This window comes from Streptomyces pactum, assembly GCF_002005225.1.
Classification (GTDB): domain Bacteria; phylum Actinomycetota; class Actinomycetes; order Streptomycetales; family Streptomycetaceae; genus Streptomyces; species Streptomyces pactum_A.
Genome location: NZ_CP019724.1, coordinates 6702672 through 6816123, shown reverse-complemented (window position 1 = coordinate 6816123; position 113452 = coordinate 6702672). Strand labels below are relative to the sequence as shown.

103 protein-coding genes, 1 tRNA gene and 3 pseudogenes (2 of these 107 only partly in view) are annotated in these 113452 nt (G+C 72.4%); 51 read left to right on the top strand and 56 right to left on the bottom strand.

Translation table 11 applies throughout. The features are described from left to right. Positions 1–393: the 5' portion of an MFS transporter gene (locus B1H29_RS29330; RefSeq protein WP_055416066.1), read on the bottom strand. It extends 867 nt beyond the left edge of the window; only the first 393 of its 1260 coding nucleotides appear in the window; the start codon lies at positions 391–393; its stop codon lies beyond the left edge, outside the window. 106 nt (positions 394–499) lie between these two features. Here B1H29_RS29330 and B1H29_RS29325 point away from each other — a divergent pair, with 106 nt between their 5' ends. After that, positions 500–1513, top strand: coding sequence for a LacI family DNA-binding transcriptional regulator (locus B1H29_RS29325; RefSeq protein ID WP_199832265.1), 1014 nt, complete (start codon positions 500–502; stop codon positions 1511–1513). A gap of 95 nt (positions 1514–1608) precedes the next feature. Here the strand turns inward: B1H29_RS29325 and prcA are convergent, their stop codons facing one another. The 6 genes and pseudogenes from prcA to arc all read right to left on the bottom strand — a co-directional run bounded on the left by prcA (position 1609) and on the right by arc (position 7400). Then, positions 1609–2361 carry a proteasome subunit alpha gene (gene prcA / locus B1H29_RS29320; RefSeq protein WP_055416068.1) on the bottom strand — a complete coding sequence of 251 codons (753 nt, stop codon included), beginning with the start codon at positions 2359–2361 and terminating at the stop codon, positions 1609–1611. A 59-nt stretch (positions 2362–2420) separates the two neighbouring features. Next, positions 2421–3266 carry a proteasome subunit beta gene (prcB, locus tag B1H29_RS29315; RefSeq protein WP_055416069.1) on the bottom strand — a complete coding sequence of 282 codons (846 nt, stop codon included), beginning with the start codon at positions 3264–3266 and terminating at the stop codon, positions 2421–2423. Beyond that, positions 3218–3343: pseudogene (locus tag B1H29_RS39540) on the bottom strand (endonuclease VII domain-containing protein); the annotation flags it as partial. The pseudogene B1H29_RS39540 and the gene prcB, both read right to left, overlap by 49 nt. A gap of 149 nt (positions 3344–3492) precedes the next feature. After that, on the bottom strand, positions 3493–3711 hold the full coding sequence (locus B1H29_RS29305) for a ubiquitin-like protein Pup (protein WP_053128307.1): 219 nt from the start codon (positions 3709–3711) through the stop codon (positions 3493–3495). Between the two features lie 178 nt (positions 3712–3889). After that, positions 3890–5401 carry a depupylase/deamidase Dop gene (dop, locus tag B1H29_RS29300; RefSeq protein WP_348273494.1) on the bottom strand — a complete coding sequence of 504 codons (1512 nt, stop codon included), beginning with the start codon at positions 5399–5401 and terminating at the stop codon, positions 3890–3892. A gap of 232 nt (positions 5402–5633) precedes the next feature. Next, on the bottom strand, positions 5634–7400 hold the full coding sequence (gene arc / locus B1H29_RS29295; RefSeq protein ID WP_055416071.1) for a proteasome ATPase: 1767 nt from the start codon (positions 7398–7400) through the stop codon (positions 5634–5636). 245 nt (positions 7401–7645) lie between these two features. Here arc and B1H29_RS29285 point away from each other — a divergent pair, with 245 nt between their 5' ends. Beyond that, positions 7646–7951, top strand: coding sequence for a ferredoxin (locus tag B1H29_RS29285; protein ID WP_055416072.1), 306 nt, complete (start codon positions 7646–7648; stop codon positions 7949–7951). A gap of 73 nt (positions 7952–8024) precedes the next feature. Here B1H29_RS29285 and B1H29_RS29280 read toward each other — a convergent pair whose 3' ends face one another. From B1H29_RS29280 to B1H29_RS38670, 3 genes are all read right to left on the bottom strand, one after another. Then, positions 8025–8603 carry a hypothetical protein gene (locus tag B1H29_RS29280; RefSeq protein ID WP_055416073.1) on the bottom strand — a complete coding sequence of 193 codons (579 nt, stop codon included), beginning with the start codon at positions 8601–8603 and terminating at the stop codon, positions 8025–8027. Between the two features lie 309 nt (positions 8604–8912). Continuing rightward, positions 8913–9815, bottom strand: coding sequence for a tRNA (adenine-N1)-methyltransferase (locus B1H29_RS29275; RefSeq protein WP_055416074.1), 903 nt, complete (start codon positions 9813–9815; stop codon positions 8913–8915). Between the two features lie 47 nt (positions 9816–9862). Beyond that, the gene (locus tag B1H29_RS38670; protein WP_055416075.1) at positions 9863–11770 is read right to left on the bottom strand and encodes a site-2 protease family protein; all 1908 of its coding nucleotides are present in this window, start codon (positions 11768–11770) and stop codon (positions 9863–9865) included. A gap of 175 nt (positions 11771–11945) precedes the next feature. Here B1H29_RS38670 and B1H29_RS29265 point away from each other — a divergent pair, with 175 nt between their 5' ends. Together B1H29_RS29265 and B1H29_RS29260 are read left to right on the top strand one after the other, a co-directional pair. Further along, a complete protein-coding gene (locus B1H29_RS29265; RefSeq protein ID WP_055416076.1) occupies positions 11946–12923 on the top strand; it encodes a RecB family exonuclease in 978 nt (325 codons plus the stop codon). A gap of 14 nt (positions 12924–12937) precedes the next feature. Further along, positions 12938–13609, top strand: coding sequence for a response regulator (locus B1H29_RS29260; protein ID WP_037765038.1), 672 nt, complete (start codon positions 12938–12940; stop codon positions 13607–13609). A gap of 125 nt (positions 13610–13734) precedes the next feature. Here B1H29_RS29260 and B1H29_RS29255 read toward each other — a convergent pair whose 3' ends face one another. From B1H29_RS29255 to metH, 3 genes are all read right to left on the bottom strand, one after another. Further along, positions 13735–15336, bottom strand: a complete 1602-nt coding sequence (locus tag B1H29_RS29255; RefSeq protein WP_055416077.1) for an ABC transporter substrate-binding protein — start codon at positions 15334–15336, stop codon at positions 13735–13737. A 443-nt stretch (positions 15337–15779) separates the two neighbouring features. Then, positions 15780–16481: an HAD family hydrolase gene (locus B1H29_RS29245; RefSeq protein ID WP_055416078.1), complete on the bottom strand. Its 702-nt coding sequence runs from the start codon at positions 16479–16481 to the stop codon at positions 15780–15782. Between the two features lie 128 nt (positions 16482–16609). Next, positions 16610–20122, bottom strand: a complete 3513-nt coding sequence (gene metH / locus B1H29_RS29240; protein ID WP_055416079.1) for a methionine synthase — start codon at positions 20120–20122, stop codon at positions 16610–16612. Between the two features lie 524 nt (positions 20123–20646). Between metH and B1H29_RS29235 the strand changes: the two genes are divergently transcribed. The 6 genes from B1H29_RS29235 (at position 20647) to parJ (ending at position 27759) form a co-directional block, all read left to right on the top strand. Beyond that, on the top strand, positions 20647–21411 hold the full coding sequence (locus B1H29_RS29235; RefSeq protein WP_055416080.1) for an IclR family transcriptional regulator: 765 nt from the start codon (positions 20647–20649) through the stop codon (positions 21409–21411). 329 nt (positions 21412–21740) lie between these two features. After that, positions 21741–22535: an MIP/aquaporin family protein gene (locus tag B1H29_RS29230; RefSeq protein WP_055416081.1), complete on the top strand. Its 795-nt coding sequence runs from the start codon at positions 21741–21743 to the stop codon at positions 22533–22535. Positions 22536–22620: 85 nt separating this feature from the next. Next, positions 22621–24159: a glycerol kinase GlpK gene (glpK, locus tag B1H29_RS29225; protein WP_055416082.1), complete on the top strand. Its 1539-nt coding sequence runs from the start codon at positions 22621–22623 to the stop codon at positions 24157–24159. 8 nt (positions 24160–24167) lie between these two features. After that, positions 24168–25784 carry a glycerol-3-phosphate dehydrogenase/oxidase gene (locus B1H29_RS29220; RefSeq protein ID WP_055416083.1) on the top strand — a complete coding sequence of 539 codons (1617 nt, stop codon included), beginning with the start codon at positions 24168–24170 and terminating at the stop codon, positions 25782–25784. Positions 25785–25942: 158 nt separating this feature from the next. Further along, a complete protein-coding gene (locus B1H29_RS29215) occupies positions 25943–26614 on the top strand; it encodes a FadR/GntR family transcriptional regulator (protein WP_055416084.1) in 672 nt (223 codons plus the stop codon). Positions 26615–26766: 152 nt separating this feature from the next. Further along, positions 26767–27759 (top strand): filament polymerization regulator ParJ, encoded by a 993-nt coding sequence (gene parJ / locus B1H29_RS29210; RefSeq protein WP_055416085.1) that lies wholly within the window; start codon positions 26767–26769, stop codon positions 27757–27759. Positions 27760–27833: 74 nt separating this feature from the next. On the opposite strand, the gene mshC is transcribed toward parJ, so the two are convergent. From mshC to B1H29_RS29190, 4 genes are all read right to left on the bottom strand, one after another. Then, positions 27834–29063: a cysteine--1-D-myo-inosityl 2-amino-2-deoxy-alpha-D-glucopyranoside ligase gene (gene mshC, locus B1H29_RS29205; protein ID WP_055416086.1), complete on the bottom strand. Its 1230-nt coding sequence runs from the start codon at positions 29061–29063 to the stop codon at positions 27834–27836. A 111-nt stretch (positions 29064–29174) separates the two neighbouring features. Next, a complete protein-coding gene (locus B1H29_RS29200; protein ID WP_055416087.1) occupies positions 29175–30005 on the bottom strand; it encodes an SCO1664 family protein in 831 nt (276 codons plus the stop codon). Next, on the bottom strand, positions 29969–30559 hold the full coding sequence (locus B1H29_RS29195; RefSeq protein WP_055416088.1) for a DUF3090 domain-containing protein: 591 nt from the start codon (positions 30557–30559) through the stop codon (positions 29969–29971). Before B1H29_RS29195 ends, B1H29_RS29200 begins: the two co-directional genes overlap by 37 nt. Positions 30560–30647: 88 nt before the next feature. Next, a complete protein-coding gene (locus tag B1H29_RS29190; protein WP_055416089.1) occupies positions 30648–31334 on the bottom strand; it encodes a histidine phosphatase family protein in 687 nt (228 codons plus the stop codon). A gap of 61 nt (positions 31335–31395) precedes the next feature. On the opposite strand from B1H29_RS29190, the gene corA reads away from it, so the two are divergent. Further along, positions 31396–32391, top strand: coding sequence for a magnesium/cobalt transporter CorA (gene corA / locus B1H29_RS29185; RefSeq protein WP_055416090.1), 996 nt, complete (start codon positions 31396–31398; stop codon positions 32389–32391). Positions 32392–32453: 62 nt separating this feature from the next. On the opposite strand, the gene B1H29_RS29180 is transcribed toward corA, so the two are convergent. Beyond that, positions 32454–33242, bottom strand: a complete 789-nt coding sequence (locus B1H29_RS29180) for a hypothetical protein (RefSeq protein ID WP_055416091.1) — start codon at positions 33240–33242, stop codon at positions 32454–32456. A 233-nt stretch (positions 33243–33475) separates the two neighbouring features. After that, a complete protein-coding gene (locus tag B1H29_RS29175) occupies positions 33476–34531 on the bottom strand; it encodes an LLM class F420-dependent oxidoreductase (RefSeq protein ID WP_055416092.1) in 1056 nt (351 codons plus the stop codon). Between the two features lie 112 nt (positions 34532–34643). On the opposite strand from B1H29_RS29175, the gene B1H29_RS29170 reads away from it, so the two are divergent. Then, positions 34644–35630: an aldo/keto reductase gene (locus B1H29_RS29170; RefSeq protein ID WP_055417655.1), complete on the top strand. Its 987-nt coding sequence runs from the start codon at positions 34644–34646 to the stop codon at positions 35628–35630. Continuing rightward, entirely contained in the window at positions 35627–38140 is a 2514-nt protein-coding gene (locus tag B1H29_RS29165; RefSeq protein WP_055416093.1) for a helix-hairpin-helix domain-containing protein, read from the top strand. Before B1H29_RS29170 ends, B1H29_RS29165 begins: the two co-directional genes overlap by 4 nt. A gap of 162 nt (positions 38141–38302) precedes the next feature. Here the strand turns inward: B1H29_RS29165 and B1H29_RS29160 are convergent, their stop codons facing one another. Then, complete coding sequence (locus B1H29_RS29160; RefSeq protein ID WP_055416094.1) at positions 38303–39133, bottom strand: hypothetical protein; 831 nt, start codon at positions 39131–39133, stop codon at positions 38303–38305. 47 nt (positions 39134–39180) lie between these two features. On the opposite strand from B1H29_RS29160, the gene B1H29_RS29155 reads away from it, so the two are divergent. After that, positions 39181–39369 carry a DUF5703 family protein gene (locus B1H29_RS29155; protein ID WP_055416095.1) on the top strand — a complete coding sequence of 63 codons (189 nt, stop codon included), beginning with the start codon at positions 39181–39183 and terminating at the stop codon, positions 39367–39369. A 99-nt stretch (positions 39370–39468) separates the two neighbouring features. Here the strand turns inward: B1H29_RS29155 and B1H29_RS29150 are convergent, their stop codons facing one another. The 3 genes from B1H29_RS29150 to B1H29_RS29140 form a co-directional block, all read right to left on the bottom strand. After that, the gene (locus B1H29_RS29150; RefSeq protein WP_055416096.1) at positions 39469–40230 is read right to left on the bottom strand and encodes a chaplin; all 762 of its coding nucleotides are present in this window, start codon (positions 40228–40230) and stop codon (positions 39469–39471) included. A 184-nt stretch (positions 40231–40414) separates the two neighbouring features. Further along, positions 40415–40648, bottom strand: a complete 234-nt coding sequence (gene chpH, locus B1H29_RS29145; RefSeq protein ID WP_055416097.1) for a chaplin ChpH — start codon at positions 40646–40648, stop codon at positions 40415–40417. Between the two features lie 167 nt (positions 40649–40815). Beyond that, positions 40816–42141: a M20/M25/M40 family metallo-hydrolase gene (locus B1H29_RS29140; protein ID WP_055416098.1), complete on the bottom strand. Its 1326-nt coding sequence runs from the start codon at positions 42139–42141 to the stop codon at positions 40816–40818. A gap of 198 nt (positions 42142–42339) precedes the next feature. On the opposite strand from B1H29_RS29140, the gene B1H29_RS29135 reads away from it, so the two are divergent. Then, a tRNA-Leu gene (locus tag B1H29_RS29135) sits at positions 42340–42427 on the top strand. Positions 42428–42497: 70 nt separating this feature from the next. Beyond that, positions 42498–42872 (top strand): YchJ family protein, encoded by a 375-nt coding sequence (locus B1H29_RS29130; RefSeq protein WP_079160880.1) that lies wholly within the window; start codon positions 42498–42500, stop codon positions 42870–42872. Positions 42873–42933: 61 nt separating this feature from the next. On the opposite strand, the gene B1H29_RS29125 is transcribed toward B1H29_RS29130, so the two are convergent. Beyond that, positions 42934–43635, bottom strand: a complete 702-nt coding sequence (locus B1H29_RS29125) for a FadR/GntR family transcriptional regulator (RefSeq protein WP_055416100.1) — start codon at positions 43633–43635, stop codon at positions 42934–42936. Between the two features lie 137 nt (positions 43636–43772). Between B1H29_RS29125 and B1H29_RS29120 the strand changes: the two genes are divergently transcribed. The 4 genes and pseudogenes from B1H29_RS29120 to B1H29_RS29110 all read left to right on the top strand — a co-directional run bounded on the left by B1H29_RS29120 (position 43773) and on the right by B1H29_RS29110 (position 46463). Further along, a complete protein-coding gene (locus B1H29_RS29120; RefSeq protein WP_079160523.1) occupies positions 43773–44300 on the top strand; it encodes a gluconokinase in 528 nt (175 codons plus the stop codon). Positions 44301–44370: 70 nt separating this feature from the next. Beyond that, positions 44371–44487, top strand: a pseudogene (locus B1H29_RS37675) (hypothetical protein); the annotation flags it as partial. A 69-nt stretch (positions 44488–44556) separates the two neighbouring features. Further along, positions 44557–45318, top strand: coding sequence for an SDR family oxidoreductase (locus tag B1H29_RS29115; RefSeq protein ID WP_055416101.1), 762 nt, complete (start codon positions 44557–44559; stop codon positions 45316–45318). Between the two features lie 74 nt (positions 45319–45392). Then, positions 45393–46463, top strand: coding sequence for an L-idonate 5-dehydrogenase (locus B1H29_RS29110; RefSeq protein WP_055416102.1), 1071 nt, complete (start codon positions 45393–45395; stop codon positions 46461–46463). Positions 46464–46762: 299 nt separating this feature from the next. On the opposite strand, the gene B1H29_RS29105 is transcribed toward B1H29_RS29110, so the two are convergent. Together B1H29_RS29105 and B1H29_RS29100 are read right to left on the bottom strand one after the other, a co-directional pair. Further along, the gene (locus B1H29_RS29105; RefSeq protein ID WP_055416103.1) at positions 46763–48301 is read right to left on the bottom strand and encodes an APC family permease; all 1539 of its coding nucleotides are present in this window, start codon (positions 48299–48301) and stop codon (positions 46763–46765) included. Positions 48302–48452: 151 nt separating this feature from the next. After that, positions 48453–49403 (bottom strand): hypothetical protein, encoded by a 951-nt coding sequence (locus B1H29_RS29100; protein ID WP_055416104.1) that lies wholly within the window; start codon positions 49401–49403, stop codon positions 48453–48455. Between the two features lie 207 nt (positions 49404–49610). Here B1H29_RS29100 and B1H29_RS29095 point away from each other — a divergent pair, with 207 nt between their 5' ends. The 3 genes from B1H29_RS29095 (at position 49611) to B1H29_RS29085 (ending at position 51220) form a co-directional block, all read left to right on the top strand. Then, complete coding sequence (locus B1H29_RS29095; protein ID WP_055417657.1) at positions 49611–50120, top strand: NUDIX hydrolase; 510 nt, start codon at positions 49611–49613, stop codon at positions 50118–50120. A 312-nt stretch (positions 50121–50432) separates the two neighbouring features. Further along, positions 50433–50825: a YidH family protein gene (locus B1H29_RS29090; protein ID WP_055416105.1), complete on the top strand. Its 393-nt coding sequence runs from the start codon at positions 50433–50435 to the stop codon at positions 50823–50825. A gap of 86 nt (positions 50826–50911) precedes the next feature. After that, a complete protein-coding gene (locus B1H29_RS29085) occupies positions 50912–51220 on the top strand; it encodes a DUF202 domain-containing protein (protein WP_055417658.1) in 309 nt (102 codons plus the stop codon). Between the two features lie 46 nt (positions 51221–51266). Here the strand turns inward: B1H29_RS29085 and B1H29_RS29080 are convergent, their stop codons facing one another. After that, positions 51267–52199 carry an NADP-dependent oxidoreductase gene (locus tag B1H29_RS29080; RefSeq protein ID WP_055416106.1) on the bottom strand — a complete coding sequence of 311 codons (933 nt, stop codon included), beginning with the start codon at positions 52197–52199 and terminating at the stop codon, positions 51267–51269. Between the two features lie 73 nt (positions 52200–52272). On the opposite strand from B1H29_RS29080, the gene B1H29_RS29075 reads away from it, so the two are divergent. From B1H29_RS29075 to B1H29_RS29065, 3 genes are all read left to right on the top strand, one after another. Beyond that, positions 52273–52569: a hypothetical protein gene (locus B1H29_RS29075; RefSeq protein WP_055416107.1), complete on the top strand. Its 297-nt coding sequence runs from the start codon at positions 52273–52275 to the stop codon at positions 52567–52569. A 168-nt stretch (positions 52570–52737) separates the two neighbouring features. Further along, positions 52738–53760, top strand: a complete 1023-nt coding sequence (locus B1H29_RS29070; RefSeq protein ID WP_055416108.1) for a phosphotransferase family protein — start codon at positions 52738–52740, stop codon at positions 53758–53760. A gap of 6 nt (positions 53761–53766) precedes the next feature. Then, on the top strand, positions 53767–54981 hold the full coding sequence (locus B1H29_RS29065; protein WP_055416109.1) for an acyl-CoA dehydrogenase: 1215 nt from the start codon (positions 53767–53769) through the stop codon (positions 54979–54981). A gap of 218 nt (positions 54982–55199) precedes the next feature. On the opposite strand, the gene B1H29_RS29060 is transcribed toward B1H29_RS29065, so the two are convergent. Genes B1H29_RS29060 through B1H29_RS29050 form a run of 3 tightly spaced genes read right to left on the bottom strand, consistent with a single transcriptional unit; the run spans position 55200 to position 58264 of the window. Then, positions 55200–55793, bottom strand: coding sequence for a TetR/AcrR family transcriptional regulator (locus tag B1H29_RS29060; RefSeq protein WP_055416110.1), 594 nt, complete (start codon positions 55791–55793; stop codon positions 55200–55202). A gap of 33 nt (positions 55794–55826) precedes the next feature. Further along, on the bottom strand, positions 55827–57497 hold the full coding sequence (locus tag B1H29_RS29055; RefSeq protein WP_055416111.1) for a class I adenylate-forming enzyme family protein: 1671 nt from the start codon (positions 57495–57497) through the stop codon (positions 55827–55829). Further along, positions 57494–58264 carry an SDR family oxidoreductase gene (locus B1H29_RS29050; RefSeq protein ID WP_055416112.1) on the bottom strand — a complete coding sequence of 257 codons (771 nt, stop codon included), beginning with the start codon at positions 58262–58264 and terminating at the stop codon, positions 57494–57496. The genes B1H29_RS29055 and B1H29_RS29050 overlap by 4 nt, the downstream gene beginning before the upstream one ends. A gap of 172 nt (positions 58265–58436) precedes the next feature. Between B1H29_RS29050 and B1H29_RS29045 the strand changes: the two genes are divergently transcribed. Then, entirely contained in the window at positions 58437–59702 is a 1266-nt protein-coding gene (locus B1H29_RS29045; RefSeq protein ID WP_199832266.1) for an exo-beta-N-acetylmuramidase NamZ family protein, read from the top strand. A 16-nt stretch (positions 59703–59718) separates the two neighbouring features. On the opposite strand, the gene B1H29_RS29040 is transcribed toward B1H29_RS29045, so the two are convergent. Then, complete coding sequence (locus tag B1H29_RS29040; protein WP_055416114.1) at positions 59719–62574, bottom strand: penicillin acylase family protein; 2856 nt, start codon at positions 62572–62574, stop codon at positions 59719–59721. Positions 62575–62795: 221 nt separating this feature from the next. Here B1H29_RS29040 and B1H29_RS29030 point away from each other — a divergent pair, with 221 nt between their 5' ends. Both B1H29_RS29030 and B1H29_RS29025 read left to right on the top strand, forming a co-directional pair. Then, positions 62796–63398, top strand: a complete 603-nt coding sequence (locus B1H29_RS29030; RefSeq protein ID WP_055416115.1) for a hypothetical protein — start codon at positions 62796–62798, stop codon at positions 63396–63398. A gap of 97 nt (positions 63399–63495) precedes the next feature. After that, the gene (locus B1H29_RS29025) at positions 63496–64227 is read left to right on the top strand and encodes a 3-keto-5-aminohexanoate cleavage protein (RefSeq protein WP_055416116.1); all 732 of its coding nucleotides are present in this window, start codon (positions 63496–63498) and stop codon (positions 64225–64227) included. Between the two features lie 23 nt (positions 64228–64250). Here B1H29_RS29025 and soxR read toward each other — a convergent pair whose 3' ends face one another. Next, positions 64251–64772, bottom strand: coding sequence for a redox-sensitive transcriptional activator SoxR (gene soxR, locus B1H29_RS29020; RefSeq protein WP_055416117.1), 522 nt, complete (start codon positions 64770–64772; stop codon positions 64251–64253). A gap of 141 nt (positions 64773–64913) precedes the next feature. On the opposite strand from soxR, the gene B1H29_RS29015 reads away from it, so the two are divergent. Continuing rightward, the gene (locus tag B1H29_RS29015) at positions 64914–65375 is read left to right on the top strand and encodes a MaoC family dehydratase (RefSeq protein ID WP_055416118.1); all 462 of its coding nucleotides are present in this window, start codon (positions 64914–64916) and stop codon (positions 65373–65375) included. Here the strand turns inward: B1H29_RS29015 and B1H29_RS29010 are convergent. The 3 genes from B1H29_RS29010 to B1H29_RS29000 form a co-directional block, all read right to left on the bottom strand. After that, positions 65366–66010 carry a TetR/AcrR family transcriptional regulator gene (locus tag B1H29_RS29010; RefSeq protein WP_055416119.1) on the bottom strand — a complete coding sequence of 215 codons (645 nt, stop codon included), beginning with the start codon at positions 66008–66010 and terminating at the stop codon, positions 65366–65368. The genes B1H29_RS29015 and B1H29_RS29010 overlap by 10 nt on opposite strands. Positions 66011–66095: 85 nt before the next feature. Then, a complete protein-coding gene (locus B1H29_RS29005; RefSeq protein ID WP_019325286.1) occupies positions 66096–66386 on the bottom strand; it encodes a YiaA/YiaB family inner membrane protein in 291 nt (96 codons plus the stop codon). A gap of 74 nt (positions 66387–66460) precedes the next feature. Next, complete coding sequence (locus B1H29_RS29000; RefSeq protein WP_055416120.1) at positions 66461–67612, bottom strand: acyl-CoA dehydrogenase family protein; 1152 nt, start codon at positions 67610–67612, stop codon at positions 66461–66463. A gap of 158 nt (positions 67613–67770) precedes the next feature. On the opposite strand from B1H29_RS29000, the gene B1H29_RS28995 reads away from it, so the two are divergent. The 3 genes from B1H29_RS28995 (at position 67771) to B1H29_RS28985 (ending at position 70195) form a co-directional block, all read left to right on the top strand. Continuing rightward, the gene (locus B1H29_RS28995; protein WP_055416121.1) at positions 67771–68412 is read left to right on the top strand and encodes a TetR/AcrR family transcriptional regulator; all 642 of its coding nucleotides are present in this window, start codon (positions 67771–67773) and stop codon (positions 68410–68412) included. Between the two features lie 47 nt (positions 68413–68459). Continuing rightward, positions 68460–69173: an ArsR/SmtB family transcription factor gene (locus B1H29_RS28990; RefSeq protein ID WP_055416122.1), complete on the top strand. Its 714-nt coding sequence runs from the start codon at positions 68460–68462 to the stop codon at positions 69171–69173. A gap of 62 nt (positions 69174–69235) precedes the next feature. Further along, positions 69236–70195 (top strand): DMT family transporter, encoded by a 960-nt coding sequence (locus B1H29_RS28985; protein ID WP_055416123.1) that lies wholly within the window; start codon positions 69236–69238, stop codon positions 70193–70195. On the opposite strand, the gene B1H29_RS28980 is transcribed toward B1H29_RS28985, so the two are convergent. The 9 genes from B1H29_RS28980 to B1H29_RS28940 all read right to left on the bottom strand — a co-directional run bounded on the left by B1H29_RS28980 (position 70187) and on the right by B1H29_RS28940 (position 82967). Next, complete coding sequence (locus B1H29_RS28980) at positions 70187–71509, bottom strand: MFS transporter (RefSeq protein ID WP_055416124.1); 1323 nt, start codon at positions 71507–71509, stop codon at positions 70187–70189. The two genes, B1H29_RS28985 and B1H29_RS28980, sit on opposite strands and share 9 nt — an antisense overlap. 409 nt (positions 71510–71918) lie before the next feature. Next, a complete protein-coding gene (locus B1H29_RS28975; RefSeq protein WP_055416125.1) occupies positions 71919–73016 on the bottom strand; it encodes a zinc-binding dehydrogenase in 1098 nt (365 codons plus the stop codon). A gap of 20 nt (positions 73017–73036) precedes the next feature. Then, a complete protein-coding gene (locus B1H29_RS28970; RefSeq protein WP_055416126.1) occupies positions 73037–74425 on the bottom strand; it encodes an aldehyde dehydrogenase family protein in 1389 nt (462 codons plus the stop codon). A gap of 123 nt (positions 74426–74548) precedes the next feature. Then, a complete protein-coding gene (locus B1H29_RS28965; protein WP_055416127.1) occupies positions 74549–75886 on the bottom strand; it encodes an ABC transporter ATP-binding protein in 1338 nt (445 codons plus the stop codon). 520 nt (positions 75887–76406) lie between these two features. Further along, positions 76407–77651 (bottom strand): MFS transporter, encoded by a 1245-nt coding sequence (locus B1H29_RS28960; protein ID WP_055416128.1) that lies wholly within the window; start codon positions 77649–77651, stop codon positions 76407–76409. A gap of 72 nt (positions 77652–77723) precedes the next feature. Beyond that, the gene (locus tag B1H29_RS28955; protein ID WP_055416129.1) at positions 77724–79193 is read right to left on the bottom strand and encodes a CitMHS family transporter; all 1470 of its coding nucleotides are present in this window, start codon (positions 79191–79193) and stop codon (positions 77724–77726) included. 151 nt (positions 79194–79344) lie between these two features. Further along, complete coding sequence (locus B1H29_RS28950) at positions 79345–81588, bottom strand: molybdopterin oxidoreductase family protein (RefSeq protein ID WP_055416130.1); 2244 nt, start codon at positions 81586–81588, stop codon at positions 79345–79347. Between the two features lie 127 nt (positions 81589–81715). Continuing rightward, positions 81716–82333 carry a TetR/AcrR family transcriptional regulator gene (locus tag B1H29_RS28945; protein ID WP_055416131.1) on the bottom strand — a complete coding sequence of 206 codons (618 nt, stop codon included), beginning with the start codon at positions 82331–82333 and terminating at the stop codon, positions 81716–81718. A gap of 64 nt (positions 82334–82397) precedes the next feature. Continuing rightward, positions 82398–82967 carry a hypothetical protein gene (locus tag B1H29_RS28940; RefSeq protein ID WP_055416132.1) on the bottom strand — a complete coding sequence of 190 codons (570 nt, stop codon included), beginning with the start codon at positions 82965–82967 and terminating at the stop codon, positions 82398–82400. A gap of 180 nt (positions 82968–83147) precedes the next feature. Here B1H29_RS28940 and hmgA point away from each other — a divergent pair, with 180 nt between their 5' ends. The 3 genes from hmgA to B1H29_RS28925 are packed head-to-tail and all read left to right on the top strand — an operon-like array spanning position 83148 to position 86423. Then, a complete protein-coding gene (gene hmgA, locus B1H29_RS28935) occupies positions 83148–84464 on the top strand; it encodes a homogentisate 1,2-dioxygenase (RefSeq protein WP_055416133.1) in 1317 nt (438 codons plus the stop codon). Positions 84465–84490: 26 nt separating this feature from the next. Further along, positions 84491–85240, top strand: a complete 750-nt coding sequence (locus B1H29_RS28930; protein WP_055416134.1) for a GntR family transcriptional regulator — start codon at positions 84491–84493, stop codon at positions 85238–85240. 22 nt (positions 85241–85262) lie between these two features. Beyond that, the gene (locus tag B1H29_RS28925) at positions 85263–86423 is read left to right on the top strand and encodes a type ISP restriction/modification enzyme (protein WP_055416135.1); all 1161 of its coding nucleotides are present in this window, start codon (positions 85263–85265) and stop codon (positions 86421–86423) included. A 76-nt stretch (positions 86424–86499) separates the two neighbouring features. On the opposite strand, the pseudogene B1H29_RS39535 reads toward B1H29_RS28925, so the two are convergent. The 4 genes and pseudogenes from B1H29_RS39535 to B1H29_RS28905 form a co-directional block, all read right to left on the bottom strand. After that, a pseudogene (locus B1H29_RS39535) lies at positions 86500–86688 on the bottom strand (TetR/AcrR family transcriptional regulator); the annotation flags it as partial. A gap of 283 nt (positions 86689–86971) precedes the next feature. Further along, positions 86972–87241: a hypothetical protein gene (locus tag B1H29_RS28915; RefSeq protein ID WP_055416136.1), complete on the bottom strand. Its 270-nt coding sequence runs from the start codon at positions 87239–87241 to the stop codon at positions 86972–86974. 115 nt (positions 87242–87356) lie between these two features. Beyond that, positions 87357–88169 carry an anti-sigma factor gene (locus B1H29_RS28910; RefSeq protein ID WP_055416137.1) on the bottom strand — a complete coding sequence of 271 codons (813 nt, stop codon included), beginning with the start codon at positions 88167–88169 and terminating at the stop codon, positions 87357–87359. After that, positions 88166–88708 carry a sigma-70 family RNA polymerase sigma factor gene (locus B1H29_RS28905; protein WP_055416138.1) on the bottom strand — a complete coding sequence of 181 codons (543 nt, stop codon included), beginning with the start codon at positions 88706–88708 and terminating at the stop codon, positions 88166–88168. Before B1H29_RS28905 ends, B1H29_RS28910 begins: the two co-directional genes overlap by 4 nt. A 348-nt stretch (positions 88709–89056) precedes the next feature. Here B1H29_RS28905 and B1H29_RS28900 point away from each other — a divergent pair, with 348 nt between their 5' ends. The 4 genes from B1H29_RS28900 to B1H29_RS28885 all read left to right on the top strand — a co-directional run bounded on the left by B1H29_RS28900 (position 89057) and on the right by B1H29_RS28885 (position 95463). After that, positions 89057–90601, top strand: a complete 1545-nt coding sequence (locus B1H29_RS28900) for a DUF4331 domain-containing protein (protein ID WP_055416139.1) — start codon at positions 89057–89059, stop codon at positions 90599–90601. Between the two features lie 147 nt (positions 90602–90748). Continuing rightward, positions 90749–92227 (top strand): tetratricopeptide repeat protein, encoded by a 1479-nt coding sequence (locus B1H29_RS28895; protein WP_055416140.1) that lies wholly within the window; start codon positions 90749–90751, stop codon positions 92225–92227. Continuing rightward, the gene (locus tag B1H29_RS28890; protein WP_055416141.1) at positions 92224–93711 is read left to right on the top strand and encodes a nickel transporter; all 1488 of its coding nucleotides are present in this window, start codon (positions 92224–92226) and stop codon (positions 93709–93711) included. Before B1H29_RS28895 ends, B1H29_RS28890 begins: the two co-directional genes overlap by 4 nt. 78 nt (positions 93712–93789) lie before the next feature. Next, positions 93790–95463 (top strand): serine/threonine-protein kinase, encoded by a 1674-nt coding sequence (locus tag B1H29_RS28885; protein ID WP_055416142.1) that lies wholly within the window; start codon positions 93790–93792, stop codon positions 95461–95463. On the opposite strand, the gene B1H29_RS28880 is transcribed toward B1H29_RS28885, so the two are convergent. Further along, positions 95433–96239, bottom strand: coding sequence for an SGNH/GDSL hydrolase family protein (locus B1H29_RS28880; protein ID WP_055416143.1), 807 nt, complete (start codon positions 96237–96239; stop codon positions 95433–95435). The two genes, B1H29_RS28885 and B1H29_RS28880, sit on opposite strands and share 31 nt — an antisense overlap. A 619-nt stretch (positions 96240–96858) precedes the next feature. On the opposite strand from B1H29_RS28880, the gene B1H29_RS28875 reads away from it, so the two are divergent. The 5 genes from B1H29_RS28875 to B1H29_RS28855 all read left to right on the top strand — a co-directional run bounded on the left by B1H29_RS28875 (position 96859) and on the right by B1H29_RS28855 (position 101667). After that, on the top strand, positions 96859–97734 hold the full coding sequence (locus B1H29_RS28875) for a glycosyltransferase family 2 protein (protein WP_055416144.1): 876 nt from the start codon (positions 96859–96861) through the stop codon (positions 97732–97734). Continuing rightward, positions 97731–98732, top strand: a complete 1002-nt coding sequence (locus B1H29_RS28870; protein ID WP_055416145.1) for a glycosyltransferase family 2 protein — start codon at positions 97731–97733, stop codon at positions 98730–98732. Before B1H29_RS28875 ends, B1H29_RS28870 begins: the two co-directional genes overlap by 4 nt. Positions 98733–98841: 109 nt before the next feature. Beyond that, positions 98842–99615 carry a polysaccharide deacetylase family protein gene (locus B1H29_RS28865; protein WP_199832308.1) on the top strand — a complete coding sequence of 258 codons (774 nt, stop codon included), beginning with the start codon at positions 98842–98844 and terminating at the stop codon, positions 99613–99615. Between the two features lie 91 nt (positions 99616–99706). Continuing rightward, positions 99707–100801 (top strand): DUF5925 domain-containing protein, encoded by a 1095-nt coding sequence (locus tag B1H29_RS28860; RefSeq protein WP_055416146.1) that lies wholly within the window; start codon positions 99707–99709, stop codon positions 100799–100801. A gap of 29 nt (positions 100802–100830) precedes the next feature. Further along, a complete protein-coding gene (locus B1H29_RS28855; protein ID WP_055416147.1) occupies positions 100831–101667 on the top strand; it encodes a DUF72 domain-containing protein in 837 nt (278 codons plus the stop codon). Here B1H29_RS28855 and B1H29_RS28850 read toward each other — a convergent pair. Further along, positions 101655–102023, bottom strand: coding sequence for a GntR family transcriptional regulator (locus tag B1H29_RS28850; protein ID WP_055416148.1), 369 nt, complete (start codon positions 102021–102023; stop codon positions 101655–101657). The genes B1H29_RS28855 and B1H29_RS28850 overlap by 13 nt on opposite strands. Positions 102024–102094: 71 nt before the next feature. Here B1H29_RS28850 and B1H29_RS28845 point away from each other — a divergent pair, with 71 nt between their 5' ends. Continuing rightward, on the top strand, positions 102095–103024 hold the full coding sequence (locus B1H29_RS28845) for a GNAT family N-acetyltransferase (protein WP_055416149.1): 930 nt from the start codon (positions 102095–102097) through the stop codon (positions 103022–103024). Further along, a complete protein-coding gene (locus B1H29_RS28840) occupies positions 103005–103505 on the top strand; it encodes a DUF402 domain-containing protein (protein WP_055416150.1) in 501 nt (166 codons plus the stop codon). The genes B1H29_RS28845 and B1H29_RS28840 overlap by 20 nt, the downstream gene beginning before the upstream one ends. A 12-nt stretch (positions 103506–103517) precedes the next feature. On the opposite strand, the gene B1H29_RS28835 is transcribed toward B1H29_RS28840, so the two are convergent. After that, positions 103518–104135 (bottom strand): class I SAM-dependent methyltransferase, encoded by a 618-nt coding sequence (locus tag B1H29_RS28835; protein ID WP_055416151.1) that lies wholly within the window; start codon positions 104133–104135, stop codon positions 103518–103520. A gap of 152 nt (positions 104136–104287) precedes the next feature. On the opposite strand from B1H29_RS28835, the gene B1H29_RS39890 reads away from it, so the two are divergent. Continuing rightward, entirely contained in the window at positions 104288–104422 is a 135-nt protein-coding gene (locus tag B1H29_RS39890; protein ID WP_079160521.1) for a hypothetical protein, read from the top strand. Positions 104423–104448: 26 nt separating this feature from the next. Here the strand turns inward: B1H29_RS39890 and B1H29_RS28825 are convergent, their stop codons facing one another. Then, entirely contained in the window at positions 104449–104925 is a 477-nt protein-coding gene (locus tag B1H29_RS28825) for a GNAT family N-acetyltransferase (RefSeq protein ID WP_055416152.1), read from the bottom strand. 177 nt (positions 104926–105102) lie between these two features. On the opposite strand from B1H29_RS28825, the gene B1H29_RS28820 reads away from it, so the two are divergent. Further along, positions 105103–106194 (top strand): lytic polysaccharide monooxygenase auxiliary activity family 9 protein, encoded by a 1092-nt coding sequence (locus tag B1H29_RS28820; protein ID WP_055416153.1) that lies wholly within the window; start codon positions 105103–105105, stop codon positions 106192–106194. Between the two features lie 76 nt (positions 106195–106270). Here B1H29_RS28820 and B1H29_RS28815 read toward each other — a convergent pair whose 3' ends face one another. Together B1H29_RS28815 and B1H29_RS28810 are read right to left on the bottom strand one after the other, a co-directional pair. Next, a complete protein-coding gene (locus B1H29_RS28815) occupies positions 106271–107182 on the bottom strand; it encodes an esterase/lipase family protein (RefSeq protein ID WP_055416154.1) in 912 nt (303 codons plus the stop codon). A gap of 174 nt (positions 107183–107356) precedes the next feature. Beyond that, entirely contained in the window at positions 107357–107803 is a 447-nt protein-coding gene (locus tag B1H29_RS28810) for a MarR family winged helix-turn-helix transcriptional regulator (RefSeq protein ID WP_055416155.1), read from the bottom strand. A gap of 108 nt (positions 107804–107911) precedes the next feature. On the opposite strand from B1H29_RS28810, the gene B1H29_RS28805 reads away from it, so the two are divergent. Beyond that, positions 107912–108286 (top strand): cupin domain-containing protein, encoded by a 375-nt coding sequence (locus tag B1H29_RS28805; protein ID WP_055416156.1) that lies wholly within the window; start codon positions 107912–107914, stop codon positions 108284–108286. A 12-nt stretch (positions 108287–108298) separates the two neighbouring features. Here the strand turns inward: B1H29_RS28805 and B1H29_RS28800 are convergent, their stop codons facing one another. Then, positions 108299–109303 carry a DNA polymerase Y family protein gene (locus B1H29_RS28800; RefSeq protein WP_055417660.1) on the bottom strand — a complete coding sequence of 335 codons (1005 nt, stop codon included), beginning with the start codon at positions 109301–109303 and terminating at the stop codon, positions 108299–108301. Further along, positions 109300–112824: a DNA polymerase III subunit alpha gene (locus tag B1H29_RS28795; protein ID WP_055416157.1), complete on the bottom strand. Its 3525-nt coding sequence runs from the start codon at positions 112822–112824 to the stop codon at positions 109300–109302. Before B1H29_RS28795 ends, B1H29_RS28800 begins: the two co-directional genes overlap by 4 nt. A gap of 153 nt (positions 112825–112977) precedes the next feature. On the opposite strand from B1H29_RS28795, the gene B1H29_RS28790 reads away from it, so the two are divergent. Continuing rightward, positions 112978–113452 carry the start of an ABC transporter permease gene (locus B1H29_RS28790; protein WP_055416158.1) on the top strand. The gene runs 584 nt beyond the window's last position, so the window shows 475 of its 1059 coding nt (coding positions 1–475); the start codon lies at positions 112978–112980; its stop codon lies off the right edge, out of view.

Here is a 113452-nt window from a genome sequence, read left to right as displayed (position 1 = left end):
CAGCACGCTGGGCCACAGTGCCCGCAGCCCGCCCTCCAGCGGGGGCGTGAACAGTCCCGCGGCCCCCACGGCCGCGTACGCGAGCGCGACCGTCCCGGTACCGGCGAAGGCGAACACGCCCATGGCCAGCCCCGACACCACGGCGGCCGGCAACTGCACGCGCGGCTGCCCGTGCAGGTCCACCAGCCGCCCGAGCACCGGCTGCCCCACGGCGTTGGCGACCCCGTACACGGCGGCCAGCGCTCCCGCGAGGCTGTACGAACCGCCCTCGGCCCGCACGAACAGCACGATCGCGATCGCCGCGGTGGCGTTGGGCAGCCGGCCCACGAGCGTGCCGACGAGCAGCCGGACGGCATGCCGCGCCCGAAGAATGTCCAGGTACCCGGCGACCACGGCCCACCCCTTCTCCGAACCAACCGACGAGGTTTTACGTATAACTTCCTTCGTCATACGTACCATGTCGGCTGTTCACGAGTCCAGACGAAAGCGCAGGCGAACGGTGGCACGAGGCAACACCCGCCCCACGAGCCGGGACGTCGCCCAGGCCGCCGGCGTCTCCCAGGCCGCGGTGTCCCTGGTCCTCGGGGACAAGTGGCGCGGCCGCGTGTCGGAGCCCACGGCCCAGCGGGTCCGGGAGGCCGCGCACCAACTGGGCTACCGCCCGAACCTGGCCGCCCGTAACCTGCGCCTGGGCCGCACGCGCACGGTTCTGCTGGTCGTCCCCGCGCTGACCACGGAGTTCTTCGCGGAGGTGTACACGGGCGCCGCGCGGGTCGCCGCCGAGCACGGCTTCGGCGTGGTCCTCTACCCCTCCCCCGAGGGCATCGGCCCCGCCCGGGACCCCTTCGCCTCGGCGCAGGCCGCCCTGGACGGCGTCATCGCGTCCTCCATGGCGGCCGACGCGCTCACCGCGATCCGGGGCGACCAGCTACCCCTCGTCATGCTGGACAGCGACCCCGAGGGCAGCCTGGGCGCCGCGACGGTCAACCTGGACATCGCCGACGGCATCCGTCAGGTCGCGGAGCACCTGCTGTCCCTGGGCCACCGCCGCTTCCTCCACCTAGCGGCGGACGTCCCGTCCTGGACCTTCGAGGTACGCGCCCGGGAACTGGCCACACGGCTGGCTGACGCCCCCGGCACCGAACTGCGCACTGCCCACGCCCCCATCTCCATCGAGGGCGCCCAGACCGCCGCGGAGGCCGCCCTCGCGGCTTTTGGGGTGGCCCGGCCCACGGCGCTGGTCTGTGACGACGACAAACTCGCGGCCGGCGCGTACAAGGCGGCCCGGCGGGCCGGGCTCCGCATCCCCGACGATCTCTCGATCACCGGCCTGGACGACCTGGGCCTGGCCACGGCCATCGACCCCGAGCTGACGACCGTCCGGCTCGACGCGGAGCTGTTCGGCGAGCGGGGCATGCGGGCCCTGCTGGCGGTGCTGGAGGGGCGGGCCCCCGAGGAAGGGGACATCCCGGTGAACCTGGTGGTACGGGGCTCCACGGCACCGCCGCGGTGAGCTCCGCGATGCCCGCGACGGGGCGGGCCGGCGCCGGCTCGCCCGGGCGGCGCCTGCGGGGTGCCGCCTCGGACACCCCGCGACGCCAACCGCTGCTACTCGTCCGCGTCCCCGTCCGCGTCCCCGTCCTCCGGGGACACCTCACCCGGAACCGAATCCAGCAGCCGGGAAAGCCGCGCCCCCACGATCCGCTTGAACTTCCGCTTCTGCGGACGCGTGCGGTCCAGCACGGCGACTTCCAGCCGCTCCGCCGGAATCTCCCGCTCGCTGCCGTTCGTGTCCCGTGACAGCGCCTGCACCGCCAGCTTCAGGGCCTCGGCCAGCGTCATGCCGTCCCGGTGCCGCTGGTCCAGGTACCCGCTGATCTGCTCGGCGTTGCCGCCGACCGCGACCGAGCCGTGCTCGTCCACGATGGAGCCGTCGTGCGGCAGCCGGTAGATCTGGTCACCGTCGGCGCTGTCGCCGACCTCGGCGACGACCAGCTCCACCTCGTACGGCTTCTCGGCCTGGCTGGAGAAGATCGTGCCCAGCGTCTGGGCGTACACGTTGGCCAGACCGCGGGCCGTCACATCGTCACGGTCGTACGTGTAACCGCGCAGGTCGGCGTAGCGCACCCCGCCGATCCGCAGGTTCTCGTACTCGTTGTACTTGCCGGCGGCCGCGAAGCCGATCCGGTCGTAGATCTCGCTGAACTTGTGCAGCGCACGGGACGGGTTCTCGCCGACGAACACGATGCCGTCGGCGTACTGCAGCACGACCAGGCTGCGGCCACGGGCGATGCCCTTGCGGGCGTACTCCGCCCGGTCGGCCATGGCCTGCTGGGGTGAGACATAGAACGGCGTCGACACCGGTTATCCATCCCTTTCTGGAGAAGTCACTGGACCACCTGACAACACGGACGCACCCGCTACAGCAGCGCGGCCCGCGGGCCGTCGGGATGCTCGAGCCGCCGTTCCAGCACCGCGCGGGCGAGTTCGGAACCCTCGTCCTCGCTCAGCCGGCGGAAGCCGTCCTCGGTGATCACAGTGATGATCGGGTAGATCCGGCGGGCGACATCGGGACCACCGGTCGCCGAGTCGTCGTCTGCCGCGTCGTAGAGCGCCTGGACCACGAGCGTCGTGGCCTGCTCCTCGGTCAGGTCCTCGCGGTAGAGCTTCTTCATGGCGCCACGGGCGAAGATCGACCCCGACCCGGTGGTCGCGAAGTTCTGCTCCTCGGACCGCCCGCCCGTCACGTCGTACGAGAAGATGCGGCCCCTGCCGCGGTCCACGTCGTACCCGGCGAACAGCGGCACCACGGCCAGTCCCTGCATCGCCATGCCCAGGTTGGACCGGATCATCGTGGACAGGCGGTTCGCCTTGCCCTCCAGGGACAACTGGGCGCCCTCGACCTTCTCGAAGTGCTCCAGCTCCAACTGGAACAGCTTCACCATCTCCACGGCCAGGCCCGCCGTGCCGGCGATGCCCACGGCCGAGTACTCGTCGGCCGGGAAGACCTTCTCGATGTCCCGCTGGGCGATCATGTTGCCCATGGTGGCCCGCCGGTCACCGGCGAGAACGACACCGCCGGGGAACGTCACCGCCACGATCGTGGTGCCGTGCGGCGCCTCGATCACACCCTGAACCGGCGGCAACTGCCGGTTGCCCGGGAGCATCTCCGGCTGGTGCTCACCGAGGAAGTCCATGAACGAAGAGGACCCGGGCGTCAGGAAGGCAGCTGGCAGACGCCCGGTGCTACGAGTGTTGGCTTCCACGCGATTCCTTCCACGTATGCGACAGCTATGTCACGGACCCTACCCGGCTGCGGGCAGTGATCCACATACTCGGCGGGAACCACGGAACGAACACCCCGGCCCCCGTCTCGTACCGCGCGCGGCACGGTTCTCACCGCACCGCGCGCGACGCCTCACGTTCTGCTCGTCCGCCCCTCATGCGGCCCTCGGGCCATCGAAGCGAAGGAGAAGCAGGCCGTCAGCCGGCCTACTGGCCACCCTTTTGCACGAAGCTTCGAACGAAATCCTCGGCATTTTCCTCGAGTACATCGTCGATCTCGTCCAGGACGGAGTCCACGTCGTCGTTCAGCTTCTCCTGGCGCTCCTTGAGGTCCTCGGAAGCCTGTGCGTCCTGCGCCTGCTCCTCGACCTCCTCCGTGGAACGCGTGGCCTTCTGCTGCCCGCCGCCGGTGTCCTTGGTCGCCATAACCCTCACCCCGCTCGGTTCGCCCGACACAGTTGCTCGGTCAAGATCAGACCCTACAAGCCGGGTCCGACATCGGCCCCGCAGTTTCTCCAACGTACGGGTGCCACCTCGATGGTTCCCGGACCCGGGGGTTTCCACCCTGTCCGGCCGACTCCTCCCGTGTACCCGCTCGGCCCGGTCACCCGCCCGACAGGACCTTGACCAGGTCTTCCGCGGTGCGGCAGCGGTCCAGGAGCTCCTTGACGTGATTACGCGTTCCGCGAAGCGGTTCCAGGGTTGGCACCCGCTGCAGCGAGTCCCGGCCCGGCAGGTCGAAGATCACCGAGTCCCAGGAGGCCGCCGCGACGTCGTCCGCGTACTGCTCCAGGCAGCGTCCGCGGAAGTACGCGCGCGTGTCCTCCGGCGGCTTCGTCCGGGCCCGCTCGACCTCGGTCTCGTCCAGCAGCCGCTTGATGCGGCCGCGGTCCACCAGACGGTTGTACAGGCCCTTGTCGGGCCGTACGTCGGCGTACTGCAGGTCCACCAGGTGCAGCCGGGCCGCGTCCCAGTCCAGGTCGTCCCGGCGGCGGTAGCCCTCCATGAGCTCCCGCTTGGCGACCCAGTCCAGCTCGCCGGCCAGACTCATCGGGTCGTTCTCGAGCCGGTTGAGGGTGTCCTCCCAGCGGCCCAGGACGTCCTTGGTCTGGTCGTCGACGTCGGCGCCGTACCGTTCCTCGACATACTTGCGGGCCAGTTCGTAGTACTCCATCTGGAGCTGTACCGCGGTCAGTGTCCGGCCGCTGCGCAGTGTGACCAGGCGCTTCAGCGACGGGTCGTGCGAGACCTGGTGGAGGGTGCGCACCGGCTGGTCCACGGCCAGGTCGACGGCGATGAACCCGTCCTCGATCATCGACAGCACCAGGGCCGTCGTGCCCAGCTTCAGATAGGTCGAGATCTCCGACAGGTTCGCGTCACCGATGATCACGTGCAGTCGCCGGTACTTCTCGGCGTCCGCGTGCGGTTCGTCCCGCGTGTTGATGATGGGCCGCTTCAGCGTCGTCTCCAGGCCCACCTCGACCTCGAAGTAGTCCGCGCGCTGGCTGAGCTGGAAGCCGTGCTCGTGGCCGTCCTGGCCGATGCCGACGCGGCCGGCGCCGGTGAAGACCTGGCGGGAGACGAAGAAGGGCGTCAGGTGGCGCACGATGTCCGAGAAGGCGGTCTCCCGCTTCATCAGGTAGTTCTCGTGCGTGCCGTAGGAGGCGCCCTTGTTGTCGGTGTTGTTCTTGTAGAGGTGGATCGGCTGGGCACCGGGCAACTGGGCGGCCCGCTCGGCGGCCTCGGCCATGATCCGTTCGCCGGCCTTGTCCCACAGGACGGCGTCCCTCGGGTTGGTGACCTCCGGAGCGCTGTACTCGGGGTGGGCGTGGTCGACGTAGAGCCGTGCCCCGTTGGTGAGGATCACGTTGGCCAGACCGATGTCCTCGTCGGTGAGCTGGCTGGAGTCGGCGGCCTCGCGGGCGAGGTCGAAGCCCCGCGCGTCCCGCAGCGGATTCTCCTCCTCGAAGTCCCAGCGGGCCCGGCGGGCCCGGTGCATCGCCGCCGCGTAGGCGTTGACGATCTGGGACGAGGTGAGCATGGCATTGGCGTTCGGGTGGCCGGGGACGGAGATTCCGTACTCCGTCTCGATGCCCATTACTCGCCGTACGGTCATGCGGCCCTCCTTGCCCGGCGGCGCCCGTCGTGGGCGCCGCTCAAGTACCGCTGGCGCTCCGATGCGTGTGCGGTGCCCGTCCCCGCACTGCGCGACTCGGCGGTATGGAAGAGCCTAGAACGCCTTTGCGCCGGTGGGGAGATCATTTGCGGCATTGCCTTGCTCCAGTCGGGGCTCCGGAAAACAGTCGGCTGCGGGTACCCGCTGAGGGCACCCGCAGCCGCCCCGCCTTTTACAGGTACTGACCGGTGTTCGCCACCGTGTCGATGGAGCGTCCGGTGTCCGCGCCCTGCTTTCCGGTGACGAGCGTACGGATGTACACGATCCGCTCGCCCTTCTTTCCGGAGATCCGGGCCCAGTCGTCCGGGTTGGTGGTGTTGGGCAGGTCCTCGTTCTCCTTGAACTCGTCCACGCAGGCCTGGAGGAGGTGCGAGACGCGAAGGCCCTTCTGGTTCTTCTCGAGGAAGTCCTTGATCGCCATCTTCTTGGCGCGGCCCACGATGTTCTCGATCATGGCACCGGAATTGAAGTCCTTGAAGTAAAGGACTTCCTTGTCGCCATTGGCGTAGGTGACCTCCAGGAAGCGGTTCTCCTCGGATTCGGCGTACATCTGTTCCACCGCCGTCTGGATCATGCTCTGGACGGTGGCCGCCTTGTCCTTCTCGTGCTCCGTGAGGTCGTCCACGTGGAGCGGGAGGCGCTCGGTGAGGTACTTGCCGAAGATGTCCTTGGCCGCCTCGGCGTCCGGACGCTCGATCTTGATCTTCACGTCGAGCCGGCCGGGCCGCAGGATGGCGGGGTCGATCATGTCCTCGCGGTTGGAGGCACCGATCACGACCACGTTCTGCAGGCCCTCCACGCCGTCGATCTCGGCGAGGAGCTGCGGGACGATGGTGTTCTCCACGTCCGAGCTGACGCCGGAGCCACGGGTGCGGAAGAGGGACTCCATCTCGTCGAAGAAGACGATGACGGGGGTGCCCTCGCTGGCCTTCTCACGAGCCCGCTGGAAGACCAGGCGGATTTGCCGCTCGGTCTCACCGACGTACTTGTTGAGCAGCTCGGGACCCTTGATATTGAGGAAGAAGCTCTTGCCGGCGGCCTGGCCGGTCACCTCGGCGACCTTCTTGGCCAGCGAGTTCGCGACCGCCTTGGCGATGAGTGTCTTGCCGCATCCGGGAGGCCCGTAGAGCAGGACGCCCTTGGGCGGACGCAGCTCGTGCTCCCGGAACAGGTCGGGGTAGAGATAGGGGAGCTCGACCGCGTCGCGGATGGCCTCGATCTGTCCGCCGAGGCCGCCGATCTGCTCGTAGCCGATGTCGGGGACCTCTTCGAGGACGAGTTCCTCGACCTCGCTCTTGGGAACGACCTCGTAGACGTAGCCGGAGCGGGGTTCGAGCAGGAGGGCGTCGCCGGGGCGGATGTTGATGCCGCGCAGCGGCTCCGCGAGCCGGACCACCCGCTCCTCGTCGGTGTGCCCGAGCACCAGGGCTCGCTCGCCGTCCTCGAGGATCTCCTTGAGGGTGACGATGTCGCCGACGCTCTCGTACTCCATGGCCTCGACCACGTTGAGCGCTTCGTTGAGCATCACTTCCTGGCCGCGCCGGAGCTCTTCGAGCTCGACGCTCGGGCTGACGTTCACCCGGAGTTTGCGGCCGCCGGTGAAGATGTCGGCGGTACCGTCCTCGTTCGCCTGCAGGAAGACGCCGAAGCCCGCCGGCGGCTGGGCCAGCCGGTCGACCTCCTCCTTGAGGGCCACGATCTGGTCGCGGGCCTCGCGGAGCGTTCCGGCGAGCCGCTCGTTCTGGGCGGACACACCGGCCAGGTTGGTCTGCAGCTCGACAATCCGCTCTTCGAGAATTCTCGTGTGCCGCGGAGATTCGGCGAGCTTGCGTCGCAGGACGGCGATCTCCTGCTCAAGGTAGGCCACCTGCCCGGCCGGGTCCTCGGACCCGCGTCCCGGGCGGATGCCGCGGTTCATGTCGTCGTCGTGGGCTGCCACGGTCCTCACCTCCTCCAAGGGGAGCTGGACGCTTCCAGACCCTACCTGGGTGGGTGTCGATTGAAACCCCTAGATCACAAAGACTGTCGGGGTGTGTCCGATCTTCACCCTTGCGCTCTCCCTCACGCCAGGGGAATACCCACGGAACGTGAGTGGAACCCAGCCGGAGGTAGGGTCGAAGTGTTCAACACCCGTCAGAGCTGGCCGGATTCCCGAACGGCTCGACGCAGGAAACGGCAGGAGAGATGACCGTGCAGCAGGAGGCCGGAGTCGACGGCGAGGCACTGGAGGTCTGGATCGATCAGGACCTGTGTACCGGCGACGGCATCTGTGCCCAGTACGCGCCGGAGGTGTTCGAGCTGGACATCGACGGTCTGGCCTACGTCAAGGGCGCGGACGACGAGCTCCTCCAGGCCGCGGGAGCGGCAACGCCCGTGCCGTTGCCGCTCCTCACGGACGTGGTCGACTCCGCGAAGGAGTGTCCGGGCGAGTGCATCCACGTACGTCGCGTTTCGGACAGGGCCGAGGTCTACGGTCCGGACGCAGAGTGACCGAACTGTGACTCAGTCCGCACGCTCCGTGACCGTTGTCTGATGTGCCACACCATCCGTCACAGGCTGCCGGTCATACGGTGCGCGCCTGGGACGGCGTGTCGCGGACGAACGAACCGTTCTCCCACCGCCACTTCACGTCGTCCGTGACATCGGGGCAGCAACTGGGCACGTCGGCCGACGAGTAGCCGAGAAGCGTGGCGTGGACGGCGCCGCCGCGCACCGCGAAGTCGGTGACCGTCCGGCGGTCCTTCGGGTTCACGAGGGCGGCCACGACGCGGGGCTTGCCGCCGTCGGCGCCCCGCGTGACGACGTACACCCCGTCGGGCGGGGTGCCCATGGGTGCGTCGCAGTGCACGACGGCCACCGTCTCCGGCCGCCCGTCGCCGTCGAGGTCGCCGGATGCCTTCTTCACCACCACTGCCTCGACCGGACCGCACTCCAGGGGAAACGCGACGGCCGCCGGATCGGGCGGTGTGCCGTGCGCCGGGGCGTGCTTCGTTTCGGGGACGGGGGTCTGCGCCGCCGTCGCGGCGTCGGGCTGCAGGACCGAGGACAGGGCCACCACCCCGGCGAGGGCCGTGGCGGTGGCGACCCAGTGGATCGGGCGGGTGTGCGTGTGCGTGAGATCCGGAACGGCGGGGTGCTGCACGAGGAGTGTCTCCTGTGAGGGCTGTGCCGGCGGGGGGTGGCCAGCATCGTGCCACACGTCACAGTGCGGGGGAACGGCGGGGTGGGTACTCGGCCGGGCTGCGCCGCTCCGCCGCGCATCGCACCGGTTCGCCGGTCCGTCCGGTTCGCCGGTCCGTCCGGTTCGCCGGTCCGTCCGGGTCGCCGTGCCGCCCCGGGGCACCGGTCGAGCCGCGCCGTCCGGTCAACACGAAGGCGCCGTGGTGGAGTTCCGGACGGTCTCGGGAACTCCACCACGGCGCCTGCACGTTGATCGCGGCACGGGGTCGCCTCAGCGGCCGGAGCCTCCACCGGCGTTGGGGCCGTCGTAGTCCTCGCCATAGGCGCCCTTGGCGGGGCGGCGGCGGCGCATGGGCGGCTCGACGCCGTCCGCGAGGCGACGGGCGGTGAGCAGGAAGCCGGTGTGGCCGATCATCCGGTGGTCCGGGCGGACGGCCAGGCCCTCGACGTGCCAGTTGCGGATCATCGTCTCCCAGGAGGTCGGCTCGTTGAAGCAGCCGATCTCGCGGATGGACTCGACGGTCCGGGCGAGCTGGGTGGTGGTCGCGACGTAGCAGCACAGGATGCCACCGGGCACGAGTGCCTTGGAGACCGCCTCCAGACACTCCCAGGGGGCGAGCATGTCGAGGATGACGCGGTCGACGTCGGCGTCGGACAGGTTGTCCTGGAGGTCGCCCACGGTGAGCTGCCAGGCGGGGTGCGGGCCGCCGAAGTAGCGCTCCACGTTCTGCTTCGCGATGTCGGCGAAGTCCTCGCGGCGCTCGTAGGAGTGCAGCATGCCCTGGTCGCCGATGGCGCGCAGCAGGAAGCTGCTGAGGGAGCCGGAGCCCACGCCGGCCTCCACGACGCGCGCGCCGGGGAAGATGTCGGCGAAGGCGAGGATCTGCCCCGCGTCCTTCGGGTAGACGACGGCTGCCCCTCGGGGCATGGACAGGACGTAGTCGGGGAGCAGGGGGCGCAGCGCGAGGTAGGCGACGTTCCCGGTGGTGCGGACAACGCTGCCCTCGGGAGCGCCGATCAGTTCGTCGTGGGGGAAGGAACCCTTGTGGGTGTGGAAGTTCTTCCCGGCCTCGAGCGTGAACGTGTAGTGGCGGCCCTTGGGGTCGGTGAGCTGAACCTGGTCCCCGACCTTGAAGGGCCCGCGCCTGCGGGCGGCACCGGTCGGTTCGGACATGTGACCAGCCTACCGGTCCCCGGCGGGGCCGCCGACCACACCGGTGGTCAGGAGGGGCGGGCCATGGCCTTGACGAAGGCCCGCTCGACGTCGGCCGCGGACAGGACACCGTAGATCTCGCCGGTCTCCTCGACCACCAGGTACTCGGTCGCCGGGTTGGCGCGCAGCGCGTCCAGGAGTTCCTCGCCCGACAGCTCGGCCGACAGGCGCATGCCGTCGGTGAGGTCCTGGGCGAGGGTGCTGACCGCCACCCAGGGGCGGCGGTGCTCGGCCACGCCGACGATGGCGGCCTCCCGGACCAGCGAGACGGGGCCGCCGTCGCCGTCGACGACGACCAGGGCGCGGGCCCCGGAGGCGTTGGCACGGCGCAGCGCCTCGGAGAGCGGGGTGTCGGCCGGGACGGGGACGGCGCGCCGGGTCAGGGCACGGGCGCGCAGCTCCGGGAGGTGTTCGCGCAGCCGCGCCATGCGCAGGCTGTTCCCGGCGCCGGTCCAGATGATCGCGGCGAGGATCGCGGCGAGCAGGGCGTCCAGGACGGTGTCCATGCCCACGTCGTCCGCGGCGCCGGAGCCGAGGGACTGGGTGAGCAGCGGCAGGCCGACCAGCACGGCGATGGCGAGGGCCCGGCCGACCCAGGCGGCGGCGATCGTGCCGTGCATCGGCTTGCCGGTGATCTTCCAGACGACGGCGCGGAGCATCCGGCCGCCGTCGAGGGGGAGGCCGGGCAGCAGGTTGAAGGCGGCGACGAGGAGGTTGGAGACCATCAGGCCGGCCAGCAGGACGCCGGGGACGCTGTCGGGCTCCACGGGCAGCAGGGCGGCGTAGAAGACGCCGGCGAGGACGAGGGAGAGCAGCGGTCCGACGAAGGCCAGCACGAACTCGCGGCCGGGGGTCTCGGCCTCCTTCTCGATCTCGGAGACGCCGCCGAAGAACTGGAGCTGGATGCGGCGGACCGGGAGCTTGAAGCGGAGGGCGGCGACGGTGTGGGCCAGCTCGTGGACGAGGACGGAGGCGTAGAAGGCGACCGCGAAGAAGAGGGAGACCAGATAGCGGGCGGCGCCCAGCTCGGGCAGCACGCGGTCGAGCTGTCCGCCGAACACCCAGGTGATCAGGGCGGCGACCAGGAACCAGCTCGGTGCGACGTACACGGGCACGCCGAAGGGCCTGCCCATCAGCAGCCCGCCTCCGGGCTCCGGCTTCCGCTGCGGGGGCCGGCCGGGACCGGGACCGGTGTCGGCGGGGTCCTCGCGACCGCCGCGACCGGGCTTCGCGGGTACCTGGGCGGGGCGGTCGCCGCCGGAGGAGGGGCCGGGCCGGTGGCCTTCACTGCCCGTGCCGCCCACGCCGCCCACCGGCGGCTGCGTCGGCGGGCGGACGGTCCCGTCGCGCCCGGCGGCCGGCTCACCCGGCCGGGTACCGGCGCCGGACATCGCGCCCGGCGTGGAGCCGGCGGGGCCGGTCTCGCGGGGCGGGGTCTGCGCGGCCGGGTTCCGGTCCGGGGTGGCGTCCTGCGGAACGGCGTCCTCCCGGGTGCTCCGTCCGGTCTCGTCCTGCGCGGTGGCTCCCAGGGGGTCCTTCCGCAGCGTCTCGGGACCCGGCGTCGGACGGGCCGGCGCCTCAGCATCCGGCGTCGGACGGACCGGCGTCCCCGAGCCCGGCGTCGCACCGCCCCCCGCCTCCACGCCCGGTGTCGGGCGGACCGGCGTCTCGTGGTCCGGCGCCTCGGAGCCAGGGGTCGGCGGGTGGCCCGCGGCGGGGCCGGTTGCCGTCCGGGGCCGGTCCGCGGGGCCCTGTCCCGTGGTCCGGGGCCGGTCCCCGGGTCGCTTCTCGGGCGGGCTGGAGTCCGCGGGGTCCGGCTGCCCGGACTCGGTGGCCGGGTCCGTGGGTCCTGCCTGGGACTCGGCCGACTCGTCGTTGCCGGACCGCGGCTGCCCGCTCCCGCCGCTCACGTCCACGGTGTCCCCTCGTTCGAAGCGTCTCCCGCGCCTGCCGGGCGGGAGGGTCTCCTGTCGATGGTATGCGTCCGTCGCGGCCCCTTCCGCCCCGGCACCCCTGCGCTTCCCTTTCGTCGCAAGGGTCACGGGCCGCGAGCTGGGTCGCTGTCGGTGCCGGGCCGTAAGGTCTGTGGGCATGGAGACGAGCATCGAGGATGTCGCGGAGGACGCCGGCGGGCCCGCCCGACCGGCGGCGACGGTGGCAAACCACGAAGACGCGATGGTGGAGGCGGCCGCCGTCGCCACCGCGTCCGTGCCCGCGGCCATAGCGCCGGCCTCGCTCTCGCCCTCCCGGGCCGGCGACTTCATGCAGTGCCCGCTGCTGTACCGGTTCCGGGTCATCGACCGCCTGCCGGAGAAGCCGAGCGAGGCGGCGACGAGGGGCACCCTGGTGCACGCGGTGCTCGAGCGGCTCTTCGACGCCCCGGCGGCCGAGCGCACGGCACCACGGGCGAAGGCGCTGGTCCCGGGCCAGTGGGACCGGCTTCGGGAGAGCAGGCCGGAGGTGGCCGAGCTGTTCGCGGACGACGCGGAGGGCGAGCGGCTGGCGCGGTGGCTCGGCGAGGCGGAGCAGCTCGTCGAGCGCTGGTTCAGCCTGGAGGACCCGAGCCGGCTGGAGCCCGCCGAGCGGGAGCTGTTCGTCGAGGCCGAGCTGGATTCCGGGCTGCGGCTGCGCGGCATCATCGACCGGGTCGACGTGGCGCCCACCGGCGAGGTGCGGATCGTCGACTACAAGACGGGCAAGGCACCCCGGCCGCAGTACGCCGAGGGCGCGCTGTTCCAGATGAAGTTCTACGCGCTGGTGGTGTGGCGGCTGAAGAAGGTCGTCCCGCGGCGCCTGCAACTGGTCTATCTCGGCAGCGGCGACGTACTCACCTACGACCCGGCCCTCGCCGACCTGGAGCGGGTCGAGCGCAAGCTGCTGGCGCTGTGGGAGGCCATCCGGCAGGCGACCGAGACGGGTGACTGGCGGCCGCGTCCCACGAAGCTGTGCGGGTGGTGCGACCACCAGGCGCACTGCCCGGAGTTCGGCGGCACTCCCCCGCCCTATCCGCTGCCGGTGAGGGCGGCCGACTCCGGCGACACCGGGCAGGGCAGAATGGGACCGGACTAGCGAAGGAGACTTACGTGGCCATCCGCGTCCTACTGGTCGACGACCAGCCGCTGCTGCGCACCGGCTTCCGGATGATTCTTGAGGCCGAGCAGGACCTCGCGGTCGTCGGCGAGGCCGGAGACGGCCTCCAGGCACTCGACCAAGTGCGGGCCCTGCAGCCCGATGTGGTGCTGATGGACATCCGCATGCCGCGGATGGACGGTGTGGAGGCGACCCGGCAGATCACCGGGCCCGAGCGGGACGGTCCGGCGAAGGTGCTGGTACTGACCACCTTCGACCTCGACGAGTACGTGGTGGAGGCGTTGAAGGCGGGCGCCAGCGGCTTCCTGCTGAAGGACGCCCCGGCCAACGAGCTGGTGCAGGCGATCCGCGTGGTGGCGAACGGCGAGGCGATGCTCGCGCCGAGCATCACCCGGCGGCTGCTCGACAAGTACGCCACGCATCTGCCCTCCGGCGACGAGCCGGTGCCGGACACCCTGCACACGCTGACCGAGCGTGAGGTGGAGGTGCTGAAGCTGGTGGCCCGCGGCCTGTCCAACGCGGAGATCGCCGCCGACCTCTTCGTGAGCGAGACCACCGTCAAGACGCACGTGGGCCACGTGCTGACCAAGCTGGGCCTGCGCGACCGGGTGCAGGCCGCGGTGTACGCCTACGAGAGCGGTCTGGTCCGCCCCGGCGCGCAGTAGGCCGCTCGTACGGGCGCCGGCCTCGACGCGTACGGCACCCGTACGGCCCACGATAGGCACGAACCCCGAAGGGCGCCCTCTTCCGACGAGAAGAGGGCGCCCTTCGGGCTGTGTCCGGTGGGGCGTCAGCCGCTCACACCCCGGCCCAGTTCCCAGAGCTGGAGCGACGAGGAGGAGTTGAGGACGTAGGCCGTGCCCGTGACGTCGTCGCGGGCGGCGACGTACTGCTTGCCCTGCCACAGCGGGATCATCGGGACGTCGGCGGCGGTGATGTCCTGGATCTCGGTGAGGCTGTCCACGGCGGAGAGCCGGTCGGCCTCGCGACGGGACTCGGGGATCAGGGTGTTGATGATCTCCGGGTTCGCGTACGGCGAGTTGAGGGTGTTGTCCTTGTCGAGGAACGGCGCGATGAAGCTGTCCGCGTCCGGGAAGTCGGGGAACCAGCCCATCCCGAAGACGTCGTACTCGCCCTTCAGTTCCGCCGGGCGGAACTTGTCCCAGGGCGTGCCCTTGATGTCGACCTCGAAGAGACCGCTCTCGTTGAGCTGCTTCTGCAGCTCCTCGAACTCCTGCTTGGTCGCGGCACCGTAGTGGTCCGTCGTGTAGTGCATCGTGAGCTTCACCGGCGTCTTGACGCCCGCGTCCTCCAGCATCCCCTTGGCCTTGTCCACGCTCGGGTCGCCGTACGTGTTGAAGAACGAGTTGGAGTGACCGGTGATGCTGGCCGGGACCATCGAGTACAGCGGTTCGGCCTGGGAGCCGTAGACCTCGGAGACGAGTTCGCTGCGGTTGATGAGCTGGGCCATCGCCTTGCGGACGGCCTTGTCCCGCACCGTAGGCGCCTCCGTGTTGAAGGCCAGGTAGCGGATCTCGAGGCCGGCCACCTCGACCAGGTCGACGTCGCCGTCCGTGGCGTTGGAGAGCTTACGGATCTGGTCCGGCGTCATCGCACGGGTCATCACGTCGATGTCACCCTTGTCGAGCGCGGCGCCCATGGCGTCGGCGTCCTCGAACGACACCATCTCGACCTTGTCGTTGTTCACCTTCAGACTCCCCTTGTAATGGGGGTTCTTGGTGAACACGGCCTTGGTCATCTCGTTGTTCTCGACCTCGGCCTTCATGGTGTACGGGCCGGAACCGTCCAGCTCGAAGCCCTCGCGCAGCTTGCCCTTCTCGTAGTCGTCCGGGTTGACGATGCCCGCGACCGGGGTCGACAGCTTGAACGGGAAGGTGGCGTCGGCGGTCTTGAGGTGGAAGATGACCTCGCGGTCGCCCTGCGTCTCGATGGTGTCGACGGTCGACAGCAGCGCGAACACCTGGCTGTCGGCCTCGATGGACAGGGCGCGTTCGATGGAGAACTTCACGTCCTCCGCGGTGACGGGGTCGCCGTTCGCGAACTTCAGGCCGTCGCGCAGGGTGCAGGCGTAGCGCTCGTTGCCGGTATCGGTGAATCCGCACTTCTCGGCGGCCTCGGGCACGGGTTCACCGTCGCCGCGGGGCTGGACCATCAGGGTCTGCGTGGTCTGACGCAGGATGTTCCAGGAGCCGACATCGTAGGCGTACGCCGGGTCGAGGGGCGCGGGTGCCTCCTCCGAGGCGGTGAACCGGTCCGTGGTGCCGACGACGATCGCGTCCCCGCCGCTGCCGCTGTCGGACCCACCGCAGGCGGCGAGCACCGGCGCGAGCAGGCCGACGACGGCCGGCAGCACCAAAGTCTTGCGGTTCATGCTCGAGTTTCTCCAGAGCTGTCGGTCCGTGTATCCGGCATGCAGGGGTGTCGCGGCGGATCACGGGGATAGTGGCCGATGTTCTCGCGACGAGATTAGTCCGCGCTCGCACTGGGTCTCGCAGCCACCGGAGTTGAGGACTCATCACAGAGCGAAACCGGGTGTGGACACACCGAAAACCCGACAGTGGAAGGATTCGTGCAGGGTTTCACCAATCAGGACACAAGGGCACCTCGACAACGTTCGCCAGGTGCGAGAAGGCACACCCGGGCCCCCCTGTCGACCCCTGACAACGTGTCGAACGTCACACAACGGCTTCTGCCGGTAGGTGCCGGAATTCGGCCATCCGGAGCGGCGGAATTACCCCGTCGCGCGCGCCGCGTGGTCTCGCTCGGCCGTTCCCGGAATTGCCGCGTTAACGCCGCTGCACGCTGGGTGAACGGCTAGCGCATTTGTGTCATCAGACCGCGCAGAAATGTCAGGTCCACCTCTTCCAGGGAACCGACCACCGTGCGCCGGACGGCCGGGGTGATGGGAGCGACCGAGGGCACGGCCACGACGTGGCAGCCGGCTGCCTCCGCGGCGGCGACCCCGGTCGCCGTGTCCTCCACGACGGCGCACCGGGCCGGGTCCACTCCCAGGCCGGCCGCGGCGGCCAGGTACGGGTCCGGGTGGGGCTTGGTGCGCGGCACCTCGTCACCGGCGACGGTGAGGCCGAAGTACTGGGGGCCCAGCGAGGTCAGCACGCGGTCGATGATGCGCCGGTGCGAGGCGGAGACCAGGGCCGTGGGGATCTCGTGCGCGGAGAGTTCCGCGAGCAGCCGGGCGGCTCCCGGCATGAGCGGCAGGGCACGGCCGATGCGCTTCTCGAAGCCGTCGTTGAGCAGCACGCTGAGTTCGGCGAGCGTGATGCCGGCCCCGGTGGCCTCGATCAGGAAGCCGGCGCTGCGGCTCATCGGGCCGCCGACGACCACGTGGCGCCAGGAGTCGTCCAGGGTGTGACCGAGGGAGGCGAAGACCTCGACCTCGACGTCCCACCAGAAGCCCTCGGTGTCCACCAGGGTGCCGTCCATGTCGAGGAGCACTGCCTGCAGGGCGGAGCCTTCGGCCGTACGGGTTCCGAGCGCGGGGACCGTACTGGTCATCCACGTACCTCCTTGAAGGGACGATGAGGCCGGTTCCCACGAGGGGAACCGGCCTGCGGTGGACCGACCAGTGTACGACGTACGGGTCGAGAACGCCTGGTGTGGCTCGTGCGGCGGCTACGGGGGCCTCAGCGGGCGTTGAAGTACTTCGCCTCCGGGTGGTGGATGACGATGGCGTCGGTGGACTGCTCGGGGTGGAGCTGGAACTCCTCCGACAGGTGCACACCGATGCGCTCCGGTTCGAGGAGGGCGGCGATCTTCGCGCGGTCCTCCAGGTCCGGGCAGGCGCCGTAGCCGAGGGAGAAGCGGGCGCCCCGGTACTTCAGGGCGAACATGTCCTCCATCTCGGCCGGGTCCTCCCCGGCGAAGCCGAGTTCGGAGCGGACGCGGGCGTGCCAGTACTCGGCGAGGGCCTCGGCGAGCTGTACGGACAGGCCGTGCAGTTCGAGGTAGTCGCGATAGGCGTCGGCCTGGAACATGCGGGCCGTCTCCTCGCCGATGCGGGAGCCGACGGTGACGACCTGGAAGCCGACGACGTCCGTCTCGCCGGACTCCTCCGGGCGGAAGAAGTCGGCCAGGCACAGGCGCCGGCCGCGCCGCTGGCGGGGGAAAGTGAACCGGGTGCGCTCGTTGCCGGCCTCGTCGAGGACGATCAGGTCGTCGTCCTTGGAGACGCAGGGGAAGTAGCCGTAGACCACGGCCGCTTCCAGCAGGTTCTCCGTCTGGAGCCGGTCGAGGAGGCCGCGCAGCCGCGGCCGGCCCTCGGTCTCGACGAGTTCCTCGTACGAGGGTCCCTCGCCGGTGCGTGCCTGCTTCAGGCCCCACTGGCCCTTGAAGAGGGCACCCTCGTCGAGCCAGGAGGCGTACTCCTTGAGCTGGATGCCCTTGACGACGCGGGTGCCGCGGAAGGGCGGCTCGGGGACCGGGTTGTCGACGGCGACGTCGGAACGGACGTGCCCCTCCTCGGGGCGTTCCTCGACCTCCACGGTGGCCGCGCGGACCCGGCGCCGGCGAAGTTCGGGCAGCTTGGCGCCGGGCACACCGCGTTTGATGCCGATCAGGGCGTCCATCAGGCGCAGGCCCTCGAAGGCGTCGCGGGCGTAGCGGACCTCGCCGTCGTAGATCTCGTGCAGGTCCTGCTCGACGTAGGCGCGGGTGAGGGCCGCGCCGCCCAGGATCACGGGGTAGTCGGCGGCCAGCTTGCGCTGGTTGAGCTCCTCCAGGTTCTCCTTCATGATCACCGTGGACTTGACCAGAAGCCCGGACATGCCGATGACGTCCGCCCGGTGCTCGTCGGCCGCCTCCAGGATGGCGGAGACCGGCTGCTTGATGCCGAGGTTGACGACCGTGTAGCCGTTGTTGGACAGGATGATGTCGACGAGGTTCTTGCCGATGTCGTGGACGTCGCCGCGGACGGTGGCGAGCACGATGGTGCCCTTGCCCTCGTCGTCCGTCTTCTCCATGTGCGGCTCCAGATGGGCCACCGCGGTCTTCATGACCTCGGCGGACTGGAGCACGAAGGGGAGCTGCATCTGGCCGGAACCGAACAGCTCGCCGACCACCTTCATGCCGTCGAGCAGGGTCTCGTTGACGATGTCGAGGGCCGGGCGCTCCCGGAGGGCGTCCTCCAGGTCCTGCTCCAGGCCGTTCTTCTCGCCGTCGATGATCCGGCGCTTGAGCCGCTCGTCCAGCGGAAGGGCGGCCAACTCCTCGGCCTTGGAGGCCCGCAGCGATTTGGCCGTGGCGCCCTCGAAGAGCGCCATCAGCTTCTGCAGCGGGTCATAACCCTCTCGGCGGCGGTCGTGGATGAGGTCCAGGGCGGTGGTGACCTGCTCCTCGTCGAAGCGGGCGATCGGCAGGATCTTCGAGGCGTGCACGATCGCCGAGTCCAGGCCCGCCTTGACGCACTCGTCCAGGAAGACGGAGTTGAGCAGGATGCGGGCGGCCGGGTTGAGGCCGAAGGAGATGTTCGACAGGCCGAGGGTGGTCTGCACGTCGGGGTGACGCCGCTTCAGCTCGCGAATGCCCTCGATGGTGGCGATGCCGTCCTTGCGGGACTCCTCCTGGCCGGTGCAGATGGTGAAGGTCAGGCAGTCGACGAGGATGTCCGACTCGTGGATGCCCCAGTTGCCCGTCAGGTCGTCGATCAGCCGTTCGGCGATCTCGACCTTCTTCTCGGCGGTGCGGGCCTGGCCCTCCTCGTCGATGGTCAGCGCGATGAGCGCCGCCCCGTGCTCGCGGGCCAGCTCGGTGACGCGCGCGAAGCGGGACTCGGGGCCGGCGCCGTCCTCGTAGTTGACGGAGTTGATGACCGCGCGGCCGCCGAGCTTCTCCAGCCCGGCCCGCAACACGTCGACCTCGGTGGAGTCCAGCACGATCGGGAGCGTCGAGGCGGTCGCGAAACGCCCGGCCAGTTCCTCCATGTCGGCCACGCCGTCACGGCCCACGTAGTCCACGCACAGGTCCAGCATGTGCGCGCCCTCACGGATCTGGTCGCGGGCCATCTCGACGCAGTCGTCCCAGCGGCCCTCCAGCATCGCCTCACGGAACTTCTTCGACCCGTTGGCGTTCGTCCGCTCGCCGATGGCCAGGTAGGAGGTGTCCTGCCGGAACGGCACGCTCTGGTAGAGGGAGGCCGCGCCCGGCTCGGGCCGCGGGTCGCGCTCGCTCGGGGCGGTGCCGCGCACCCGCTCCACGACCTGGCGCAGGTGCTCGGGGGTGGTGCCGCAGCAGCCGCCGACCAGGGACAGGCCGTACTCGCGCACGAAGGTCTCCTGCGCGTCGGCCAGCTCCGGTGCCGTCAGCGGGTAGTGGGCGCCGTCCTTGCCCAGGACCGGCAGACCTGCGTTCGGCATGCAGGACAGCGGGACGCGGGAGTGGCGGGCCAGGTAGCGCAGGTGCTCGCTCATCTCGGCCGGGCCGGTCGCGCAGTTCAGGCCGATCATGTCGATGCCCAGCGGCTCCAGCGCGGTGAGCGCGGCGCCGATCTCGGAGCCGAGGAGCATGGTGCCGGTCGTCTCCACGGTCACCGAGCAGATCACCGGCAGGTCGAGGCCCAGGGCGTCCAGGGCGCGCCGGGCGCCCAGCACCGAGGCCTTGGTCTGCAGGAGGTCCTGTGTGGTCTCCACCAGCAGCGCGTCGGCGCCGCCGGCGACCAGGCCCTCGGCGTTGCGCTGGTAGGCGTCGCGCAGGACGGTGTAGGGGGCGTGCCCGAGCGTCGGGAGCTTCGTGCCGGGGCCCATCGATCCCAGGACCCAGCGCTGCCGGCCGTCGCGCGCGGCGAACTCGTCGGCCACCTCACGGGCCACCCGTGCTCCCGCCTCCGACAGCTCGTGCACACGCTCGGGGATGTCGTACTCCCCCAGCGCCGAGTGATTCGCACCGAAGGTGTTCGTCTCCACGCAGTCCACACCGACCGCGAAGTACTCCTCGTGCACCGACCGCACGATGTCGGGCCGCGTCAGGTTCAGGACCTCGTTGCACCCCTCCAACTGCTGGAAGTCGTCGAGGGTGGGGTTCTGCGCCTGCAGCATGGTGCCCATCGCACCGTCGGCGACCACCACACGGGTGGCGAGTGCCTCGCGGAGGGCGGACACACGGGTCCGGGTGTCGGCGGACGGGGTGGATGGCGACGAGGCCATGAAAGGGCTCCCTAGGATGCGACGGCTGTCGGCTTTGCGCTGCCCGGTGCCGTCCGCGGGGGACGTCCCGGAGGTGAACGCACGTCGCCAGGGTAGCCGGGACCGGGGGCTGATGTTCGAGGCGTCCACGAGACGGACGAGTATGGCGGGGCCGGACGCCCGCCGAAGGAGTGACGTTTCGGCCCCGGATCGGTCCAGGATCCGTCCAGGATCGGGCCCGGGATCCGTCCGGGAAAGGCCCGGGATCGGTCCAGGAAGGGTCGGAGCGGGGACGGGGGGCGGCCGGTGGGTGGCCGGTCGACGGCTGCTTGACGACTGACCGGCGGTCGGCCGGTCAGCCGGCGGGTTGGTCCGCGTGCGCGGGCCCCGGGGGCGCGGTACGGGCCATCGGGACGTGGCCGGAGTGCAACAGTTGCCCGCCGACCATTAGCGGGAGGTCGACCTGTACCGGTAGTGTTCGGCATTGCCGAACGACGTCAGCGACGCCGAGGTCGGCAGTCGAAGGGGACGGAGGCAGTACGTCGATGGCACGGAACATCCAGTCGCTCGAACGGGCGGCCGCGATGCTGCGCCTGCTCGCGGGCGGCGAGCGGCGGCTCGGCCTGTCGGACATCGCCTCGTCGCTGGGTCTGGCCAAAGGCACGGCACACGGCATCCTGCGCACGCTCCAGCACGAGGGTTTCGTCGAGCAGGACGACGCCTCCGGGCGCTACCAGTTGGGCGCCGAGCTGCTGCGCCTGGGCACGACGTACCTCGACGTGCACGAGCTGCGGGCCCGCGCCCTGGTGTGGACGGACGACCTGGCACGCTCCAGCGGCGAGAGCGTCCACCTCGGCGTCCTGCACCAGCAGGGCGTCCTGATCGTGCACCACGTCTTCCGGCCCGACGACAGCCGGCAGGTCCTGGAGATCGGCGCCATGCAGCCGCTGCACTCCACGGCACTGGGCAAGGTGCTGTCGGCCTACGACCCGGTGGCGCACAGCGAGGCCCTGGAGGCCGACCGCAAGGCGTACACGGACCGGACCGTCTGCGAGCCGGACAGGTTCGAGCACATCCTGGACATCACGCGCGCGCGTGGCTACGCGGCCGACGTCGAGGAGACCTGGGAGGGCGTCGCCTCCATCGCCGCCCCGATCCACGACCGCAGACGCATGCCGGTCGGCGCGGTCGGCATCACCGGGGCCGTGGAACGGCTGTGCCGGGACGGTGGGCTGCGGCCCGAGCTGGTCGCGGCGGTACGGGACTGCGCCCGCGCGGTGTCGCGGGACCTGGGCGCCGGGCGGTTCTAGGGCACGCGGGCACGAGCGGGGAAGCCGAAGGCCGGGACGCCGAACGCGTTCCGGCCTTCGGCGTTCCCCGGCGGGACCGCGGCGCCCGAAGATCGATAAGTCGCGACGATCAATAACGATCGTGCTTTCGATTACAGAGCTCTTGACGCATGCGCGACGCCGACGCGAGACTCGCGTCCATCGGTCGGCATTGTCGAACACCTACCGGCAATACGCGTTAGAGTGTGACAACGCCAAGGGCCGCCATCGCTCTCACACCGAGGGCGCCAGAACACCCGGAGGGACCCGGGGGTTCGGCTTCCCCTGGACGAAGGACAAAGGAGTCGCGGGTGTCCAGCTCCGACATCTTCATCGGCGAGACCATCGGTACCGCCATACTCATCCTGCTCGGCGGCGGCGTGTGCGCCGCCGTGACGCTCAAGGCCTCCAAGGCCCGCAACGCCGGCTGGCTCGCCATCGCCTTCGGGTGGGGCTTCGCCGTCATGACGGCGGTGTACATCTCGGGTCCGCTCTCCGGCGCCCACCTCAACCCCGCCGTGACGGTCGGCATCGCCATCAAGGACGGCGAGTGGGGCGACGTTCCCACCTACTTCGCCGGACAGATGCTCGGCGCCATGATCGGCGCGGCCCTGGTCTGGGCCGCCTACTACGGCCAGTTCCTCGCCCACCTCACCGACCGCGAGATCGTCGGCGGGCCGGGCGCGCAGGACACCACGGCCAAGGCCGTCGAGGCCCAGGAGAAGGGCGCCGGCCCGGTGCTGGGCATCTTCTCCACCGGCCCCGAGGTCCGCAACGCGGTGCAGAACCTCTCCACCGAGGTCATCGGCACCTTCGTGCTGGTGCTCGCGGTCCTCACCCAGGGTCTGAACGACGCGGGCAACGGCCTCGGCATCCTGGGCGGTCTGATCACCGCGCTGGTGGTCGTCTCGATCGGTCTGTCCCTCGGCGGCCCGACCGGCTACGCCATCAACCCGGCCCGTGACCTCGGTCCGCGCATCGTGCACGCCCTGCTGCCGCTGCCCAACAAGGGCGGCTCCGACTGGTCCTACGCCTGGGTCCCGATCGCCGGTCCACTGATCGGCGGCGCGCTCGCCGCAGGTGTCTACAACGTCGCGTTCGCCTGAGCGGGCCCCCGCTCGGCCATCATCGAGCCGCAGAACACGCGCCGTACGCACCGGCCACCACACCACGGAAACCCAGGAGCACACTGTGACCGACGCTCACACCGCAGGCCCCTTCATCGCCGCGATCGACCAGGGCACGACCTCCTCCCGCTGCATCGTCTTCGACCGCGACGGACGCATCGTCTCCGTCGACCAGAAGGAGCACGAGCAGATCTTCCCCAAGCCGGGCTGGGTGGAGCACGACGCCACCGAGATCTGGACCAACGTCCAGGAGGTCGTCGCCGGGGCGGTCGAGAAGGCCGGCATCACCCGGGACGACATCAAGGCCATCGGCATCACCAACCAGCGCGAGACCACGCTCGTCTGGGACAAGAACACCGGTGAGCCCGTCCACAACGCCATCGTCTGGCAGGACACCCGCACCGACGCCCTGTGCCGCGAGCTCGGCCGCAACGTCGGCCAGGACCGCTTCCGCCGTGAGACCGGCCTCCCCCTCGCCTCCTACTTCGCCGGCCCCAAGGCCCGCTGGCTGCTCGACAACGTCGACGGCGTGCGCGAGCGCGCCGAGGCCGGCGACCTGCTCTTCGGCACCATGGACACGTGGGTCATCTGGAACCTGACCGGCGGGGTGAACGGCGGCAAGCACGTCACCGACGTCACCAACGCCTCCCGCACCATGCTGATGAACCTGCACACCATGCAGTGGGACGAGAAGATCGCCGAGTCCATCGGCGTGCCGACGCAGATGCTCCCCGAGATCCGCTCCTCCGCCGAGGTCTACGGCGAGATCACGGGCGGCCGGCTCGGCGACCTGCTCGGCGGCATCCCGGTCGCCTCCGCGCTCGGCGACCAGCAGGCGGCCCTGTTCGGCCAGACCTGCTTCTCCGAGGGCGAGACCAAGTCGACCTACGGCACCGGCACCTTCATGGTGATGAACACCGGTGACAAGCTCATCAACTCCTACTCGGGCCTGCTCACCACCGTCGGCTACAAGATCGGCGACCAGGACACGGTCTACGCCCTGGAGGGCTCGATCGCCGTCACCGGTTCGCTGGTGCAGTGGATGCGCGACCAGATGGGCCTGATCTCCACCGCCGCTGAGATCGAGACCCTCGCCCTGACGGTCGAGGACAACGGCGGCGCCTACTTCGTGCCGGCCTTCTCCGGCCTGTTCGCCCCGTACTGGCGCTCCGACGCCCGCGGTGTGATCGCCGGCCTCACCCGGTACGTCACCAAGGCGCACCTCGCGCGCGCCGTCCTGGAGGCCACCGCCTGGCAGACGCGGGAGATCGCGGACGCCATGACCAAGGACTCCGGTGTGGAGCTGACCGCCCTCAAGGTCGACGGCGGCATGACCTCCAACAACCTGCTGATGCAGACCCTCGCCGACTTCGTGGACGCCCCCGTGGTGCGCCCCATGGTCGCCGAGACCACCTGCCTCGGCGCCGCCTACGCCGCCGGCCTGGCCGTCGGCTTCTGGAACAGCACCGACGACCTGCGCGCCAACTGGCGGCGGGCCGCCGAGTGGACCCCCCGCATGGACGCGGAGATCCGCGACCGTGAGTACAAGAGCTGGCTCAAGGCCGTCGAGCGGACCATGGGCTGGCTCGAGGACGAGGAGTAAGAACCGCAATGACCACTCAGTCCACCCTGCAGTCCGTGCCTGCCCTGGGGACGCACCCGGCCTCCGGCTCCAACCCGAGCCGGGCCGAGACCCGGGAGCAGCTCTCCAAGGCGTCGTACGACCTTCTCGTGATCGGCGGCGGCATCCTGGGCATCTCCACCGCCTGGCACGCCGCGCAGTCCGGCCTCAGGGTGGCCGTGGTCGACGCCGGTGACTTCGCCGGCGCCACCTCCTCCGCCTCCTCCAAGCTCCTCCACGGCGGACTGCGCTACCTGCAGACCGGCGCGGTGAAGCTGGTGGCGGAGAACCACTTCGAGCGCCGTGCGGTCTCCCGCCAGGTGGCCCCCCACCTGGCGAACCCGCTCACCTTCTACCTCCCCGTGTACAAGGGCGGGCCGCACGGCGCGGCGAAGCTGGGCGCCGGTGTCTTCGCGTACTCGGCGCTGTCCGCCTTCGGTGACGGCGTCGGGCACCTGCTCTCCCCGGCCAAGGCCGCGCAGGACGTGCCGGAGCTGCGCACCGACAACCTCAAGGCCGTGGCCGTGTACGGCGACGACCAGATGAACGACGCCCGTATGGCGCTGATGACGGTCCGCGCGGCGGCCGATTCCGGCGCGGTCGTCCTCAACCACGCCGAGGTGACCGGCCTGCGCTTCACCAAGGGCCGGGTGACCGGCGCCGAGCTGAAGGACCGGCTGACCGGCGACGAGTTCGGCGTCAGCGCCCGCCTGGTGCTCAACGCCACCGGTCCCTGGGTCGACCACCTGCGCCGGATGGAGGACCCGGACGCGGCCCCGTCCATCCGCCTCTCCAAGGGCGCGCACCTGGTGCTCAAGCGCACCGCGCCCTGGAAGGCCGCGCTGGCCACCCCGATCGACAAGTACCGGATCACCTTCGCCCTCCCCTGGGAGGACATGCTGCTGCTCGGCACGACGGACGAGGAGTTCGAGGGCGACCCGGCGGACGTCGCGGTCAACGAGAAGGACACAGCCCAGATCCTCGACGAGGCCGCCTTCTCCATCCGCGACCAGCAGCTCGACCGGGACCTGATCACGTACTCCTTCGCTGGTCTGCGCGTGCTGCCGGGCGGTCCCGGCGACACCGCCAAGGCCAAGCGCGAGACGGTCGTCACCGAGGGCCGGGGCGGCATGCTGTCCGTCGCGGGCGGCAAGTGGACGACCTTCCGCCACATCGGCCGTACGGTCATGAAGAAGCTGGAGGCGCTGCCGGGCCACCCCCTCGGCGACGACTTCGAGCCGATCTCCTCGCTGCCGAAGAAGCTGCCGCTGCCCGGCGTCGCCAACCCGCGCGCGGTCGCCCACCGGCTGCTGGTGGACGGCCCGGCGCCCGGCCCGCGCATGGCGGCGGACACCGCCCGGCACCTGGCCACGCACTACGGCTCGCTGGCCTTCGACATCGCCCGCATGGCGAACGAGAGCCCTGAGCTGGCCGAGCGGGTCCACCCCGACGCCCCGGAGATCTGGGCGCAGGTCGTGTGGGCGCGGGACCACGAGTGGGCCGAGACGCAGGACGACGTGCTGCGCCGCCGGACGACGCTGACGATCCGCGGTCTGGCCACGGACGACGTCCGCGCCAAGGTCCAGGACCTGCTCGACAAGAAGTAGGATCCCGCCCCCCGCTGCCTGAGGCGGCGGCTCCGCGCCGACGGAGCCGCCGCCTCACGCGCGCGTGGCGGGTTGCGTCGGCCTCATGAAGTCGCCCCCCATAATGTCGGAGACATCGGATGTCTGAGCGGCATCCCGGAAGCACAGGGAGGTCGGCCGTGGCGGTCACCGACGAGGCGATCGAGAAGATCAAGGGCATGATCGTCTCCGGGGCGCTGGGGCCCGGCGACCGGCTGCCCAAGGAGAGCGAGCTCGCCGCCGGCCTCGGGCTGTCCCGCAACTCCCTGCGCGAGGCCGTACGCGCCCTGTCACTGATGCGGATCCTGGACGTGCGGCAGGGCGACGGCACCTACGTCAGCAGCCTGGATCCGCAACTGCTGCTGGAGGCCATCGGCTTCGTCGTCGACTTCCACCGCGACGACACGGTGCTGGAGTTCCTCGCCGTGCGCCGCATCCTGGAGCCGGCCGCGACCGCGCTGGCGGCCTCCCGGATCACCGACCGGGAACTGGACGCCCTGGAGGGCGGGCTGGACGCCCTCGGCGGCGAACCCTCGGTCGAGGAACTGGTCGCCTGCGATCTGGAGTTCCACCGGGACATCGCGGAGGCCTCGGGCAACTCGGTGCTCCGCTCCCTCCTCGACGGCCTGTCCGGGCCCACCACCCGGGTCCGCGTCTGGCGCGGGCTCACCCAGGAGGGCGCGGTCGGCCGCACCCTGCACGAGCACCGCGCGATCCTCGGCGCACTGCGCGACCGGGACGCGGAGGCGGCGCGCTCCTGGGCGACGGTGCACATCGCGTCCGTGGAGCAGTGGCTGCGCTCCACTCTCTGACGCGGCTGGGATCCGGAGGTGGCGGCGGTGTGTCCGGCCGCCGGGAACGGGGCAGTGATCGTTCACTCCCCCGTGCAAGGGGGCTGCGGGCGGCCCCTCGGCACGCCGTAAGGTTGGGGGGTACGCGAGGGCACGTCGGAAGGAGGCGCTGGGTGATCGAGCTCGAGGGGGTTCCCGAGCTGGTCGACCCGGTCATGGTGGCCGCGTTCGAGGGCTGGAACGACGCCGGCGACGCCGCCTCCACCGCGGTCGCGCATCTCGACAGGGAGTGGAAGGGCGAGGTGTTCGCGGCGCTGGACGCCGAGGACTACTACGACTTCCAGGTCAACCGTCCCACGGTGTTCCTGGAAGCCGGCGTCCGCAAGATCACGTGGCCGACGACGAGACTGTCGGTGGTCCGGGTCGGCGGCGACAAGCCGCGCGACCTCGTCCTCGTCCGCGGCATCGAACCGTCCATGCGCTGGCGTTCGTTCTGCAACGAGTTGCTGGGCTTCGCCCACGAGCTGGGGGTCGAGCTGGTGGTCGTCCTGGGCGCCCTGCTGGGTGACACCCCGCACACCCGCCCGGTCCCGGTGAGCGGGACCACGTCGGACGCCGACCTGGCCCGGCGCATGAACCTGGAGGAGACCAAGTACGAGGGCCCCACGGGCATCGTCGGCATCCTCCAGGAGGCGTGCACGCACGCGGGCGTGCCGGCCGTGTCGCTGTGGGCCGCGGTGCCGCACTACGTGTCGCAGCCGCCGAACCCGAAGGCCACGCTGGCCCTGCTGAACCGGCTGGAGGACCTGATCGACGTACGGGTCCCGCTGGGCGAGCTGCCCGAGGACGCGCGTGCCTGGCAGGTGGGCGTGGACCAACTGGCCGCCGAGGACACCGAGGTCGCCGAGTACGTCCAGTCGCTGGAGGAGGCCCGGGACACCGCGGAGCTGCCGGAGGCGTCGGGCGAGGCGATCGCCCGCGAGTTCGAGCGGTATCTGCGGCGCCGGGACGGCTCCGGGCCGGGTGGACCGGGTGGCCACGCCACGGCCGACGGTGGCGACGGCGCCTCCGGGACGCCGTATCTGCGGGACAACCCCAGCGGCCGTGCGCGTCCGCCGAGGCCGCCGAAGACGAGCGGGGACGACGAGGAGTCGTCGGAGGACTGAGACACGGAGACAGGGGCGCTTCCCGGCGGGAAGTGCCCCTGTCTCCGTGTGCGCGCTCCTTCAGGGGGCCTGTCTCACAGCGCCACGCCCAGCAGCGCGTCCACCGCGCGGGAGACGACGCCGGGGGCGCCGATGTCCGTGCCGCCGCTCTCCTGCTGCAGTGCGGCCCAGCGGTCGACCGCGTCGAGGGCGGCCGGGGAGTCCAGGTCGTTCGCGAGGGCCTCGCGGATCTCCTCGACGAGGGCCTCGGCGGGCGGGCCGTCGGGCCGGGAGACGGCGGCGCGCCAGCGGTCGAGCCGGGCGAGGGCGTCCCGGAGCACCTGGTCGGTCCACTCCCAGTCGGAGCGGTAGTGGTGGGCGAGCAGCGTGAGCCGGATGGCGGCCGGGTCGACACCGTCACGGCGCAGCCGCGAGACGAAGACCAGGTTGCCCTTGGACTTGGACATCTTCTCGCCGTCGAGACCGACCATGCCGGCGTGCACGTACGCCTTGGCCATGGGGAACTCGCCGGTGAGCGCCTGGGCGTGCGAGGCGCCCATCTCGTGGTGCGGGAAGGCGAGGTCGGAGCCGCCGCCCTGGACGTCGAAGCCCATGCCGAGGTGGTCGAGGGCGATGGCCACGCACTCGATGTGCCAGCCGGGGCGCCCGCGACCGAGGGAGCCGCCGTCCCAGCTCGGCTCGCCCTCCCGGGCCGCCATCCACAGCATCGGGTCGAGCGGGTTCTTCTTGCCGGGCCGGTCCGGGTCGCCGCCCCGCTCCGCGGAGAGCAGCCGCATGGCGGCGGCGTCCAGGTGGGAGACACTCCCGAAGTGCGGGTCGGACTCGACCGAGAAGTAGGTGTCCCCCTCGAGCTCGTAGGCGGCGCCCACGTCCCGCAGCCGCTCGACGAGCGGGACGATCCCGGGTATGGCCTCGACGGCGCCTATGTACTGCCGCGGCGGCAGCATCCGCAGCGCCGTCATGTCCTCGCGGAAGAGGGCGGTCTCCTTCTCGGCGAGGGCGGTCCAGTCGACGCCGTCCCGGCCGGCCCGCTCCAGCAGCGGGTCGTCGACGTCCGTGACGTTCTGGACGTAGTGAACCTGCCGCTTGGTGTCGAGCCACACGCGCTGCACGAGGTCGAACGCGTTGTAGGTCGCCGCGTGCCCCATGTGGGTGGCGTCGTACGGCGTGATGCCGCAGACGTAGATACGGGCGACGGGACCGGGGGCGAGGGTGACCAGGCCGCCGGTCGCGGTGTCGTGGATCCTCAGGTCGCGACCCTGACCAGGCAGGGCGGGGACCTCGGAAGCGGGCCAGGCATGCATGTCATGAGCGTAACCGGACGGGTGTTCCGTACACGAACCGGACCGGGTGGATGGCCGGTAAGGCGCTCTTGCGCCCGGCCGGCCGTTGTGCGGGCGGGGGCTGCCCGGTGCCTACACCGGCGGCCAGGGGATGGCCGGCCACTCGCCGCTCGGTTCGGGGTGTGCGCCGGAGGCCAGCAGGGCGTCGACCCGCGCGCGCGTGGCGTCGAGTTCGGCGGGGGTGATGAGCGCGCCGAGCCGGACCGCCAGGGCCCCGCCCTCCTTCAGCGCCTCCCTGAGGGCGTCGAGCACCGCCAGGGCCTCCCCGGTGAGCGGATCGCCCGCCCACCCCCACAGCAGGGTGCGCAGCTTGTTCTCGGCGTGGAAGGTCACGCCGTGGTCGATGCCGTACAGCCGTTCCCCGTCCGCCGGCAACAGGTGGCCGCCCTTGCGGTCGGCGTTGTTGATCACCGCGTCCAGGACGGCGAGCCGGCGCAGCCGCTCGTCGTCGGCGTGCACGAGCAGCGCGGTGCGGCCCTCGCCGACCTCGGCGAAGGCGATCGCCTTCCAGCCGGGGCCGGGCTCCTCGTCCTCCACCAGGGCGAGCAGCTCCGTCTCCGGCACCGCCTCGATCCACAACTGGCACATGCCCTCGCCGTAGGGCCCGTCGCGCAGCACCGTGGGCGGCACGAGGCCCCAGCCGGTCGCCTCGGAGACCTCGTAGGCGGCGACCTCGCGCCGGGCGAGGTCGCCGTCGGGGAAGTCCCACAGGGGCCGCTCCCCGGCGACCGGCTTGTAGATGCAGGCCGCCTCGCGTCCCTCGTGCGTCACCGTGCAGTACAGGGCCGCGTTGGAGGCGTCACGGATGCGTCCGCGCACGGTCAGTTCACCCTGGGCGAGCAACTCGGCGGCCGCCGCGTCGGTGGTCACGCTCCGCGGCGGTATCCGTTCTGGCGCGGACATACGTGTCCTTCCGGGTCGAGCGGGAGGCTGCACAGCGGGCACGGCGGCCGCCCGGCGTTGACGACGTCGAGGGCGCGCTTGGCGAAGGCCCTGGCCTGCGCGCCGGTGAGGCGGACCCGCAGCATCGGGGGGCCGTTCTCCTCGTCCTGGAGGAGCCGTTCCTCGGCCTCCGCCAGGTCCTCCTCGGACTCGGCGTCCAGCTCCACGAGGGCCTGCGCCTCGACGATCATGCGCTGGTCCTCGCCGTCCCAGGCCAGCGCCATGGTGCCGACCCTGAACTCCTCCTCGACGGGGGTGGCCAGCGGCGCGGTGTCGGCGGGCTCGGTGGGAGCCATGGCGGGGACGACGGTGCTGCCGCCGCTGCGCCGTACGACCTCGTCGAGGAGTTCGTCCATGCGCTCGGCGAGGGCGGCGACCTGGGTCTTCTCCAGGGCCACGCTGGTCACCCGGGAGCCGGCGGTGGCCTGGAGGAAGAACGTACGGCGCCCGGGCAGTCCGACCGTACCGGCCACGAAACGTTCCGGTTGGTCGTAGAGGAACACCTGACGGGACACGTCCTGTCTCCATGGAAGTCGGGGAAAGCGGGGAAAGCGGGAAGTCGGGGGCGCTGCTGCGACCGCTTCACCCTACTGCGGCCGACGATCACGGTGCGCCCGCACCACCACCGACGGGTGCCTGGTCGCCCGGAGGCTCCTCGTGCGGGGCGAGGGAGGCGAAGTCACCGGTGTCGCCGAGGCGGACGAGGAACGGGCGCAGCCGGGTGTAGCGGATCGCGGTGACGGAACAGGGCTCGACGGAGATCCGCTGGAAGAGGTCGAGGTGCAGGCCGAGTGCATCCGCGACGAGGGACTTGATGATGTCGCCGTGGGAGCACATGAGGTAGACGGCGTCGGCGCCGTGGTCGCGCTCCACGCGCGCGTTCCACTCGCGCACCGCCTCGGCGGCGCGGGTCTGCATCGCGCGCATCGACTCGCCGCCGGGGAAGGCCGCGGCGGAGGGGTGCGCCTGCACGACCTCCATCAGGGGCTCGTCCTTGAGTTCGGCGAGCTTGCGGCCAGACCAGTCTCCGTAGTGGCACTCCCCGATCCGTTCGTCGGTGTGCGCCCGCAGGCCGGGCAGGGCGTCGAGCAGTGGCCGGATCGTCTCCTGGCAGCGCTGCAGCGGGCTGGTGACGACCTCGGCCAGCGGCAGGCCGGCGAGGCGCCCGGGCAGCGCGGCGGCCTGTGCGGCCCCGCGTTCGTCGAGGGCGACGCCGGGCGTCCAGCCGGCGAGCAGCCCCTCGGTGTTGGCGGTGGAACGTCCGTGCCTGACCAGGATCAGCGTGGGCATGCGCACAGGGTAGGCATACAGCACGGCGTTCGGGCGCCGGGACGAAGGGAGAAGGCGTCAGGTGATCGTCGACTGTGCCATCTACCGGGACGGGCGCCGCACGGACGGACCCGACGACTTCTCCGACGCGCTCGGCGAGGCGCGGACCGCGGGCGGCTTCGTCTGGATCGGCCTGCACGAACCGACGGAGGAGGAGTTCGAGCTGGTCACCCAGGAGTTCGGGCTGCACCCGCTGGCCGTGGAGGACGCCCTCAAAGCCCACCAGCGGCCGAAGCTGGAGGTGTACGAGGACTCGCTCTTCGCCGTCCTCAAGCCGGTGGTGTACGAGCCGGAGAGCGACGCCGTCTCCACGGGTGAGCTCATGATCTTCCTGGGCGACGCGTTCGTGGTCGTCGTCCGGCACGGCGAGGGCTCCCCGCTGAAGGCCGTACGGCAGCGCCTGGAACACGAGCCCGAACTGCTCGGCAAGGGCCCCACCGCGGTGCTGTACGCGATCGCGGACGCCGCCGTCGACCACTACCTGGACGTCGCGGTCGAACTGCAGAACGACCTGGAGGAGCTGGAGGCCGAGGTCTTCTCACCGGACGGCGGGCGCTCCCGGCACACCGCGTCCCGTATCTACACCTTCAAGCGGCAGGTCCTGGAGTTCCGCCGGGCGACCGGTCCGCTGGCACCGCCGCTGGCCCGGCTGGCCGGGACCGGGGCGTTCGGCGCCGGGGTCCCGTTCGTGAACGACCGGGCGCGGCCGTTCTTCCGGGACGTGAGCGACCACCTCACGCGCGTGAACGAGTCGGTGGAGGGCCTGGACCGGCTGGTCTCGGACATCCTGTCGGCACACCTGGCGCAGACGAGCGTCCGCCAGAACGACGACATGCGCAAGATCTCCGCGTGGGCGGCCATGGCGGCGGTGCCCACGATGGTCGCGGGCGTCTACGGGATGAACTTCGACCACATGCCGGAACTGCACTGGGAGTGGGGCTACCCGGCGGTGATCGCGCTGATGGCCGCACTGGAGGTGCTGTTGTTCCGCCTGTTCAAGCGCCGGGGCTGGCTGTAGCCGCAGGGGCTTCGGGCCCCTTGGGCGATCTCGCGGGGGTGCTGCGCGGCCCGCCGCGGCCGTCAGGCGATCTCGGGAGCCGCGGCGGCGGGTCCGCCGAGCGCGTCGCGCCGCCGCGGCGTCCGCAGGGTCACCATGCGGCGCCAGCCCGCCAGCCGCTCGTAGACGTACATCGCGCGGATGCCCGCCGCGAGCAGCGCCGCCTTGGGGCGCGGCCAGCCGAGGAGGCGCCCCATGCGTGCCATCACGCCGAGGCTCACGTCCCGGTGGACGCGGATCTCGGCGAGCGCGCACTCGCGCAGCGTCCGCTGGATGTACCGGCCGTGTCCGGCGGCGGCGAAGCGCAGCAGTTCCTCGTGGGAGTAGGCGAGGTGGTTGTCCTCGTCGGCCGAGATCATCCGAACGGCCCGGCCCAGGTCCGGGTGGTCCCCGAAGTACTTGAGGAGCATCGCCATCTGCTCGGCCGCGCGCTGCTCGGTGACCCTGCTGTGCGCGAGGTAGGTGATGATGTCCCGCTCGTTCAGGGGCTGGTCGGCCTTGAGCTTCTCGTGGGCGAGGCCGATGCCGCGCCGTTCCAGGAGCATGGTGTAGTCGGTCTCGGCAGGCACTTCGACGGGTTCGAGACCGCGCTTCTTCAGCAGGGCGTTGAAGATCCGTCCGTGCTTGTCCTCGTCCGCGCCGTGCCGGGTGATCTTCGGGGCGAGGGCTCGCTCGCTCTGCGGGACCAGCGCCGCGATGCGCGCGTTCTCCCAGCCGCCCTGCGACTCGCCGTTGGCCGCGATGGAGCAGAAGAGACGGAACGACTCGTCGTTGTCGAGGATCTCCTCGAACAGACTCTTGGCCGAAAGCATCGGTGGCACCTCTCTGCCTCTGCGTTGCGCAGGTTCCGCAGACTCCGCAGAGACCGAGTCAAGTGCGGGAGGTGGGGTGCGGCAACAGGTGCGGCGGGCAAATCGGCCAAAAGAAGGACGGCCGGGAACACGAGGAGGCGTAACCACACGCGCGTGGGCGCGTTGTTCCCCGTGACGGCCGTGGCGGGGAAGACCCCCGAGCCCCCACCACGGCCGCAGAAACTACGACGGACCTACGCCAGCCCGGCGCGCTCCAGGGCCTTGGTGCCGGCGCGGAGAGCGGCGATCCGCTCGTCGAGGGTGAAGCCCGCGGGGGCGAGGGTCAGCGTGGTGACACCGGCGGCGGCGTAGGCCTTCATCCGGTCCGCGATGCGGTCGACGGAACCGAGCAGCGTCGTCTGGTCGATCAGCTCGTGCGGTACGGCCGCGGCGGCGCCCTGCTTGTCCCCCGAGAGGTACTTCTCCTGGATCTCGGCTGCCTCCCGCTCGTATCCCATACGCCCGGCGAGCTGGTTGTAGAAGTTCTGCTTGAAGCTGCCCATGCCGCCGACGTAGAGCGCGGTGTAGGGGCGGAAGGTGTCGGCGAGCGCGGCGACGTCCTTGTCGTCGCCGAGGGCGAGCGGCAGGGTCGGGCAGACGTCGAAGCCGTCGAGCGTCTTCCCGGCCTTCTCGCGCCCGGCACGCAGGTGCCGGATCGCGGTGTCCTCCAGATGGTCGGCGGAGGGGAAGATCAGCAGGGCGCCGTCGGCGATCTCGCCGGTCTGCTCGAGGTTCTTCGGGCCGATCGCGGCGATGTAGAGCGGGATGTGCTCGCGCTGCGGGTGCACGGTCAGCTTGATCGGCTTGCCGGGGCCGCCGGGCAGCGGCAGCGTCCAGTGCTGTCCCTCGTACGACAGCCGCTCCCGCGTCATCGCCTTGCGCACGATCTCGACGTACTCGCGGGTGCGGGCCAGCGGCTTGTCGAACTTGACGCCGTACCAGCCCTCGGAGACCTGCGGGCCCGAGACGCCGAGGCCGAGACGGAAGCGGCCCTGTGAGAGGGAGTCCAGGGTGGCGGCCGTCATCGCGGTCATCGCGGGCTGGCGGGCCGGGATCTGGAAGATGGCCGAGCCCACGTCGATGCGCTCGGTCTGGGCGGCGACCCAGGTGAGCACGGTGGCCGCGTCGGAGCCGTAGGCCTCGGCGGCCCAGCAGACGGCGTAGCCGAGCCGGTCGGCCTCCTGGGCGACGGCCAGGTTGTCCGCGTCCATTCCGGCACCCCAGTAGCCGAGGTTGATCCCGAGCTGCATGGCCGATTCCCCTTACCGATCAGTAACGTCTCTTGTGCCCCGACCTTAGCGTGGAGATTCGGTTGTCCACAGGCCCCCACAGCGCAAGCCGTGGCCAGTAATGTCGGCGTTCATGGAGCAGAGGCATCTCGGCCGCACGGGCCTGCGCGTGTCCCGCATCGGTCTCGGCACCCTGACCTGGGGCCGGGACACCGACGAGCATGACGCCGCGGATCTCCTGAAAACCTTCTGGGAAGCGGGCGGCACCCTCGTCGACACGGCGGACGTGTACGGCGACGGGGAGTCCGAGTATCTGCTCGGGCGGCTGATGGAGGGCTTGGTCCCGCGCCGGGAATTGGTGATCTCGACGAAGGCCGGCAGCGTGCCGGATCCCGACCGCCGCTTCGACGGTTCACGCGCCCATCTGCTCTCCGCGCTGGACGGCTCGCTGGCCCGTCTAGGGACCGACCACGTCGACGTGTGGCACCTGCACGCCTTCGACGCGCACACGCCGCTGGAGGAGACGCTGCACGCCCTCGACGTGGCGGTGAGCAGCGGTCGTGCCCGGTACGCGGGGGTCTCCAACTTCTGCGGCTGGCAGTTGGCCAAGGCGGCGACCTGGCAGCTCGCCGCGCCGGGCGTACGGAACCGGCTGGCGAGCACGCAGATGGAGTACTCGCTGCTCCAGCGGGGCATCGAGCGCGAGGTGCTGCCGGCCGCCCTGGACCTGGGCATCGGCCTGCTGCCCTCTTCCCCGCTGGGTCGCGGGGTGCTGACCGGCAAGTACCGCAAGGACGCGACGCCGTCGGACTCGCGGGGCGCCTCGGAGCACCTGGCCCCCTTCGTCGCGCCCTACCTCGACGACACGGCCGGCCACATCGTGGACGCGCTCGCGACGGCGGCGGACGGGCTGGCGGTGACGCCGCTCCAGGTGGCCCTGGCCTGGGTCCGGGACCGGCCCGGTGTGGTCGCGCCGATCGTCGGCGCGCGCAACGCGCAGCAGCTCACGGCGGCGTTGTCAGTGGAGACCCTTAGTCTTCCTGACGAGATCTGCCGGGCGCTCGACGACGTGTCGGCGCCCGTGCACCGCTATCCCGATCACGACTGGAGCACGCTGTGAGCACGGAGCCCGAGCCCGCCGCTGAGGACACCGCGGGCACCGTGGACGCCGGGCCGGAGACCCCGGGCACCACGAAAGGGGCCGGGCGGGGCGCCGCCGGGGCCGAGCCGGAAGCCGCCGGGGGCGGGGGCGCGGAACCGGCCGGCGGCCGGGCTCCCGGCGTCGAGGCCGCTGCCGGGGAGGCCGGCCGGCCGGCAGACGAGGGCGGGGGCGCCGCCGGTCCGGCCGAAGCGACCGGAGACGAAACGGCCGGAGACGAAGCGCCCGAAGACGAAGCGGCCGAAGACGAAGCGGCCGGGGAGCCGGTCGTCGGGGCAGCCGACGCTCGGACGCGTGACCGGGAGAGCGTCGGCAGGGGCGACGAGCAGCCCGCCGGGCAGCCGGATGGCGAGAGTGCGGGCGGTGACGACGCGGCGGCTCAGGTCTCCGAGGCCGAGGCCGAGCTGGCCGCGCAGCGGCTTGTGCGGGAGCGGATCGAGCGGCGGAAGGCCGAGAAGGAGGCGCCGATCGACGCCGGGGGCAAGCTGAGCGGTACGGCGGCCGACCTGCTCGCCGCCGTGCGGGCCGTGGAGAGCGGCGAGAAGCCGGCGGCCACCGTCTTCGGCGACCCCGAGCCCGCCCCGCGCCGTCCCGCGCCTGAGCCGGTACGACGGCCTCAGCCCGTGCCGGCCGAGGCGGCCCCCGGGCCCGCCGGACCCACTGGCCCCGCGCCGGAGCTCGTCCAGGCCGTGCGGCGCGTGCTGGCCGAGGGCGGCGCCCCCGACACGCTCGCACCGCGGACCGCCGCGTTCCTCGGTGAGGGGGCCGAGGAGGCGCTGCGCGCGGACCCCTGGCAGCTGCTCCGGGTCGGCGGAGTACGGCCGGAGCAGGCCGACGGGTTCGCCCGGGCGCTGCTCGGCGCTGCGTGCGGCCCGGACGACGAGCGCCGCGGCCGTGCGATCACGGTGTGGCTGCTGGAGCAGGCGGCCCTGGCCGGGCACACGGCCCTGGAGCTTCCCCGGCTCACGGCCACGCTGGCTCAGCGGGGCGTACCGGACCCCGACGCCGCCGTGCAGAGCACACTCGCGGAGGGCGAGGCACTGGCCTTCCAGGACGCCCTGGAGGAGACCGGCGTCCGCCCGGACGGCGCGACGGGCGACGCGGAGGGAGCGGACGAGGGCGAGGAGCGTCCGGTCCGGGTCCTGGTCGGTCTGGAGCGGTACGCGCTCGCCGAGGAGAGCCTCGCCGACGGTTTGGCCCGGCTGGTCAACTCGGCGCCGAAGCAGGGCGGTTCCGCGGCGGACTGGGAGCAGGCCGCCGCCTCCGCGCAGGATGCCGCCGCGGACCTGATCCGCGCCGTCGCGGACCACGGGCTGGTGCTGCACACCGGCGGCGAGGCCTCGCTGGCCGAACCGGCGGCGCTGCTGCACGCCGCACACGCCCTGGGCCTGCGTGCCTGGGCCGCCGCACACGGCCCGCTCGGCCGCGACCGCTTCGCCACCCTGCTGGGCGCCCCGTCGTCCGTGCCACAGCCCGCGGGCCCCGCCACCCCGGCCGTTTCCGTCCCGGCCGGTCCCGCCGTCGTCACCGTGGCCGGGCTGCTGGCCGGGACCGAGGGGCCGGGCCGGGACGCGGACGGAGCGCTGGACCTCGATCTCCTCGTCGTGCTCGACGCCCCGCAACTGGACGTCGAGGCGGGCGCCCTGCTGGTGGAGTCGCTGCCGGACGGGGCACGGCTGGTGCTGGCCGGGGACCCGGCGGTGCTGTGGTCCGTGGGACCCGGGCGGATCTTCACTGACCTGCTGGCGGCGCGTGCCTGCCCCCGGATCGCCTCGCGGCGTCCGGACCCGGGGCCGATCGGCGAACTCGTCTCCGGCATCGGCATCGGCGAGCTGGGCCAGGTGCAGACCCCCGGCAAGGAGGTCGTGATCGTGCCGGTGCGGGACGCGGGCGAGGCCGTGCACCGCACCGTCCAGCTCGTCGCGGACTCGGTGCCGCGCGCGATCGGCGTCCCCGCCGAGGACACCCAGGTGATCACACCGGGCCACGGCGGCGCCGCGGGCACCCGGGCGCTCAACGCCGCGCTGAAGGAGCGGCTGAATCCCGGTCCCGGCCGCTTCGGCGGCTTCGACCCCGGCGACCGTGTCGCCTACTCACCCGTGCCGGGCCGTACGGTGCCGGGCCGGGTGGTGACGGCGGACGCCGACGGGCTGCACCTGTCGTGCGCGGGCGAGACCGTCGTCGTACCGAAGGAGCGGGTGGAGCAGTCCGTACGGCACGGCTGGGCGCTGACCGCGCACCAGGCGGTGGGCGGCCGGTGGCCGGCGGTGGTCGTGGTCCTGCCCGGCGATGCCGCGCAGGCCCTCAGCCGCCCCTGGGTCTACACGGCGTTCGGCCGGGCCGCCCGCCATCTGTCCGTGGTGCACGGCGTGGAGCAGGCGCTGCCCCGTGCCGTGGCCGAGGTTCCGGCGAAGCCGCGCACGACCCGGCTGCCGGTGCTGCTCGCGCCGCAGGTACCGGTGGCCGGCTGATCCCCCGCCGGGCCCCATCCCGTCGCGTTCGCCCGGCCGTCCCGCCGGCGAACGCGACGGTGGCGGTCACCGGGGCGATCCCCGTGACCGCCACGTCGTGCCGGCCGGCCGGCCCACCGCGTCACCCGCCGGTGAGCGATCCGCCGGTGAGCGACGGGCCGCTCAGCGATCAGCCTCCAGTCGGGCCGGCTCACCGTCCTCGTCCAGGTCGCCGTCCCCATCCCCGTCCCCGTGCGGATCCAGGTCCTCGTCCGTGTCCTCGTCCGTGGCCAGGTCCTCGTCCAGACCCGGGTCGAGGTCCTCCTCCAGCGCCCTCACGCCACCGCCGCCGACCTCGTCGTCGGCATCGTCGACGACGTCGTCCTCTTCGTCGTCGAGGCCGTCGTCGAACCCGTCGTCGAACACCGCGCTGACGTCGAAGCGGCAGACCACCCGTTGCGGATCGACCTGTTCGAACGGGGCCTCCAGCCACTCGCCGGGGTCGGCGGCCTCGTCCGCGGCCGTGACCCAGAGCGTGGAGTCGCCCTCCTCCAGGCCGAACTCCTTGTGCCGGGACGCGATCTCGTCCGCCTCGAACTCTCCGAACAGGAGGCCGAGCGCCCCGTGGACCGTGCCGGAGGCCGCCGCAGCCGCCCCCTGGTCGTCCGCCGCCTCGACCCGGCGGGCCTGGGCCATCAGCCGCTGCGGCTCGGCCACGGCGTAGTCACGGCGGATCAGGACGCTCAGCGCGCTGGGCTCCTCCGGGCCCGTGTACGGCGGCAGCGTGTCGTCAGCGTCGGGGATCTCGAACGGGGTGACCTCGTCGTAGCGGTCGTAGAGCAGTTCGTCGTACGCCTCCGCGGCCGCGGCCAACTGGTTGAACGCGTCGTAGACGGCCGGGTCGTCCTCCCCCGACCGGCGTTCGACCGCGGCCAGGTGGCGGTCGAGCGCGGTCTTGACCGCCTCGGCGGCGGCGCGTACCTCGGCAGCGGTGGGCTGCGCAGCATCAGACATAGTGCAGACGCTATCCGTACCGGGCCCCAGCCCGCACAATAGATGCGATGCCGGAATACGAATTTGTCGACGTGTACCTACCGCGCGGGGTTTCCCGCAAGGAGACGACACGTCTGCTGACGGACCACGCCGAGTACGGACACTGGGAGTTGTACCGCCTGAGCCTGCTGCGCGACGGCAGCCGCAAGGTGCGGCTGCGGCGGCGGATCATCCGCCAGGTACGCGCCACCTGGTGAGCCGGTGACCTTGCTCGACCGCGCGCGGGTGACGGAGACGGAGCGGGCCCCGCCGATGCGGGGCCCGCTGTGCGTTCCGGTCACCCGGCCCGAGCGGCGTCACGCCGAGGCACGCGCCTTGCGGTAGAGCACCGTCCCCGCGAGCAGCGCGCCCGCTCCCACCGGCAGGGCGAGCCCCAGGGGCAGGTCGCTGCCGGTCTCGGCGAGCCGCGCGTCACCCTGCGGCTGGGCGACGGTCTGCGTGTCCGGCCGGCTGACGTGCGAGGAACCCTCCGGCGTCTCGTCACCCGAGTCCGGCGGGTTACCCGGAGTGCCGGGCTCCCCCGGGTCACCCGGGTCTCCGGGGTCGCCCGGCTCCTCGGGCGGCGTCTCGTGACCACCGTCGGGCGGGGTCGAGTGATCCCCGCCACCGCCGTTGGCGCAGTCGTTGCCGGTGGTCGGGTTGAGAGCGCCGACGACGTTGACGCTGTTGCCGCAGACGTTCACCGGCACATGGACCGGCGCCTCGACGTGGTTGCCGGAGGCGACGCCGGGCGAGTCGGTGGCGTGCCCGTCTGCGTGCGAGCCCCCGTGCGAGCCGTCCTGGCCGGAGTCGCCGTATCCCCCGGACGCACCGCCGTCGTTGTTGGCGCACGAGTTGCCCATCGCGGGGTTGAGGACGCCGACGACGTCGACCGTGTTGCCGCAGACGTTCACCGGCACGTGCACCGGCGCCTGCACCGTGTTGCCGGAAAGCACGCCGGGTGAACCCGAACTCGAGCCGTGCGCCCCCGAGTCGGCGTGGGCGGCACCGCCCGCGGCGGCGAGCACGCCGGTCGCCGCCGCCATCGTCATCAGACCCTTGCGGGTGCCCTGTCGCATTTCCTGGATCCCTGCCTTGCCCTAGTCCCGGGATACGAGAAGCCCCGTAGCACCGAGATGCCGAGAATTCCGAAGTTTCCGTGGTTCCCACGCCCTCGAGAGAACGAAAGGCCGTCGGCCCCGGAGCGCATGGCACGCACTCCGGGGCCGGCGGACTCAGGCCCTCACGGGGCGAGGGACAACGTCACTTGTTGATGCAGACGTTGCCGAAGGCGGGGTTCAGCAGACCGATCACGGAGACCGTGTTGCCGCAGACGTTCACCGGGACGTGAACGGGCACCTGGACGACGTTGCCGGAAAGGACGCCGGGCGAGTGCACGGCGGCACCCTGGGCACCGGAGTCGGCGACGGCCATGCCCGCACCCGCGAGAACCAGACCACCGGTGGCAGCCGCGGCGGCGACGACCTTCTTGAGCATTATTCCTCCTAGTTGGCAAACGCGATCCCAGATTGCTGATCGCATCACCTGTAACGAGGAGGAACTAATGAGGCTACGAGCTTATGAGTGTATTCACCCTTCCCGGTCGGCTCCCGCACGCGCGACCGAATACCGACACGTGCGGAAGTCGCGTTTCTTCGGGACGATCAGGATGCGTCGATGAAGCGGTCGAGCACCCGTACGCCGAACTGCAGCCCCTCCACCGGCACCCGCTCGTCCACCCCGTGGAACATGCCCGCGAAGTCCAGCTCCGGCGGCAGCTTGAGCGGCGCGAAGCCGAAACAGCGGATGCCGAGGTCGTCGAAGGACTTGGCGTCGGTGCCGCCGGAGAGCATGTACGGCACCGCCCGCGCGATCGGGTCCTCGGCGCGCAGCGCGGTCTGCATGGCGTCGACGAGCCGACCGTCGAAGTCGGTCTCCAGCGCCTTGTCGGCGTGCACGTCCTCACGCCGCACGCGCGGGCCGAGGATGCGGTCCAGGTCGGCGAGGAACTCCTCCTCGTAACCGGGCAGGAAGCGTCCGTCGACGTGCGCGGTGGCCTGGCCGGGGATGACGTTGACCTTGTAGCCGGCGCCGAGCATGGTGGGCGCCGCCGAGTTGCGCAGGGTCGTGCCGATCATCCGGGCGATGCCGCCGAGCTTGGCGAGGGTCTCCTCCATGTTCTCGGGGTCGAGTTCGGTGCCGAGCGCGTCGGACAGCTCGTCCAGGAAGGCCCGTACGGTCTTGGTGACCCGCACCGGCCACTTGTGCCGGCCGAGCCGCGCCACGGCCTCGCACAGCTCCGTGATCGCGTTGTCGTCGTTGGTCATCGAACCGTGCCCGGCCGTGCCGTCGACGGTGAGCCGCATCCAGTGCATGCCCTTCTCGGCCGTCTCGACGAGGTAGAGCCGCAGCTTCTCGTTGACCGTGAACGAGAACCCGCCGACCTCGCCGATCGCCTCGCTGACGCCCTCGAACAGCTCGGGGTGCTTGCGCACCAGGTGCTTGGCGCCGTACGTCCCGCCGGCCTCCTCGTCCGCGAGGAACGCCAGCACGATGTCCCTCGGCGGCTTGCGCCCGCTGCGCAGCCGGTCCCGGACGACCGCCAGGGTCATCGCGTCCATGTCCTTCATGTCGACGGCGCCGCGCCCCCACACGCACCCGTCCGCGATCTCGCCGGCGAAGGGGTGGTGGGTCCAGTCGTCCGCGTTGGCCGGGACCACGTCGGTGTGGCCGTGGATGAGCAGCGCGGGCCGGGACGGGTCCTCGCCCTCGATCCGGGCCACCGTGGAGGCACGTCCGGGGTGGGACTCGAAGATCTGCGGTTCGAGTCCGACCTCGGCGAGCTTCTCGGCGACGTACTCGGCCGCCTTGCGCTCACCCGGACCCGAGTGGTCGCCGTAGTTGCTGGTGTCGATCCGGATCAGCTCGCGGCAGAGGTCGACGACCTCGTCCTCGCCGGTGACGCTCCTGGCCGTGCCCGAGTCGCTCACGTGGTTCCTCCCGCTGTCACTGCTGATGTCACTGCTGGTGTCTCCGCTTGGTGTCTCTGCTGGTGTCACTGCCGGTGGGTCTCCCTCATCCTCCTCCTCGGGGCGGCCGCGCCCAAGGAGGGGGTGATCGGCCACCCCGGAAAGCCTGGTAATGTTTACGTCGTCGCCGCGGGCAACGCCCCGCACGACAGACACCTTGTCCGGGTGGCGGAATGGCAGACGCGCTAGCTTGAGGTGCTAGTGCCCTTTATCGGGCGTGGGGGTTCAAGTCCCCCCTCGGACACCAGAGAGGACCCCTGCTCAGCAGGGGTCCTCCTTTTTTCACAGCGTTGCCACGACCAGGCACAATGGCCGCCATGACCACGCGTACCTGCCCCTGCGGGCTGCCCGAGGCGTACGAGAAGTGCTGCGGCCGGTTGCACATGGGGACGGCGTCCGCGCCGACCGCCGAGGCGCTGATGCGCTCCCGTTACAGCGCATTCGTGAAGGGCGACGCGGGGTACCTGCAGAAGACCTGGCATCCCAGGACCCGGCCCGCCCGCCTGGACCTGGACCCGGGGATGCGCTGGACCGGACTGGAGATCCTGGACACGGCCGACGGTTCCGCCTTCCACAGCACAGGAACGGTCACTTTCCGCGCCTCCTACCGCGGCGGCTCGCTGCACGAGCGGAGCCGCTTCGAGCGCGTCGACGGGGCATGGGTGTACGTCGACGGGGAGTTCCCGGCGTAGCGCCCGTCCGTTCTCCCGCCCGTTCTCCGTCCGTTCTCCCGCCCGCCCGGAGCCCGGCCCGCTACGGCGCCAGGATGTCCAGCTCGTGCAGCGCCCCCACCGTGATCTCCCGGGTCAGCCGCTCGGCGCGTTCGGCGTCCCGCGCCCGCACCGCCTCGGCGACCTGGACGTGCAGGGTGACGGCGGCCGGGTCGGGGTCCTCGAACATCACGTCGTGATGGGTGCGGCCGGCCAGGACCTCGGCGACGACGCCACCGAGGCGGGCGAACATCTCGTTGCCGGAGGCGGTCAGGATGACGCGGTGGAAGGCCACGTCGTGGAAGAGGTACTCCTCGAGCCGGTGACCGCGTGAGTTGGTGACCATGCCGAGCGCGCACTCGGTCAGCTCGGCGCACTGCTCGGGCGTGGCCAGGCGGGCCGCCAGCCCCGCCGCCACCGGTTCCACCGCCGACCGCAGCACGGTCAGGGAGCGGAGCTGCCGGGGGCGTTCGGTGCCGGCCAGGCGCCAGCGGATGACCTGCGGGTCGTAGACGTTCCACTCGCACTCGGGCAGGACGGTGACGCCGACGCGGCGGCGCGACTCGACCAGGTGCATGGACTCCAGCACCCGGACCGCCTCCCGCATCACGGAACGCGACACCTCGAAACGCTGTGCCAGTTCGTCCGTGCGCAGAACGCTGCCCGCGGGGTACTCGCCCGCTGTGATCGCGGGGCCGAGGGTGTCCAGTACGCGGCCGTGCAGCCCCCGGCCCGGTGTGCTCATGCACTCAGCGTACGGGGCGCGTCACGAGAACAAAAAGTCAGACTTATGTGTCACAGGCTCTTGAATTCGTCGTACCTAATAGGTTTCAGTTACGTCGACATCACGTGTCGACGAAGACAGCAGACAGCGAGAGTGCGATGCAGCAACTGCACACCCCCCATGTCGTCGTGGTCATGGGCGTAGCGGGCACCGGGAAGACCACCATCGGCCCCCTGCTCGCGGCCCGGCTCGGCGTTCCCTACGCCGAGGGCGACGACTTCCACCCGCCGGCCAACATCGCCAAGATGACGGCCGGGACCCCGCTCACCGACGACGACCGCTGGCCCTGGCTGGACGCCATCGGCGGCTGGGCGCACGGGCGGGCGGGGCTCGGCGGAGTGGTGAGCAGCTCGGCGCTGAAGCGGTCGTACCGCGACCGGCTGCGGGCCGCCGCTCCCGGGGTCGTCTTCGTGCATCTCACCGGCAGCCGCGAGCTGATCGAGGACCGGATGTCGCACCGGCAGGGGCACTTCATGCCGACGGCCCTGCTCGACTCCCAGTTCGCCGCGCTCCAGCCCCTGGAGCCGGACGAGGCGGGGGTCGCGGTGGACGTCGCCGGCAGCCCGGAGGAGATCGCCGAACGGGCGGTCAACGCCCTGACGGACCTTCCCGAGCCGGCCCAGTAACCCCCCAGGCCGGTCATGTCCGGCTGGGCATCGCCGTGCTCCTGGGCATCGCCGTCATCGTCCTGCTCACGGCATCTGGCTGGTGAAGGAGTACTTCGGCCTGAACGTCGGCCGGACCATCAAGGCCTGGTCCGTCATGGAGACGATCATCTCGGTGGTCGCGGGAGCTCTGGTCCCGCTCCTCTAGCTGGTCGTACAGCCGCACGACGCGGATGACCGCACGACCCACCGGTCAGTCAGAAACAGGAGTACGACGATGACGGCTCACCCTCTCTTCGACATCGGCGGGCGCACGGCCCTGGTGACCGGCTCCAGCCGGGGCATCGGGCTGGCCCTCGCCCGGGGCCTCGCGGAGGCCGGTTGCCGAGTGGTCCTCAACGGACGCGACGCCGACCGCCTCACCAAGGCCGCCGCGGACCTCCCCGGCGACGTCCACACGGCCGTGTTCGACGTGACCGACGGTCCGTCCGTGGCGGCCGGCATCGCGGAGGCCGAGGAGCGGGTGGGCCCGCTCGACATCCTGGTCAACAACGCGGGCATGCAACTCCGGGCGCCCCTGCTGGAGTTCGCCGACGCCGACTGGCACCGCATCCTGGACACCAATCTCACCAGCGCCTTCCTGGTGGGGCGGGAGGCCGCGCGCCGGATGACGGAACGCGGCCACGGCAAGATCGTCAACATCTGCTCGCTGCAGAGCGAGGTGGTCCGCCCGGGCATCGCGCCCTACGCGGCCACCAAGGGCGCGTTGAAGATGCTCACCAAGGGCATGTGCGCGGACTGGGGCCCGTACGGCGTCCAGGTCAACGGTCTCGGTCCCGGTTACATCGAGACCGAGCTGACCCGGCCGCTCGTCGAGGACGAGGAGTTCAGCGGCTGGGTGCGACGGCGCACGCCCGCCGGCCGCTGGGGCCGTACGGAGGACCTGGTGGGCGGGCTGCTGTTCCTCGCCTCGCCCGCCGCGGACTTCGTCGGCGGACAGATCCTGTACGTCGACGGCGGCATGACGAGCGTGCTGTGAACCCCGCGCTCACCCCTCGCCCCTCTCACCCTTCTCACCCCGCCGGCCACGCTCACCCGGGGCAGGCGGTTTCGATGCTCGGCTGTGTGATCCACGGCGCCGGTGATCTGCGCGTCGAGGAACTGCCGGTACCGCGCCCGGGCCCCGGTCAGGCGCTGGTCGCCGTTGGTTACGGCGGCGTATGCGGCTCCGACCTGCACTACTGGCGGCACGGCGGCGTCGGCGACTTCCGGTTGCGGGAGCCGATGCTGCTCGGGCACGAGGTGGTCGGGACGGTCGTGGCGTACGGCACCCCGGAGCCCGACACGGACACGGATACGCACACCGACGCGTCGCACCCGGCCGCCGGTACGGCCGTGGCCGTGCACCCGGCCACCCCGTGCGGGGTCTGCCCGGAGTGTGCGGACGGGCGGCGGAACGTCTGCCGGGACACCCGCTACCTGGGCAGCGCGGCCCGTTTCCCGCACGTCCAGGGCGGCTTCGCGGCGCGGATCGTCGTCCCCACGGGGCAACTGCGTCCCCTGCCCGCCGGCCTCGACCCGCGCCGGGCCGCCCTCGCGGAGCCCCTGTCCGTCGCCCTGCACGCCGTACGCCGGGCCGGGGAGCTGACCGGCCGGCACCTGCTGGTCACCGGTGCCGGGCCGATCGGCTGTCTGGTGGTCGCGGCGGCGAAGGCGGCGGGCGCGGCGCACGTGACGGTGACGGACCTGCTGCCCGCGGCCCTGGAGTACGCGCGGGCCGCCGGCGCCGACACCCTCGTGCGGGCCGACGACCCGGACGCCACCGGGTGGCCGGCGGAGGTGGACACGGCGATCGAGGCCTCCGGGGTGGCGGCGGGGCTGGACACCTGCCTGCGGCTGGTCCGGCGCGGCGGCGTCGTCGTACAGCTCGGCATGCTGCCGCCGGGGCAGAGCCCCTTCGCCGGGAACCTCGTGGTGAGCCGGGAGATCGAGCTGCGCGGGGCGTTCCGCTTCGACGGAGAGTTCGACGAGGCGCTGGAACTGCTCGCGGCCGAGCCCGCGTTCGACGCCCTGGTCAGCACGGTGGTGCCGGTCCGCGACGCGGAGGCGGCCTTCGAGCTGGCCGCGGACCGGAGCCGGTCCTGCAAGGTGCTGCTGGACTTCGGCGCGGACTGCGCCTCCTGAGCCACTCGCCCGCCCCTGCCCCGGCGGGCGCGGGGCCGGACGACGGGAGCCCGCGGTGCTCCACGCACTGCCCGTGGCGCGGCCCGGCCACCGCCGTCCCACCGTCACGGTCCGGCGTTCCCGTCCCCGTCCTTGTCCCCGTCCTTGTCCTTGTCCCCGTCCCCGTCCTCGTCCGTGCGCCCCGGCACGCGCCGGTCGGCGTTCGCGTCCAAGACGGCGGTACGGAGGTGGGGCCCGGGGAGGCGCCTTCGTGGCTCGCCGCCCCGGACCCGCTCATGCCCTCGGCGTTCCCACGCGGGTCAGGAGGACGCCGCCTTGTCCAACTGGAACGCCTCGTTGCCCTGGCCGATACGGGCGTGCCGCTCGGGGGCCCGGGAACGCAGCACCAGGCCCTGCACCAGGCCGCCGACCGCGGCGAGGCCGATGATGCCGGGCAGCACCCAGCTCAGGGAGGAGTCGGGTCCGGCGCCGACGAGGACGTCGAAGTCCTTGACCGTGTAACCGGCGATCACCAGCAGGGCGACACCCGCGACGGTGGAGGTGGCCAGCCGCACGCCCTGGGCGCCGGCGGCGCCCCGCCGCACGAAGAAGGCGACGACGGAGAACGAGGCGGCGGCCATCAGCACGATCACGCCGAGGGCGCCGATGTTGCCGCCCCAGGTGAACAGGTGCAGCACGGGCTGGGTGGGATCGCCGTTCGGCTTGTCGTCGGCGATCGCGAAGCCGATGACCACGACCGCGGACACGCCGGTCTGGAGCAGCGAGCCGGTGCCCGGGGCGCCGCTGGAGCCGCTGGTCCGCCCGAAGGCGGCGGGCAGCAGCCCCTCCCGCCCCATGGCGAAGGCGTACCGGGCGACGACGTTGTGGAAGCTGAGCAGGGCGGCGAACATGCCGGTCACGAACAGCATGTGCAGGACGTCGGTGAAGGTGCCGCCGAGCCGGTCCTCGGTGAGGAAGAACAGGAGCCCGGCGCTCTGCTCCTGCGCGGTACCGACGATCCTGTCGGGTCCGGTGGCGACGGTCAGCGCCCAACTGCTGAGCGCGAAGAAGACGGCGACCCCGCCCACCGCGAGGAACATGACACGCGGCACGAGCACGTGCGGCCGGCTGGTCTCCTCGGCGTAGACGGGCGCCTGCTCGAAGCCGAGGAAGGCCGCGATGCAGAAGCACAGCGCGGTCCCGACACCCGCTCCGGTCAAAGTGTCGGGGTTGAAGGCGTGCAGCGACAGCCCCTGCGCCCCCGGATCGGCGACGGCGGCGATGTCGAAGACGACGACCAGTACGACCTCGATGAGCAGTAGAACGCCCAGTACGCGGGCGTTGACGTCGATCTTCAGCCAGCCCAGCGTGCCGACGGCGAGCACGGCCAGCAGGGCCGGTATCCACCAGGCGACCTCCAGGTCGGCGTAGGTGGCCAGGAGCCCGGAGACCTCGAATCCGAAGATGCCGTAGATGCCGACCTGGAGGGCGTTGTAGGCGACCAGCGCGACCAGGGCGGCGCTCGCGCCGGCGGTGCCGCCGAGTCCGCGGGAGATGTAGGCGTAGAAGGCGCCCGCGTTGTGCACGTGCCGGCTCATCTCGGCGTATCCGACGCTGAACAGGATCAGCACCACGCCCAGCAGCACGAAGAGGAGCGGCTGTCCGACGATGCCCATCACCGCGAAGGTGGTGGGCATGACCCCGGCGACCACCATCAGCGGGGCGGTGGCGGCGAGCACGGAGAGCAGCAGCCCTCCCGTGCCCAGCCGGTCGGCGCGCAGCGCCCGGTCCTGCCCCTTGAACGTACTGATGGCGCCACCGCTCGCGGATCGGCTCGTACGCGAACTGCCCGTGGTCATCGGAGGACGCCCTTCTTTCCTGTACGTCGTGTGCGTCGTGTGCGTCGTGTGCGTCGTGTACGTCGTGTACGTCGTGTGCGTCGTGTACGTCGTGTACGTCGTGTACGTCGTGTACGTCGTGTACGTCGTGTGCGTCTGATTCGTCGGGGTGTCAGGCGGTGCCGAGCGCGCTCGCGCGGGCGGCCCGGAAGGCTGGGTACGGGTCACGGTCGGGGTAGGACCACGGGGCGGGCGTGACGTGTTCGCCGATGCGGTGGAACAGGGCGGCGGCCTCGGCGCCGCGGCCCTCGCACGCTTTGGCGTGGGCCAGGAAGTTGAGGTCGATCAGCCGGCGCGGGTGGCCGTCCTGCTCCCACTCCAGCCACCAGTCGAAGGCCGCCTTCATCACCAGCCGGGCGCGGCGGCCGACCCAGTGGCCCGAGGCGCCCGGGTCGGCGGACGCGTGGCCGGCGGCGGCGAGCACGCGGTAGCGCTCGGCGTGCGCGACGACCGGGAGGATGGCCAGCGGGGAGTCGGCGGGGGCCTGTTCGGCCGCCCAGTTGGCGAAGTCGTACACCTCGTGCAGGGGATCGGAACCGCCGTCGCCGCCGCGTTCGGCGAGCCGGGCCACCATCAGGTGATGGGCGTGGTGGTGGTCGGCGTAGCGCGCCCGCACCGCCTCGAAGACCCGCACGGCCTCGTCGACGGCACCGAGCGAACGCTCCAGCATGAGGAGGCCGAGCCAGGGCGTGGGGTCGTCCGGGACGAGCGCGGCGGCGTCCCGGCACGTCTCGCGCACCCGGTCCGGCTTCTCCTTGCCGCGCAGCGCGCGGTGGACCAGCGCGAGGGCGAGGAGTACGGAGGCGTCGGCGGAATCGGGTTCGGCGAGCAGCCACTCGCGGGCCCAGGGGGCGCTGTGGGGCTCCTTGGCGAGCACGGTCACCCGGTGCCCGCGGCGGTCCCAGTCGTCGCCCGTGTGGACCAGCAGGGAGCGGGCGGACTGCCAGCGCCCCTGGGCCAGGGCGGCGCGTACGGCGACGAGTTCGGCGTCGTCGAGGGCGTCGTCGAAGGCCTGGGCCGCGCGTTTGCGGCCGCGGCCGAGGGGAGGCGGAGGTGGGGACACCGCGGGAAACTTCCTCACGCGACGCGGTAGGTCGTCGTAGCCGGTTTGCCATGAACTGATCACGCACAGCAAACCGGCAGCCAACGCTTTCCGTCAAGGCCCGGCCCGTCGTTACACGCGTCAACTCGCCTGGCGGAAAAGGGACTTGTCGCTCACCGCACCCGGACGTGGCGCCCGTCCGGAGCGGCCGCTGCTTGGATGTACGCCATGAGCGCTGCTGACGAGATCCTCGACATCGTCGACGAGAACGACCGCGTCACCGGTCAGGCCCGGCGGGGCGACGCGTACGCCCAGGGGCTGCGCCACCGCTGCGTGTTCGTGTGGACCCGGGACGCCGAAGGACGCGTCTTCGTCCACCGCCGCACGGCGACGAAGCTGGTGTTCCCCTCCCTGTACGACATGTTCGTCGGCGGGGTGGTCGGCGCGGGCGAGTCCTACGACGACGCGGCGCTGCGGGAGGCGGAGGAGGAACTGGGGGTGACCGGGCTGCCGCGCCCGGAGCGCCTCTTCAAGTTCCTGTACGACGACGGCGCCGGGCGGACCTGGTGGTCGGCGGTGTACGAGGCGCGGTGCGAGGGGCCGGTCGCTCCACAGGTGGAGGAGGTGGCCTGGCACGGGTTCCTCACGGAGGCGGAGGTGGAACGGCGGCTCGGGGAGTGGGAGTGGGTGCCGGACGGGCTGGCGGCGTACGCGCGGCTGCGGGCTCGGCGGGGGTGACGCTCCCCCGCCGGTGACGTTCCCCCGCCGCCGGTTGCCGGTGCGCCAGGTGCGGGGGCGGGCCGGTGTAGGGGCAGGCCGGCGCGAGGGCAGGCCGGTGTAGGGGCAGGCCGGTGCGGGTGACACGGCCCGGCATCGGCGGGGCGGGCGTGGACTGCGGGGCCGGCCGCACGCCCGGCGCCACGGGGCACCGCCGCCCCCTCCCCCGGCGCGGCCCGGCCGGCCTCCGGCAAAGCGAACCGCGCTGCGCGCACCCACCGAACCCGCGCAGGCCGCCGCGGACATCCCGCAACCGCCCGATAGGGTCCCCGCGTGATCGAATTCGTGCGGAACGCCCGACTCTGGTTCGCGCCCGAGGAGATCCGGCAGGAGGGCGGCACCCCCGACTACCGGTTCTCCCTGGCGAACGAGCGCACCTTCCTGGCCTGGTTGCGCACCGCTCTCGCCCTGGTGGGCGGGGGGTTCGCGGTGGACCAGTTCCTGCCCGACCTGCGCTGGGGCTGGCGGGTGGGGCTCGCACTCGCGCTGCTCGCGGCCGGCGTGCTGTGCTCGCTGCGCGCCGTGAACCACTGGGTGCGCTGCGAACGGGCCATGCGGCGCGGCGAGGATCTGCCCGTCTCCCGCTTCCCGGCCCTGCTCAGCCTGGTCGTCGCCGTGGTCGCCGTGGCGATGGTCGTCGTGGTCCTCGTCGGCTGGGAGGGCTGACCGTGAGCCCCCATGCCCCGGAGCCCGACCCTGGCCGCACCCCCGGCGCCGGCTCCGGCTCCGGCTCCGGCTCCGGCTCCGGCTGCATCCCCGACCGCGACCCCGGGCTCCAGCCCGAGCGCACCCGGCTCGCCTGGCGCCGCACGACCCTGTCCGGCACCGTCGCGGCCGTCCTCGCCGCGAAGACCGCGCTGCACGGCGGCGCTACCCCCGCCACCGTCGTCGCCGCCGCCCTGTGCTGCGCCCTCTGGCTGGCCTTCCTGCGCATCGCCCACGGCCGCATCCGCACCCTCGCCTCGGCGAACCGGCCTCGCGCCCTGACCCCGCCGCACGCCACGGCGGCAGTCCTGTGCACGGTGGCACTGGCGGTGTGCGGCGCGTTCCTCGTCCTCTAGTCTCCTGAGCCGGGAGACGAGGGCGCCCGGGACGCGCCCCGCCCCGCTACTCCCAGTCCACCGTCACCACGATCTTCCCCCGCGTACGCCCCTCCTGGTTCCGCCGGTGCGCGTCCGCCGCCCGCTCCAGGGGGAACGTCTCCGACACGTGCACGGACACGACCCCCTGCTCCGCCAGCTCACTCAATCGCAGCAGGTCCTCCGCGTCGGGGCGCACGAAGGAGTACCGCCCCCCGTAGTCGACGACGTCCGCGTCGGCGACGGAGACGAGGCGGCCGTCGGTGGCCAGCAGGTTCGCCGAGATCCTCAGCGTCTCGCCGCCGACCGTGTCGAACACCGCGTCCACCCCCTCGGGCGCCAGCCCCCGCATCCGCTCGGCCAGCCCCTGCCCGTACGTCACCGGTTCCCCGCCCAGCCTCCGCACGAAGTCGTGGTTGTGCTCACTCGCCGTGCCGATGACCCGGGCCCCCAGATGCCGCCCGAGCTGCACCGCGATCGAGCCGACCCCGCCCGCGGCGGCGTGCACGAGCACGGTCTCGCCCCGCTTCACCTCCAGCGCCTTCACCAGCACCTGGTAGGCGGTCAGCCCGGTCAGCGGCAGCCCGGCCGCCTCCTCGTAGGTGAGATTGCGCGGCTTGCGCGCGAGGGTGCGCACGGGCGCCGCCACGTACTCGGCGAAGGTCCCCCGGGAAAGGAAGTCCTCACGGACGTAGCCGATGACCTCGTCACCGACGGCGAACTCCGTGACCGAGGCCCCGGGCTGCACGACGACCCCCGAGACGTCCCATCCCGGGACCACGGGGAAGACGGGCTGGAGGATGGCGTCGAGGTGGCCGTCGCGGCACTTCCAGTCGACGGGATTGACGGCTGCGGCCCGCACCTTCACGAGCACCGAGTCGGGCCCGACCGGCGGATCCGGGACGTCCCCGTACTCCAGGACCTCGGGACCGCCGTACCGTGCGTAACTGATCGCCTTCATGGCACCGACCCTCCGGGGTACCCGGAGACCGCGCAAGCTGAATGTCAGGATATGCACCGATAAGGTGAGGGCCATGACCACTCTCCACCAGGAACACACCGCACACGACCACGCCCACGGCCCGGACTGCGGCCACGCGGAGGTCCCCCACGGCGACCACGTCGACTACGCGCACGACGGGCACCTGCACCGGCGGCACGGCGGCCACTGGGACGAGTGCGAGCCCTCCGGGCACACCGCGCACCAGAGCCACGACCACCGGCACGGCGAAGACTGCGGACACCCGGGCGTGCGCCACGGCGACCACGTGGACTACCTGCACGACGGCCACCGCCACGCCGCCCACGACGGCCACTGGGACGACCACTGACCGACGGCGGCCCGCTCCCCACGGCCCACCCGACAGCTCCCGCGCACTCCCGCGCCGGGAGCTGTCGGCCTATCGTGGCGCCGATCACGTTCCGCTCCCCCACTGGACGGCATACCGACCGGTCGGCATCATGAGTCGGGTACTGTTCACCTGCCCGTAGGAGCGACGATGAGCCCCGACCACCCGCCCGGACTCGATCTCGACCGGTTGCGCGGCCTGCTCGACCGCGAGCGTCCCGGCCTGGTGACCGGCCCGCTGTCCGGCCGGCTGATCGAGGGCGGACGGTCGAACCTCACCTACGCGGTCTCGGACGGTACCGCGCGCTGGGTCGTACGACGCCCCCCGCTCGGCCACGTCCTGGCCACCGCGCACGACATGAGGCGCGAGCACCGCGTCATCGACGCCCTGCACCCGACGGACGTGCCGGTACCGCGCCCGGTCCTCCTCTGCGAGGACGAGGAGGTCCTCGGGTCGCCCTTCTACGTCATGGAGTTCGTCGAGGGCACCCCGTACCGCACCGCCGACCAGCTCGCCCCGCTCGGCCCCGAGCGCACCCGGGCCGCGGTGCTGAACCTGGTCGACACGCTCGTCGGACTGCACGCGGTGGACCCCGCCGCCGTCGGCCTGGGCGACTTCGGCCGCCCCGAGGGCTTCCTGGATCGCCAGCTCCGCCGCTGGGCCAAGCAACTGGACGCCTCCCGCAACCGCGACCTGGCCGGCATCGACGAGCTGCACGCCACCCTCGGCCGGGAGCTGCCCCGCTCCCCCGCCCCGACCGTCGTGCACGGCGACTACCGCCTGGACAACGTGCTGATCGGCGGCGACGACGAGATCAACGCGATCCTCGACTGGGAGATGTCCACCCTCGGCGACCCACTCACCGACCTCGGCCTGCTGGTGATGTACAGCATGCCCCTCGGCATGCCCGACTCCCCCGTCTCCACCACGGCCCAGGCCCCCGGCCACCCCGCCCCGGCCGAGCTGATCGAGCGGTACGCCGCGCGCTCGGGGCGCGACGTGTCCGCCGTCGCCTGGTACACGGCGTTCGCCTGGTTCAAGCTCGCCGTGATCCTGGAGGGCATCCACTACCGCTACACGCTGGGCCAGACGGTCGGCCGCGGCTTCGACCGCATCGGCGACCTCGTCCCCGTCTTCATCGAGCACGGCCTGACCACCCTTCAGGAAGGCTGACCCGTCATGGACTTCGCGTTCGACGCACGCACCGAGGAACTCCGCGCCAGGCTGCTCGCCTTCATGGACGAGCACGTCTACCCGGCCGAGCAGGTCGCCCACGAGCAGCGTGCCCTGCTGGCCTCCCCCTGGGACACCCCTCAGGTCGTCGAGGACCTGAAGGCCGAGGCGCGCCGCCAGGGCCTGTGGAACCTCTTCCTCCCCGACGCCGAGCACGGCGCCGGTCTCACCAACCTCCAGTACGCTCCGCTCGCCGAGATCACCGGCCGCAGCCCGCAGTTGGCGCCGACGGCGACCAACTGCGCGGCGCCGGACACCGGGAACATGGAGGTGCTGGCGCAGTTCGCCGACGAGGCGCAGAAGAAGCAGTGGCTGCAGCCGTTGCTCGCCGGCGAGATCCGCTCCGCGTTCGCGATGACCGAGCCGGACGTGGCCTCCTCGGACGCCACGAACATCACGACGCACATCGAGCGCGACGGCGACGATTACGTCATCACGGGCCGCAAGTGGTACATCTCCGGCGCGATGAACCCGGACTGCGGGATTTTCATCGTGATGGGCAAGACCGATCCGGACGGCGAGGACATCCGCCGTCAGCAGTCCATGGTGCTGGTCCCCCGTGACACGCCGGGCGTCACCGTCGACCGGGCCATGCAGGTCTTCGGGTACGAGGACCACTACCACGGCGGCCACGCCGAAGTGACCTTCGACCACGCGCGCGTACCGGTGTCGAACCTGATCGGCGAGGAGGGCGGCGGCTTCGCCATCGCCCAGGCCCGCCTCGGTCCGGGCCGCATCCACCACTGCATGCGGCTGATCGGCATGGCCGAGCGGGCGATCGAGCTGATGTGCAGGCGGGCGGTGTCCCGCGACGCCTTCGGCAAGCCGCTGGCCCAGCAGGGCGTGATCCACAACTGGATCGCGGACGCACGCGTCACCGTCGAGCAGTTGCGGCTCCTCGTGCTCAAGACCGCCTGGCTGATGGACACCGTCGGCAACCGGGGCGCGCACACCGAGATCCAGGCCATCAAGATCGCCACGCCTCGCGCGGTGGTCGACATCATCGACCGGGCGATCCAACTGCACGGCGCGGGCGGCGTGAGCCAGGACTTCCCGCTGGCCGAGCTCTACGCGGGCGCCCGGACCCTGATGATCGCCGACGGTCCCGACGAGGTCCACCAGCGCTCGCTGGCCCGCCGGGAGATCAAGAAGTACCTCTGAGCGGCGCTCTCCCCGGCAGGGGCACGGTGCACGGGGGACGCGGAAGCCGGTGTCCCCCGTGCGCGCGCCGGCCCGGCACCCTCCGGCCGGGGGCCTGGGGGATGTCTCGCCGGCCGCCGTGTGCGGAGATCCGGCGGCCGGCGCCGGGCCGCACCGTCGTCCCGGCCGGGCGGGGCCGCGGCCGCGCGGTCCCGCGGCGGCGGCCCTGGCCGATCACCTCACGGGCGCAGGGCCCGCAGCAGCAGGTCGGCCAGATGGTCGGCGACCTCCTGCGGGCTGAGCGGGCCGTCGGGGCGGTACCAGGTGGAGAGGTGGTGGACGGAGCCGAAGTGGTAGTCCACCACCAGGTCGGCCGGGGACTCCTTGGTGAAGACGCCGGCCCGCTGGCCCTCCTCGATGAGCGCGCGGAAGCGTTCGTGGTAGCGCCGGCGCTCCGCGCGCACCTGCTTGTTCTTCTCCGGGCTGAGCTGGTGCATGGAGCGGAAGAAGATCGACGCGTCGTCGAGGTTGTCGATGGTGGTGACGACGACGTCGGCCGCGGCGTCCCGCACCCGCTTCTCGACCGGCTCGTCGGAGTCCGCGAAGGCGTCCAGGCGCTCCTGCTGGAGGCGCAGCACGCGCGCGTAGACCTCGTGCAGGAGGTCGTCCTTGGAGCCGAAGTAGTGGTACAGCGCGCCCTTGGTGACGCCGGCCGCCTCCACGATCTCCTGTACCGAGGTGCGGTCGTAGCCCTGCTCCGCGAAGAGCCGGGTGGCGGCGGCCAGGAGCCGCTGCGGCACCGGAGTGCCGTCCCCGTCCGTGGTCCTGGGCACTGCCGTCACCTGCCTTTCCGTTTCACTGTCCGTTCACTGTCCGTCCTGGTGCGTACGGGAACGCAGTTCCCGACGGAGGATCTTCCCACTCGCCGTCTTCGGCAGGTCGGGCAGGATCTCCACCTGGCGCGGATACTTGTACGCGGCCAGTCTCTCCTCGCAGTAGGCGGCGAGTGCGTCCGGGGCCGTCTCGGCACCCGGACGGAGGCTGATGTACGCCTTGACGGTCTCCCCCCGGTACCCGTCGGGCACGCCGACGACGGCGGCCTCGCGCACCGCCGGGTGGGTGTAGAGCACGTCCTCGACCTCGCGCGGCCAGACCTTGAAGCCGGAGGCGTTGATCATGTCCTTCTTGCGGTCGACGACGTAGAGCCATCCCTGGGCGTCCATGAAGCCGACGTCGCCGGTGCGCAGCTCGCCGCCAGGGAAGGTCTCGGCGGTGGCGTCGGGGCGCCGCCAGTAGCCGGGGACGACCTGCGGTCCGCTGACGACGATCTCGCCCTGCTCCCCGAAGGGGACCTCGGCGCCCTGCTCGTCGACGATCCGGACATCGGTCTCGGGGCCGGGGACGCCGACGGCGAGGGTCCCGGAGAGCGGGTCGACGGGCGCCTCCAGGTGCGGCGGGACCGAGGCGCAGGGTGCGGTGCACTCGGTGAGCCCGTAGCCGTTGCGGATGTACGGCCCGAAGCCCGCGCGGAACTTCTCCACCAGGGCCGGGGGCAGCGGCGCGCCGCCGGAGGAGATGTTCGCGAAGGAGGCGAAGTGCTCGGGGGTGACCGACGGGTGGGCGGCCAGTGCCATGAAGGCGGTGGACGGACCGACCGTGTAGTGCGGCCGGTGCTCGGCAAAGGCGTCCAGCACGACGCCCGCCTCGAAGCGGTACGCCAGGACGAGCGTGCCCACGCTGTTCAGGCACGCCCCGAACTCGCAGACCATGCCGGTGATGTGGAACAGCGGCGCCAGCGCGAAGTAGACCGGCGCCTCGGGCAGGCCGAGCCCGGTGCGCTGCCGCTCCGCGTTGTACATGATGTTGCGGTGCGTGTTGGTGGCGCCCTTGGGCTTGCCGCTGGTGCCCGAGGTGTAGCTGATGAGCGCGGTGTCACCGGGCTCCGGGTCACGGCCGGCCGGGGCCTGGTGTCCGGCGCGGGCCGCCTGGGCGAGGTCGTCGGCGTCGGTGGCGCGGGGCAGCCGCTCGAAGGACAGCACGCGCGCGTCCTGGCGGGTCTGGAAGTCCAACTCACACCCGGTGAGGGCGATCCGTACGGGCGTGCCGGCCGCCGTCTCGCGCAGGTAGGACTCCCAGGCCCGGTCTGAGCAGATCAGCGCGGCCACCTCCCCGTCCCGTAGGACGTGGCCGACCTCCCCCGACTTGTACATGGGGTTGACGGGCACGACGACCGCCCCCGCCTTCCACGCCCCGAGGACGGCGAGCACGAAGTGCGGGGAGTTCTGCAGCAGGACCGCGACCCGCTCGCCGCGCTCCAGGCCGCGCGCGGCGAGGTGCCCGGCGACGGAGTCGCTCAGTTCGTCCACCTCGCGGTAGGTGAGGCGGCCGTCGAAGTAGGCGAGGAAGGCGCGGTCGGGGGCCTCGGCGGCGGCCCGGCGCAGGGCGTGCACCAGGGAGGCGTCCGGGTCGAGCGGCGCCTTCTGGGCGTCGGTCAGCAGGTCCAGCCAGGGCTTGGCCGCGTAACGGGAGCCGGTCATCGGGCCGTCGCCTCCTCCCACTGCCGCTGGAGGCGGTTCATGCCGTGCAGCCAGCGGTCGGGCTCGGCGGCGCGGGCCTGGTAGTACTCGGCGACCTCGGGGTGCGGCAGGATCAGGAAGCGGTCCTGCTCGATTCCCTTGAAGAGGGCGTCCGCGACGTCCCGCGGTTCGATGGCGGTGGGCTGGAGCACCAGGTCGCCCGCGCTGCCGCTCGCGGTGAGCATGTCGGTGCGCACGCCCTGCGGGCAGATGGCGTGCACCTTGACCCCGCGGTGGCGGTACGTGAGGGACAGCCACTCGGCGAAGGCGTAGGCGCCGTGCTTGGTCACGCTGTAGGGCGCGGCGCCGATCATGGTGAGCAGTCCGGCGGCGGAGACGGTGGAGACGAAGCGGCCGCTGCCGCGCTCCAGCCAGTCGGGGATCAGCTCGTGGGCCGCCCGCACGTGGGCCATGACGTTGACGTCCCAGGCGAGCGCCCAGACGGCCTCCTCGGCCGCTTCGGAACCCCCGGAGCCGACGCCCGCATTGGCGCAGTACACGTCGACCGTGCCGCCCAGCGCCTCGCGGGCCTCGGCGACGATCGCGGAGGCGTCGCCCGGGACCGCGATGCCCCCGATCTCCTCGGCGACGGCCTTGGCCCGGTCGGCGTCCAGATCGTTGACGACGACCCGGGCGTCCTCGGCGGCGAAGCGGCGGGCCAGCGCGGCACCGATGCCGCCTCCCGCCCCGGTGACGACGACTCCGGCATCCTGCACGGCTTCCACCATCGGTCTCCTTCGACACGGCTCGGGCACTGCTGGCTCTCCGTTGCAGCGCCAGACTAACCAGTCGGTATGTGCGACGGAAGGGGCGAACGGCGGTCTACTCCGTTCCGCGCGGCACGCGGCGCGGGTTAGCGTGCGTGCGCATGACACCCGCCGCGATCACGGAGGTCACCGCATGACGCTGTCCAGACGGTCCCTGCTCGCCACCACGGCCGCGGTGGCGGCCACCACCACGGCGGCCGCGGCCGCCACGACCGGTACGGCGCAGGCGGCGCCCGGGGGCCACGGCGGCCGCCGGCTGCGCACCGGCTTCGAGCGCCTCGTCGACGACGGCTACGCCCCGCTGGACGGGCAGCGGGTCGGCATCGTCACCAACCCGACGGGCATCACCCGGGACGTACGCCACATCGTCGACGTCATGCACGCCGACGACCGCGTGGACCTGACCGCCGTCTTCGGCCCCGAGCACGGCTTCCGCGGCACCGCGCAGGCGGGCGGCTCCGAGGGCCGCTACGACGACCCGGCGACCGGGCTGCCGGTCTACGACACGTACCTGAAGAGCGGGCAGCCGCTCGCGGACATCTTCACGGCGTCCGGCGTGGACACCGTCGTCTTCGACATCCAGGACGTCGGCGCGCGCTTCTACACGTACATCTGGACGCTGTTCGACTGCATGGAGGCGGCCCGGCTCGCGGGCAAGCGGTTCGTGGTCCTGGACCGGCCGAACCCGGTGACCGGGCGGGCGGCCCTCGGTCCGATCCTGCACGAGGAGTTCGCCACCTTCGTCGGCCGGCAGCCGATCGCACAGGCTCACGGCATGACGGTCGCCGAGCTGGCGCGGCTGTTCAACGGCGAGTTCCTGACGGAGCCGGTGCCGCTGGAGACCGTGACGATGTCGGGCTGGAAGCGCTCGGAGTTCTACGACGCCTCCGGGCTGCCCTGGGTGCCGCCGAGCCCGAACATGCCGACGCCGGAGTGCGCGCTGGTGTACTCGGGGACGTGTCTGTTCGAGGGCACGAACCTGTCGGAGGGGCGCGGCACCACCCGCCCGTTCGAGCTGATCGGAGCGGAGGGCATCGACGGGAGCTGGGCCGCCGCCGCGAACGCCGTCGGCCTGCCCGGCGTGCGGTTGCGCGAGGCCTACTTCGCGCCCACCTTCTCCAAGTTCCAGGGGAAGACCGTCGGCGGTGTGCAGCTCCACGTGCACGACCGGTCCGCCTTCGACCCGGTGCGCACCGGAATCGCGCTCCTGGTGACCGCGAAGCGGACCTGGGACGGTTTCGCCTGGCGGCCGGACAACTGGATCGACAAGCTCACCGGATCCACCCAGGTGCGCACGATGATCGACGCGGGCGCGGACACCGACGAGGTGGTGGGCGGCTGGGAGGAGGAACTGGCGGCGTTCCGCCGGACGCGCCGCCAGTACCTCCTCTACAGGTGACCGTGTGGCCGGCCGGTCACCGGTGGGACGTGAACTCCACGACCTGCTGGTAGGTCGGCCGGTTCTGCCAGCCGATCCCGCCGTGCTCGATACCGCCGAGGGTGCGGTGGATCACCGAGTCGGCGCACCACTGGTCGCCCGCCGGGCAGTTGTCGTCGCCGGGATAGACCTGGGCGGGCGTCCGGCCCGCCGCCTCCTTCAGGGTGGAGACCAGGGTGTCCCGGCAGGCGGCGAGGTCGCCGGCGCCGCAGTACACGCGCGCGAGGGGACCGTCGACACGCTCGCCGAGCACGGACCGGATGTCCTTGTCGACATAACTCCACCAGCCGTACTGGAAGGCGCTGCCGGCATGCGCGCCGGTCGGGCCGTGGGCGGCGGACGGGGACTCGTCGACGGGCAGGTTGCGGGTGAAGGCGGTGTACAGGTCGCTGCCGAGACCGGGTTCGAACTCGGCCTTCACCAGCAGCGGCCACCAGGCGTCCAGGGTGCGGATCGCGTCGGCGTGGGCGTACTTCTTCGCGCCGGCCGAGGTCTCCGTACGCAGGGCGCCCGCCGAGAGCCATGCCTTGAGCCGGTCGACGGCCGCCTTGGCCGCGGGGTCGGTCACCGGCGCGGAGTCGATCACCTTCAGCAGATCGGGCAGTACGTCCTCGGCCCGCAGGTCGGTGAGGCCCGCCTCGGCCATCGCCTTCACCAGCGCGGCCCGTGTCACGCCGCCGTCGGCGACCAGCTTCTTCACACGGTCGTCGAGGAGGTCGCCGCGGTGGACGGAGCCGTTGCCCCAGGGGGCGGTGGCGTAGTCCCTGGCCTGTTTGTTGTTCCAGGAGACGTAGTAGTCCTGGTCGACGGAGCGCGGGTGGGCGGAGGCCGGCGTGTACCGGGCCGTGTTGGCGGCCGGGTCCCAGTCCCGCCACTCGTACGCCGGCCGCGCCCAGACCGGGAAGTCGGCGTCGACGCCGTTCGCCCGGACCGGGTTGTCGCCGCTGTTGTAGTACGCGGTGTGCTCCGAGTCGGCGTAGAACCAGTTGAAGGTGTAGTTGATGTGCTGGACGGCGCTCTGGAAGCGTTCGGGGCTGTTCAGGTAGTCCGGGTCGTTGAGCATCTGGAAGCCGATGATCGAGTCGGCCTCGTGCAGGTACGAGGAGCGCAGGGTGGTGTAGGCGACCTTCTTGCCGCCGACGGTGGCGCGGTACTCGACCGGGCCGTACTTCGTGCGCCAGACCCGCATCGTGTAGGAGCCGGCCGCGGTGCCGTCCGCGACGGTCGGCTTCCAGGCGTTCTTCCGCTCGATCTTCTCCATCGGCGTGCAGGTGCCGCGGTAGAGGTAGTGGTGGTCGTCGCGGCACAGTTCGACGGCGTAGGTGTCGATGATGTCCTGGCCGGACGTGGTCGCGCTCCACGCGTAGTCCTGGCCGCGGCCGAGTTCGACGTACATGCTCAGGCCCGCGAAGGATGCGCCGCGGGCGCTGATGCCGGGGCCCTGGATCTCCTGGAGCATGAGGAGCTGCGGCGCGAAGTAGCCGGTCTGCGGGCCGAAGACGGCGACCGGGTGACCGCTCGCCGTGTGCTCGCCGCTGACCACGAGGGCGTTGGACATGCCGCGCCGCGCCGAGGTGACGGCCGCGTCCGCCGCCGTCGCGGAGGCACCGGTCGCGCTCGGGCCGGCCGCGCCGCCCGTGCGGTCGTACACCAGCGGCTCCGCCCGGACCGAGCCGGCGTCGGGCAGCGCCGCCCCCTGTGGGTCGTCCGGTTTGGGCAGGTACGGGAAGCTGCCGGCGTGCTGGGTGAGGACCGCCTCGGGGTCGTTGCGCTGCCGGAAGGACTCCCAGACCTCGGTGCCCTCGGCCACGCCGTACTTCTGCTGGGCGGCGAGCAGTGACAGCGCGTTGGTGACCTCGCCGCCGCCGCCCGCGCCGAAGAGGGAGCCGATGACGGAGGCCAGCGCGATCAGGTCGGTGCGCTTGAAGTGCTCGATGGTGCCGGCGTTGGTGATGGCGTCCTTGTGGCCGGTCAGGACGTACTCCCCGGGGAAGTACCGGCCCTTGTCGGAGGCGTCGATGTAGGCGTTGATGCCGGCGACGTAGGCGTCCACGTCGGCCAGGGCCAGCTCGCCGCGCTCACCGGCCTTGGCGGCGGCGCTCTCGATCTGCGCCTCGAGGTCGGCCTCGCTGTACGGGGCGCCGCGCCAGAACTGCTGCTCCAGTCCCTGGTTGGCGGGGGCGCCGCCGGCGAAGGGGGTCAACTGGCCTCGTCCGACGTGCCGGAAGAGGTCCATCAGCCACAGCCGGTCCTGGGCCGCCGCGTAGCCGGCGCCGAACTCGGTGCCGTAGCGGGTGGTGCCGGTGATGTGCGGCACACCGGTCCTCTTGTCGCGGACGATGGTCACGTCGCTGCGGCCGGCGGGGCGGACGGTGGAGGCGACCTGGCCGTCGGGGACGCCGAAGGAGGCGTCGTTGAAGAACGTGTTGATCTTGTCGTCGGTGAGGCCGGAGTAGCCGGTGGCGAGGCTCGCGTAGGGCCCGAGCTGGTCCTCGGCGTGGGCGGGCTGGGTACCGAAGGCCTGGTTGAGCAGGATCTGGGCGAGGGTGGCGTTGCCGTTCTGACCGGGCGGCAGGATGTCGGAACACCGGCCGCCGCAGTGGTCGTTCGCCGCCGTTTCGGAGATCTTTTCGACGGCCTTCCGGGTACCTGCTTCGGAGGCCGCTCCCGCGGTCCGCTCCGAGGTCAGACCCGTTCCGGCGGCCATCGCGGGGGAAAGCGGCGACAAAAGACCGGCAACGAGGGCGCATACGGACGCGCCCTTCAGGAACCCGTGGAAGCCACGGGGAGTTCTCAGTCTGTCCAGGGCGTTGCGTGGGGTGCGCCGTGGCATGGCAGCTCCTCCCGACTGGGGGTGGGCCGGACGTTACCGCCGGTATCCCCGAGTTGGAAGATGAACATGCGTCACTTTTTGGAACGGGTGGATCGACTGATGAGGGGCATCGGAAATCGGATGGAGCCGAATCGCTTGTCGATACGTCTATTCGGCGACGTCCGTACGACGACGCCGAATTGACCGGAGTGCAGGTGCAGGTATGACGGAGGTGCAAGGCGATGGCCGGTTTCCGAAGTCTGGCGAGACAGGTCCGCGATTCACGGTGCGACCTGGCGCTACGGCGCTATTCGCTGCGCAAGTGCCTTGAACGGTTCGCCCCTTACGGGCACAGGGCGACCTGGGACCATCTGTGTTCCCGGGCCGGGTTCGGTCCCGAGGACCGCTCCCCCGACCCAGCGCGGCTCGTGGCCGCACTGGAGGAGCTGGAGGAGGCGCGTTCGGTGTGGCTGGCCTACGAGGTCGGGTTCGCCGAGCGGCGCAGGAAGGAGAAGCACGACGGGCTGCGCAGGCCGGGCAGCGTGGACGACTGGCACCGGCTGACCTGGGGCGGTTTCGGTGTCGCCTGGTGCGACGACCCCCGCGTCCATCCCGACGGCCCGCTGGCGGAGGTGCTGCGCCGGCTGATCTCCGCGCTGGAGCGTGAACCGGGCTCCGTGTGCCCGGTGTGCGACGGGGAGCGCCTGGTGTGGACCTACGACCTCGACCACGAACCCTCGACGGGCCCCGTCTGCACGGACTGCGGAATCCTCGTGCCGCGGCCCGTCCTCACCCCCGACGCGCTGGCCGAAGCCCGGCGGGGCCGGTTGCTGATGTCGGCGTAGCCGACCGCGGGGGTGTGCCGGGGATGCCGCACCCCCGACGGTTCGTACGGCCTGACGGCCGACGGGCGTTGTCAGTGGTGACCCGCACCATGGGGGAATGGTGCAGGTGTGTGTGAACGGGACCCGCGGGAGCCGGGACGGCGCGGTGGTGCCGCTGTCGCCGGAGGCGATCGCCGAGTCCGCGGCCGCGGCGGTGGCCGCCGGGGCCACGGACGTCCATGTCCATCCCAAGACGCCGTGCGGACAGGACACGTTGTCGCCCCGCGTCCTCGCGGCCACGCTGGAGGCGGTGCGCGCACGAGTGCCGGTACCGGTCGGTGTGACGACGGGAGCCTGGGCCGAGCCCGGTCCGGCCGCCCGGGTGGCCCGGGTACGGAGCTGGACGGTCCTGCCCGACCACGCCTCGGTCAACTGGCACGAGCCGGGCGCCGAGGAGGTCGCCGCCGCGCTGGTCGAGCGAGGCGTGGGTGTCGAGGCCGGCCTCTGGTCCGGCACGGACGGGCCCGCCCTCTTCCTGCGCTCACCGCTCGGGCCGAAGGTGCTGCGCGTGCTGGCGGAGGTCACGGACACCGACCCGGCGACCGCGGCGGACTCCGCGCACGCCCTGCTGGCCGACCTGGGCACGGCCCACGGCCGCCCCGTCCTGCTGCACGGCGAGGACGCCGGCGCCTGGCCGGTCCTGCGCCTGGCCGGCCGGCTCGGTCTGGCGACCCGCATCGGCCTGGAGGACACCCTGTTCCTCCCGGACGGCCACCGGGCCGCGTCCAACGCCGAGCTGATCACCGCGGGGCTGGCCCAGTGGGCCCCGGCGCGGCGCGGCGGTGTGTGACGGCGGGCCGGGTCGTCCGCCCGTCAGTCGCGGCACTCCGCCTCCGGTCCGCGGCCGCGGCTCGCGGGGCCGCGACGGTTGGCGGAGTCGGTGCGTCCCACCAGCAGCCGGGAACCGGTGAGGCGTTCGCCGAAGACGTCGTCGGGGTTGGACAGGACACAGGTGTCCAGGGACAGGCAGCCGCAGCCGATGCAGCCGGTGAGGTGGTCGCGCAGCCGGTTGAGCTGGTTGATGCGCTCGTCCAGTTCGGAGCGCCAGGACTCGGAGAGCCGGGCCCAGTCGCCCTCGGTGGGCGTGCGCCCCTCCGGCAGCTCGGCGAGCGCCTCGCGGATCGTGGCGAGCGGGATGCCGACACGCTGCGCCGCGCGCACGAAGGCGACCCGGCGCAGCGCGTCGCGGCTGAAGCGGCGCTGGTTGCCCGAGGTGCGGCGACTGCTGATCAGGCCCTTGGACTCGTAGAAGTGCAGGGCGGATACGGCGGCGCCGCTGCGCGCGGCGAGCTGGCCGACCGTGAGCTCGTGAATCTTCTCGGGGATCTGAGGCACTCCTCGAACCCTACCGACCCCGTCACCCGCGCGGACGCCCCCGGTCCGTTGACACGGGCCGCGCGGGCGACCATGCTAAGCAGTCGCTTAGATTCGTGTGAACAGCCGAGCGGACAGTCGAGCGAGCAGAGAGGCCGGGACATGGCAGAGCCGAGGATCTTCACATCCGCCGACGACGTGAAGGCGGCGGTGGGCGAGCAGCTTGGTTACACCGACTGGCTGGAGGTGGACCAGAAGCGGATCGACCTGTTCGCGGAGGCGACCGGCGACCACCAGTGGATCCACGTGGACCCCCAGAAGGCGGCCGCCGGCCCCTTCGGCACCACCATCGCGCACGGCTATCTGACCCTGTCGCTGCTCCCGCTCTTCGGGCCCCAGCTCATCAAGGTCGAGGGCGTGCGGATGGGTGTCAACTACGGCACCAACAAGGTCCGTTTCCCCTCCCCCGTCCCGGTGGGCTCGCGACTGCGCGCCACGGCGACGATCACCGGCGTGGAGGACGTCGAGGGAGGGATCCAGGTGTCCGTCGCCTTCACCGTGGAGCGCGAGGGCGGCGACAAGCCGGTCTGCGTCGCCGAGTCGGTCTCGCGCTACTACTTCTGAGCCGAGCCGGACGGTTCGGCTCCCACCATCCGCAGCACGAGGTCGGCGTAGAGCGCGCCGACCTCGTCGGGGGTGCGGGGGCCGTTCACGTTGAACCAGCGGGCCACGTCGATGCAGAGCGACAGCACGGCCAGGGTCGTGCCCTTGACGTCCGGTACGTCGAACTCGCCTGTCGCCACGCCGTCCTCGATGATGCCGCGCACCGCGGCATCGCACTGCCGGCGCAGCGTGAGGATCTCGTCACGGGCCTCGGGGCCGAGCGCGTCCAGCTCGTACTGCACCACCCGCGCGGTCGTGCGCCGCCCGGCGTGCCAGCGCACGAAGGAGCCCACGGCGTCCGCGAGCCGCTCGGCGGCGCCGCCCTCGCCCTGGGCCGCGCCGCGCAGGATGGCGACCGCCCGGTCGTGGCCGATCCGGCTGATGCGGTGGAGCAGCTCTTCCTTGGTCTTGTAGTGGATGTAGAGCGCGGCCGGGCTCATGCCGGCCCGCCCGGCGATGTCGCGGGTCGTGGTCGCGTGGTACCCGCGCTCGGCGAAGGCCTCCACCGCGGCGACCAGGAGCCGCCGGGCCGCGTCCGGGGTGACCTCTTCCCACGGCTCGATGTCGCCGCCCGTCGTCTCGGCCGCCGTACTCATCGCTTGTTCGCCCCTCTCGGTGACAGGAGCACCACCATACCGCCGAACCTGAGCGGTCGCTTAGGGCAACCGCCGGGCGGACGCGTCACCCGAGCTTCTCGAAGGGGTCGTGCTCGGCGAGGAGCTTCTCCAGTCTGGCCTGGTCGACGCGGCTGACGATCTGCCCGGCCTCCTGACGGTCCCGGATGATCTTGGCCAGCGTGAAGGCCGAGGTGACGAGGTACAGGACGGCGACGGCGAGGAAGGCACGCACCCAGGCGTCGGCCTGGAGGTTGTAGATGCCGACGGCGGTGGCGATCATCGCCACCGCGAACGAGGCCACGGCCTGCCCGTAGAAGGCCGCCGTGCTCTGCTGCTTGACCGGTGTGTCACTCATGGGGACAAGGGTCGGCGGATGTGGCCGGGACCACATCCGCCGCGGTACTCAGTCCGGGTACTCAGTTCCGGCGTTCAGAAGGCCGAAACCCCGGTCAGCGCCCGCCCGATGACCAGTTTCTGGATCTGGCTGGTGCCCTCGTAGAGGGTCATCACCCGGGCGTCGCGCAGCAGCTTGCCGGCCGGGTACTCGTCGATGTAGCCGTAGCCGCCGAAGACCTGGAGGGCGTTGTTGGCGGCGCGGACGGCGGCCTCCGAGGCGAACAGCTTGGCCTTGGAGGACTCGACGGTGAAGGGCCGCCCGCGGTCGATCAGGTCGGCGACCCGCCAGGTCAGCAGCCGGGCCGCGTCCACGTCGAGGGCGATGTCGCTGATCAGCTCCTGCACGAGCTGGTGGTGGGCGATGGTCCTGCCGAACTGCTCCCGCTCACCCGCGTACCGCACGGCCGCGTCCAGCGCGGCCTGGGCTATGCCGACGCAGCCGGCCGCGACCGACATCCGCCCCTTGGCCAGGGCCGACATGGCGACCGAGAAGCCCTTGCCCTCGGGGGCCAGCATCGCGGAGGCGGGGACGCGGACGTCCTCCAGTACCAGCTCTGCGGTGGCCTGGCCGCGCAGCCCGAGCTTGCCGTGGATGGTGCGGCGGGTCAGCCCGGGAGTGTCGGTGGGCACGAGGAAGGCGGACACGCCCTTGTGGCCGGGGGCGTCCGTGGACCGGGCGAAGAGGAGCACGACGTCGGCCCAGGTGCCGTTGGTGATGAACATCTTGGTGCCGTTGACGACGTACTCGTCGCCGTCGCGGACCGCGCGGGTGGAGAGGTTCCCGGCGTCCGACCCGGTGCCGGGCTCGGTGAGGCCGAAGCAGCCGACGTACTCGCCGGAGGTGAGGCCCGGCAGCCAGCGGCGCTTCTGCTCCTCGTCGCCCCAGGCGGCGATGGTCTTGGCGACCAGGCCGAGGGAGACGGACACGATGCCGCGCACGGAGCTGTCGCCACGGCCCAGTTCCTCCGTCACCAGGCAGTACGCGAGGTGGTCGCCGCCACAGCCGCCGTACTCCTCGTCGACGGTGAGCCCGAGGAAGCCGACCTCGCCGAGCTTCTTCACGATCGACCGGTCCACCTCCTCGGCGCGGTCCCAGGCGACGACGTGCGGGACGATCTCACGCTCCACGAAGTCCCGCGCGAGCTGCCGTACGGCGCTCTGCTCCTCGCTGAGCTCCAGGTTCATGCCGAGTCACCCCACAGAAGACGGACTTGAAGAACACACGTGGAAAGCCGGACCCCGGAGGCCTGACCTCGAAAGCCGGTCCTCGAAAGCCGGTCCTCGAAAGCCGGACCTTTAAATTAGCACTGCTAGTTTACGGCCGCAGCCCTACTATGTGCGCCATGGCCCGACCGCGCAAGCCCCTGCTCAGCACCGACCGGATCGTCGAGACGGCCCGCGCACTGGTGGACGCGGAGGGCCTCGCGGCCGTCTCCACGCGCCGGCTCGCCGCGGAGCTGGGAGTCAGCGGGCCCTCGCTCTACAACCACTTCCGCACCAAGGACGAGATCCTGGAAGCGGTCGCCGACTCGGTGAGCGCGCAGGTCGACCTGTCGATGTTCGAGGACGGCCGGGAGTGGCGGACCGCGCTGCACGACTGGGCCGTCTCCTACCGGACGGCGCTGCGCGACCACCCCAACATCGTCCCGGTACTGGCTCACGGCCCCGGCCGCCGCCCGGCCGCGCTGCACCTCGCGGACGCCGTCTACGGCGCGATGGTCGCGGCGGGCTGGCCGCCGGCCCAGGCCACGTCCATCGGCGCGCTGATGCGGTACTTCATCATGGGCTCCGCGCTCGGTTCCTTCGCCGGGGGTTTCGTGGACGACGCCGGCGCCTACGACCCCGCCGACTACCCGCACCTCCAGCAGGCCCACCTGCTGGCCGAGCAGCAGGAGAAGGTCGACGAGCGGGCCTTCGAGACCGGCCTGACGGCGCTGCTGGACGGGCTGGCACAACAGTACGCGCAGGTGACGCGGGGCGCCTGAGCACACTTCGGCACCCGCCGAACCGTGCGTGTCGCATCCTGGGACCCATGACCGACAAGGACGCCGAGGCGCCCGGGCTCGCGCGGCTGGCCGGGCTGATCGCCGACGAGACCAGGGCCGCCTGCCTCCTGGCGCTGCTCGACGGGCGGGCGTGGACCGCCGGTGAGCTGGCCCGGCACGCGGGAGTCGCCGCCTCCACGCTGAGCGAGCACCTGGGCAAGCTCGTCGCGGGCGGGCTGCTCGCCGAGGAGCGGCAGGGGCGGCACCGGTACGTACGGCTGGCCGACGAGCGGGTCGCACAGCTCGTGGAGGACCTGGCCGCGCAGGTCGCCCCGGAGGCGGCGGCACGGCGTCCGCGCACGCTGCGGGCGTCGAGCGCCGGGTCGGCGATGGCCCGGGGCCGCACCTGCTACGACCACCTCGCCGGACGGCTCGGCATCACGGTCACCGACGCGCTGACCGGGCGCGGACTGCTGCGCCAGGACACCGGCTTCGCGCTCACGGACGCGGGGCTCGGCTGGTTCGAGGCCGCCGGCATCCCTCTCGTGCCCACCGGCCGCCGGCCGCTGGCCCGGGCCTGCCTCGACTGGACCGAGCGCCGTCCGCATCTCGCGGGCGTCGCGGGCGCTGCCCTGTGCCGGCACGCCCTGGACACGGGCTGGTGCGTACGCATCGGGTCCGAGCGGGCGGTGAAGGTGACGCCGTCGGGCGAGGACGCGCTGTCCGAACTGCTGGGTATCGACCCCGCGGGCCTGCGCTGAGCACCCGTTCCCGGTCCGGAATCCGCCGGCGCGAGCATTCCCCACTCCCTAGCCTCTGGAGCATGATGAGCACCGCCCGTCCCGTCCGCCTCCGTCGTCCGGAACTGCTCGCGGCAGGTGCCGCCACGGTCACCGTCGTCCTGTGGGCCTCCGCCTTCGTCTCCATCCGCAGTGCGGGAGAGGCGTACTCGCCGGGCGCGCTGGCGCTCGGACGGCTGCTGGCGGGCGCGCTGACGCTCGGCGCGATCTGTCTGCTGCGCCGGGAGGGACTGCCGCCGCGGCCCGCCTGGCGGGGGATCGCGATATCGGGGCTGCTCTGGTTCGGCTTCTACATGGTCGTCCTGAACTGGGGCGAGCAGCAGGTGGACGCCGGTACGGCCGCCCTCGTGGTGAACGTCGGGCCGATCCTCATCGCACTGCTCGGCGCCCGCCTGCTCGGGGACGCGCTGCCGCCGCGGCTGGTGGCGGGGATGGCCGTGTCGTTCGCCGGCGCGGTGACCGTGGGCCTGTCGATGTCCGGCGAGGACGGTTCCTCGCTGTTCGGGGTGGTGCTGTGCCTGCTGGCCGCCGTGGCGTACGCGGGCGGGGTGGTCGCGCAGAAGCCCGCGCTGGGGCACGCGAGCGCGCTCCAGGTGACGACGTTCGGGTGCCTGGTCGGGGCGGTGCTCTGCCTGCCGTTCGCGGGGCAGTTGGCGCACGAGGCGGCCGACGCTCCCGTTTCCGCGACGCTCAACATGGTCTACCTGGGCGTGTTCCCGACCGCGCTGGCGTTCACGACGTGGGCGTACGCCCTGGCCCGGACGACCGCGGGCCGCATGGGCGCGACCACGTACGCCGTGCCCGCGCTCGTCGTCCTGATGTCGTGGCTGGCGCTGGGCGAGGTGCCGGGTCTGCTCACCCTGGCGGGCGGCGCGCTGTGCCTGGCGGGCGTGGCGGTGTCCCGGTCCCGGAGGCGGGCGGGGGCCGCGACCCCCGGTGAGGTGGTGGAGCCGCGGCCCGGGAGCAGCTCGCGGTCAGCGTGAACGCGCCCGGTCGGCCAGCACCTTGATGGACGCCAGGGCGATCACCGAGAGGGCGATGATGTAGCCGGAGACGGCCATCGAGGTGCCCGTCGCCTCCAGGAGCAGCACCATGACGAAGGGCGCCAGCCCGCCCCCGCCCACGGCCGCGATCTGGTAGCCGAGCGACGCGCCGGTGTAGCGCATCTCCGGCGTGAACAGCTCGGCGAACAGCGCGGCCTGGGGGCCGTACATGATGCTGAGGAAGCAACCGGCGACGAAGGTGGCGACCGCCAGCCACAGCAGTGAGCCGGTGTCGATGAGCAGGAACAGCGGCACGGCCCACACGGCGATGCCGACCGCGCCGACGGTGTAGACGCGGATGCGGCCGAACTTGTCGGACAGCGCGGCGGCGGCCGGGATCAGCACGAGCTGGGTGAGGCTGACGCAGAGCGAGACGGCGAGCACCGCGCCGTGCTCCATGTCCAGTTCGCGGGTGGTGTAGTCGAGGACGCCGGTGATGAGGATGTAGAACGTCGCGGTGTTCACGGCGAAGGAGCCGCCGGCGAGCAGCACGGTGCCGAGGTGATCGCGCATGATCGTGCGCAGCGGTGAGGACTGCTCGCTCTGCTCCCGCTCGGCCAGCGCCCGCTCCGCCGCCCGGAACTCGGGGGTCTCCTCGACGCGGGTGTGGATGTACCAGGCGAGTCCGAGGACGAGCAGGCCCACCACGAACGGCACCCGCCAGCCCCAGGCCTCGAAGGCCGACTCGGAGGTGAACGCTCCGGCCAGCAGGAAGACGGTGTTGGCGGTGACCACGCCGATGGGGACACCGAGCTGGACGACGCTGCCGTAGATGCCGCGCTTGCCCTCGGGGGCGTACTCGGTGGCCAGCAGCATCGCGCCGCCCCACTGGGCGCCGACGGCGACGCCCTGGACGATGCGCAGCAGGACGAGCAGGATCGGCGCGGCGACGCCGATCGCCTCGTACGTGGGCAGCAGGCCGATGCCCGTGGTGGCCACGCCCATCAGGGTGAGCGCGAGGACCAGCATCGGCTTGCGGCCCTTCTTGTCGCCGAGCTGGCCGGCGACGACGCCGCCGATCGGGCGGGCGAGGAAGCCCACGGCGAACGTGGCGAAGGCGGCCAGGACCCCGGCGGTGGGGCTGCCGGCCGGGAAGTACAGGTCGCCGAGGACGAGGGCGGCGGCGATGCCGAAGACGAAGTAGTCGTACCACTCGACGGCCGAGGCGAGGGCGGCGGCGGTGGCGACGCGACGGCGGTTGGGGACGGCCGGGGCGGTGGTGGGGAGGGATTGAGCGGAGGGGGTGGTGTCCATACGTGCACGCTCCGGGGTGCGGGGGGACGTGGGGGACGTGTGGGGGACGTTCCCGGGAACGTACTGACCGGACGGTATGTGGTCAACGGTCGTGCGGGATGTTTATCGAACGGCGATCGCGGCGGTACGAGGGGGCGGCCTGAGGGGCGGCGCAACCGCACGACGACACATGGGCACGACGACACGGCGACACGCGGGCACGACGACACGCGGGCACGACGACACACGGGCACGACGACACACGGGCACGACGACACACGGGCACGACGACACACGGGCACGACGACACACGGGCACGACGACACACGGGCACGACGACATGCGGGCACGACGACATGCGGGCACGCGGGCGCCGGGGTGGCCCCGGCGCCCCGTGCCCGTCGCACCCCGCGCGCTTCCTCGCGGGCGGCTAGAACACCACCAGGGCCCTCCCGCCCTTGCCCGCGAGCATGTTCTCGAAGGCCGCCGGGATGCCGTCGAGGGCGATGCGCTCCGTCACCAGGGCGCCGAGGTCCAGGCGTCCGGCGCGGACGTGTTCGGCCAGCACCGGCAGGTCCCGGGCCGGGTCGGCGTTGCCGTAGACGCAGCCGGAGAGGGTGCGGCCCCAGTGGAAGATCTCCAGGGCGTTGAAGGTGACCTGCTGGTCCTTGCCGCCGATGCCGACGACCGTGGTGCGTCCGCCGCGCCGGGTGGACTCCCAGGCGGTGCGGATGGTGGCCGCGCGGCCGACGCACTCGACGGCGACGTCGACGCCCTGCTTGCCGGTGCGGGCGCGGATCTCCCGGGCGGTGGTGTCGGAGGCGATCAGGTAGTCGGTGGCGCCGGCGGCGCGGGCCAGCTCCTCCTTCTCGGGTGACACGTCGACCGCGACGATCTTCGACGCGCCCGCGATCCGGGCCGCCTGGAGGGTGGCGAGGCCCACTCCCCCGACGCCGAACACCGCGACCGTCTCGCCCTCGCGGACCCGCGCCGAGTGGTGGACGGCGCCGTAGCCGGTGAGGACGGCGCAGCCCAGCAGGGCGGCGTCGGTCAGCGGGATGCCGTCGGGGCAGGGCAGCACGCACGCGGCGTCCACCACGGTCTCCTCGGCGAACGCCGCGACGTTCAGGCCGGGGTGCAGGTCGGTGCCGTCGTCGGCGCGGCGGGCGTGCGTGTTCGCGGCGCCGGCCAGGGCGTTGGCGCAGAGCCAGACCTCGCCGAGGGAACAGGCGTGGCAGGCGCCGCAGGACGGGGCCCAGTTGAGGACCACGTCGTCGCCGGGCGCGACGTGGGTGACGTCCTCACCGACGGCGAGGACCGTGCCGGCGCCCTCGTGACCGAGGACGGCGGGCAGCGGCACGCGCATGGTGCCGTTGGACAGGGACAGGTCGGAGTGGCAGACCCCGGCGGCGGCGAGCCGCACCCGGATCCGCCCCGGGCCGGGCTCGGGCAGCTCGATGCCGGTGACCTCCAGCGGGGCGCCTACGGCGGGTACGACGGCGGCACGGACAGCGGTACGGACGGCCATGACGTGGACTGCTCCCTGGCTCAGAACTGGAGGGACTTGGTCTGGAGGTACTCGGTCAGGCCGTGCGGGCCCAGTTCGCGGCCCACGCCGGACTGCTTGTAGCCGCCGAAGGGCGCCAGCGGGTTGAACCGGCCGCCGTTGATGTCGACCTGTCCGGTGTCCATGCGGCGGGCGAAGGCCGCGGCCTCCGCCTCGTCCCCGGCCCAGACGGCGCCGGCGAGTCCGTAGACGGTGCCGTTGGCGATCCGCAGGGCGTCCTCCTCGTCCTCGTACCGGAGGACGGACAGGACCGGCCCGAAGATCTCCTCCTGGGCGATGGTCATCTCCTCGCGCACGTCGGCGAAGACCGTCGGGCTGACGAACCAGCCCTTCTCGCGCGGGGCTTCGGGACCGCCCGCGACGAGGCGCGCGCCCTCGGCGACGCCCTTCTCGATGTACCCGCGCACGCGTTCCTGCTGCTTGGCGTTGACGACCGGGCCGATCCGGTCGCCGTACTTGGCGGCGGCCTCGGCGGCCAGCTCCACGGCCTGGTCGTACTGGTCGCGGTGGACCAGCATGCGGGTCCAGGCGCTGCACGTCTGACCGGAGTTGGACATGACGTTGGCGACGCCGACGTTGACCGCCTTGGCCAGGTCGGCGCTCGGGAGGATCACGTTGGCGGACTTGCCGCCGAGTTCGAGGGCGACGTTCTTGACGGCGGCGCCCGCCGTCGCGCCGATCCGCCGGCCCACGGCCGTGGAGCCGGTGAAGGAGACCAGGTCGACGCCGGGGTGCTCGGCGAGGGCCTGGCCGGCGACCGGGCCGAGGCCGGTGACCAGGTTGCAGACGCCCGCCGGGACACCGGCCTCGTGCACCGCCTCCGCGAAGAGCTGGGCGGTGAGCGGGGTGTCCTCGGCGGGCTTCAGCACGATCGTGCAGCCGGCCGCGAGCGCCGGGGCGGCCTTGGCGACGATCTGGTGGAGGGGGTAGTTCCAGGGCGTGATGGCGCCGACCACACCGATCGGCTCGTGGTGGACGACGGAGTTGCCGATCCTCTCCTCGAAGGCGTACGTCGCCGCCAGCTCGGCGTAGGAGCCCGCGACCGCGATCGGGGCGGCGGCGTGCACGGCCTGCGAGAACTTCAGCGGCGAGCCCAGCTCGGCGGTGACCGTCTCGGCGATCTCGTCCTTGCGGGCCACCAGTACGTCCCGCAGGGCGGCCAGGCGCGCGGCCCGCTCGGCGGGCGGGGTGGCGGCCCAGCCCGGCAGGGCGGCGCGGGCGGCCCGTACGGCGGTGTCGACGTCCAGGGCGGTGCCCGCGGGCACCTTGCCGATCACCTGCTCGTCGGCCGGGTTGACGACCTCGATCGTGTCCCGGCCGTCGGCGGGCCGCCAGGCTCCGTCGATGTACATGCCGTCGTGTGCCTTCATCGCGTTCCTTCCGGGCGGGCCTCGTCGTCCGTGCCCCAAACTAGCGCCGATAGTTTTACGGCACCAGAGGCGGCCACCATGGTGGCGCGGCTCACCCTCCCGGCGGTTCCGGTTCCGGCGGGATCACTCCTCCAGGTCCGGCAGTCGGGCCGGGGCGGGGCAGATCCGGTCGCCGTGCTGGTCGAAGACGAACAGGTGGGCCAGGTCGACGAGGAGGGGGACCTGCATGCCGTGGCGCAGGTCGATGTCGGGGGTGGTCCGGACGATCAGGTCACCGGGGAGGCGGCCGTCGGGGGCGGTGACCGCGGGTGCGTCGCCCTCCTCCTCGTCCATGACCACCACCGGTCCGGCGCGCAGGGCACCCGCCCGTTCCCGCAGCCGGTCCAGGACCGTGCCGTCGCGGCGGCGGCGCCGGGCCGGGCGGGTGGCGGGGCGCGGAGCCTCCAGGTCCGGTACGACGGCCGGCCGGGAACCGGTGTTGAAGTGGACGAGGACCTCGTGTCCCTGGAACTCGACGTGCTCCACCAGGCCGGTGAGCAGCACCTCGCCGGGGCGGGCGGAGGCGGGCTTCGCGATCCGGACGGCCTCCGAGCGCAGGCCGACGATGACCTCGCGGCCCTGCTGGACGCGGAGCAACTGGTGGTCCAGGGAGAGTGGTTCGGGCAGGCGCAGGAACTGCTTGCCCAGGCTGATGGTCATCGCGCCGTCGAGCGGCGCGCGGACCAGGCCGCGCAGGAGGTTGATGCGGGGGGTGCCGATGAAGGCGGCGACGAAGACGTTGCGCGGCAGGGCGTACACGGCGCGCGGGCTGTCCACCTGCTGGAGCACGCCGCCGCGCAGGACGGCGACGCGGTCGCCGAGGGACATGGCCTCGGACTGGTCGTGGGTGACGTAGATCGTGGTGACGCCCAGTTCCCTGGTCAGTCTGGTGATCTCGGCACGCAGATGGTTGCGGAGCTTGGCGTCGAGGTTGGACAGCGGCTCGTCCATGAGGAAGGCGCTGGGATGGCGGGCGATGGCCCGGCCCATGGCCACGCGCTGGCGTTCGCCGCCGGAGAGCTGGGCGGGGAACCGGTCGAGGAGGTCCTCGATGCCCAGCATGCGGGCGGTGGCGTCCACGCGCGGGCCGGGGTCGGTCTGCGGGGCCTCGACGCGCAGCGGGAAGCCGATGTTCCCGCGGGTCGTCATGTTCGGGTACAGGGCGAAGTTCTGGAAGACCATCGCCATGCTCCGCTCGGCGGGAAGCAGGTCGTTGGCGTACGCGCCGTCCAGCAGCAGCCGCCCGTCGGTGATCTCCTCCAGGCCGGCGATCATGCGCAGCACGGTGGACTTGCCGCAGCCGGAGGGACCGAGCAGGACGAGGAACTCGCCGGGCGCGATGTCCAGCGAAAGCCGGTCCACCACGCGGACGCCTCGAGCGTAGGTCTTGCTCACGTCGTGCAGGGAGATGGCGCGTGTCATGGGAGGTGCCCCCGTGGGCTCACTGAGCGCTGGTGCTCCGCGGTCGGACGCCCTCGTGCGGGTCGTACGGGGCGTGTGAGTCACGGAAGTTAACGGAATGTGCGCGGCCGGGGGAAGACGCTGGACCATATCTCGGTGCCACCGTCCATCTGGTGAGAAAGCGGACGGTCGGATTCAGGCTCGGGAGAGGACGTTTCAGGGACCGGATCCGAACGGGGCGCCGCCGGTCCCGGCGACCCGGTCCACCGGGCGGGCCCGAGGCCGCTCCGGCGGTACGCGGCTCCTCGCCCGCCCTCGGCCTCGTTCGAGCGGCACCCCGTCGAAGGCGCGGCGACGGGGTCCAGGGCACGCCGACACGCAGGCGCGCCGACGGGGTGCGGGGCGCACCGACGGGGGCCAGGGCGCGCCGACGCCTTGGGGTCGCACGCTTTCCACCCGCGCGAACCGAGTACGCGCGCGGCACCCCTTCACCGCCGCGGGCCCACCCTCCGGGCGGAACGACGGGAATCGGCGCAAGATCCTAGCGTGCCGTACGGCGCGGAGACCGGCGGCGGGTGGCCCGGGGCCCGTCCTCGGTGCGCGGTCCGCCACCGGCCGGTCCGGTGGACGGGGCGCGCAGGGCGATGCCCGAGGACAGCAGCAGCAGGGCGCCGAGCATCACGAACGGCGCGGCCACGCCCGCGACGCCGGCGATCAGGCCCGCCGCGGCGGGTGCGGCGACCTGGCCGAGGCGGTTGCCCGTCAGGCGCAGGGCCAGGGCGGTGGAGCGCGCCCCGTCGGGGGCCGCCTGGACGACGGTCGTCATGGACAGCGGCTGGCCGACGCCGAGGCAGAAGCCGAGGACGACCAGCATCAGCGCGAGCCCCCACACCGGCACCGGCAGCGCCACGCCGGCACACAGCAGGGCGGCCAGCAGACAGGTGACCGTGAGCAGCGCGGTGCGGCCCAGCAGCCGCAGCAGGGGCGTCAGTACCAGGCGGCAGGCGATCGTGGCGGCGGCCCGCAGGCTGAGCAGTACGCCGATCACGGCCGGGGAGATGCCCCGGTGCTCGCCGACCACCGGCAGGTAGGCGGTGAGGATGTCGGTGGCGGACAGGACGGACAGGCTGATCAGGATGCCCGCGGGCACGCCCCGGGCGCGCAGGATGCTCCCCACGGGGACCCGGGCCCCCGGTTCCCCGCGGGACTTGGCGGCCGTCGGGTGCTCTATGCGCCACAGCGACGTGAACGCGACCGCCGCGCCCGCGCCCGCCACCACCAGGGCCAGGGCGCTGCTGCCGGCCATGTCGTGGCCGCCGATCAGCCCGCCCGCCGCGATCGGCCCGACGAGCTGGCCGAGCGAGGCGCCGATGGTGAAGTGGCCGAAGTTGCGGTCCTGTTCGTGCGGCGCGGACTGGCGGGCGACCAGCGACTGGGCGCCGATGACGAAACAGAGGTGCCCCAGGCCCATGACGCCGCTCCACAGGGCCATAGCCCACAGGGAGCCCGCGATGCCGCTCAGTGCGCAGCCGCCGGCGATGAGGACCACGCCGACGGGCAGCAGCGGCGCGCAGCGGCCGTGATCGGTGCGGCGGCCGAGCGGGACGGCGGCGAACAGCGGCAGCAGCGCGTACACGCCGGCGATGACGCCGACCGCCCGTTCGTCGGCGCCGAGCGCGAGGGCCCGGTAGGAGACGGCGGGCCGCGCCATGGACACCGCCCCCTGCGCGAAGCCGAAGGCGATGACGAGGCGGAGCAGCCAGCCGCGGTTCCCACCGGGCGCCATGATCGTTTCCTTCCCTGCCGGCCTGGTCCTGGGCGGCTCCCCGAGCGAGTCCCCAGGATGCCGGTCCGATGATCAGATGATGCCGAACAGGATGCCCGCCGCGAGGATCACCAGGCTCGTCAGGACGGCCCACTTCACCACGAACCGCGTGTGGTCGCCGAACTCGACCTTGGCCATGCCGACCAGGACGTAGACGGCCGGGACGAGCGGGCTGGACATGTGCAGCGGCTGGCCGACGATCGAGGCGCGGGCGATCTCCAGCGTCGACACGCCGTGCGCCTGACCGGCCTCGGCGAGCACCGGCAGGACGCCGAAGTAGAAGCCGTCGTTCGACATGAAGTAGGTCAGCGGCAGGCTGAGCAGGCCGGTGACGAGACCCATCTGCGGGCCCATGCCGTCGGGGATGGTGTCCACGAGCCAGTTGGCCATGTGGTCGACCATGCCGGTGCCGGTGAGGACGCCGGTGAAGACGGCGGCGGCGAAGACCATGCCGGAGACGTTGAGGACGTTGTCGGCGTGGGCCGCGATGCGGGCCTTCTGGTCGGGGATGTGAGGGAAGTTGACGGTGAGCGCGAGCGCGGCGCCGAGCAGGAAGAGCACCGGGATCGGCAGCAGCTCCATGATCATGGCGGTGAGCAGCACGACCGTGAGCAGCGCGTTGAACCAGTACAGCTTGGGGCGCAGGGTGGGCCGGTTCGGGTCGAGGCCCTTGAAGTCGTCGTCGGACTCGTCGTCCTCGGCGGCGGCGTCCCCGGCCCCACCGGCATCCGCGGAGGCCTTCCCGGAACCGGAACCGGAACCCGTACCCGCACCGGCACCGGCACCGGCACCCGAGCCCGCACCGGCACCCGCACCCGCACCCGCACCCGCGCCGACCAGCACCGTCTCGCTCTCCGGCTCCCGCACCAGTGCCTCGTCCAGCGTCAGCGTGCCCACCCGCCGGCGCTCACGCAGCCCGAGCACGTAGGACAGGACGATGACCGCGACCAGACCGACGGCCAGGGCCGGGATCATCGGGACGAAGATGTCGGTGGCGTCGACCTTCAGCGCGGTGGCGGCGCGGGCGGTGGGGCCGCCCCAGGGCAGGGTGTTCATGACACCGTTGGCCATCGCGGCGACGCCGGTCATCACGACCAGGCTCATCTTCAGGCGCTTGTACAGCGGGTACATCGCCGAGACCGTGATCATGAAGGTGGTGGAGCCGTCGCCGTCCAGCGAGACGATCGCGGCCAGCAGGGCCGTGCCGACGACGATCCGCATCGGGTCGGCCTTGCAGAACCTCAGGATGGCCCGGACGATCGGGTCGAAGAGCCCGACGTCGATCATCACCCCGAAGTAGACGATCGCGAACATGAGCATCGCCGCGGTGGGGGCGAGGCTGGACACGCCGTCGATGACGTAGTCGCCGAGCTCGGCGCCCTTGCCGACGAACACGCAGAACAGCGCGGGAATCAGCACGAGCGCCGCGATCGGCGACATCTTCTTCATCATGATCAGGACCAGGAAGGTCGCGATCATGGCGAAGCCGAGGATGGTCAGCATGAGTGAGTACCTAACGTTCGCCCTTGAACATCCCACCGGGGCAGGCGGTGCGAGCGACGTTAGGTGCCGCGAAGCAGCGTTAACAAGACGTTGACATGCGAGCAATAAGCGCAAAACTCCAGGTCACAGCTTTGCGCCGGTCAGCGTCGGGTCAGCGGCCGCCCACCGGCGTGAGCTCGACGGGTACGCCGTTGAGGACCGCGTTGCCCGAGAGCGGGTCGAGCATGCTGCCGTCGAGGAGCTGGTTGACGTTGACGCCGGGCTCGGTGGCGGCGTGGGTCAGGCGGGTGCCGGGACGGTCGTGGCCCCAGCCGTGCGGGAGGCTGACCACGCCCGGCCGGACGGTGTCGGTGACCTCGGCGGGAGCGGTCACCTCTCCCCCGGCGCCCTTGACCCGCACGGGCTCCCCGCCGCGCACGCCGAGCCGTTCGGCGTCTTCGGGGTGGAGGTGCAGGGTGCAGCGGTTGGAGCCGCCGGTGAGGGCCGGGACGTTGTGCATCCAACTGTTGTTGGAGCGCAGGTGGCGGCGGCCGACGAGGACGAGCCCGTCGGGGCGCTCGGCCAGGGCCTGCCGAAGGCGCGGCAGGTCGTCGGCGATCGGCCCCGGCAGCAGCTCCACCCTGCCGCTGCGGGTCTTCAGCGGCTGCGGCAGGCGCGGGCGCAGCGGGCCGAGGTCGATGCCGTGCGGGTGGGCGAGCAGCCGCTGGAGGGTCAGCCCGTCGGGCCGTGTGCCGAAGCCGTCGCCGTAGGGGCCGAGGCGCAGCATCAGGTCGAGCCGCCGCTCGGGGCCGTTCTCGCCGGTGAGCTGCGCGGTCAGTTCCCCGGGGTCGCGTCCGTGCACGGGGGAGTGCGGGTCCCGGACCGCCTTGCCGAGGGTCTGCTCGATCACCATGGCGTCGACGGCGGCCGGGTCGGCGCCGTGCATGCCGGTGGCGGCCAGGGTCAGCCGGGCCAGGATCTCGGTCTCGGCCATGCGGCCGGGCTCCAGCGGGACGGCCGGGCGGGTGTAGCGGACCTGGTTGCGTACGGCGAGGGTGTTGAAGGCGAAGTCGTGGTGCGGGCTCTGGGCCGGCGGGGGCGGCGGCAGGACGACGTGGGCGTGGCGCGAGGTCTCGTTCAGGTAGGGGTCGACGCTCACCATGAAGTCGAGCGAGTCCAGCGCCTTGTCGAGCCGGTCGCCGTCGGGTGCGGACAGGACGGGGTTGGCGGCGACGGTGATCAGCGCGCGCACCGGCTCGCCCGCCTCGGCGCCGGTGGGCGTGTCGATCTCCTCGGCGAGGGCGGACAGGGGCAGCTCCCCCTTGGCCTCGGGGTGTCCGCCGACCCGGGAGCGCCAGCGGCCGAGCGCGAAGCCGTGGCCGGGTCCGGCGGGGCGGGGCGTCCTGTCGGTGGCCGCCTGCGGGAAGAGGGCACCGCCGGGCCGGTCGAGGTTGCCGGTGAGGATGTTGAGGACGTCCACGAGCCAGCTCGCGAGCGTGCCGTGCGGGACGGTGCAACTGCCGATGCGGCCGTAGACGGCGGCGGTGGGGGCCCCGGCGAGTTCCCGGGCGAGGGCGCGCGTCACCCCCGCGTCCACGTCACAGGCGGCGGCGACGGACTCCGGCGTGAAGTCCCGCACCGCGTCGGCGAGTTCCTCGGCGCCCTCGACGTGCGGGGCCAGTGCGCCGAGGTCCACCAGGTCCTCTTCGAACAGTACGTGGGCCATCGCGGCGAGGAGCAGGGCGTCGGTGCCGGGGCGGATCGCCACGTGCCGGTCGGCGAGCTTCGCGGTGCGGGTGCGGCGCGGGTCGATGACGGTGAGGGTGCCGCCGCGGGCCTTGAGCGCCTTGAGGCGGCCGGGGAAGTCGGGCGCGGTGCACAGACTCCCGTTGGACTCCAGCGGGTTGGCGCCGATGAGGAGCAGGTGGTCGGTGCGGTCGAGGTCGGGCACCGGGATGGCGTTCGCGTCGCCGAAGAGCAGCCCGCTGGAGACGTGCTTGGGCATCTGGTCGACCGTCGACGCGGTGAAGAGGCTGCGGGTGCCGAGGGCGCCGAGCAGGACGTTCGGGTAGAGCGCGCCGGCCACGGTGTGCACGTTGGGGTTGCCGAGGACGACGCCGACGGAGTGCGGGCCGTACCGCTCGACGACGGGCCGGACGCCGGCGGCGACCGCGTCGAACGCCTCTTCCCAGGTGGCCTCGCGCAGCTCGCCGTCCCTGCGCACCAAGGGCGTGCGCAGCCGGTCGGGGTCGGAGTCGACGGCGCCGAAGGAGGCGCCCTTGGGGCAGATGAAGCCGCGGCTGAAGACGTCGTCGCGGTCGCCGCGGGCGGCGGTGACCGCGGTGCCGTCGATGGTGAGGGCCAGGCCGCAGGTGGCCTCGCACAGGGGGCAGATACGCAGGGCGGTGCGGGACACGGTTCCTCCCGTAGGGCGGCGGCAGCGGCGCTCTCTCGCGGCGAGCATACCGACCGGTAGGCATGTTGGGGAGACTTCTACTGAAGGCCGTACCGCACCGGCCCGCCGGCCGGTCCGGGCCGAGCCGTCAGTCCAGCACGCGCCCCAGGTAGGCCCGCAGCAGCTCCCGGGCCTCCTCGATGATCCTCCCGTCCCCGTCCGGCGCGACCCGGAATGCGAGTTGCACGAGGGTGTCGGCCGTCTCCACGGCGACGAGGAAGGTGCGGCGCAGATCGTCGTCGGGGCGGCGGCCGAGGTAGCCGGAGAGCAGTTCGGTGAGCCGGTCCGCGACCCGGTGGTTCGGGACGGTGTGCCGGCCGCCGACCGGTATCTGGTTGCCGAAGTCGATCAGGGAGAAGCCGGGCGCGGTCCGCTTCATCGCCAGGTACTCGTCGAGCACCGCGTCCAGCGCCCCGCGCCAGCCGCCGTCGCCCGCCGCCGTCAGCCGTTCGGTCACCCGCTCGGCGTAACGCTCCAGGTTGCGCTGGGCCAGCGCGTCGGCCATCTGCCGCTTGTTGCCGAAGAAGCGGTACACCGAGCCGATGGGCACGCCCGCGCGCAGCGCCACCGCCCGGGTGCTCAGGGCGTCGTAGCCGACCTCGTCGAGGAGGTCGGCGCAGGCGTCGAGGATCCGGGTCAGCCGTTCGGCGCTGCGCCGCTGCACGGGGGCACGGCGGAGCGGGGTCGCGTGGGACACGGTCTTCATGATGCCCTTCCGCCGCGGTCGGGTGAACTGTGACCTTCAGTACGGCGGTGGCCACCGGCTCCGCTCACCGGGCCGCCGTACGCGCGGGAAGGGCCTGGCCCTCGATCTCCTCCGGCCCGGTCGCCTCCGTCGGCTCCGTGTCCGACGCCGTGATGTCCGCCGTGCTCTCGACGGGCTCGCCGTCGACGGCCCAGACGGTGCCGTCGTCGGCGTACAGGCGGACCGTGAGCTGGTGGGTGCCGCGCGGTACGAGGCCGGCGGCGAGGCGGTACTCCGGTCCGCGCAGGCGGGTGAGGAGGTCGCCGTCGAGGAAGAGGTGGGCGACGCCGCGGCCGGCCACCGCCTTGGCCTCCGTCCCGGCCGGCGAGAACCGGAAACGGCGGACGGTCAGGCGTACGTCCCAACTGTCGTCGTTCTCGGGCTCCACCTCGATGCCGACCTCGGGCGCCCGCTCGCCGTCCACCTCCCGGTAGCGCCGGCCCTCCTCGTCGGTGGTGTCGAGCAGTCTGCCCACCGGCGTGGCCGAATCCCGGGCCTCCGGCTCGCCCGGGTCACCGGAGCCGCAGCCCGCGGATCCGGCCAGCAGCAGGACACAGACCGCGAGCACGGCACGTACTCCCCGCCTCCACGACATGACGGGAGACTAGAACACCGGTCCGACAGTCCGGATCCCCCGGGGGCCGGTTCCGGTCATCCCGCTTGCCTGCGACCGGGAAGGGCCGAAGCGGAGCCGGAAGATCCGTACGACCTCTTGCGCGCGGGAAACCGCAATCCTACGGTGTCCCATAGGAATCGGGTTGCGAGGGAGCGATCAATGAGCGGGGACGCGCGGAAGACCGCGGAGCAACTGGCCTACCTGTCCGGTTTCGGCAACGAGCACGGCTCCGAGGCCGTCCCGGGCGCCCTGCCCGAGGGCCGGAACTCGCCGCAGCGGGCGCCGCTGGGCCTGTACGCGGAGCAGTTGAGCGGCACGGCGTTCACGGAGCCGAGGGCGCACAACCGGCGTTCGTGGCTGTACCGGATCCGCCCGTCGGCCGCGCACCCGGCGTTCACCCGCACGGGCAACGGCGCGCTCCGCACGGCACCCTTCACCCAGTCCGTGCCGGACCCGAACCGGCTCCGGTGGAACCCGCTGCCCGGGCCCGGGGCCGGGACGGACTTCCTGGCGGGCCTGTGGACGCTCGGCGGCAACGGCGACGCCACCCAGCGCACCGGCATGGCCGTGCACCTGTACCACGCCACGGCCTCCATGGAGCGCGTCTTCAGCGACGCCGACGGCGAGTTGCTGATCGTCCCGGAGCGCGGCGGCCTGCTGCTGCGCACCGAGTTCGGGCTGCTGCGGGCCGAGCCTGGCCAGGTGGCCCTGATCCCGCGCGGCGTGCGCTTTCGCGTGGAACTCCTCGACGAGGACGCCCGCGGCTACGTCTGCGAGAACTACGGCGCCCCCTTCCGCCTCCCCGACCTCGGCCCGATCGGCGCCAACGGCCTGGCGAACGCGCGGGACTTCATGGCACCGGTCGCCGCGTACGAGGACGTCGAGGGCCCGGTGGAGGTGGTCAACAAGTTCTGCGGCAACCTCTGGACGGCCGTCTACGGCCACTCCCCGCTCGACGTGGTCGCCTGGCACGGCAACCACGTGCCGTACGTGTACGACCTGCGCCGCTTCAACGTCATCGGCACCATCTCGTACGACCACCCCGACCCGTCGATCTTCACGGTGCTGACCTCTCCGTCGGACACCCCCGGCCTCGCGGGCGTCGACTTCGTGGTCTTCGCCCCGCGCTGGCTGGTGGGCGAGGACACCTTCCGGCCGCCCTACTTCCACCGGAACGTGATGAGCGAGTACATGGGCCTGATCGAGGGCGCCTACGACGCCAAGGCGGAGGGCTTCGTCCCGGGCGGCGGCTCGCTGCACAACATGATGTCGGCGCACGGTCCGGACCGGGAGACCTTCGACCGGGCGAGCGCCGCCGAGCTGAAGCCGCAGCGGATCGACGACGGGCTGGCCTTCATGTTCGAGACGCGGTGGCCGGTGACCCTGACCCCCCAGGCGGCCCGCGCCGAGCACCTGCAGCCGCGCTACGACGACGTCTGGCAGGGTCTGGAGCGTCACTTCCGCCCCTTGCACTGAGGATTCCCTACCGGTACGGATGGCCCGTGACCTCCTTCGCCCCGGACTCCATCGTCCTGAACCGCAAGCTGCCGCTCTGGTACCAGGTGTCGCAGTCGCTGCGCGCCTCGATACTCGGCCGCTCGCCCCGGGACCCGCTGCGCCTGCCCACGGAGGAGCAGTTGGCCGGTCACTACGGGGTGAGCGTGCTGACCATGCGGCAGGCGCTGAAGGAACTCGAGGACGAGGGGCTCATCACGCGTCACCGCCGGCGCGGCACGTTCATCGAGCCCGACGCCCGGCGGGGCGCCCCGGTGCAACTGCTGGGCTCGGTGGACGCGATCGTGGCGCAGCAGTCCGGCATGAAGGCCGAGCTGCTGGGCCACGGCACCGGCCCCGTGCCGCCCGAACTGGCCGAGTTCTTCCCGGACCTGGCCGAGACGGCGACGTACCACCGGCTGCGCTGCGACGAGTCGACGGGCGAGCCCACGAACCACGCCCACAACTACGTCCGTCCCGAAGTCGCCGCCCGCATCGACGTGGACGACCTGGCCCGCTGGCCGATGACCAAGGTGCTGCGGGACGTGGTGGGGGTGGACATCAGCCGGATCACGGACACCGTCGAGGCACGGCTCGCGGACCCGGAGACGGCGCGGCTGCTCGAAGTCCCGCTGCTCAGCCCGATCCTGCACTACACGGGCATCACGTACGACACGGCGGGGCGGGTGCTGGACGTGGCGGTCATCCACTACCGGGGGGACCGCTTCTCCTTCACGGTCACCCTGGATGCCACGTGAGGCCCCGGCGCCCCGTCGTACGATGCCCAGCGTGACGCACGACGACGCTCCGCCGCTGGCGGACCTCATGCCGTGGTCCGTCGCACCGCCGCGGCTCGGCCGGGGGTGGCCGACGGCGCCCGACGCGGCGTCCCTCAAAGCCCGCTGGAACACTCTGGTCAAGGCCGAGGGCCCCGACCGCGAGGCCCTGTTCGAGCCGACGCGCTCGCGGACACCGCACACGGCGGTCGGGCGGCTGCCGGGCGGGTCGGGTGGCACCGAGAGGCTGGCGCGCGCCTCGGGGCCGTGTCCGGAACCGGTCCGTGTGCTGCGCGCGCCCTTCGACGAGCAATGGCTGATTCCCGACCACCGGCTGATCGACGCGGCCCGTCCGGAGCTGTGGCGGGTGGCGGACGAACGGCAGGTCTTCGTGGCGGCGGCGCCCGGCGCCGCAGGCCCTCCCCTGCTGGTCGCCACCTCGCGGCTGCCACTGCTCGGCGGGACCCGGGTGCGCCCGCTGTACCGACGCCCCGGCGGCGCGGAGCCGAACCTGGCCCCCGGTCTCCTGGACCACCTGGCCGCCCGGCTCGGCCGACGTCCGGAGCCGGTGGACGTGCTGGCCTGGGCGGTGGCGACCGTGCGGGAGGACTCCCTGGTGCCGCTCACCGCGGACCCCGCGCTGTGGGAGCGCGGGGTGGGCCTGGGCCGGCGCGTCCTTTGGCTGATGCGCCGCGACGGCGAGCGCCCCAGACTGCCCGGCGGCCGTCGCCCGTACGTCCGCGCCCCGCTGCCCGCGCGCCCGTTGACCCTGCGCTACGACCGGGACGAGGAGGCCCTGTACCTGGACGAGGGCCGCGTCTCCCCCGTGCCGCCCGGCGCCTGGGACTTCGAGGTGGGCGGCGCACGGGTGCTGGAGCAGTGGTTCGCGGCCCGCGCCGCCGAGGGCGAGCCGGGCACACTGGCGGCGATCCGCCCGGCCACCTGGCCGCAGGCCTGGACGTCCGAGCTGCTGGAACTGATCACGGTCCTCGCCCTGCTCGCCGAGGTGCGGCCGCGGTGCCGGGAACTGACCGTGACGGACGAGATCACGTCGGCCGAGCTGCGCGAGGCGGGTGTACTGCCGGTGCCCCCGGCGGCCCGTCGGCCGGCCTCCGTCCTGGACGGCCGGGAGGAGGGGCCGGAGGGGCAGCTCGCGCTGCTGTAGGCCCCCCGTCACCCTCTCGTCGGCAGGCCCGGCAGGCCTTACGCCCGGATGACCGGGCAAGGCGGGCCCCGGCTCGGGCGAACCCGCCCAGCAACCGCGTCAGCGCCCGTTCGAAGACCGCCTCCAGGTCGATCGGACCGGCGTCCTCGGCGAAGGACGCCGCCGGCCGCGGGTAGGCGCCGCTCGCGACCTGCCGGCCCGGGTAGGCGATGCGCATGGCGTTCTCCCGCTCCTCGGACCAGGGCGGCGAACGGGCGCGCGGTGCTGCCGGCGGTGTTCGTCCCCGCCCGCCGTGCGCCGGTACGCGCGCGGGGAGGGCTGAGCGGTCCGGTGCGCGTGACGCCGGGCGGAGTCGGCGCGACGGACGTACGAGAGAAACGGACGTACGGGAGAAAGGACGTACGGGAGGAGCGCGCGTACGAACGGGGACGGGCGTACGGGGGATTACCCGCGCTCGGGAGCACACCGGGGCGCCGCTGCGTGCCGTGGGGATGACGGACGGGTGCGCGGCGCCGCGCCGGGTCGGTGTGACCGCCGGCGCGCGGGCCTCAGTTGCCGCCGAAAAGCGAGCGGCGCAGTCGGCGCAGTGGCGCGAACAGCGAGACCCGGCGCACCCTGGCGCCCCTGCTGCTGCGCTTGTGCGCGGGCTCCCGCGCGGTCAGCTCGCGCATCAGCGACGTCGCCTCCACCGTCTCCCGTTGCGGGAGGGCAGGCCCTCCGAGCACCGCGAGATGGCGGTCGAGACGCGAGCTGGTCGCGCTGCTTCCGCACGTGATCGCAGGGACCCTTGCCCTGCTGCGCACCGTTATCTGTTCCATGTCACTCCCCACCCGTACGAGTCCACCCGGCCCGGGCAGAGTAACCCTATCGCCCCGGTACGGCATGCGTGTATCGCGGTCACAGGATTCACCTTCCCCGTAGGGGGGTTGACGATTACTCTCCGAATCCGACAGATCCCAGGGTGAGTTGGACAACCGGTCTGCTCGTCGGCCGGGCCGAGCCCCCGTCGGGCTCGACCGTCACCGCCAGTGACGTGGCGGACCGGTCCAGGGCGGAGGCGACCAGGGGCTCGTCGCCGTCGAACAGCCCGAGGGAGCGCGGCACGGCGCCGGGGCGCATGAGCCACAGTTGGTGCACGCGGTCGCCGGACGGCTCGCCGTACCCGCTCAGGGTGACGACCGCGCGCCCCTCGGACGCGGAGGCGACAACTCCGATGCCGCGGCCCCGGGCGTCCTCGCCGCTCGTCGCGCGGGCGTCCGGAGCGGCCAGAACGTGGGCGATCTCACGCGCCCGGTCGCGCGCGGCGTCCAGCTCGTCCCGCGTGCGGTCCGCCTGCACGGCGAAGAGCGAGGCGACCACGAGCGCCGCGGCGGCCGTCGCCGTGGCGAAGGGCACGAGCAGGGGGCGCGGCCGGGACGCGCGGGAGCGCTCCGGCGGCGGCTGTACACCCCACACATGCGGCGGCAGCCGGCGCGCGGGCCCCCGCCCGGGCGCCGGCTCCTGCGGAGTGCCGCGGACGGCGGCCAGGACCCGCTCCCGCAGGGCGGCCGGCGCCGGGGCGGCCGTGGACCAGGCCAGCCGGACGGCGTCCTCGGACAGCGCCCGCACCTCGGCGGCGCAGCGGTCGCATCCGTCCAGGTGCCGTTCGAAGCGGACCCGTTCGGCTCCTTCCAGGGCGTCCAGGGCGTAGGGGGCGGCGAGCGAGTGGAGGTCGCCGCGGCGCGGCAGCCGGCCGAAGAGGCTCATGCGACACCTCCCAGGCAGTCGCGCAGGCGGTTGAGTCCGTCTCTCATGCGTGTCTTCACCGTGCCCAGCGGAAGGGAGAGGCGCTCGGCCACTTCCCGGTAGGTGTAGCCGTCGTAGTAGGCGAGGGTGACCGACTGCCGCTGCAGTGCGGTCAGCCGGTCCAGGCAGCGGCGCACCCACTCGCGTTCCAGACCCGCCTCGACCTCCTCCGAGACCTGGTCGAAAGCGGGGTGGTGGGCGCGGCGGGCCTCGCGCTGCTCGCGTTCACCGGCCGCACGGGCGCTGCGCACCCGGTCGACGGCGCGGCGGTGGGCGACGGTGAGGATCCAGGACAGGGCGCTCCCCCGGCGCGGGTCGAACCGCGCGGCGGACCGCCAGAGTTCGAGCAGCACCTCCTGCGCCACCTCCTCCGACTGGGCCCGGTCGCGCACCACGCGCCGTACGAGTCCGAACACCGGCCCGGAGACCAGCCCGTACAGCTCCTCGAAGGCCTTCTGGTCGCCGTCCGCCACGAGCATCAGCAGCTCGTCCGCCTCCACCCGGTCCCCCTCTCCCCGCGGGCCGTGCCCGGCCCGTCCACGTCACCGCCGGGCGCGCGGCGGCACGCCCTCCGCAGTGGTTACGGATCAGCGGGCGGAAAACGCGGGCCGGCCGGCCACGTGTTGGCGGCGGAATCGGAGTCCGGGTCCCTCGCGGGCTCGTTCCGGGGCCCTCCGGGCTCGTTCCTGGTCCCTCGCGGGCTCGTTCCGGGCGCCTCGCGGGCTCGTTCCTGGTCCCTCGCGGGCTCGTTCCGGGCCTTTTCCCGGGTTCGACCAATCCGGGTCCGGGAGCGCTCCGAATGCCGGTGCGTCAGGGAAGTCGGCACATCGGCACAGAGGACGGACGGCATGACACCTATCTCCGGAAGCGGTGGCGCACGGCGCCGGGGCGTCGCCACGCTGGTCTGCGGCGCGCTGGCCGCCGGAGGGCTCGCGGCCGCCGGCGTGACCGCGCTGGAACCGGGGGCGGCGTCCGCCTCCAGCCACCGGGAGGCCCCGCTGATATCGGGGAACCCGCAGTACGACAACACGGATCTGTACGCCTTCGTGAGCCCGGACCGGCCGGACACCACGACGCTCGTCGCCAACTGGATCCCGTTCGAGGAACCGGCCGGCGGGCCGAACTTCTTCACCTTCGCGCAGGACGCCCAGTACGACCTCCACGTCGACAACGACGGCGACGCGCAGGACGACCTGGTGTTCCGGTACACGTTCACCACGCACACGAAGAACGACAAGACGTTCCTCTACAACACGGGCCCCGTCACCAGCCTCGACGACCCGGACCTCAACATCACCCAGACCTACGACATCGACCTCATCAAGCTGCACGAGGGGAAGGAGGAGTCCCGGACGACGATCGCCCACGAGGTGCCGGTGGCACCGTCGAACGTCGGCAAGGCGTCGATGCCGGACTACGGGGCTCTGCGTGACCAGGCGGTCCACGAGCTGGCCGGCGGGGCGAAGACGTTCGCGGGGCAGGCCGACGACCCGTTCTTCCTGGATCTGCGCGTCTTCGACCTGCTGTACGGCGGGAACCTGTCCGAGGTCGGAAACGACACCCTCGCGGGGTACAACGTCAACTCGATCGCCCTCCAGGTCCCGACCGACATGATCGTGGAGTCGGCGGAGCAGCCGGTCGTGGGCATCTGGTCGACCACGCGGCGCAAGAACGCCCAGGGCGAGTTCACCCAGGTCTCGCGGCTCGGCAACCCGCTGGTGAACGAGGTCGTCAACCCGCTGAAGGACAAGGACACCTTCAACGCGTCCGCACCCGCGGACGACGCGCGGTTCCTGCGGAACGTCACCCATCCCGAGCTGCCGAAGCTCATCGAGGCGATCTACGAGATCGAGGCGATCTACGAGATCGAGGCGCCCGCCGAGCCGCGCGACGACCTCGTCGACGTGTTCCTCAAGGGCGTCGAGGACCTCAACCGGCCGCCCCACGTCACCCCCTCCGAGCAGCTACGCCTGAACACCTCCGTCGCACCGGCCGCCGAGCCCGGACGTCTCGGCGTCCTCGACGGCGACAACGCGGGCTTCCCCAACGGGCGCAGGCTGACCGACGACGTGCTCGACGCCGCGCTCCAGGTGGTCGAGGGTGAGCTGGTCGGTGCCCCGAACGACCTGGGCGACGCGGTCGACGCCAACGACAAGGAGTTCGGGAAGGCCTTCCCGTACGTGGCGAACCCGACCGAGGGTTCACGCGGCCCGCTCGCCGACGGCACCGGCGAGGGCAACGGCGTGCGCAACCAGTTGGGCGACGCGCTGCGGCCGGCCGACGCCGACGACACGACCCTCATCGCCGCCTCCGCGGGCGCCGGGGCCGTCGGCATCCTGCTGATCGGCGGCGCCCTGGCGTGGTGGCGCCGCATGCGAGGCCGGGCCTACTGACCGGCCCCACCGACCGGCGCGGCCCGCTCCCTTCCCCTCCCCCACGGCGGGTCGCGCCGCCTCCGCTTCCCACGCACGTCTTCCGTCCGTCGCTTGCACCGCCGGTACCGCCGGCACCGCTTGACCGCTTGATCGCTGAGGAGAGGCATGGCCCCGCACAGGAACGACAGTGCGCCGGACAGCGAACCGGCCGAGGAGCCCGGGCCCCCGTCCGGGACCGAGGACGCGGGCGGGTCGGAAGACGCCGAGGCCGCCGAAGCCGGCCGGCGCCGGTCCGGCATACGGCGGTTCGCCGCGGTGGGGCGGCAGCGGCGGGCTTCGCGCTTCGCCGGGTGTGCCGCTCTGCTGGCCGTGGCGCTGACGGCGGGGTCCGTGGCCGTCGACGGAGTACGGGACGGTCGTGGCGTCGTGGCGACCGGTGCGCCCGGGGACGGGCCGGGGCCGCTGACCGGCGTCCGCCCGGACACGAGTGTCCCGGAACTGCGGGCCCGGCTCCGTTCCCAGCCGCGGGACTTCGGCGGCTGGGCGGCCCTCGGACTGGCCTACGTCGAACAGGCCCGCACCGACGGCGACCCCTCCCACTACCCGCGGGCCGAGAAGGCCCTGAACCGCTCCCTGGAGCTGAAGCCCGGCAACGACCGGGCCCTGGCCGGTCGCGCCGCCCTCGCCGCCGCCCGGCACGACTTCACGGACGCGCTGACGTACGCCGACCGGGCCCTGAAGGCGAACCCCTACAACGAACACGCCCTGTGCTCCCGCATCGACGCCCTCGTCGAACTCGGCCGCTACGACGACGCGGCACGGGCCGCCGACACCGCCGACACCCGGCGGCCGGGCGTCCCGGTCTTCACGCGGTACGCGTACGTCCGCGAGCTGCGCGGCGAGGTGGACACCGCGCGCCAGGTGCTGGAGCGGGCCCTCGCGAGCGCCTCCTCCCCCGCCGACGTGGCCTACGTCGCCACCCGGTTGGGCCGGCTCGCGTGGAACCAGGGGGACCACCCGGCCGCCCTGCGCCACTACGCCCGTGCCCTCGCCGCCGACGACACCCATCTGCCCGCCCTGGAGGGCCGCGCCCGCGCGAAGGCCGCGCGCGGCGACCGGGAGGGTGCGGTCAGGGACCTGGAGGACGTCGTCGCCCGCTCCCCGCTGCCCGGACCGCTCGTCGCGCTCGGCGAGCTGTACGAGGCGCGGGGGGAGCGGGCGAAGGCCCGCGAGCAGTACGCCCTCGTCGACGCGTGGACGGCGCTGGCCCGGTCCGGCGGTGTCCACGCCGGCCTGGACACCGCCCTCGCCGCCGCCGACCACGGCGACAAGGACGCGGCGCTGCGCGCGGCCCGCGCCGAGTGGGACCGCCGCCGCACCGTGCACACCGCGGACGCCCTCGCCTGGGCACTGCACGTCGGCGGCCGCGACGCGGAGGCGTTGCCGTACGCCCGGCGGGCCACGGCGACGGGGTACCGCAACGCCGCCTTCCTCCACCATCTGGGCATCATCGAGCGGGCGGTGGGGCGGGACGAGGACGCCCGTCGCCATCTGCGGGCGGCACTGGACCTGAACCCCGGTTTCTCTCCGCTCGGCGCCCGCGAGGCCCGTACGGCACTGAAGGACCTGGAGGCGGCCCGTTGAGTACCCGCCGCCTACTGGCGCGCGGCGCCGCCGTCCTCACCGCCGCCTGCGCCCTCGCCCTGCTCCCCGCGGCCGGCGCGAGCGCGCATCCGCTCGGCAACTTCACCGTCAACCGCTACGACGGCCTGGTCGTGGCCCCCGGCGAACTCCGCGTCGACCACGTCGAGGACCTCGCCGAGATCCCGGCGACCCAGGCCGGTCCCGACGTGGCACGGCTCGGCATCGCCGAGTGGGCCCGGCGGCGCTGCGAGAAGGCCGCCCGGGACAGCCGACTCACCGTCGACGGCCGTACGGTCGCCCTCACCGCGCGGCACAGCCACGCACGCGTGCGGCCCGGTCAGGCCGGGCTCGACACCCTGCGCCTGGAGTGCCGGCTCACCGCCCCGCTGCCGCAGTCGGCCGGGACGGCCGTCGGCTTCCGCGCCGCCGGTGCCTCGTCCGGGCCCGGCTGGCGGGAGATCACCGCGCGCGGCGACCGTACGACGCTCACCGCGTCGGACGTGCCGACGGCCTCGGCCTCGCGCGAACTGACCCGCTACCCAAAGGAGTCGCTCGACTCCCCGGCCGACACCGCGAGCGCGTCCCTGCGTGCCCGGCCCGGCGGCCCCGCCCTGGGCCGGGACGCGCCGGACGCTCCCGCCGCCTCCGTCCTGCCCCGCGGCGCCGACCGCTGGACCCGTGCCCTGGACTCCCTGGTCGCCCGCCGCGATCTCACCCCCGGCTTCGCCGGTCTCGCCCTCGTCATCGCGGTCGTCCTGGGCGCGATGCACGCGCTCGCCCCGGGCCACGGCAAGACGCTGATGGCGGCGACCGCGGCCGCCCGGGGCGGCGGGGCCCGGCTGAAGGACGTCCTGCCGATGGCCGCCTCGGTGACGGTCACGCACACCCTGGGTGTGGTCGCCCTCGGCCTGCTGGTCACCGCGGGCTCGGCGGCCGCGCCCTCGGTCGTCGCCTGGCTCGGCGTCGCCAGCGGTGTCCTCGTGACCCTGGCGGGCGCGGGCCTCCTGCGCCGCGCGCTCCGCGACCGGGGCCACGCGCACGGCCACAGCCACAGCCACAGCCACAGCCACAGCCACGAACGCGAACACGAACACGAACACACTCACGGCCCGCACACCCACACCCACACCCGTCCCGCCGCCCCCACCCTCCGCGGCACGGTCCTCCTCGGCTTCGCCGGCGGGCTCGTGCCCAGCCCGTCCGCCGTGGTGGTGCTCGTCGGCGCGGCGGCCCTCGGCCAGGCGTGGTTCGGCCTGCTCCTCGTGGTCGCGTACGGCGTCGGGCTGGCCCTCACCCTCACCGCGGCCGGTGTCGCGGTCGTCCGGCTCGGCGGTGGTGTGAGCCGCCTGCTGCGGCGTCCCCGGTGGGCGTCGGGCCCGCGGGCCGCTCTGGTGCGCCGGGCCGCTCCCCTCGGGACGGCGTTCGTGGTGGTGGTCCTCGGGGCCGGTCTGGTGTTCAGGGGGGCCGCATCCGCACTGGGCTGAGCTACTTTGGGAGGGGCTGCGGGAGAAGCGGGGCCCGCTCCCGGGGAATGTCCGCGCGAGACCTCATAGGGGGCGCCGGTGTCCGGAGAACCCGGCGGTGAGCGCGTGGTCGACGGCCGCTACCGTCTCCTGTCCCCCCTCGGCGAGGGCGGCATGGGCACGGTGTGGCGCGCCCGCGACGAGGTGCTGCACCGCGAGGTCGCCGTCAAGGAGGTGCGCGCGCCCGCCGGGTTGCCGGAGTCCGACGTACGGCGGATGTACGCCCGGCTGGAGCGCGAGGCGTGGGCCGCCGCCCGGGTCGCCCACCGCAACGTGGTCACGGTGTACGACGTCGCCACCGACGGCGGCCGGCCCTGGATCGTGATGGAGCTGGTCCGCGGACTGTCGCTGGCCGACCTGCTGGAGGCCGAGGGCCCGCTGGAACCGCGTCGGGCCGCGCTGATCGGTGCCGAGGTGCTGGCCGCGCTGCGGGCCGCGCACGGCGCGGGGGTGCTGCACCGGGACGTGAAGCCGGCCAACGTGCTGCTGGCGAACGACGGCCGGGTGGTGCTCACCGACTTCGGCATCGCCATGGTCGAGGGCAGCTCCGCGCTGACCATGACCGGCGAGGTCATCGGCTCCCCCGAGTTTCTCGCCCCGGAACGGGCGCTGGGCCGTACGCCCGGCCCCGAGTCCGACCTCTGGTCGCTGGGCGTGCTGCTGTACGCGGCGGTCGAAGGTGCCACGCCCTTCCGCCAGGACACCCCGCTGAGCACCCTGCGGGCGGTCGTCGACGAGGAGTTGCCGCCGCCGCACCGGGCCGGTGCGCTCGCGCCCGTCATCGAGGGGCTGCTGCGCAAGGAACCGGCCGAGCGGCTTCTGGCCGAGCGGGCCGAGCGGGAGCTGCGGCTCGTGGGGGCCGGGGGCACCCCTTCCGGAGGAGGCACACCGCGCGCCGGTACGGTGCCGGCCGGCGCCCACGCCCCGACGGTCGCGGCCCGTTCCGAGCCGGGGACCTCACCGGCCCCGCCGGTGCCCGTGTACGCGACGGCGGCCGCGTCGGCTCCCGGACCGTCCGCGCCCGGCGGACGGGACCGGCGCGCGCGGACGGTGCTGGTCCTGGGAATGGCGGTGCTCGCGCTGGCGCTGGCGGGACTGACGTACGCGCTGCTGAACCGTTCGGACGGTGCCGGCGGTGCGGAGGGTTCGGGCGGGAGCCGGGGCCCTGGGGCGAGTTCGGCCGCGCCGGGCCCGACGGAGCCGAGCGAGGAACCGGGCCCGTCGGCCTCTTCCGGCGGCCACAGCCCGCAGAGCAGTCCCCCACCGCAGTCGGTACGGGTCTCAGTGGCGGGTTCGCACACCGACTACACGGGGACCTGTCCTCCGCCGCACGCCCGGGCGCCCGTCTTCACGGCGACGTTCACGGTGGGGCGGCTGCCCGCGCGGGTCGGCTACCGCTGGGTGACGCAGGACGGTTCGGTCTCGGATCCGGGGTGGAGGACACTGACCTTCCCCGCGGGCGGTGACCGCTCGCGGCAGGATTCGGTGGTCGTGACGACGACCGGCGACAGCGGCGCGTTGGAGAGTGCCGTCCGCGTCGAGGTGCGGTCTCCGGTCCGGGCCACGTCGGACCCGGTGGCGTTCTCCGTGACCTGTGAGACCGGGACGGAGACGGAGCCGGAGACGGAGACCCCGACGGGCGGGGCCTCCCCTTCCTCTTCTCCTGCTCCTTCCGCTTCCGGTCAGGCGGCGCCGTTGAGGACCGGCAGGTAGCCGCCGGACTGGCCGGCCGCGGTCGGGTGGTACGACTCACCGATGTTGAGCCAGTTCACGCTGTGCAGCCAGGAGCTGCCGGAGCAGAGTTCGTGGCCGGTGAAGGTGGGACGTACGTCGCCGAAGGTGAAGCCGTGGTCGGCGGCGCGCTTGGCGATCGCGGTGTTGAGGTGGTCGGCGGCGTCGTTGATCGCCTTCCGCTTGGTCTCGGAGAGGCCGATGCAGGAGGTGCCGAGCTGGTAGAAGCGCGGGTAACCGATGACGACGACGTGGGCGCCCGGGGCCTTGCTGCGGATCGCCGAGTAGACGCCGTCGAGCTTGCCGGGCAGCGTCGAGTCGACGTACGCCTTCGCGGTGGCGATCCGCGACAGGCAGGAGCTGTCGGACTGGAGCACACACGTCATCATGACGTCGGCGAAGCCCGCGTCGTTGCCGCCGACGCTGACCGAGACCAGGCCGGTGGCGGAGCTGAGCGGGCCGAGCTGTCCGGCGAGAACATCACCCGTACGGGCGCCGGAGCAGGCGGTGAAGTCGAACGTCGAGGGTGAGTTGGCGGCGGCCCACAGGTACGGATGGGCCTTCGTGCTGCGCTTGCAGTCGCCGCTGGAGGCGATGTAGCTGCCCGCTCCGACCCCGGAGGAGTAGGAGTCGCCGAGCGCCACATAGCCCCCGGCAGCGGCGGGTTGGGCCGCCTGAGCGGTCACGGCCCCGGTGAGGGCGGTGCCGGCGGCGAGGAGGACTGAACTCAGGAAGCCGACAAGTCGGTAACGTCTCATGGAACCTCCTTTAGCAGGATCTCTGCCATGACCGTGGTAGCGGCTACGCGCGTCGATAGGAAGTGTCCATGCCAAGAATTGGCTGACAGTCATTCAAAATCGGACGAAAGTCAGCGGGAACACCAGTGCGCCCTTGACGCTCTCCGGTGAGCTGCGCCACATTGAGGCCCGGCATCTTGGGCTTCGGGGGGCAAAGCGGAACGGTCCAGGGGGACCCACTCCGTGCGAAATCACCCTCCGAGAAGAACAGATGACGGCAAACCAACAAAAACGTGAGACCTGGTTCCAGGTCTTGCCATACGGGTTCAAACGTCAATACCGTCATACATCTCCCGCATCGGTACGTCGGCAAGCGGCTCAGGGGAGGGCTCGAGGCCGCGGCGGACCGGGGCGGGACGCGCGGTAGGGGGGTGCCGTGCTCGGTGACCGAACCGGTGACCGGGCCGTGCCGCGCGGTCGGCTGCCGTTTTCTTCCGGCGCCGACAGGCTTTGCCAGCTCACCTGGCACGCACGGAGATCCATGCCGCCGCGCCGTGGGTGAGAACCCCCCTTTCGAACCGGATACAGAGCCGGACCGCCCCTGGGGCGGGCGGTCCGCCGGACGAGAGGGACCAGACTCATGAGCTCAGTTCTGCAGCCGGCGTCGACGGGCAGCGATCCGTCACCCGATTCGTCGCCCGAGCCGTCGCCCGCCGGGTACCGGCCCGTCTCCTCGCATCTGGCGATAGCGCCGCCGGTGAGCGTGGTGATACCCGCCATGAACGAGGCGGAGAACCTTCCCTACGTCTTCAAGACACTGCCCGACTGGGTCCACGAGGTCGTCCTCGTGGACGGCAACTCCACCGACGCCACCGTCGAGGTCGCCCGCGAACTGTGGCCCGGCGTCAAGGTCGTCGAGCAGCGCGGCAAGGGCAAGGGGGACGCGCTGATCACCGGCTTCAAGGCGTGCACCGGGGACATCATCGTGATGGTCGACGCCGACGGCTCGGCCGACGGCCAGGAGATCGTGTCGTACGTCTCCGCCCTCGTCTCCGGCGCCGACTTCGCCAAGGGGTCCCGCTTCGCCAACGGCGGCGGCACCGACGACATGACCTTCATCCGCAAGCTCGGCAACCGCGCCCTGTGCGCGGTGGTCAACCGGAAGTTCGGCGCCCGGTACACCGACCTGTGCTACGGCTACAACGCGTTCTGGCGGCACTGCCTGGACAAGATCGACCTCGACTGCACCGGCTTCGAGGTCGAGACCCTGATGAACATCCGGGTCGTCAAGGCGGGTCTGAAGGTCCAGGAGATCCCCAGCCACGAGTACCTGCGCATCCACGGCGTCAGCAACCTGCGCGCCGTGCGGGACGGGCTGCGGGTGCTCAGAGTGATCCTCGACGAGCGTTCCAACCGGCGTGCGCTGCGCAGCCGTACGCACTCGCCGACACTCGGCCCGGCCGGTCCGGTCGGATCGGTCGGATCGGTCGTCCCGGTCCGGAGGCAGGCGTCTTGAGCGGTTCCGACGCCTCGCTCACGATCTCCGTCGTGATCTGCGTCTACACCGAGGACCGCTGGGAGGACATCCTCGCGGCGGTCTCCTCGGTGCGGGCCCAGTCCCGCCCGGCCCGGGAGACGCTGCTGGTCGTCGACCACAACGAGGCGCTGCGGGGACGGCTGCTGAAGGAGTACAAGGAGCGGCGGGACGTGCGGGTGCTCGCCAACGCGGGCCCCCGCGGTCTGTCCGCCGGCCGCAACACCGGCATCGCCGCCTCGCGCGGGGAGGTGATCGCCTTCCTCGACGACGACGCCGTGGCCGAGCGCGACTGGCTGCGGCACTTCGCCGAGGGGTACGCCGACCCGGCGGTCGTCGCCGTCGGCGGGCGCACGGTGCCCGTCTGGGCGTCGGGGCGCCGGCCGGTCTGGTTCCCGGAGGAGTTCGACTGGGTGGTGGGCTGCACGTACCGGGGCCTGCCGCCCGGCCGGGTCCGGGTGCGCAACGTGCTGGGCGGCAACGCGTCCTTCCGGCGCGAGGCGTTCGACGCGGCGGGCGGCTTCGCCACCGGCATCGGGCGCGACGGCGACAAGCGCCCGCTGGGCTGCGAGGAGACCGAGCTGTGCATCCGGCTCACCCGCGCCCGGCCCGACGCGGTGCTGCTGATCGACGACCGGGCGGTGATCCACCACCGGGTGCCCGGGGCGCGCGAGCACTTCGGCTACTTCCGTACCCGCACCTACGCCGAGGGCCTGTCCAAGGCCCTGGTGGCGCGCAGCGTCGGCGCGGACAAGGGCCTCGAGTCCGAACGCCGGTACGCCACCCGGGTCCTGCCGGCCGGCGTGGTGCGCGGGTTGCGCGACGCCCTGCTGGCCCGGCCGGGCGGCGCGGGACGGGCGGGCGCGATCGTCGCCGGGGTACTCACGGCGGCGGGCGGCTACCTGGTGGGGAGCGTGCGGGCGCGGCGGGGCGGAGTCTCGTTCGCCGTGGCGCCCGTCGAGGGGGGCGCGCGTGGCTGAGACAACCGCCGGGCCGGACGAGGCGCGCGTGGCTGAGACACCCGCCGGGCCGGGCGGGGCGCGCCTGGCCGAGCCGGTCCACGAGCCCGACGCGCGCGTGCCGGTCCTGATGTACCACGCGGTCGCGGCCGACCCGGACGACGCGACCCGCGCCCTGTCGGTGACCCCGCGGGCGTTCACCGAGCAGATGGCGGCGATCGCCGACCGGGGCCTCACCCCCGTCGGCACGGCCGAACTGGCCGCCGCCTGGCGCTCCGGCCGCCCGCTGCCGAAGCGGCCCGTCCTCATCACCTTCGACGACGGCTACGAGGGCGTGCACCGCCACGCCCTGCCCGTCCTGGCGGGGCACGGCTTCCCGGCCACCCTGTTCGTCTCGACCGGCTGGCTGCGCGGCCCGTACGACACCGGGGGCGCCCTGGACACCATGCTCGACTGGGACCAGGTCCGGGAACTCGCCGCCGCCGGTGTGGAGATCGGCGGGCACAGCCACACCCATCCGCAGCTCGACCAACTCGACGAGGAACGGCTGCGGTTCGAGCTGATCCACTGCAAGGAGATCGTCGCCGACCAGCTCGGCACCGCACCCGCCTCGTTCGCCTACCCCTACGGGTACTCCGACCGCCGGGTGCGTCGGGCGGTGCGCGAGACGGGGTACGCGCAGGCGCTCGCCGTCGGCAACGGCCTGGCGCGCCGTGCCCAGGGGCCGTACGCCCTGCGGCGGGTCACCGTGCGCAGGAGTACGGGGCCCGACGAGTTCGCCCGGCTGATCGAGGGCCGTGCGATCGCCCGTACCTTCGCCCGGGACCGGGCCCTCACCAAGGGGTACGCCGTACTCCGCGGGACGCGGCGGGTACGGGGGCGGGTGCTGGGGACCGGTGCCTGAACCGCCGGTCCCCGGCCGGTCCGTGCCGCGGCGGCCGCGGGCGCCCGGGAAACCGGGTGCACGCGGCGGCCGGGTGCCCGATCATGGCGGCATGTCCGTGAACCCGCACGAGGCCCTGCCGATCCGGCTCAACGTCGACGACAGCGACTCCCCGTCCGATGTCGTCGACGCGCTGTTCCTCGGCCGTTTCGCGACGGGCGAGCAGCCGTTCGCGCACGCGGCGAACATCGACCGCGTACGGTCCGGGGCGACGCTGCTCCCGCCGGGCGCGCGCGTGCTGCGGATCGCCCGCGACGACGACCGCAGCGCGACTCTGGCGGAGGGCGACGGCTGGACGCTGCTGGTCTCGCGCTGGAACCGGGGCGCCGACGTCACGGTGACGGCGACCAGCGCCGACCTGGCCGAGAAGGTGCTCGGCGACGCGACGGACGGCGCGGCGGACGAGCCCGAGCCGCAGCCGGAGAACGTCACGATGGGCTTCTGGTACGTCTCCCCGCGGCGCGGTCCGCACCGCACCACCCGGCAGATCTCCGCGGGTACCTGGGAAGAGGTCCGGGCCAACTACACGGCGCCGGTCGCCGACGCGATGGACGGCCTGATGAAGACGACCCCCGAGGACATCGCGGGCCGGCTGCTGCTCCTGCACGGGCCGCCCGGCACCGGCAAGACATCCGCCCTGCGCACGCTCGCCCGGTCCTGGCGGGACTGGTGCCAGGTGGACTGCGTGCTGGACCCGGAGCGGCTCTTCTCCGACGTCGGCTACCTGATGGACATCGCCATCGGCGAGGAGGACGCGTCGGGCAAGGGCCGCTGGCGGCTGCTGTTGCTGGAGGACTGCGACGAGCTGATCCGCGGCGAGGCCAAGCACACCGCGGGCCAGGCGCTCTCCCGGCTGCTGAACCTGACCGACGGGCTGCTCGGCCAGGGCCGCAACGTCCTGGTCGGCGTCACCACCAACGAGGACCTGGAACGCCTCCACCCCGCCGTCGTCCGCCCCGGCCGCTGCCTGGCCCGCATCGAGGTGGGGCCGCTGACCCGCCGGGAGGCGGTGGACTGGCTGGGCACCGAGGAGGGCGTGGGCCGCGAGGGTGCGACGCTGGCGGAGCTGTACGCGCTGCGCCGGGGCGCCTCGCCCACCACGCTGCCGGAGCCGCGGGACGGCGCGGAGGCCGGGCTCTACCTGTAACGGGGACGGCCGGGTGTTTTGATGGGGGTATGACCCTGTTCGTCGGGACCTCGGGCTGGCAGTACCGGGACTGGCGGGACGTCCTGTACCCGCCCGGCCTGCCCGTCCGGCTGTGGCTGGAGCGGTACGCGGCCGGTTTCGCGACGGTCGAGATCAACAACGCGTTCTACCGGCTGCCCACGCGGGAGACGTTCGAGACGTGGCGCGACCGGGTGCCGGCGGACTTCGTCGTCGCGGTCAAGGCGAGCCGCTACCTGACCCACATCAAGCGCCTGCGGGACCCGGAGGAGCCGGTCGACCGCCTGATGACCCGCGCGGCGGGCCTGGGCGACCGCCTCGGCCCGGTCCTGCTGCAACTCCCGCCGACGCTGTGGGGCGACGCGGGCCTCCTGGACGCCTGCCTCGCCCGCTTCCCGCCGGGCGCGCGGGTCGCGGTCGAACCCCGGCACGAGTCCTGGTGGACGCCCGAGGTGCGCGGGGTCCTGGAATACCGGGGCGCGGCACTGTGCTGGGCCGACGTCCGGGCCCGCCCGGTCACCCCGCTGTGGCGCACCGCCGACTGGGGCTACGTCCGCTTCCACCAGGGGCGCGCCGCGGCCTGGCCGCACTACGGGCGCCGGTCGCTGGCGACCTGGCTCGACCGCATCGCGACGACCTGGCCGGACGGCCACGACGTGTACGCCTACTTCAACAACGACCCGAACGCGGCGGCGGTGGGGGACGCGCGGGTCTTCGCAGCCCTGGCACGTACGTCGGGCCTGACGGTCACCCGCACGCCCCCGGGGGCGCGGGGAACTGCGCGACGAGCCACGACGCACCCGCGGACGGGCACGGACCCCCGCCGAAACGGCACTCAATCCCCGTAAGCCGCCCGCAGGGCATCCCGCACCGCGCCCAGCGCGGCCGACTCCGTTACGCCGAGCCGCCGCGCCCGCGAGGCATAACCCTGCGCGGCGGACGCCAACTCCCGCTCCGCCGCCGAGCCCGCGGCGGCGACGAACGTTCCGTTGCGCCCGCGTGTCTCGATCACCCCGTCCCCCTCCAGCGCCCGGTACGCCTTGGCGACCGTGTTCGCGGCGAGCCCCAGGGACTCGGCCAGTCCGCGCACGGTGGGCAGCCGGTACCCGACCGGCAGCGCTCCCGACCGCGCCTGTTCGGAGATCTGCGCGCGCACCTGCTCGTAGGGCGGGGCACCGTCATCGATGTGGATCTTCAAGGTCACGCAGCGATTGTCCCGTATCCCCGGGAAAAGGAGAGGCGTCCGCCCGCCCGCCCGCCGTAGCGTGCCCTCACATGACCGTTCTTGTACGCGAGCTGCGTCCCGACGATCCGGCCGACGTCGCGGCCTTCGCCCATGTCCGCCATGCCGCCCTGCCGTTCGTCCTGTGGACGCCCGAGGCCGTCGTCCACCACCTCCTCCACACCCACCCGGACGCCCGCAGCCGGTCCCTCGTCGCGGAGGAGGACGGGGAGATGATCGGGACGGCCCAGGTCGGGCTGGTGCACGACAGCCCGGAGCCCGGTCAGGCTTACCTCAACGTCTACGTCCACCCGGACCGGGTCCGGCGCGGTGCCGGCGGGCTGCTGGTGCGTACGGCCGAGGAGTACCTCACCGCCGAGGGAGCGACGAAGCTGTTCGCGTGGGTGCTGGACGAGCCCGCCTCCCTGGCCTTCGCCGGGCGCCACGGTTACGAACGCCGGCGGTCGGCCCACTTCCTCCGCCTCGACCTGGCCGGCGGCGCACTGCCGTCCCCGCCGCCCCCTCCCCCGGGCGTCGAGCTGCGCACCGCCGCCGACTTCCACGCTGATCCCCGCCCGCTGTTCGAGCTGGACGCGGAGACGGTGCAGGACGAACCGGGCGACGTCGACACCGAGTTCACGGACTACGAGACCTGGCTCGCGGAGACCTGGCGGCACCCGCTGCTCAACCGCGAACTGACCACGGTCGCCGTCGTCGACGGCCGCCCCGTCGCCTTCAGCGTCGCCCACACCGACGGCGGCACCCGCTACTCCACCGCGATGACCGGCACCGTCCGCGCCCACCGCGGCCGGGGTCTCGCCAAGCTCGCCAAGACCGACTCCCTGCACCGGGCCCGCGCCGCCGGGTACACGCAGGCGTTCACGGGCAACGACACCGGCAACGGTCCGATGCTCGCCGTCAACAAGTGGCTCGGGTACGAGGTCTGCGGGACGGAGGCGCGCCATGTCCGCGAACTCGGCTGAGGCGTCGCCGGAGGTGGACGTCGTCCTGGTCAAGGCGGGCCGTACGAAGATCCGGTACGCGAGCGAACTGCTGCACGACGACGGCACCCGCATCGCCGTCCGCGCCCCCTGGGCCGGTGCCGGCGTCCGCGACTTCGGCTTCGTGCGCTTCGAGGGCGGGGACGTGTTCACCGAGTACTACTGGCGCGACCGCTGGTACTCGGTGAAGGAGGTGCGGACGGCGGCCGGTGCACTGAAGGGCTGGTACTGCGACGTCACCCGCCCCGCCGTGCTGACCGGCACCGAACTGGTCGTCGAGGACCTCGACCTGGACCTGTGGCGCTCCGCGGACGGCACGGACGTACGGCGGCTGGACGAGGACGAGTTCGCCGAGAGCGGGCTGGCGGAGCGCGACCCCGAGGCCGCTGCCGCCGCCGTGGCCGCACTGAACGAACTGGACCGACTGGCCCGCGGGGACGGCTTCACCGACCTGCTGGAATAGGCGGAGTCCGACTCACTCGGGTATGGCGACCACCGCGTACCGCTCGTCCGCCACCTTCCTCCCCCACAACGACGAGTCGCCCGACAGTCGCTCCACGCGCACCTGACCGGCGAGCGGGGCGAGGAGGGCGGTGAGCCGGGCGGCGGGTATGCCGACCGGTGCGACGGCTCCCCACACCCCCTCGACCAGGACCAGCCGCCCACCGGGACGCAGCAACTCCAGCCAGCGCCGCAGGACCCGGCCGGGGTCGGGCAGCGTCCACAGCACGTGCCGGACCAGCACGGCGTCGAAGCGCTGCTCTCCCACCGGCGGTGCCGCCGCGTCACCGGTGAGGAACACGGCGTCACGGCCGGCGAGTTTGGCCCTGGCCGACGCCACCATGGCCGGGGACAGGTCGACGCCGGTGACGCGGTGTCCCTGTTCGGCCGCGAGGAGCGACAGGCTGCCGGTGCCGCAACCCAGGTCGAGGACGTCGCCGGGCCGCGCGGGCAGCCATGACGCCAACCGGGCCGCCCAGGCCCGGCGCACGTCGGCGTCGCGCAGACCGTGGTCCGGCTCGTCGTCGAAGGCGGCGGCCTGCGCGTCCCAGTCGATACGCGACGCGGTCGCCTCGTCACTGTGATTCGCCATGCCGCCGAGAGTGACACTCGCCACTGACAACGGGATCGGGACACCGGATCGTGACAACCGCCACTGACAGCCATGCATCGATGAGTAAGTCTCGGGGAAAGGGTCTACCTCCGTGAGAACGCGGAACCCGGTGGATCCGTAAGGAGGCAGCCATGCGCCGTCTGACCGTGCAGAAGCCCCTGAAGAAGACCGACGCCCGCCGAGTCCGTGAGGAGGCCGACGACCGCCCCTCGGGGCGACCGGAGGTCCGCAGGGACATCGCCCGCACGTGGTGGCCGGACAACTGACCGGGCCGGTCGCGTCATGAGACGCGTCAGAGCAGCCGCTTACGGTAGTGGACGCGGTCGTAGGGCCCGTCCACTCGACGTTCCACGACCTCGTACCCGTACTTCGGATAGATCTCCTGGTTCTCCCACATCAACGCGTTCGTGTAGAGCCTGACCTCCGGCAGGTCCAGCGCACGGGCGCGTGCGTCCACGAAGCGCAGCAGCCGTCGCCCCACGCCCCTGCCGTGCGCTTCGGGGTGGACGGCGATGCTGTCGAGGAAGAGGTGGTCCGCGAACGCCTCCAGGACCAGGACGCCCACGATGCCCGCGCCGGGCTGCTGCGAGGCTCCCGTGACGAACACCTTCCCCGCGGCCACGTTCGCCGCGTGGTCCGCCTCCACGGGCCGCGGCACCACCCCGATGCGCTCGATGTAGGGGCGGTAGGCGGCGGTGGTGACGGCCGCCACCGCCGGCAGGTCGGCGGTGACCGCCTGCCGGACCCGCTCTTCTCGTTCTTGTGCCATGCCGCGAACGGTAGCTACCTCAGCGCAGCCTGAGCACTCCCTTAACGCGACCATAAGGATCTCCATCACCCGTCTCCAGCAGGCGATTTCACGGTCTCTCGGGGTTAGTTTGCTGATCACCCCACGGGTTCCCGGCCCAAGTCCCCACGTCCCAGTGACCGTTTCGAGGAGTTCCCCATGCCCGCACCGTCCGCGTCCCGCAAGGCCGCCGCCGTCGCCGTCGCCGGCCTCGCCCCGTTCGCCCTGACCACGCTGGCCGCCGCCCCCGCGTCCGCGCACGGTTCGATGGGCGATCCCGTCAGCCGGGTGTCGCAGTGTCACGCCGAGGGCCCCGAGAGCCCGAAGTCGGACGCCTGCAAGGCGGCGGTCGCGGCCGGCGGCACGCAGGCGCTGTACGACTGGAACGGCATCCGCATCGGCAACGCCGCCGGGAAGCACCAGGAGCTGATCCCGGACGGCAAGCTGTGCAGCGCCAACGACCCGCAGTTCAAGGGCATGGACCTGGCCCGCGCCGACTGGCCCGCGACCAGCGTGAGCAGCGGCTCGTACACCTTCAAGTACCGCGTGACGGCCCCGCACAAGGGCACCTTCAAGGTGTACATCACCAAGCCCGGGTACGACCCGGCGGGGCCGCTGGGCTGGGGCGACCTGGACCTGTCCGCCCCGGTCGCCACCGCCACCGACCCGGCCGCCTCGGGCGGTTTCTACACCTTCTCCGGGAGTCTTCCCGAGCGTTCCGGCAAGCACCTGCTGTACGCGGTGTGGCAGCGCTCGGACAGCCCGGAGGCGTTCTACTCCTGTTCCGACATCTCCTTCGGCGGCGGCAGCGACGGCGGCAACAGCGACGACGGCGACAGCGGCCCCGCGAGCGGGGACGGCGCGGGCGGTGCCGCACCGGCCCCCGAGGCCTCCGCCCCGTCGGAGGAGCAGATCGCGGCGGCGGCCGACAAGTCGACGATCGAGCACAACGGCCACGGCGACCAGGACGCCGGGACGACGACGGACCCGACGGACCCGGCCGCCCCGGACGAGGCGTCGGACGAGTCGCCGGGCGGGACGCCGGAGGACGCCGCGACGCCCGCCGCCGGCGGGGAGCCCAACCGGGTCAAGGCCGCCGGCGCGGGCACCGGGAACCTCGCCGAGACCGGCGGGGACGGCAGCACGCCCTACATCGCCGTCGGTGGCGCCGCCGCCCTGGCGGTCGGCGCCGCCGTCATGTTCACGTCGGTCCGCCGGCGGGCCACGACCGGGGGCCGGCACAGCGGCTGACCCACGACGGGGGGACGCGGGGCCTGTCCGGCGGCTCAGGCCGGACAGGCCCCGCGTGGTGCGCCGGGCGGCCCCGTCAGCCGAGGACCGAGGCGCAGGTGGTGGGCGTGGCGTGCGCCGGGTCCAGCGCGTTGGCCACCTCGTGGAAGGCGATCCGGTCGAACAGCCCGATCGCCAGGTGCTCGGACAGGTCGAGGGGGCACAGGTCCTGCAACAGGACGTTGCGCACGCCGGGCCCGCTCAGGTACTGGCTGCGGTACGGGGTGACCACCTGGTCGTACCGGGTGGCGAGGACGGTGTAGCGGACGCCGGGCACCGTGTCGCCGCCCTCGTTGAGCTTGGTGAGGACGTCGGAGCCGACGACCTGGTCGGCGAGGGCGGGGGTGTGCTCGTCGAGCAGGTCCTCGACGCCGGGGAAGTACGGCAGCAGCCTCGTGAGGCCGGACAGTGTGGTCCCGTGGTTGCTGGGCGCGATCCCGACCAGGGCGTTCACCTCGTCGGCTCCGCCCAGGAACTTCAGGTAGTAGCGGGGCATCATGCCGCCCTGCGAGTGGCCGACGATGTCGGTCTCGGCGGCGCCGGTCGCGGCGCGGACCTCGTCCACGTAGGCGGCGAGCTGCTCCGCCGACTTCTCGACCGGGCCGAGTCCGTGGAAGAACGGGACGCCGGGGAGCTGCCCGTAGTCGAGGGAGAAGACGCAGTAGCCGCGGTTCTTCAGGTAGGGCGCGAGGCCCAGCCAGTTGTCGACGGAGTTCCCGAAGGTGCCGTGGACCAGGACGACGGGGCGGGGGTGGGCGGCGGAGGGCTTGCAGGAGTAGTCGTTCCAGCCGCTGTCGGGCCTCGCGTCGGCGGCTCGGGCCCCGGCGGTGGCGGCTGTGGCGGTGGCGGTGGCGACTGTGGCGGCTGTGGCGGTGGCGGGGATCAGGGCGACCGCGGCGGTCAGCAGCAGCGCGGTCAGCGGTCTGAGCACTCGTCTCCAGGGCAGCATCGGGTGATCTCCTTGCGGCTCAAGGGAGTTGCGACGGCAGGACGCCCTGTGATCCGGATCACGAGGATGCTGTTCACTCGTCAAGTTACGAGCGAGTAGTGCAAGTGTGAAGTTACGCGTCAGTAAAAACTTCCAGCGCTAACCGACACCGGTCGCGGCGCAGGTGGCAGCGGGTCACCAGGCCGGCCGCAACGGCCCGCCCGGCGCCACCCGCCGCAGGCGGTCGCGCAGCGCGCGGACCTCGTCCTCACCGAGCAGATCGACCCACTCGCCCACGGCCTCCGCCGCCGCCTCCTCCGCGGCCCGCGTGCAGGCCCACCCCGCCGCGGTCAGCACGACCAGCCTGGCCCGCGCGTCGGCGGGGTGCGGCCGGCGCTCGGCGTACCCCTTGCGGACCAGCTCGTCGACGAGCTGACTGGCGGCCTGCTTGGTCATCCCGAGATGCACGGCGAGTTCGGTGACGGTCGCGCCGTCCGGGGCGAGCCGGGTGAACGCGAAGCCGTGCGCGGGCCGCAGCCCTTCGAAGCCGCGGGCGACGACGCCCTCGTGGATGCGCTGCGTGAGCCCGCCGGCGGCGGCGAGCAGGGCGGCGGACAGGGCCATGGCGTCGGAGTTGTGCACGGGGGCATTGAAACACCCTTGACGAATTGGTCAAGCAGCTTGACTATATGCCCGAGGGAAACAGGTCAAGCCACTTGACCATCAGCACTCGTATCGCAGGAGACCGCCATGCCCGTCGTCCGCTCGTCCGAAGCCGTGACCCACGAGATCCACGGCGCCCGTTTCGTCTCGTACGCCACCCCCCGCAGCGGCAGCGAGGAGCTGTGCGCCTGGCGGGGCGAGATCCCGGCGGGCACGAAGGCGCCCGCGCACACCGTCAGCCGGGAGGAGATCTTCCATCTCCTCGCCGGGGAACTGGTGATCACCCTCGACGGCCGCACGGAGCGCGTCACCGCGGGCGACACCGTGATCGTCAACCCGGGGGCGACCCTCACCGTCGAGAACCCCACCGACCGGACCGCGACCTCCTGGGTCACCACCTCCGTCGGCCTGGAGGCGGAGCTGGCCGACGGCACCCGGCTCACTCCCCCGTGGGCCAACTGACCCACGGGGGCGTCACGCCGCCAGCGACCCCGGCATCACCGCCCTCGGTCCGAACTTCGCCCGCGCGCGGTCCGCGACCTCCTCGATCCGGCGGACCTTCTCGTCCACGGGGTCGAAGGTGAGCTGGTGGGAGGCCTGCTCAGCGGGGGCGAGGCCCTCGGCGCGCAGCGCGATCGAGCGGACCCGGGCACGTTGGAGACCGAGCGCCTCGTACATGCCGTACGCGGCCTCCGTCAGGGCCGCAGAGTGCGCGGTCGGCTCCTTCAGGGTGCGGCTGCGGATGGTGGCCGACCTGTCGGCGTAGCGCACGGTGAGGGTGAGGGTGCGGCACACCTTGTCCACGGCGCGCAGCCGGGCGCCCAGCTCCTCGGCGGCCGAGAGCAGGGCGCGGCGGTGGCGGCCGGGGTCCAGTTCGTCGCGATCGAAGGGGCGGTCGGCGGCCAGAATGGGGGTCCCCCCGCTCGAGCGAAGCCGAGAGTGGGGGAGGGAGACGCCGTTGGGGACGACCCGGCCGCGGTCGACGCCCTGCGCCTTCTCGTGCAGCTCGCGGCCGGCCTTCGCGCCGACCAGGCGCTGGAGCGTGGACAGGGGAGCGGCGGCGACCCGGCCGAGGGTGTCGAGGCCGTACTCGCACAGGGTACGGGCGGTCGCGGTGCCGACGCCGGGCAGCTCGGCGACGGGCCTGCCGGCGAGGAACTCCCGTACCTCGCCCTCGGGTACCGCACGGGTAAGCCCCGGCCGGGCGTCCCGCAGGGCCATGCGGGCCAGCATCGGGCCCGGTCCGGCGCCGGTCACGCAGTCGACGCCGTACAGCGCGAGGGCGCGGACGCGGATCACCGAGGCCAGCTCCACGGCGTCGCGTCCGAAGTACCGCTCGGCGCCCCGCAGATCGGCCAGCGCACCGTCCGGCGGCAGCGCCTCGACGACCGGCGTGAACTCCTCCAGCAAGCCGAGCAACTGGGGCAGGGCCGCCTCGTACATCGGCGGCAGTTGGAAACGTACGCAGAGAATGGTCATCCCGCACTCCCCGGACTCCGGTGCCACAACTTCCTTCCCACCGCGGGCCCTTCGCCCGCGGGGCGCAGATCGGCCCATGGGTGCATCTCATACCCCGTGGACATGCGGATGCTCCGCTGCCGCTCCATCGGATCCTGGGCCGCGGAACCCGCCGGCGCCGGCTGCCCGTCCGAACCGGCCAGCCGTCTGCGCGCCGGGCCGTCCCCAAGATCGCCGCCCTGGGTCCCGCCGGTTCCGGCCAACCGCGCCGCGACGCCCTCCAGCCCCTCCTCCCGGCGCACCTCCAGCAGGTCGGCGAGGTTCCAGGCGGCGGAGCCCACCACACTGAGGCTGCGCGGTCCGCGCCGCTGCACCACCCCGCGCACCAGCAGCAGCCACGAGTGGAAGACGGTGTGCGCGCAAGCGTCGTGCGAGTCGTCGAAGAAGGCGAGGTCGACCAGGCCGGTGCCGTCGTCGAGGGTGGAGAAGATGACCCGGCGGCCGGAGCGGATCGGCGGCGTCTGCGTGGCCGCCTTGGCGCCCGCGACCAGCACCGTCTCCCCGTGCCGGGCCTCGCGCAGCCGTTTGGCCGACACCACGCCCAGCTCGTTCAGGAAGGTGCGGTGGTCGTCCATCAGGTTGCGCGAGGCGTCCATGGAGAGCACGCCCAGTTCGGCGCTGAGTCTCTCCGCCGAGGTGAGGTCGGGGAGTCCGGCCGGGGCGGTCCTGCGCCCGCCGGACAGGGGGAGCTGGTCGCCGCGTCCGGCCCGGGCGCCGCGGTGCAGCTCGGCCAGGTGCAGTTGCAGGTCGCGGCGGTTGGCGCCGAACGCGTCCAGCGCGCCGACCTGGGCGAGCCGTCCGGCCAGCGGCCTGCTGGGGCGGGCCCGTTCCCAGAAGTCGAGCAGGGAGGCGTACGGCTGCCCCTCGGCGATCCGCGCCGCCTCGGCCTCGCTGATGCCGTGCACGTCCAAGAGGGCGAGGCGGAGGCCCCACACCTTCGACCGACGGGATTCAGACACCAGTTCGACCCTGTGTGCGACCCCCGACTTGTTCACGTCCAACGGCAGGATCGGCACCCCGCGCCGCCGCGCGTCCGCCAGCAGCAGCCGCTTCGGGTACATGCCGGGGTCGTGCGTGAGCAGTCCCGCGTAGAAGGCGGCCGGGTGATGGGCCTTCAGCCACGCCGACTGGTACGTCGGCACGGCGAAGGCGACGGCGTGCGCCTTGCAGAAGCCGTACGAGCCGAAGGCCTCGACGATCTCCCAGGTCCGCTGAATCGTTTCCGCGTCGTATCCGTTCGCCGTCGCGTGCTGCGCGAACCACACCTTGATCCGTCCCTGCGACTCCGGGTCGGACAGCCCGCGCCGCACCCGGTCCGCCTCGCCGCGCCCGCAGCCGGTCATGATGTCCACGATGTCGATGATCTGCTCGTGGAAGACGACGACCCCGTACGTGTTCTCCAGCGGCTCCGACAGATCCTCGTGCGGGTAGCGCACCGGCGCCCGCCCGTGCCGGGCCTCGATGAACGGCCGCACCATGTCGGCGGCGACCGGACCGGGCCGGAAGAGCGAGATGTCGACGACCAGGTCGTGGAAGGTGGCCGGCTGGAGCCTGCCGACCAGGTCCCGCTGTCCCGGCGACTCGATCTGGAAACAGCCCAGCGTCTCGGCGGAGCGGATCAGCCGGTACGTCGCCGGATCGCCCTCCGGCACCGCGTCCAGGTCCACCTCGGTGCCCGACGCCCGCTTCACCTCGGCGACCGCGTGCGCCATCGCCGACTGCATCCGCACGCCGAGCACGTCCAGCTTGAGCAGTCCGAGGTCCTCCACGTCGTCCTTGTCGAACTGCGCCATGGGCAAGCCCTCGCCGCTGGTCGGCACGACCGGCGTACGGGAGAGCAGGGAGGCGTCCGACAGCAGCACTCCGCAGGGGTGCATGGCGACACCGCGCGGGAGCGCGTCGAGGCCCTCCACCAGCTCCCACAGCCTGCCGTACCGCTCCTTCTCCCCCGCCAACTCCTTCAGCTCGGGCAGTTCCTCCAGCGCGGCGCGGGCGTCGCGGGCGCGGATGTGCGGGAAGGACTTGGCGACGCGGTCGATCTCGGCCGGGTCCATCGACAGGGCGGCGCCCACGTCCCGGATGGCGTGGCGAACGCGGTACGTCTCCGGCATCGCGACCGTGGCCACCCGCTCGGTGCCGAAGCGGCCGATGATCGCGCGGTAGACCTCGAGACGGCGCGCGGACTCCACGTCGATGTCGATGTCGGGCAGTACGACCCGTTCCCTGGACAGGAAGCGCTCCATCAGCAGCCCGTGTTCGACCGGGTCGGCGTGCGCGATGCCGAGGAGGTGGTTGACGAGCGAGCCCGCGCCGGAGCCGCGCGCGGCGACCCGGATGCCCATGCCCCGCACGTCGTCCACCACCTGGGCGACGGTGAGGAAGTACGAGGCGAAGCCGTGGTGGGCGATGATGTCCAGCTCGTGGTGCATCCGCTCCCAGTACACGCGGCGCCGGTCGTAACCGCGCAGCACCATGCCCGCCGCCGCCCGGGAGGCGAGCGCGCGCTGGGCGGTGCGGTGGCCGGCGCCCACGAGGTGCGGTTCGGGGAAGTGGACGGCGCCCATGCCCAGGTCGTCCTCGGGGTCGACCAGGCACTCGGCGGCCGTCGCCCGCGTCTGCTCCAGCAGGCGGTGTGCCACCTCGCGCCGGAAACCCGCGGACTCGACGATCCGCTCGGCGGCGTGCCGCATGGCGCCCGGGTCCTTGAGCCAGGCCTCGCCGGAGTCCAGTTCCCTGGTGGCGTCGATGGGGACCAGGCGGCGGGCGGCGTCCAGGACGTCGGCGACCGGGCCCTGGCCGGGGTCGGCGTAGCGGACGGCGTTGGAGAGCACCGGCCGGATGCCCTGTTCGGCGGCGAAGCCGACGGTGCGGGCGGCCAGGCGCAGGGAGCCGGGGCCGGTCCCTGCACGGCCGTGCCAGACGGCCTCCAGACGCAGGGCGTCGCCGTAGACCTCCCGCCAGGGGACGAGGAGCCGGGCCGCGCGGTCGGGGCGGCCGGCGGCGAGGGCTCGACCGACGTCGGAGTCGGGGCCGAGCAGGACGGTCAGGCCGTCGGCGTGGTTGTCGGCCCACGACAGCAGGGGGGTGCCCTCGGCCGTGTGGGCGGCGGAGACCAGGCGGCACAGGTCGGCCCAGCCGCGGGCGCCGTCCCGGGCGAGGAAGGTCACCCGCGGGGCCGACTCGTCGACGAAGGCACCGCCGCGCACGGGGGTACGGCGCCGGTCCCGGCGTACGGAGGTCTCCGTGCGTTCCGCCTCGGGCTCGGGGGCGGCCACCGCCAGGTCCGCGCCGAACAGCGGACGGACGCCCGCCCTGGCGCAGGCCTTGGCGAAGCGGACCGTGCCCGCGAGGGTGTCGCGGTCGGTGAGGGCGAGGGCGTCCATGCCCCGCTCGAAGGCACGCTCGGCCAACCGCTCCGGGTGGGAGGCGCCGTAGCGGGCGGAGAACCCGGAGACGGTGTGCAGATGCGTGAAACCCGGCACACGCACCTCCCGATCCCATGAACCCGACGCCTTATCGAACGTCTGTTCCCAACTACCTCACCCCCACCATAGACCAATTTTCGAATGCGTGTGCGACATCCGTTCGGCCCCGTCCCACCTGCGCAAACGCCCGCCGGCCCGGACCGTGGGGACATGTCGCACACCCCGGTCACCGACCGTCGCAGCGGCCCCTTCCTCGGTGAGGTGAAGGACGCCGTCACCCCGCGGGCCACCCTGCTCGTGCTCGGCGTGATCGCGCTCCAGTTGCTGTTCATCGCCTCCTACGTGGGGGCGCTGCACGACCCGAAGCCGAAGGACGTGCCCTTCGGGGTGGTCGCGCCCCCGGCGGCCGCCGAACGGACGGTGGACAGACTGGAGCGGCTGCCCGGGTCGCCACTGGATCCGCGCACGGTGGCCGACGCGGCGAGCGCCCGGCGGCAGATCGAGAACCGGGAGATCGACGGCGCCCTGGTCGTCGACCCCTCCGGCCGCACCGACACCCTGCTGGTCGCCTCCGGCGGCGGCACCGTCCTCGCCACCACCCTGGAGGGCCTGGTCACCAAGGTGGAGCGGGCCGAGGGCCGCACGGTGCGGACCGTCGACGTGGCCCCGGCCGCCGCCGACGACT

Coding starts and splice junctions, on each gene's coding strand:
- B1H29_RS29305 (WP_053128307.1), bottom strand. CDS start 3,711: ATGGCGACCAAGGACACCGGCGGCGGGCAGCAGAAGGCCACGCGTTCC.
- dop (WP_348273494.1), bottom strand. CDS start 5,401: ATGACCGTACGGCGAGTAATGGGCATCGAGACGGAGTACGGAATCTCC.
- B1H29_RS29285 (WP_055416072.1), top strand. CDS start 7,646: ATGACCGTGCAGCAGGAGGCCGGAGTCGACGGCGAGGCACTGGAGGTC.
- B1H29_RS29275 (WP_055416074.1), bottom strand. CDS start 9,815: ATGTCCGAACCGACCGGTGCCGCCCGCAGGCGCGGGCCCTTCAAGGTC.
- B1H29_RS29265 (WP_055416076.1), top strand. CDS start 11,946: ATGGAGACGAGCATCGAGGATGTCGCGGAGGACGCCGGCGGGCCCGCC.
- B1H29_RS29255 (WP_055416077.1), bottom strand. CDS start 15,336: ATGAACCGCAAGACTTTGGTGCTGCCGGCCGTCGTCGGCCTGCTCGCG.
- B1H29_RS29245 (WP_055416078.1), bottom strand. CDS start 16,481: ATGACCAGTACGGTCCCCGCGCTCGGAACCCGTACGGCCGAAGGCTCC.
- metH (WP_055416079.1), bottom strand. CDS start 20,122: ATGGCCTCGTCGCCATCCACCCCGTCCGCCGACACCCGGACCCGTGTG.
- B1H29_RS29235 (WP_055416080.1), top strand. CDS start 20,647: ATGGCACGGAACATCCAGTCGCTCGAACGGGCGGCCGCGATGCTGCGC.
- B1H29_RS29220 (WP_055416083.1), top strand. CDS start 24,168: ATGACCACTCAGTCCACCCTGCAGTCCGTGCCTGCCCTGGGGACGCAC.
- mshC (WP_055416086.1), bottom strand. CDS start 29,063: ATGCATGCCTGGCCCGCTTCCGAGGTCCCCGCCCTGCCTGGTCAGGGT.
- B1H29_RS29200 (WP_055416087.1), bottom strand. CDS start 30,005: ATGTCCGCGCCAGAACGGATACCGCCGCGGAGCGTGACCACCGACGCG.
- B1H29_RS29190 (WP_055416089.1), bottom strand. CDS start 31,334: ATGCCCACGCTGATCCTGGTCAGGCACGGACGTTCCACCGCCAACACC.
- B1H29_RS29180 (WP_055416091.1), bottom strand. CDS start 33,242: ATGCTTTCGGCCAAGAGTCTGTTCGAGGAGATCCTCGACAACGACGAG.
- B1H29_RS29175 (WP_055416092.1), bottom strand. CDS start 34,531: ATGCAGCTCGGGATCAACCTCGGCTACTGGGGTGCCGGAATGGACGCG.
- B1H29_RS29170 (WP_055417655.1), top strand. CDS start 34,644: ATGGAGCAGAGGCATCTCGGCCGCACGGGCCTGCGCGTGTCCCGCATC.
- B1H29_RS29160 (WP_055416094.1), bottom strand. CDS start 39,133: ATGTCTGATGCTGCGCAGCCCACCGCTGCCGAGGTACGCGCCGCCGCC.
- B1H29_RS29155 (WP_055416095.1), top strand. CDS start 39,181: ATGCCGGAATACGAATTTGTCGACGTGTACCTACCGCGCGGGGTTTCC.
- B1H29_RS29150 (WP_055416096.1), bottom strand. CDS start 40,230: ATGCGACAGGGCACCCGCAAGGGTCTGATGACGATGGCGGCGGCGACC.
- chpH (WP_055416097.1), bottom strand. CDS start 40,648: ATGCTCAAGAAGGTCGTCGCCGCCGCGGCTGCCACCGGTGGTCTGGTT.
- B1H29_RS29130 (WP_079160880.1), top strand. CDS start 42,498: ATGACCACGCGTACCTGCCCCTGCGGGCTGCCCGAGGCGTACGAGAAG.
- B1H29_RS29125 (WP_055416100.1), bottom strand. CDS start 43,635: ATGAGCACACCGGGCCGGGGGCTGCACGGCCGCGTACTGGACACCCTC.
- B1H29_RS29120 (WP_079160523.1), top strand. CDS start 43,773: ATGCAGCAACTGCACACCCCCCATGTCGTCGTGGTCATGGGCGTAGCG.
- B1H29_RS29115 (WP_055416101.1), top strand. CDS start 44,557: ATGACGGCTCACCCTCTCTTCGACATCGGCGGGCGCACGGCCCTGGTG.
- B1H29_RS29110 (WP_055416102.1), top strand. CDS start 45,393: ATGCTCGGCTGTGTGATCCACGGCGCCGGTGATCTGCGCGTCGAGGAA.
- B1H29_RS29105 (WP_055416103.1), bottom strand. CDS start 48,301: ATGACCACGGGCAGTTCGCGTACGAGCCGATCCGCGAGCGGTGGCGCC.
- B1H29_RS29095 (WP_055417657.1), top strand. CDS start 49,611: ATGAGCGCTGCTGACGAGATCCTCGACATCGTCGACGAGAACGACCGC.
- B1H29_RS29080 (WP_055416106.1), bottom strand. CDS start 52,199: ATGAAGGCGATCAGTTACGCACGGTACGGCGGTCCCGAGGTCCTGGAG.
- B1H29_RS29075 (WP_055416107.1), top strand. CDS start 52,273: ATGACCACTCTCCACCAGGAACACACCGCACACGACCACGCCCACGGC.
- B1H29_RS29070 (WP_055416108.1), top strand. CDS start 52,738: ATGAGCCCCGACCACCCGCCCGGACTCGATCTCGACCGGTTGCGCGGC.
- B1H29_RS29065 (WP_055416109.1), top strand. CDS start 53,767: ATGGACTTCGCGTTCGACGCACGCACCGAGGAACTCCGCGCCAGGCTG.
- B1H29_RS29055 (WP_055416111.1), bottom strand. CDS start 57,497: ATGACCGGCTCCCGTTACGCGGCCAAGCCCTGGCTGGACCTGCTGACC.
- B1H29_RS29050 (WP_055416112.1), bottom strand. CDS start 58,264: ATGGTGGAAGCCGTGCAGGATGCCGGAGTCGTCGTCACCGGGGCGGGA.
- B1H29_RS29045 (WP_199832266.1), top strand. CDS start 58,437: ATGACGCTGTCCAGACGGTCCCTGCTCGCCACCACGGCCGCGGTGGCG.
- B1H29_RS29040 (WP_055416114.1), bottom strand. CDS start 62,574: ATGCCACGGCGCACCCCACGCAACGCCCTGGACAGACTGAGAACTCCC.
- B1H29_RS29030 (WP_055416115.1), top strand. CDS start 62,796: ATGGCCGGTTTCCGAAGTCTGGCGAGACAGGTCCGCGATTCACGGTGC.
- B1H29_RS29025 (WP_055416116.1), top strand. CDS start 63,496: ATGGTGCAGGTGTGTGTGAACGGGACCCGCGGGAGCCGGGACGGCGCG.
- B1H29_RS29015 (WP_055416118.1), top strand. CDS start 64,914: ATGGCAGAGCCGAGGATCTTCACATCCGCCGACGACGTGAAGGCGGCG.
- B1H29_RS29010 (WP_055416119.1), bottom strand. CDS start 66,010: ATGAGTACGGCGGCCGAGACGACGGGCGGCGACATCGAGCCGTGGGAA.
- B1H29_RS29005 (WP_019325286.1), bottom strand. CDS start 66,386: ATGAGTGACACACCGGTCAAGCAGCAGAGCACGGCGGCCTTCTACGGG.
- B1H29_RS29000 (WP_055416120.1), bottom strand. CDS start 67,612: ATGAACCTGGAGCTCAGCGAGGAGCAGAGCGCCGTACGGCAGCTCGCG.
- B1H29_RS28995 (WP_055416121.1), top strand. CDS start 67,771: ATGGCCCGACCGCGCAAGCCCCTGCTCAGCACCGACCGGATCGTCGAG.
- B1H29_RS28990 (WP_055416122.1), top strand. CDS start 68,460: ATGACCGACAAGGACGCCGAGGCGCCCGGGCTCGCGCGGCTGGCCGGG.
- B1H29_RS28985 (WP_055416123.1), top strand. CDS start 69,236: ATGATGAGCACCGCCCGTCCCGTCCGCCTCCGTCGTCCGGAACTGCTC.
- B1H29_RS28980 (WP_055416124.1), bottom strand. CDS start 71,509: ATGGACACCACCCCCTCCGCTCAATCCCTCCCCACCACCGCCCCGGCC.
- B1H29_RS28975 (WP_055416125.1), bottom strand. CDS start 73,016: ATGGCCGTCCGTACCGCTGTCCGTGCCGCCGTCGTACCCGCCGTAGGC.
- B1H29_RS28970 (WP_055416126.1), bottom strand. CDS start 74,425: ATGAAGGCACACGACGGCATGTACATCGACGGAGCCTGGCGGCCCGCC.
- B1H29_RS28965 (WP_055416127.1), bottom strand. CDS start 75,886: ATGACACGCGCCATCTCCCTGCACGACGTGAGCAAGACCTACGCTCGA.
- B1H29_RS28960 (WP_055416128.1), bottom strand. CDS start 77,651: ATGGCGCCCGGTGGGAACCGCGGCTGGCTGCTCCGCCTCGTCATCGCC.
- B1H29_RS28955 (WP_055416129.1), bottom strand. CDS start 79,193: ATGCTGACCATCCTCGGCTTCGCCATGATCGCGACCTTCCTGGTCCTG.
- B1H29_RS28945 (WP_055416131.1), bottom strand. CDS start 82,333: ATGAAGACCGTGTCCCACGCGACCCCGCTCCGCCGTGCCCCCGTGCAG.
- B1H29_RS28940 (WP_055416132.1), bottom strand. CDS start 82,967: ATGTCGTGGAGGCGGGGAGTACGTGCCGTGCTCGCGGTCTGTGTCCTG.
- hmgA (WP_055416133.1), top strand. CDS start 83,148: ATGAGCGGGGACGCGCGGAAGACCGCGGAGCAACTGGCCTACCTGTCC.
- B1H29_RS28925 (WP_055416135.1), top strand. CDS start 85,263: ATGCCCAGCGTGACGCACGACGACGCTCCGCCGCTGGCGGACCTCATG.
- B1H29_RS28915 (WP_055416136.1), bottom strand. CDS start 87,241: ATGGAACAGATAACGGTGCGCAGCAGGGCAAGGGTCCCTGCGATCACG.
- B1H29_RS28910 (WP_055416137.1), bottom strand. CDS start 88,169: ATGAGCCTCTTCGGCCGGCTGCCGCGCCGCGGCGACCTCCACTCGCTC.
- B1H29_RS28900 (WP_055416139.1), top strand. CDS start 89,057: ATGACACCTATCTCCGGAAGCGGTGGCGCACGGCGCCGGGGCGTCGCC.
- B1H29_RS28895 (WP_055416140.1), top strand. CDS start 90,749: ATGGCCCCGCACAGGAACGACAGTGCGCCGGACAGCGAACCGGCCGAG.
- B1H29_RS28880 (WP_055416143.1), bottom strand. CDS start 96,239: ATGAGACGTTACCGACTTGTCGGCTTCCTGAGTTCAGTCCTCCTCGCC.
- B1H29_RS28875 (WP_055416144.1), top strand. CDS start 96,859: ATGAGCTCAGTTCTGCAGCCGGCGTCGACGGGCAGCGATCCGTCACCC.
- B1H29_RS28865 (WP_199832308.1), top strand. CDS start 98,842: ATGTACCACGCGGTCGCGGCCGACCCGGACGACGCGACCCGCGCCCTG.
- B1H29_RS28860 (WP_055416146.1), top strand. CDS start 99,707: ATGTCCGTGAACCCGCACGAGGCCCTGCCGATCCGGCTCAACGTCGAC.
- B1H29_RS28855 (WP_055416147.1), top strand. CDS start 100,831: ATGACCCTGTTCGTCGGGACCTCGGGCTGGCAGTACCGGGACTGGCGG.
- B1H29_RS28845 (WP_055416149.1), top strand. CDS start 102,095: ATGACCGTTCTTGTACGCGAGCTGCGTCCCGACGATCCGGCCGACGTC.
- B1H29_RS28840 (WP_055416150.1), top strand. CDS start 103,005: ATGTCCGCGAACTCGGCTGAGGCGTCGCCGGAGGTGGACGTCGTCCTG.
- B1H29_RS28835 (WP_055416151.1), bottom strand. CDS start 104,135: ATGGCGAATCACAGTGACGAGGCGACCGCGTCGCGTATCGACTGGGAC.
- B1H29_RS39890 (WP_079160521.1), top strand. CDS start 104,288: ATGCGCCGTCTGACCGTGCAGAAGCCCCTGAAGAAGACCGACGCCCGC.
- B1H29_RS28825 (WP_055416152.1), bottom strand. CDS start 104,925: ATGGCACAAGAACGAGAAGAGCGGGTCCGGCAGGCGGTCACCGCCGAC.
- B1H29_RS28820 (WP_055416153.1), top strand. CDS start 105,103: ATGCCCGCACCGTCCGCGTCCCGCAAGGCCGCCGCCGTCGCCGTCGCC.
- B1H29_RS28815 (WP_055416154.1), bottom strand. CDS start 107,182: ATGCTGCCCTGGAGACGAGTGCTCAGACCGCTGACCGCGCTGCTGCTG.
- B1H29_RS28805 (WP_055416156.1), top strand. CDS start 107,912: ATGCCCGTCGTCCGCTCGTCCGAAGCCGTGACCCACGAGATCCACGGC.
- B1H29_RS28800 (WP_055417660.1), bottom strand. CDS start 109,303: ATGACCATTCTCTGCGTACGTTTCCAACTGCCGCCGATGTACGAGGCG.